The organism is Rhodanobacter sp. B04, from assembly GCF_002001125.1.
Taxonomy (GTDB): domain Bacteria; phylum Pseudomonadota; class Gammaproteobacteria; order Xanthomonadales; family Rhodanobacteraceae; genus Rhodanobacter.
The window spans coordinates 220,289-334,273 of the sequence record NZ_MUNV01000026.1; the positions used below are offsets into that span (position 1 = coordinate 220,289).

A 113,985-nucleotide genomic window follows, 5' to 3' on the forward strand; every position below is an offset into this window, starting at 1 on the left:
TGTGCGCTGGCACCAGACGCGGCCATTCAACTGCTGCGGACAGCGGCACGTGCCCATGGAGTCCTACGAGACAGCATGGCCGCTGCAGGACGAAGAATCGGTCGACGAGGTCTGGCGCTGGTTGGTCAGCGATCGTTTCGCCGTCTATCGGGCCATCTGCCCGGACTGCGGCGCGATGGGCGTGGACAACGAGCATGCTGGCTTCCAGGCCTCGAAGCTCTACAGCCCATGGTCAAAGGACAAGCCGGCCGATATCGCCAAGAAGTGGATGGCTGCAAAGGACGACGAGGAAAAACTGCAGACTTGGTGGAACACCCAGATGGGCATGCCGTATCGGCGCCATTCGGGTAAGGAGATCCAGATCGAGGCGCTGGCGGCGCGGTGCGAGGTTTGGCCGGCCGATGTGCCGGACGCGGTCGCGGTGCTCACGGTCGGCGTTGACGTGCAGGATTACCGCATCGAGCTCGAGATTGTCGGCTGGGGTAGGAACGAAGAATCCTGGTCGGTCGCCTATCACGTCGTCGATGGTGAGTTTTCCGACCCGAAGGTGCAGATCCAGCTCGACATGTACCTCAAGCGGTTGTGGAATCGCGCCGACGGACGTGGGTTCGAGATCATGGCTGGCTGCATCGACTCTGGCGGCCACCACACACAAGCTGTCTACGATTTCTGCAAGGCGCGCATAGGCAGGCGCATCTGGGCGATCAAGGGTGAGTCGGCTCGCAACGGCAAGCGATCGCCCGTATGGCCGACGGCGCGGCCGACGTCCAAGACCAAGAAGTCATATCGGCCGGTAATCCTCGGCGTGAATGCGGCGAAAGACACCATCGTCAGTCGGCTGCGGAAAGAGAAGCCCGACAAGGGCGACGTGGCTGTGGCTGGGTTTATGCACTTCCCGACGGATCGGGACATCAACTATTTCGCACAGCTCACCGCCGAACGGTCGGTGTTGAAGACCACGGCAGGGCAGCGGTACCGGGTTTGGGAACTGCGCCCAGGCCGAGCCAATGAAGCACTGGATTGCCGCGTATACGCCTATGCGGCGCTCTGCAGCCTGCTTCACATGGGGCTGAAGTTGAACCGGCGCGCAGACGAGGTCGCGGCGACCGTCGGACCGCCGGTCAACGTGATCGATGAAGAAGGCAACCCTGTGGCGGGCGCCGGCGAAGTGCCGAAGCGGCGGCCAGGTCCAAGCGTCACGAAAGAAGCCTCGAAAACCAAATCACTTGCCAGTCGCCTGGCATAGGAGATTCACCTTGAGCTGCGCACCTACCTTCAACCCAGCCACCAGTTTGTTGGCGGGGATGAACACCACAGCGCTCCAGGCATCTCTGGCCGTGGCGCAGCAGGCATACATCGACCTGTCTACAGGCGCGAAGGGCGAGTCCTACAGCTATACCCAGGGCGATGGTGCCAAGTCGGTCACGTACACCCGCGCGAACCTGCCGGCGCTGGCCAACATGATTCAGCTGCTGCAGTCGCAGCTCGGCATCGTCTCGCGGGCACGCCGCCCTGTTCGGTTCTGGTACCGATAGATGGGCAACCCCGTGCGCATCCTCGGACCGAATGGCCAGCCCATCCAGTCCGCGCCACTGCGGCCGTCGCGCGCGCAGATGCTGGCCAGTGGCGGCAATTCGCCCTATGACGCTGCCGACATCTACGGCGAGCACGTCGCCGAGTGGCGTCCGTATTTGGCGTCGCCCGACGGCGACCTCAACATGTACCGGGACCGCATCGTCTCGCGCGTCCGCGACCTGGTGCGCAACGATGGCTGGGCGTCGGGGTCGGTCACCCGGATCCTCGACAACGCCATCGGTGGTCATTTCTGGCCGAGCTTCAAACCGGACTATGCGGCGCTGGCTGCGTACACCGGCAACAAGGGATTCGACGCGAGCTGGGCTGCCGAGTTTGGGCGTCGCGCCGGCGCGCATTACCGATCCTGGGCAAATGACCCGGGCAAGTATTGTGATGCCGCACGGTGCCTGAATGTCACCCAGCAGATGCGCCTGGGGCTGCGCCACAAGCTGATCGACGGCGACGCGCTGGCGCAAGTGCTCTACCTGCCGAAACGTGTTGGCTACGGCAAGGCGCGTTACGGCACTGCCATCCAGTTGATCGATCCGGATCGCCTGTCGAATCCGCAACTGCGTTTCGACACGCAGACCCAGCGCGGTGGCGTGGAGGTCGACGAGCTAGGTGCGGCGGTGGGCTATTGGATTCGGCGCGCACACCAGGGCGACTGGTGGGCGGCAGCGGATAGTGTCCGCTGGGATCTGATTCCACGAGAAACGGAGTGGGGTCGGCCGAACATCGTGCACGACTTCGATCATGACCGCGCCGGCCAGCATCGCGGTGGCGCCGGCATCTTCGCGCCAGTGCTGCAGCGCATGCGCATGCTGGCGAAATACGATGCCACCGAGCTGGACTCGGCCATCATCAATGCCATCTTCGGCGCCTACATCGAAAGCCCGTTCGATCACCAGCTGGTCGAGCAGGCCATTGGCGATACGACGGATCTGAGCGCCTACCAAGGCGCACGATCGAGTTTCCACGATGAGCGCCGCACCATGCTGGGCGGTTCGCGTCTGCCGATCCTGTTCCCTGGCGAGAAGATCAACGCCGTGGCGGCCGAGCGCCCCAACGGCAACTTCAAGGAATTTGAGGCGACCTTCCTGCGCAACATCTCGGCCGCCACCGGCCAGTCGCCGCAGCAAGTCAGCAACAACTATTCCGACACCAACTACAGCAGCATGCGCGCCGCGTTGCTGGAAGCGTGGAAGACGCTGCATCGCCGGGTGCTCGATTTCTCGGCAGGCTTCGCTCAGCCCATCGTGTCGTCTTGGCTGGAAGAGTCGATGGATATCGACGATTACCCGCTGCCGTCCGGCGCTCCCGAGTTCATGGAATGCCGGGCGATGTATTCACGGTGCGATTGGATGGGGCCGGGCCGCGGCTGGGTCGATCCGGTCGACGAAAAGAAGGGAGCCGTGCTTGGCATGGACGCCGGTCTGTCCACTCTGCAGCGCGAATGCGCTGAGCAAGGCCTGGACTACGAGGAAGTGCTCGAGCAGCGCGCGCGCGAGATCAACCGGTTCAAGGAGCTTGGCATTCCGGTACCGACCTGGGCTGGCATGAACCCCGCCGGTGAAGTGCCGGCATCCAAAACCATCGCTGACCCGGAGGTTACCTGATGCAGTTCGCGCATCTTGCCCAGCGCCTGTTCAATCGGCCGCTGGCGATCCATCCGGACAAGGCCGAAGTCATCATGGCGGCGCTCGGCGAGCGTCTTGGTATCACGCACCTGATGCGCGCCTCGGGTGAGGCCATCATCGTGCAGCCGCTGGCCATGCACGATGATGAAGCCTACGACTACAGTCAGCGCGGTAGCGACACCGGCTACGACATGGCCGGTCCCGTCGCGGTCATCCCGGTGCATGGAACGCTGGTGCAGAAGCTCGGCAGCCTGCGCCCGTACAGTGGCATGACGGGCTACGACGGTATGCGCCAAGCGTTCCTCACTGCGCTGGATGATCCGAATGTCGAAGCGATCATGCTCGACGTGGATTCGCCAGGCGGCGAGGTTTCAGGCTGCTTCGATCTGGTCGACACGATCTATGAAGGTCGTGGCCGCAAGCCGATCTGGGCGATCCTCAGCGACTCGGCCTATTCAGCGGCGTATGCGATCGCGAGTGCAGCAGACCGGATCATCGTGCCCCGCACCGGCGGCGTAGGTTCGATCGGTGTGATTTGCATGCATATGGATTTCAGCAAGGCGCTCACCAGCGCTGGCTTTCAGGTCACCTTCATCACGTACGGCGACCGCAAGGCTGATGGTCACCCCGAGATACCACTGTCCAAGGAGGCGCTGGCGCGCTTCCAGGCGGACATCGACACCATGGGCGAGCTGTTCGTCGACACAGTCGCCCGTAACCGAAATATCGCGGCCAGTTCGGTGCGCGATACCCAAGCCGTGACCTATCTGGGCGAACAAGGTGTCGCCCAGGGGCTCGCGGATGCTGTTGCGGCTCCCGATGCCGCGTTTCGGGCGCTGCTCAAAGAGCTGGCCTAAACCCACTACCCGGAGAAACACCATGAGTATCCGCACGAAATTGGCCGCGGCTCCGTTCGCGCACCTGCTTGGCCTTGCTGCTCGCGCTGAGGACGACGACGAGCGCAAACAGAAGTCTGATGAGTCCGACGACGACTATGCCAAGCGCATGGAAAAGCTCGACGAGGATGAAGCCAAGAAGGCCGAAGACGACAAGAAAAAGGACGACGAGGCCAAGAAGGCCGAAGATGACAAGAAAAAGGACGACGAGGCCAAGAAGGCCCGCAAGGAAGCAGGGGAAGAGGATGACGAGGACGACGAAAAGGATGACAAGGAGGACGACGAAAAGGAATCGCGGCGCGGCCGAGCCAAGAGCGCGCGTCGGCGCGAGCGCTCGCGCTGCGCGGCAATCTTCGCCAGTCCGTCGGCAGCTGGCATCCCGCACGTTGCGGCCAACCTTGCGTTCAATACCAACATGTCGCGCAAAGAGGCCATCGCGGTGCTGCAGTCGGTTGCGGTCAGCCAGCCTCAGCCCATCATGGCGGTAACCCGCAGCAGCCTGGCCGAGCGCATGTCCGGCCAGTCGGTGCCGCAAGTCGGTCTCGATGGTGGCAAAGCCGCGCCCTCCGGCATGTCGCCTGTTGCGGCGGCGATAATCGCCGCCGGCGAAAAGGCGCGCCCCAGCAAGTAAAGCCGTCATTCACTGATTTCAGCGGCACCCGCTGATCCCACCCCGTCCTACCCGGAGAACACCATGTCGCTCACTCCCAGCGTCCTTGGGGACAACCCCCAGCAGCCCGGCATTCAGGCCCAGGTCTATGTTCCCGATCAATTGATTGCGGACGCACGAAATCTGGTCTCGCAGCCGATCATCCTCGCCGCAGGTACGCTCGCCCGCGGTACCGTGCTTGGCCAGCAGACGGCCCAGCCGATCACCGCCGTGGCCGCCGCCGGCAATACCGGTAACGGCACCATCGGCACGCTCAGCGTCGGATCCGCGCCCAAGACGGGCAACTATGCCCTGACGGCCACGGATGCCACGCACTTCGCCGTAGTGGATCCGGAGGGCACCTCACTCGGTACGGCCGTCGCCGGCACGCCGTTCACCGGTACCGAGATCAACTTCACGATCACGGCTGGTGGCACCGCCTTCGTCGCGGGCGATTCGTTCACCGTGACGGTTGCCGATGCGGTGGGAACGTACATCGAGAGCGTCAAGACAGCCTCAGATGGCAGCCAGAACCCGGTAGCCATCCTGGCCGATGCCGCCGATGCGTCAGCCGGTCCGGTCAACACCGGTGCCTATGTGGCGGGCGAGTTCAACGTCAACGCACTCACGTATGACGCCAGCTGGACGGCCGCCACCCTGACCACCGCCCTGCGGGCTTACGGCCTGTTCGCCAAGAGCTCCGTGTCGGCCGGCGTGCCGTCCAACAACTCCGCCCCGTAACCCGTACCCACCGGCTTCCTGACACCCCGCTTCGGCGGGGTTTTTTTTGGCCCGGATTTACCGATCCCACCTCTCGGAGAGACGTCAATGTCTGCTACCACCTCGTTCCCGTTTAGCACCACTGACCTGATCCAGGTGGTGCCCACCCTGAAGCGTTCGCAGAAATTCCTGCTGGACAACTTCTTTCCCAACATCAAGATGAGCGAGACCGAGTTCGTCGCCATCGACATCGATGTCGGCCTGCGCCGCATGTCGCCATTCGTCTCGCCGCTGGTTGAGGGCAAGCTGGTCGAGCAGCGTCGCTACCAGACCAACATCTACAAGCCGGCCTACATCAAGGACAAGCGCGCACCGGATCTGCGCAAGCCGGTCATGCGTCAGATCGGTGAGCGCATCGGCGGCGGCGACCTGACGGGTGCCGAGCGTGAGATGGCAAACATCAACTTCGAAATGGCTGACCAGATCGACATGCTCGATCGCCGCCTGGAGTGGATGGCGGCATCGGCGCTGAGCACTGGCACCGTTACCGTGAAGGGGGAAGGCTTCCCCACCGAATTGATCGACTTCGGTCGCGATGCCAGCCTCAGTGTGGCGCTTACCGGAACTGCAAAGTGGACTGCCGCCGCGGTTGTTGCCGGCACGGCCACTCCGTGCACCAACATCGAGGCCTGGCAGCATCAGATCATGAAGTTGTCAGGCGGCACGGCGACCAAGATCATTTTCACCACTTCGCCGTGGACTGCATTTCTGGCCGATCCGCTGCTCAAGGGCGCGATCTTCTACCCGAAGCTGGGTGAAGACGCCAACGGCATCAATCCTGGTGCGCAGATCGTTCCGGGCGCGCAATACAAGGGTCGCTGGGGTCAATACGATCTGTACGTCTACAACGACTGGTACATCGACGACAACAACGTCGAGCAGCCCATGCTGGTCGATGGCACCGTGTTGATGTCCGGACCGGACCTGATGGGCACCCGCGCCTTTGGTCAGATCCTCGACCCGGCATTCAACTATGCCTCGCTGCCGTATGCGCCGAAGACCTGGGTGGAGAACGACCCGGCCCAGCGCATTCTGCTGATGCAGAGCTCGCCACTGATCATCCCATCGCGCGTCAACGCCAGCTTCTCGGCCAACGTCTGCGCGCCCGTGGTGAGTTGATGAGTGCGGTGAATGCCGGCGCACCGCCGCCGGCTGAACAAAAAGCGGGCAAGACTGCTGAAGCCGTAGTGGCGCACGGCCGTTCCGTCATCAACGGGGAGGGCGTTCGCGTCGGCCCCGGGAAGACGGTCGCGTTGCCGGTTGGCGAAGTTCGCCAATTGCGCAAGCTGGGGTTCCTGATCGGCGCCGATGAGGAATTCATCGCCTCCCGTCCTGGACCCAACCTCAAGGTCTCGGATGGCCCCACGGTACGGCTCGCGTCGTAATGCCCATCGACTGGGATGCCATGGTGCTGGGTCCATGCGAAGGCGTCTTCGGCGAGCCTGCGACCTACATCCCTGCCGGCGGTTCGGGCTACGCCATCACCGGCGTCTTCGACAGCGCCTACAAGGATGTGACGCTGATTGATGTCGGGGTGGATGCCAATGCGGTGCAACCCGTTCTTGGCGTCCGCGCAGCACTTTTCACGGGCCAGCCGATGCAGGGCGATCAGGTACGCATCCCCAGCGTCGGCAAGCTCTACTTCATTCGTGATGTCCGACCTGATGGCCATGGTTGGATCAAGCTGATGCTGGCTGATACGGGCAACCCATGACCACGACGGCAGCCACGCTGCGTGCATTGGCCGTGACGGCCCTTACCGGCACTACCGATGCCGCCGCGAACGTCTTTTCCATTCTGGATTGGCCGACGTGGAGCGGTAGTTACCCCGTCTTGTACCTGCAGACGCCGAAAGAGGAAAAGGAATCCCTCGGCCCGAATGGCGCCCCGCAATTCACCGTCACCGCCACGATCCGTATCCAGGCCCGTGTGCAGACGCAGGCGCTGGCCAACGGAGCAGGGGCGGCCAATGCGTTGGTCGCGCTGGAGAACATACAGCGTCAGATCGAGGTGGCGCTGATCAATTACACGCCATTGATGGTGCTGCTCGAGCAGTTCCCCTTCGTGAGCGTGGAGAAGAAAGTCAGCGGCGAAGGTGATCAAAACCTCGGCGAGCTGGAAATGGACGTCGGCATGCAGTTCTACCAGGGACCGGAAGACTTTTACGTCGTCCCGTCCAACGCGCTGGAGCAAATCACGGTCGATGCGGACCTCGTCAACGTATTCGACCCCAACGGTACCTACGCGAATCCGCCATTCCCTTCATCTGTAGAACCGGCGCCGCGCACCAGCGGCCCAGATGGGCGCGCCGAAGCGGGCGCCGATATCACCCTGCCTCAATAGGACATCACCCATGCGCGTGTATCCCGCCCCCGGCCTGCTTTGCAGGGATCCGGTCAAGAAAGACCTGTTGCCCGAATCCGGGCGCGACGTGTCCGACAACGATCTTTTCTGGCAGCGCCGGCTTGCCGACGGCGACGTCGTCACGACACCTCCCAAATCCACCAGCGCGGTGACTTCCGCCACCTTTCGGAGTAATGACGAATGAGCACCGTCCCTTTCCAGACTATTCCCCAGAATCTGCGCTTACCGCTGTTCTTCGCCGAGGTCAACAACTCGGCAGCCAACAGCGGACAGCAAACGCAACGCGCCCTTGTCATCGGGCAGATTCTCAGCGCCGGTGCCGCCGCGCCGAATATCCCGATTATCAGTCAGGGTGCCAGCGATGCAATCGCCCAAGGTGGCGCAGGCTCCATGCTGGCGCTGATGACGGCGGCCTATCTCGCTGCCGATAACTTCGGCGAACTCTGGTATCTGCCGCTTTCCGACGATGGATCTTCTGTCGCTGCCGCCGGTACCGCAACCATCACCGGTGCTCCGACGGCCGCCGGCGTCGTATCGCTGTATATCGGCGGCTTCAAGATCAGTGTGGCCGTAGCCACGACGGATACGCCGACCACCATTGCCGCGGCCATCGTGGCAGCCGTCACGGCCAATCCCAATCTGCCGGTCAGTGCCGCCGCCGCCGCGGGCGTCGTGACTTTTACCGCGAAAAACAAGGGAGCGGCGGGCAACGATATCGACCTTCGTATCAATTATGGCGGCAGCGCAGCGGGTGAAGCCACGCCAGCCGGCGTCACGATTGTCTTCGTCGCCATGGCGTCCGGTGCCACCAATCCGACGCTGACCACGGCACTGTCCAACCTCGGCGATAAGCCGTTTGATTTCATTATCTGTCCCTATACGGATCCGACTTCCCTCAATGCGCTTCAAGCGCTGTTGAACGACACGACCGGGCGCTGGAGCTGGAACAGTCAGGTCTATGGCCATGTGTTCGCGGCACAGCGGGGAACCTATTCTGGTTTGGTCACGGCTGGAAATGCGCGCAACAACCAGCACGAGACGATTCTCGGCTTCAGCGGCTCGCCGACGCCTAACTGGCTGATTGCTGCCGATCTGGCAGGTACCGCTGCGGTATCGCTGCGCACGGATCCAGGCGTGCCCCTGCAGACGCTGGCACTCAGCACCATGCAGGCGCCGCCGCTGGCCTCGCAGTTCACGCTCAGCGAGCGCAACACGCTATTGTTCGACGGCATCAGCACCTTCACGGTTGCACAAGATGGCACCGTCGCGCTGGAAAACGTCATCACCACATACCAAAAGAACGCCTTCAACCAGGCGGACAACAGCTATCTCGAGATCGAGACCATGTTCCTGCTGATGTTCGTTCTGCGCGATCTGGCCAGCGTCATCACATCGAAGTTCTCGCGGGTGAAGCTGGCGGCCGATGGCACCCGCTTCGCCCCGGGTTCGGCGCTGGTGACGCCATCCACCATCCGCGCCTGCATCATCGCCGAGTATCAGACGCTTGAATTCAACGGCTACGTGCAGGACAGCACCGACTTCGCAGCCAACCTGATCGTGCAGCAGAACGCCACCAATCCGAACCGGGTTGATGTGCTCTGGCCCGGTGAGTTGATCAACCAGCTTCGCACGGTCGCACTGCTGGCGCAGTTCCGCCTCTGATTCGCTGAACCAAACCCTTCCATCCGCAAGCCGCCTCCGGGCGGCTTTTTTGTTGTCCGGAGAACACCATGGCAAACCCCACCAACCGGCTTGCCGGTACCGCATACCTCTCGGTCGACGGCGTCACCTACATGCTTGCCGGCGATTTTGAATACAAGCCATCGCTGGTCACCCGCGAATCGCTCACGGGCATGGACACCGTGCACGGCTTCAGCGAAAAGCCGGTGGCACCGCATATCAGTTGCACCCTTCGCGACTCCGGGGGCCTCAGCGTGGCCTCCCTCAATGCCATGGTCAACGTGACGATCGTGGTGGAGCTGGCCAACGGCAAAACCATCATCGGCCGCAACATGTGGTCGGTCGAGGATCAGACGGCCAAATCCACCGACGCCACCATCGACGTGAAATGGGAAGGTCAGCAGGGTGCTGTGACCGAAGCCTGATTCATCCCGTCTCAAACCCCTCATTTCTGGAGCTGCATTCTCATGTTCGAAGAAGAAAAAACCATCACCTTGAACAAACCGCTGGTGCTCGGTACCGGCGATGCGGCTCAAACATGGGCGGAGATCACCCTGCGCGAACCCAATGCCGGCGAAATCGCCAAGGCGCAGGTCGGTGCGGCCACCGATACGGATATCACCATCAACCTGGCCAGTGCGGTGACCAAGGTTCCTCGGCGTGCCATCGAGCAGTTATGCCAGCGCGACCTGCGCACGGTGGGCGCTTTTTTCGGACAGATCTCCGACGCTGGCGCGCTGGAGGCTGGCCAGAGCTGATCGCGGAACTCACCCGCTTTTACCACTGGGGTCCCTACGCGGCATGGGCCCTGACCTTGACGGACCTGACCTGGTGGAACGACCAGGCCAAACGGATGACCTCGCATGACGAATAAATTCAACATCGTCATCACGGCGACGGATGCCGCGACAGCGACGGTCAAGAAGGTCAACGATGCGATGGGGCGCATCACGCGTCCGTTCGAGGAAGCGCACAAGTCGTTCAAGCGCCTCGACACGGCTCTGGCTGACAATCCCATTGCCAAGAGCCTTGGTCATATCAGCAAGGCCAGCCTCGGCGTGGCGAAATCAATCGGCCGCATTGCGGCGCCGATCGCCGCGATCACCGGCATCGGGTCGATCGCCGGCATCACCATGCTGGCCGATCGCTGGGCAAAGTTCGGCCGCTCGGTCACTTATGCCGCCCAAGGCATCGGCATCAGCACGAGCATGCTGCAGCAGTATCAGGGTGTTGCCACGCTGGCTGGCGTCAGCACCGAAAGCATGGTCTCCGGCCTGGGGGCGCTGGGCACCACCATGGAGGACGCGCGTTGGGGCCGCAATCAGGGCGCCCTGATGATGCTCAACCGGCTCGGCATCGGTCTCAAGAAGACCAAGTCCGGCGCATGGGACGTGAATGCCGAGTTCATGGCGGTCGCCAAGGTCATGAACAGCAGCAAGCTGAAGAACAACCCCTGGGCCCAGCAACTGATCGCCAGCCAGCTCGGGATGACCTCGCTGCTCCCGCTGCTGCGACAAGGTGAGGATGGCATCAAGAAATACGAAGTCCTGCAGCAGAAGCTTGGTTACATCTCATCGCCGCAGGACATCCAGAACGCCAATGATTTCGCGCTCAGCCTGGCGGGCATGAAGATTTCTGCCGAGGGCTTGGGGCAGTCCATCATGGACAAGGCAATGCCGGCCATCCGACCTTTCATCGATGATCTATCGAGCTGGATCGGAAAGAATCGCGAACTGATCAGCAACGATGTGTCGGGATGGATCAAGGCGATCGCTGATGGTGTCAGCAAGGTCGACTGGAAAGCAGTCGGCACCCAGGTCACCGGATTTTTCAGTGATGCCAAAGGTTCAGCCAGTGAGCTGAAAGAAGTGCTGGACGGTGTCGTGGCTAGTTTTCGAGCTGTCGGAAACCTCTATAACGGCACGAAATATATATTCCGTCCAGGTGGATCGGCCAGTCAGATGACCGGGTTCGGAGCAGGCCAGTTTACGAATGCCGATTATGCGGCTTATTCTTCGGAGCATGGCGATGACGCCGCTTTCAAAGCGCGGCAACAGCAGCTGCTGAAAAGTGGTTCGGCTGGCTCGCTGGAGTTCTTCAAGAACAGCGCCGGCATCTTCGAAAAGATGCGCCCATCGGCCAAGATCCAGGCCGATTATCAGGACTACCTCGACAATCTCACGGCAAAAAGTTTTCTTGATCCCACCAGCAGTACAAAAATCGTTCGCGGTGGTATCAAGAATCAACAGGCTGCCCTTTCCTTCTTCCGTAGCCAAGGGTGGTCACTCAACCAAGCTGCCGGCATTGCTGCCAATCTGGGTGAAGAGAGTGGATTCAATCCGGGAGCTGTCGGTGATCGCGGCGCGGCTTATGGTTTGGGCCAATGGCATGCAGATCGCCAGCGCAATTTTGCGCGTTGGGCAGGGCACAGCATTCAGGGTTCGACAGCCGATGAACAAATGCGGTTCGTGCAATACGAGCTGACGCAGGGAACTGAAAAGGCGGCCGGTGACAGGCTCCGCGGAACGAATAGCGCGTATGACGCCGGCAGCATCGTTTCGCGGTTCTATGAGCGCCCTGGTGCGGCTGCCGAAGCGGCCGCGAATCGTGGCGGCCAGGCCATAGCTATGGCGCAGGGCCCCTATACCAGCGGCGCAGCCTCGACCAAAGCGGGCGCTGTACAGGTCGAGGTCACCTTGAAGAATGCACCGCCTGGGACGACCGCCAAGGCCACATCCACCGGTGCAGCCACCACCGCGCCACCGCGCATCGGATATTCCGCTGTTGGAGCATCCGCATGAGCTGGTTTGACGAGTTGCAGCAAGCCTCCTTCCGTGGCGTGCCCTTCGGTGTGATGGGTGGCAATGCCCGTTTCGGCCGCCGCGTGGCCATGCATGAATACCCCATGCGTGACAAGCCATACATCGAGGATCTCGGGCGTTCCACGCGCCGCATCAACCTCACCGGCTTCCTGGTCGAGAACAGCATGGTCTATGGCGGTGGCAGCGCGCTGGCGCAGCGCGATGCCATGGTCGCAGCGGCCGAAACGTCGGGCCCCGGCATTCTGATCCACCCCACGCTGGGGCAGCTCACCGTCAGCATTCCTGATGGTGGCTTGTCTGTCGCGGAACGGTGGGATCTCGGTCGGGCATTTGAAATCGGTTTCAGCTTCATCGAATCCGGCGATCGTCTTTTCCCCAGCGTCAGCACCACCACGCAAGCATCGGTGTTTGATGCATCCTCTGTGCTCGACGCGGCCGCCGCCGGTGATTTCCTGGGCACGATGAACGGTGTCATCCAGTACGGGCAGGCCATCATCGGCATGGTGGTCTCGGTGACGGCCGGCTATGTGGTGCTGGCCGCACAGGTGGCCCGCGATGCGACCAACCTCATGCATATGGTCAGCCTGCTCGATGGCAATTACGGGCGCTACACGGGCGGCGCGGTTACCACGGCCTACGCGCAATCGCAGAAAACCACGCTGCCGAGCACGACCATCGCCGATCTCATCGCCCAAGGGGCGAATGACCGCGTAGCGATTGCTTCAGCGTCGGCGTCGCTTATCGCCGCCGCGATTGGGTTTGAGGCGTCCTCGATCGACACTTATTCGACGGCGTCGCAGTCTCTCGCGTCGACACTTTTCGAAAGCATCGCCGATCCGGCGGATGCGATCCGGTTGCTGAGCAATCTATCGGTCTTCAGTCCCGATCAATACACCAGCGGCTCAACGATTGGCACCGGGCAGGCCACCACGCAAAACGCCACCGGCGCCATGCTTCGGCGCGCTTCCATCGCGCAGCTTGCCAAGGCCGCCGTGCAGTATTCGCCCAGTTCCTATGACGATGCCCTGGCATTGCGGTCCAAAGTGACCAGCCTGATCGACGGCGAAATCCTGATTGCCGGCGACAATGGCGATGATGCGAGCTACGGCGCGCTGCGGGCACTGCGACAAGTCGTTGTCGCCGCGGTCACGGCCAATGGCGCCAATTTGGCATCCCTCACGACATTTGCCTTCAAGTCGACGCAGCCGGCGCTGACACTGGCCAACCGTATCTATCAGGATGCGAGCCGTTCGGATCAGTTGGTCGAACAGGCGGTGCCTATCCATCCCGCCTTCATGCCGATGAGCTTCCAAGGGCTGACGAGCTGACGTATGGCCGCCGACGATCTCATCCTGACCATTGCGGGTCAGGCAATATCCGGCTGGACGGACATTCGCATTACCCGGGGTATTGAGCGCTGCCCCTCCGATTTTGATATCGGGCTGACCGAACTCTATCCTGGCGAGCTCGACAAGGTCATTGTGGCGCCAGGCACGCCATGCACGGTGCAACTCGGTACCGATCTTGTATTGACTGGGTACGTGGATCGTTTCATACCGAGCTTTGAAGCGGGGCAACACAGCATCCATGTCATGGGGCGTTCAAAATGCAGCGACCTGCTGGATTGCTCGGCGCAATGGCCAGGTGGTCAGATCAGCGGCGCGTCTGCCCTGGGCATCGCGCAGCAACTGGCGAACGCCTATGGCATTACCGTGCAATCCTCAGTGAGCGGTCTGCCGATCATTCCACAGTTCAACCTGATGCTGGGCGAATCGGCCTTTGAGGTGATCGAACGCATCTCGCGTTACTCCGCCGTGCTGGCCTATGACATGCCCGATGGCAGTTTGCAGCTGGCGCAAGTGGGGTCAGTGAATGCGGCCAGCGGCTTCACGGAAGGGCAGAACGTGCAGCGCGCCTCGATCGAATATGCCGTCGATCAGCGCTACAGCATCTACCAGGCGTTTCTGCAGGCGGTCGATGTCTTTCAGGACCTCGGCAACACGGGGAATTTGGCAGCGACCAGCAAAGACCCCAACGTTCCCCGGTACCGCAATCTATACATCATCACTGAAGGATCATCGGGTGATCCCTATGGGTTCGCGGTCAAGCGCGCCAGCTGGGAATGCGCAAGGCGGGCCGGTCATTCGCTCATGGTGCGCGTCACGGTGGATAGCTGGCGCGATTCTGCTGGCGCGTTGTGGGCACCCAATACCTTGGCGCCCGTTCAATTACCCTCGCTGAAGCTGGCCGCGGATAATTTTCTGATCGGTGAAGTGACCTATATGCGCAGCAACGATCAGGGCACCACGGCAGAGTTGGTGCTCATGCCGCCCGATGCGTTCAAACCGGAGCCGATCATCCTGCAGCCGATGTTTGGCGATGTGCCGGTGGTCGCGTCATGACGTCGCATGCCGGGGCGATTGACCGGCTTTACCGCCGCATCCTGTCTGTCATGGGGCGCGGGCGTGTCACGACAAGCAATGACACGGGGAGCGTGCAGACCCTTCAACTCAGCATGGGTCCGTTCGAGATTCACGATGCGACACCACGGCTGGCGGAATTCGGCTTTACCTCGCGTCCGCCACTTCAATCGGATGCTGTGGTGGCGTTCCTCAACGGAGACCGTTCCAACGGTGTGGTGATCGCCACGGCACATCAGCCCAGTCGACCCACCGGCCTGCAAGAAGGCGAGGTCATGGTCTATGACCTGTGGGGAAAATCGGTCTATTTCACGGAGAGTGGCGGCATTGTCATTGATGCCAAAAACACCGATGTCACCGTGAACAACGCTGCCACCGTCACGATCAATGCCAGCAGCGGGGTCACGATGAATACGCCGTTATTGAAGGTGACGGGCGATATCGAATCCGGTGGCAATGTGAGTGACAGCGTGCGCAGCATGGCGGCGGATCGCGTCTTGTACAACGAACACGGTCACCCGGCCAGCGGAGTGACGACACCACCGGAACCGACCCAATGAGTGATATCGCTACCGTTTGGGACGTCTCCAATTCGCAAGGTGATTGGATAGTTGAAAGCGCGACCCTGAAAAATGGCGACGATTTGGCCACCTCGGTCCTGATCAGTCTTTTCACGGACCGTTTGGCCAATGCATCGGATGTGCTGCCCGATGCCACGGGTGACCGGCGCGGCTGGTGGGGTGACCTTGACCAGAACGTTCCCATCGGTTCACGCCTTTGGTTGCTCACCCGCGCCAAATTGCTTCCCTCGGTGGCTGTCACCGCCAAGAGTTACGTGGCCGAAGCGCTGCAATGGATGCTCGATGACGGTGTGGCCCTGGCGATGAATATCGTCACCGCGATCGTTGCTCCGTCGATGCTGACGATCCAGATCACCATCAATCAATCCAATGGAAGCCAGCGTGCGCTCAGCTTCAACTGGGCGTGGAATCAACTGAACTGAGATTTCCATCTCACCTCCTTTTTTGAAGCCGCCTAGGGGCGGCTTTTTGTTGTCCGGAGCATTCCATGCCATTTTCCCGACCGACGCTGTCTACGCTGCGCGCGCAGGTCGCTGCGGATATCAATTCGAACATTCCGGGAGCCGACGGCCTCCTGCGCTTTTCGAATCTCGGGGTGCTCGGCACTTCTCTCGCCGGTCTGGCGAATCTTCACTACGGCTACCTCGACTACATAGGCCTTCAGTCGATCCCCTACACCGCGATTGAGGAAGCGCTGGAAGCCTGGGCTGCGCTCAAGAACATTTACCGCGAAGCCGCGCAGGCGTCGATATGTGCCACCGTCACTTTCCAGGGATCGTCGGGAACCATCAATGCCGGCACGCCGATCTTGCGTAGCGATGGCACCGCCTATACAGCGACAGGTTCAGCCACCGTGAGTGGTAGTTCCGTAAGCGTTCCCATCGTGGCCACCGTCGCCGGGTCGGCAGGTAATTCTCCCGCCGGCGTGTTGATGACGCTGGGTACGCCGATTGCCGGCATTCAGTCGACGGGTGTGGCTACCACGGCCATCACGGGTGGCACGGATCAGGAAACCGATGATTCGCTGCGTGCTCGCATGCTGCAGGCGTTTCAGACCCCACCTGAAGGCGGATCCGTCAGCGATTATTTGACCTGGGCCTTGGCTGTCCCTGGCGTCACCCGGGCCTGGTGCAATCCCAACGGATTCGGCTCGGGCACCGTCGTGGTCTACATCATGCTCGATGCCGCCAATGCGCTCGAGGGTGGCTTCCCGCAAGGCACCGACGGTGGCTCGCCGATGGATAGCCGATTCATCGCGCCGGCGATCGCCACGGGCGACCAACTGACCGTGGCCAACGCGATCTATCCGCAGCAGCCAGTGACCGCCATGGTCTATGTCTGCGCCCCCGTAGCCAACCCGATCAATTTCGAGATTTCCGGCTTGTCCAGTTCATCGACTGCGACACGCAATGCCATTGCCGCGGCCATCAGCGAAGTGTTCTTGAATGATGGCCAGCCCGCGAATGGCACGATCGTGCAGCTATCGGACATTGAATCGGCGATCGCTTCAATCTCCGGCACGTCCGGCTTCGTCATCATCTCGCCGGTCGGCAACATACCCAACCAGATCGGCCAGCTTCCGACGTTGGGCACGGTCACCTATTTATGAGCACGCTGGATTTTGCGGATGCCGATTATGCATCCGCGCTCAAATCGCTCCTGCCACGCGGCCGCGTCTGGAACGATGATCCCAACAGCATCCAGCTCCAGGTATTGGCGGCGCTGGCGCCGACATACCAACGCAGCGGCGCAGCCGGAACGGCGCTTCTGGTGGATGCCTTCCCGTCGACCGCCGTCAATTTGTTGACCGAATGGGAATTGTCGCTCGGGCTTCCCGACCCTTGCCAGGGACCAGCCCCCACTATCCCGGCGCGTGAAGCGCAGGTCGTGGCGCGTCTAACCAATAGCGGCGGTCAGACAGCGGCCTATTTCATCGCGCTGGCGGCTCAGCTCGGCTACACGGTCGCGGTAAGCAATTACGCGCCGTTTCGATCCGGCCAGAGTTCATGCACGTTCGGATTGGGTGGCCATGAGTGGCTTTACACCTGGTCCATCAACGTGCCCACCACCACTGCTGTCACCTATGCCGCCGTTGGCGTCATGCATGCCGGTGATCCGCTGGCCAGCTGGGGCATCCCAGTCCTTGAGTGCGAATTGCGAGCTATCGCTCCAGCGCATTCCACGCTTCTTTTTTGTTATGGGGCTTGACCATGTATCAGATTGACAACGCAACATCTTCAGCAACCTTGCCTGCGCCGGCGACGCCAGGTACTCCGGGATATTTTATTCTGGGCAATCAGACAACCGGTACGGCAGCAACCATCGTCACCGCTGATTTTCTGAATATGTTGATGATGGAACTGATCAATGTGCTCGCCGCAGCGGCGGTAACGCCATCGAAAACCAATTACAGCCAAGTTGCTGGCGTCATTCAGGGGGGTGCTCTCGCGTTTGGCACAGATTCTGGCGTCGCGAATGCTTATATCGTCACGATGCGGCAGCCCACCCCGGCATTGATCGATGGCCAGTTGGTGACTTTCCGTGCAGTGAATGCCAATACCGGCGCGACCACCATGGAGGTGTACGGTCTCACCCCGCAGCCGGTCATTGGCCTGTCTGATCTTCCCCTTCAGGGTGGTGAGATCATCACCAGCGGCATGGTTTCCATGCGTTGGAGCGCCAGTCAGACATCTTGGATTCTGGTGGCAACTGCCGGTGGGTCACTAGCCATTCCCGGTGGCACGCAAACGAACCACGCCGTCACTGTGGCGCAGCTCAATGCGCTGAGCGCCGCCATTACCGCCGCTTATATCGCAGCGGATATGGTTGTGGCCGCCAATGCCGCGAGTGCCTTATCAGCGGCAGACACCGCACTCACTGCGGCCTACGTCGCCGCAGACGTCGTCGTTGCAGGCAATGCGGCCACGGCGCTAGCGGCTGAAACGGCCTCTCGTGTACTGGAGTGCGCGCAGCTCGGCTGGTACGGCCAAGAGCAAGCGCTAACAGGCGCCGGGAATTTCACCGTTCCAGCGGGTGTCTACAAGATACGGCATCGCACGCGAGGTGCTGGTGGCACGGGCGGTGGCAGCTCAGCCGGAAATGGTGGCGGGTCCGGTGGTGGCGGTGACTATGAAGAGGGCGTTATCGCAACGACCCCTGGCACGGTGATCGCTTACTCCGTTGGCGTAGGTGTCGCCGGAACTACCGGTAACGGGTCTCCGGGCGGCAACACCACTTTCGGATCCATCACGGCCGGAGGGGGTCTCGGGGGTACGGCCGGATCAGGGGTTACATCGGGTTCGGCTGGCGCGGGCGGCACAGGAACCGGCGGAACGGTCTCATTACCAGGAGGTAGTGGCGGCGTAACCACTCAAACAGCAACAGGGTCGGGAACCTATCTGCAGGCTTGCGGCGGTATTTCATTCGGCGGTGCTTCGTTCATTCAGTTAAACGGAATATCTTCGGCGGGATCCAATGGACAAATGCCTGGTTGCGGTGGCAACGGTGGCGTTTTGGGCGGCGTTGGCGGCCAAGGCGGCAATGGATCACTTATTGTCGAGTGGTAATCCATAAACAGGCATAAGGCATAAACCGCTTCGGCGGTTTTTTTATTTTCCGGAGAAAGGTTCATGTATCAGATTGACAATACCACTGCCGCCGCTTCGCTTCCGACACCATCTGCGCCAGGTACTCCGGGCTATTTTACGGATGGAAAAGCATCTGCAGGACAGCAGCCCACGGATGTTCCCGCCGATTTTCTCAATACCGTCATGATGGAATTGCTCAGCATCGTTTCAGCATCCGGGGCGACTCCATCAAAAACGGCATATACACAAGTTTTGCAGAGCTTAAAGTCCATTTTCAATGGCGCACCCGCGGTCTATTCCACACTTGCCGCGCTGCACGCCGATTTAACGCCGCCTGACGGACGCATGGCCATCGTTACCACCGACTCCACATTAACAAATAATACGATTTATCAAAAATCAGGGGCTATCGGCACTGGCTCATGGGTGGTGTGCTATGACCGACTGCTCAATGAAATACTTGCTTTAGCCAGTCCAGCCCCCGGCATGGGAGCGTCCTTGGTGGCTTTTATGCCATCGGGAACGGGCGCGGTGGCCCGCACCACACAAGCCAAGCTACTCGACAGTGTGAACGCTGCGGACTTCATACCCGTAGCTCAACTGGCCGCCATTCTCGGCGGCACGTCAACCTACGATGCAACGTCGGCCATTCAAGCCGCGATCACCGCCGCCTATACCGTAGTCTTGCCCGAAGGCACGATCAATATTAACTCGGCCTCACTGGTCCTGCACAGCGGCAGCCGCATGATCGGCAAGGGTCGCGGCAAGACCATTGTGCAGGGAAATTTCGCGTATGGCACGGCTGGCATGTTCTACGCCAATTCCGGGAGCGCCTCAGTCGCCAACAACATCACCGGAATCTATCTCGCCGACATGACCTTGTACGGCATGGTGGACACGCTCGGCTATTCACCCTTCACTTGTTTGCTATCGCTCAACGGATGTACGAACCCCGTCATAGAGCGTGTAGATTTTACCGGTATGCGTGGCGATGGCTGCTATGTCGGTTCAGGCATTGGCGGTACTGATGAGCGTCACAACGTCAACGTCACCTTCCGGGATTGTGTGTTTGATGGCCTGATTTCCACCAATCGCAACGGTATTTCATGCATCGACGCCGATGGCATCACGATCGACAACTGCGTCTTCAAAAATATCGGTAACCCCACGCTTTCCGCGTCAGTGGGCGCTATCGATTTTGAGCCGAATAATGGCTTCAGCATCTATCGCAATGTGAAAATCGTTAATTGCAAATTTCTGAATATTGCAACGGTCAATACGGCAGCGATCACCTTTTTCAACGGTCTTCAGTCCGGGCGAAACATTCGCGGATGGGTTGTCGATAACTGCAGCTTCAACCTGTGCTATCGCGCCATCAGTACATCGACATCCAGCAAAACTCCGCAGAGTGAAACGGATTGTCTACGAGTCACCAATTGCGCCTTCCTGAACTCCACGGTGGAGGATGTCAACGGGGGTGGTTTAAGCGATGTGGTGTTCGACAACAATACGCATGAGGTATACCCGATCGGGTCAACCTCGTATCGCGGCGGCATCATCATTGGTCAGACGATCAGCTCTTCGTGCTCGAATGGCATATGCTGGGTCATCAGCAACAGCAAGTTCACCGGTCTGCGTCCGCAGTTCGGCTGCATCGCTGTGCGCGGCGTGCGCGGACTGATGATTGTCAGCAATGAATTCAGCGACACGACCGGCGCGTGCATCAACATCATCACCTCTGCGTCATCGGGCCTGAATCGCTATCTGGAAGGCATCGAGGTAAAACACAATCAGGCCAGTTGCCAATCCGACACCTATGCCAGTGGCAACTCGCCGACCACAGGTCTTTTTGTCGATACATCGGGCATAGGCAACGAGTTCATCAATGCGACGTGCATCGAATCCGACAACGTCGTTTTTGATCAGATCACTCTTCATCGCGCCACTGACCTCGCCCAGTTTCGCGATTGCGTCCAAGCCGCCGCTCCGACCCAAGGCAGCTGGGCCAAAGGCAATGGCATCACGCTGGCTACCCCTGCGGCGGGCAGTTTCCGATCCGTATGCAGCGTAGCAGGGACTTTCGGAACGCTTAGCGGTGTCGTTGCGGACTGCACCAACGGTAGCAATACATTGCTCAACTTGGTGGACTCAGTGCCGTCCTTACGTGAGGGACAATATATTACCGTTAACGCGTTCGCCACGGTCTATCGTATCTGCAGGATCAACGGGACGACCGTCTTCTTGAATGCTGCATTCGGTGGCAGCACGGGAGCGGCGACGGCGATCGCCTGGCCTGCGCCAACTTTCGTGACGGTCTGATAGCGTACAACTCAGGGCGGGAGTGGTAGCCCAAAGCAGTAGAGCCCCTCCCTATTGCATTGCAACTCATTGATTCGATTAGATCGAAATGGCGACTTTTCGAGTCAGTGTAAACACCCTGTTTTGCATGGTAATCATCGGCATAGCCATGACTGCCCCCATGCCTGGGGGGCAGAGGGTCGTCGGTTCAAATCCGGCCGCCCCGACCAATTCGCAAGAACCACGTGACGGCGCCCAAGGGCGCCGTTGTCTTTGGTGCGCACGCGACGCCGCGGGCAACCGCGCGCTAGGCTGTATCCGGATCCACTGCCCCGGAGCTTGCGCATGCCGACGAACTGCTGTCATCCGAATGCCCCCCACATCAAGCTGAAGGCGCCTGACTGGTACGTGTCGGCGCTGATGCTGGACCGTGCGCTGGACGCGATCCTGCGTCGCGTGAAGAAGCTGGATCGCGAGCACGACATTCCCTACCTCGCCGGCTACAGCCAGGATGGCAAGACGATCTACATCGACCGGCATCTGCCGAAGAGTTTCACATTCCGCGGTCGCACCATCGAGGTGGATCGTTTCCTGATCCTGCATGAGGAAGTGGAGAAGACCCTGATCGATCAGCTCGGCCTGCACTATCTGCATGCGCACCAGATTGCCACCCGGGCCGAAGAGGCTGCAGTGAACGCCGAGCGCATCACCTGGAAGGCGTACGACCGCTTCATGCAGAAGTACGTGAAGTCGATCGGCGACGAGCGATTGAGCAAGGTGCCGGCGGATCTCGATCTCAAGCCCTACCGCGACTATCACGACTACGAGTTGATGCAGCAGATGCTGCGGCACATCGATCGCGTGCCGGGCATCAGCGCGAAACTGCAAGACGAGCTGAAAGCCTATGCCGCAGCCTTTCGCGAGGAGCATCGGGTGGAACAGCGTCGCGCATCGGGTAAACCGGCAGCCAGGGGCAAGGCGGTTGCCGCCAAGGGGAATGGCGGGAGCTCTGCAGTGGCGAAGGTGCCGGCAAACAAGCCGATGGCCCGCAAAAAGGTTGCCGCAGGACGTGCCAAGCCCGCCGGCAAACTGCCTTGAGCATGAGGCCGGGTGGTGGCGGCCTGCGCATTCGCGCGGGCTGCCGTGATGCCGATCAGTACAGCACGCGACTTCGCAACGTGCCGGGAATGGCTGCCAGTTGCCCCTTCAGTGCGTTCGCCTGCTGCGCGTCGGCACTCACATCGATCACCACGTAACCGACTTCGCTGTCGGTCTGCAGGAACTGCGCATCGATGTTGATGTTGCTGGCCGAAAACAGCTCGTTGATGCGTGACAGCGTACCGGGCACGTTGCGGTGGATGTGCAACAGGCGACGGCTGTGCGGGTGTTCGGGCAGGGCGACTTCGGGGAAGTTGACCGCGGACAGGGTCGAGCCGTTGTCGCTGTAGCGGATCAGCTTGCTGGCGACCTCGATGCCGATGTTGTCCTGTGCTTCCAGCGTGCTGCCGCCGATGTGCGGGGTGAGGATGACGTTGTCCATGCCGATCAGCGGCGAGACGAAGGCATCGTCGTTGCCCTTGGGTTCGAGCGGGAATACATCCACCGCGGCACCAGCCAGATGGCCTTCACGCAGCGCCGTGGCCAGCGCGTCGATATCGACCACGCTGCCGCGCGAGGCGTTGATCAGCATCGTGCCGGCACGCATCCTGGCCAGTTGTTCGCGACGGATCATCATCTGCGTGGCTGCAGTTTCGGGGACGTGCAGGGTGACCACGTCGGCACGTTCCAGCAATTCGTCCAGGCTCGAAACCGCGCGCGCATTGCCCAGCGACAGCTTGGTTTCGATGTCGTGGAAGATCACCCGCATGCCCAGGCTCTCGGCCAGCACGCCGACCTGGGTGCCGATGTGGCCGTAGCCGACGATGCCGAGCACCTTGTCGCGCGTCTCGAAGCTGCCGGCGGCGGATTTGGTCCAGCCGCCGCGATGGCACAGCGCGTTCTTCTGCGGGATGCCGCGTAGCAGCATGATCGCCTCGGCGATCACCAGCTCGGCCACGCTGCGCGTGTTGGAGTAGGGCGCGTTGAACACCGGTACGCCGAGCTTTCGCGCGGCGCCCAGGTCGACCTGGTTGGTGCCGATGCAGAAGCAGCCCACCGCGATCAGGCGCTTGGCCTGTGCCAGCACGTCCTCGCCGAGCTGGGTGCGCGAGCGGATGCCGACGATGTGCGCGTCGGCGATGCGTGCCTTCAGCTCGGCTTCCGGCAGTGATTTCGCATGCAGCTCGACCTGGCTGTAGCCGGCACGGTGGAAACTCTCGACCGCGCTGGCGCTGACGCCCTCCAGCAGCAACACCTTGATGTCTTGGCGGGGGTAGGAAGTCTGCATGGATCGGCCTGGGCAGGAATGAATGCCTACTATGCCAGAGCCGAAGCGATTTGCGGCATTGCAACACTGGACGTGGCACGAGGCGGCTGGCAGGCTGTGCGCAGACTCTGGAGCCCTGCATGTCCGACGCCCGTCTTGCCGATCTTTCCCGCCGGTTGCCCGATCTGCGCCTGCTCGTGGCGGCGGCTGACCTGGAGCACTACGGCCGCGACTGGACCCGGCGCTGGACGCCCGCGCCACTGGCGATCGCGTTGCCGGCAAGCATCGATGAGGTACAGGCGATCCTGTGCTGGGCCAATGAGCACGACGTGGCGATCGTGCCGTCGGGTGGGCGCACCGGCTTGTCCGGCGGGGCAGTCGCCGCGAACGGCGAGGTGGTGCTTAGCCTGCAGCGGATGAACCGCGTGCTGGACTTCGATGCGGTGGATCGCACACTGACCGTACAGCCAGGCATCGCCCTGCACACCGTGCATGAAGCTGCCCGCAGCCATGGCCTGATCTACCCGGTCGACTTCGCCGCGCGCGGTTCATGCTCGATCGGCGGCAATATCGCCACCAATGCCGGCGGCATCCGGGTGATCCGTTACGGCAACACACGCGAATGGATCGTCGGGTTGCAGGTGGTCACCGGCAGCGGTGAATTGATCGAGCTCAATCGCGGCCTGATCAAGAACTCCAGCGGCTACGACTTCCGTCAGCTGCTGATCGGCTCGGAGGGCACGCTGGGCATCGTGGTGGAAGCGACGCTGAAACTCACCGATCCGCCGCCGCCGTCGCAGGTGATGCTGCTGGCGTTGCCGGACATGGATGCCTTGATGCAGGTGTTTGCGCTGTTCCGTGCACGACTGGCGCTGCAGGCATTCGAGTTCTTTACCGATCGCGCGCTGGAGCACGTGCTGGCGCATGGCGCGCAGCGGGCCATCGAGGGCGACTATCCGTACTACGTGGTGACCGAGTTCGATGCCGCCGACGAACCGGCGCAGGACGCCGCGCTGGCAGCGTTCGAACATGCTCTGGAGCGGGGCTGGGTCAGCGATGGGGTGATTGCGCAAAGCGAGGCGCAGGCTACCGCGTTGTGGCGCTTGCGCGAAGGCATTACCGAAAGCCTGGCGCCGCGCCGGCCATACAAGAACGACGTGTCGGTACGGATCAGTGCGGTACCGGCGTTTCTGCACGAGATGCAGGCATTGCTGGCACACGAGTATCCGCAAGTCGAGGTGGTGTGGTTCGGTCATATCGGCGACGGTAACCTGCACATCAACGTGCTGCGACCGGAAGAACTGGCCGAAGAAGCGTTCATTGCACAATGCGAGCACGTCACCAAACTGCTGGCCGCGACCTTGCAGCGTCATGGCGGCAGCATCTCGGCCGAACACGGTATCGGACTGGTCAAGCGGGCCTATCTGGAGAGCACTCGCAGCGCGGCGGAAATCGCCCTGATGCGGGGCGTGCGCAAGGTATTCGATCCGAACGGCATCCTCAATCCGGGCAAACTGTTTGCGGACGGCTGAAGGGCCCCAAGCGGGGCTCATGCTAGTCTAGGCGGCTTGTCCGTTCGTGTTGAGGAGCCGTCATGTCGTCGCCGCTTCGTTCGCTGTATCCCGAGATCGAGCCCTTTGACAGCGGCATGCTCAAGGTCTCCGAGCTGCATACCTTGTATTACGAGCAGAGCGGCAACCCGAACGGCAAGCCGGTGGTGTTCCTGCATGGCGGCCCGGGTGGCGGGACCAATGCGAAGTGCCGGCGCTTCTTCGATCCGGCGATTTACCGCATCGTGCTGTTCGACCAGCGCGGCTGCGGCAAGTCCATGCCGCATGCGGAGCTGACCGACAACACCACCTGGGACCTGGTCGCCGACATCGAGCGGCTGCGCGGGCATCTGGCGATCGATCGCTGGCAGGTGTTCGGCGGTTCGTGGGGTTCCACGCTGGCGCTGGCGTATGCGCAGGCGCATCCGGACAAGGTGACCGAGCTGGTGCTGCGCGGCATCTTCATGCTGCGCCGCTGGGAGCTGGAGTGGTTCTACCAGAAGGGTTGCGACGCGCTGTATCCGGATGCCTGGGAGACCTATCTCAACGCGATTCCGGAGGCCGAGCGCGGCGATTTGATGAGCGCATACCACCGGCGCTTGACCAGCACCGACCCGAAAACACGTACCGATGCCGCCCGTGCCTGGTCGGTATGGGAGGGGGCCACCAGCTTCCTGTGGCAGGATCCGGCGCATATCGAATCCAGCGCCGAGGACGAGTTCGCGCTGGCGTTTGCACGCATCGAGTGCCATTACTTCGTCAACGGCGGTTTCTTCGCGCACGACGACCAGTTGCTGCGCAACGTGGACCGTATTCGCAACATCCCGGCCGTGATCGTGCAGGGCCGCTACGACGTGGTCTGTCCGCTGCGCAGCGCATGGGACCTGCATCGCGCATGGCCCGAGGCTGATCTGCACATCGTGCAGGATGCCGGGCATTCGGCATTCGAGCCGGGCATCCTGCACGAGCTGGTGGAGGCGACCGACTGTTTCGGCTGCTGAAGTGCGGAGTGAGCGGAGAGTACGAGAAACGATGAAGTGAAGTCTGTAAATTGAACGGGGTAACAGCCTTTTGATAATCTCTTATATCTTTGCAGAGAGGGCAGCGGGAGTTTTGCAAAGATTGGTTCCGCAAATTTTATTGGCATTAAGGACTTGGATTAGCTCTTTTTCATTTAGTCCACGTAATTTCGTGTTTCCAATAAGAATAATCGGAACATTCTTCTCCCCTAAAGAGAGATATTGTTCTTCAGCAGTCTTTGTTACGTCTGTAACATAATCTTTATATTCTATTCCATTCGACTCTAGAATATATCTAGTTTTTTTGCAAAAGGGGCATGTTGATGTTGTGAAGATCACAACATTCACTCTATTTATCTTGTACCATTTGCTGAAATTTCCAGAGGTTTCGGGAGCTTGTTTCGAGCTATCCTCATAGATAGATCGAAGTTTTGGGCCTGATTCAATGCCGATAAAAAAGCATGCGGCAACAAGTATTATGCCTATGATTAGATTTTTCATACAATAGCTCGCAAAAAACCCTGTCTAGCCGACAGGGTTTTTAGGGAAGTTACGCCAATTTATTATTGATCGCCTTGAGAGACTGTATTCAGGCACGCGTTCAATGCCTTAGTACATGATGCTATAGTGGTTCCCGAGGCATTTGTGCAGCTGTACCATGCGAGCCAACAACTACTCACAGTTGAAGCCGATGCACTGAATGATGCGCCTAACGCTAAAGCAAATGTCCCCAATGCTACCATCAGTAACTTCTTCTTCATATTCATAGGAAATTCCTTATGCCAATGATAATGGAAGGCGTAGTGCAGTAGCGGCTACATATGTTAGGTAGGTCACTACGCGCGAAGCTAATCATGAATATTTGATAAATGTCAAGGTCGTCTCACGGCTTGCGCCTCTTAATTTCTCGTTTCTTCCCGCCATTTCTGCTCACGACGTCTTGGTACCGAAGATCTTGTCGCCGGCATCGCCCAGGCCCGGCAGGATGTAGCCATGCTCGTTGAGGCGCTCGTCGATCGCCGCGGTATATATCTCGATGTCCGGATGGGCGGCCTCGATGCGCTGGAGGCCTTCCGGCGCGGCGACCAGGAACAATCCCTTGATGCGCTTGCAGCCGGCGGCTTTCAGCATGTCGACGGCGGCGATCAGGGTGCCGGCGGTGGCCAGCATCGGGTCGACGATCAGCGCGATGCGCTCGTCCATGCGTCCGCTGAGCTTCTCGTAATAGGCGACGGGTTCCAGCGTCTGCTCGTTGCGCTGCACGCCGACCACGCTGACCTTGGCCGACGGGATCATGTCCAGCACGCCGGGCAGCATGCCGAGGCCGGCGCGCAGGATCGGCACGATGGTGATCTTCTTGCCCTTGATCCGGTGCACCTGCAGCGGGCCGGCCCAGCCGTCGATCCGTTCCTCGACGGTTTCCAGATCCTTGGTGGCTTCGTAGGTGAGCAGTGCGGCGACCTCGGAGGCCAGCTCGCGGAATTCCTTGGTGCTGATGCCGGCGCGGCGCATCAGGCCGAGCTTGTGCCGGATCAGCGGATGGCGGACTTCAACGATCTTCATGGGGACTGTCTTCAAGGGCAGCGCGTGGTGCGCGACAGTCGGGGAGCTTAGCGAAGCAGCCCTGCACACGCACGCGCGCTCATGACGTGCGTGTGCAGGAGCGGTACGGCGAGGGACTACGGCGTGGCGGCTGCCGCCGCACCGCCCTTCAGACAGTTGCTCATGAAGGTCTTGTGGGCAGCACCAGTCGGTGCCTGGGTCTTGGCCTGAGCATTGCAGCTCTTCATCTTTTCCTGCTGGGTCTGCTTGGCCGTGGGTGCGGCGGCAGCAGGTGCCGCTGCGGCGGTGCTTTCGCCCTTCAGGCAGGAGCTCATGAACGTCTTGCGGTCGGCCCCTGTCTTGCCGGTAGCCTGCTTGTTGCAGTCGGACATGCGCTGCTGCGATGAACTGAGCGTCTTGGCGGCAGGGGCTGCTGCGCCGGCCTGCGGGGCTGCTGCGAAAGCGGCGCCCGCAAAGGCGAAAGCGGCACTGATGACCAGCATGCGTACTGACATCGACATCGTGGAGTCCTCCCTAGGTGACCGGCAGCTGCCGGCGTGGCAAGTCTATGCCGGCCGGCGTCTGCCGTGGAAGGTCGTCGGCCATCGGATGCGCGCGGTATTCATCTATGGCAACGCAGTCTGACTGCATTGCCATCGACAGGGTCCGGGTACAGCATCCGCTCGGTTTGCCGGAGCAGGGCGAACCGGTCAGGCCGCCTCGGCCTTGGCCTTGCGCGGCCCTTCCAGCAGGGCCTTGCGCACGTGCGCCACGACCAGGTCGATCTCGGCGCTGGTGACGTTGAAGTGCGGGGTGAAGCGCAGCGAGTTGACCCCGCCATGGATCACGCCGACGCCGTGCTCGCGCATGTATTCCTCGGTGGAATCGGCGCCGTAGCACTTGTACTCCGGTGCCAGCTCGCAGGAGAACAGCAGGCCGGTGCCCTGCACCTTGGTGATCAGGCCGCCCAGCTCGTTCTTCAGCGCGTTGAGCTTGTCGACGAATTCCTTGCCGCGCTCGCGGATGTTGTTGCGCACGTCGTCGCTGAGCTGCCCTAGCGTGGCCAGCGCCACGTCCAGTGCACGCGGGTTCGCGGTCATGGTGTTGCCGTAGATGCCCTTGCGGTACAGCCCGGCGGCGCGTGTGCTGACCGCCAGCACGGACAGCGGATACTGGCCGGCGTTGAGCGCCTTGGAGAAGGTTTCCATGTCCGGTGCCGGCAGCTTCTCGAAGCCGGGGTAATCGGTGATCGACAGCACGCCATGTGCGCGCAGGCCGGCCTGGATCGAGTCGATCAGCAGCAGGGTGCCGTGGGCCTCGGTCAGCGCGCGCGCCGCCTTGTAGAACTCCGGCGTCACCGCGCGGCCCGGATCGCCTTCGCCCATCACCGGCTCCAGGAACATCGCCTCGATGAACCAGCCGTGCTTGTCGGCGTCGGCGAATGCGGCCTCCAGCTGTGCGATGTCATACGGCGCAATGGTCAGCACGCTGTCTTCGTGGCGGTAGCTGGCCAGGTGTTGCTGGTAGGTCTTGCGGCTGGAATCGGAATACAGCGCCGGCTTGTCGGTGCGGCCGTGGAACGCCCCCTTTACCGCCAGGCGCTTGATCGTGCGGCCGGCATAGCGGGCGCCGGCATCGGTCATCAGCTTGGCATTGACGTCGGCGATGCGGCAGGCCAGTGAGACCGACTCGGAGCCGGAGTTCAAGCACAGATAATTCGCATACGGGCTGCCGCCGCGGGTGCGGCCCAGTTCCTTGTTGAGTGCGGCGGTGAAGCGCAGCTGCGACACGCTGGGCGCCATCACGTTGGCCATCACCTGCGGACGGCTCAGCGCTTCGAGGATCGCCGGATCGTTGTGGCCGAAGCCGAGCATGCCGTAGCCGCCGTTGTCGTGCACCACGGCGCCCTTCAGGGTGACGATCCACGGGCCGCGCGCAACCGCCGCCAGATACGGGTTGATCGCATCGTCCGGGTAGAAGTTGACGAAGCCGGCCTGGACCTGGTTCAACTGCTCGGCTTCATCGATCTTGAGGAAATCGCCGAGATCGGCGCGCAACTCGCGATGGCGTGCCACGGCTTCGGCAATCGCCTGGCCGAGCAGGGGATCGTGGGCCGCCATGCGCTCGATGCTGGCATCGTCCAGACCGGTGGTCCGCGGCTTGCCGCCGAATTCGCGCAGTTCGCGCAGCTGGTTGATCACGCCCATGATGAATCCTCCGTAGCTCCGCCGGGCGGCATGCAGTGCCGGGCTGGCGGACATTGATGAATGCATGCCGGAACGCACGAGGGACAGTGCTTCCTGAATGCATTCAGGCATTTAGGGCCATCCAATCAGTGCCTTGCAGGCGGCCTTATCCCTCACAGGATACCTTGTGGCGCTTGCGGCCGTAACCCCGTGCCCGTGCTGCAGGTGACGCCTGTCACCCCCGATGACTGACGCCGGCGACTGCCTGCGGCGCCTGTTTCCGCACAGGATGAGTGGCACTGGAGGAGCCCACATGCCGCATTCCCCTGATCCAATTGCCCGCCTCGGCGGTGCCGTCAAACGCTATGGCGAACTCACCGCGCTGGATGGCGCCGACCTGCGCCTGCAGCGCGGCGAACTGCTCGCATTGCTCGGCCCCAACGGCGCCGGCAAGACCACCGCGATCGGCCTGTTGCTCGGGCTGATCCGCGCCGATGCCGGCACGGTCGAGCTGTTCGGACAGGACCCGCAGCGGATCGAGGCGCGTCGGCGCATCGGCGTGATGCTGCAGAACGCCGAGCTGCCGCCAACCCTGCGGGTAGGTGAGCTGCTGCGGCTGACGGCCAGCTATTACCCGGCGCCACGCGCCTTGGCGGAAACGGCGGAGCTGGCCGGCATTGCCGACCTGCTCAAGCGACCCTACGCGAAACTTTCCGGCGGCCAGCAGCGGCGCGTGCAATTTGCACTGGCGCTGTGCGGCCGGCCTGAACTGCTGTTCCTGGACGAACCGACCGTGGGCATGGATATCGAGGCGCGGCAAAAGCTGTGGGCCGCGATCCGCCAGTTGACCAGCGAAGGCTGCTCGGTACTGCTGACCACGCATTACCTGGAAGAAACCGAGGCGCTCGCTGACCGCGTCTGCGTGATGGCGCATGGACGGATGATCCACGAGGGCACGGTCGATGAGCTGCGTGCGCGGGTAGCGATGAAGCGCATTCGCTGCCTGAGCGCGTTGCCACTCGAGATCGTGAAGGGATGGCCCGAAGTCAGTGAAGTACGTCGGGACGAGGAACGTCTGTACATCGCCACCGCCGATGCCGAACTCGTCGTGCGCCGGTTGCTTGATGCCGACCATCACCTGCGCGAACTGGAAGTACACCGTGCTGGCCTGGCCGAAGCATTCACCGAACTCACCCGCGATGCCGACGAGGCATCGGATAACGACCAGCGCGAGGCCGCCTGAGATGGAAACCTTTATGCCTGTCACCAAACTGGCAACGACGAGTGCGATGCCGCGCAGTCGCGTCATCGGCGCCTATCTGGAAGAGGCGCGCAGCGAGTGTCTGCGCTACATGCGCGCGCCTGGCTTCATGCTGCCGATCATGTTGTTTCCAGCGATGTTCTATCTGCTGTTCGGTGTGCTGATGGCCAAGTCGAATGGTCCGGATGCGGCGCGTTATCTGCTGGCCAGCTACGGCGTATTCGGTGTGATGAGTCCGGGCCTGTTCGGCTTCGGCGTGTCGCTGGCGTTGGAGCGTGACGGCGGCTTGCTGACCTTCAAGCGCGCATTGCCGATGCCGCCAGGCGCCTACCTGCTGGGCAAGATGCTGATGGCGATGGTTGCTGCCACCGTGGTCATCCTGTCGTTGCTGGTCATGGCATTGTTGCTGGGGCATGTGACGCTGGCGCCTGTCCAGATAGTTGCCTTGTTGTTTACAGGTGCACTCGGTGTATTGCCGTTCTGTGCGCTGGGCATGTTCGTGGGCACGCTGATCAAGGGTCAGGGCGCACCAGGCATGCTGCAACTGATCTACCTGCCGATGTCGTTCATGTCGGGCCTGTGGTTCCCGTTGCCGATGCTGCCGAAATTCCTGCAGCAGATCGCGCCGGTATGGCCCAGCTACCACCTCGACCAGCTGGCGCTGGCGGCGGTGGGCATGAAACAGGGTCCGTTGTTGCCGCATGTGCTGACGCTGTGCGGGTTCGCCGTCGGGTTCCTGCTGCTGGCGGCGCGGCGCCTGCGCCGGAACGGTTGAAGTAGGATGCCACGCATGTCCATACCGCAGCGGCCGGCCACAGCATGATTCCCGCCTTCATTGCCCGCTGGTTTGCCCCGGCCCCGGATTCCGGTGTGGCCGACGACATTCGCCGCGGCAAGTCACCGTGGGCCGACAGCGTGCACTTGCTGTGGTCGTTCTGGATCTTCATCACGCCGTTGTTCAATCATGGCCTGCGCGGTTACAACATGACTTGGCTGCTGTGCACGCTGGGCTCGTATCCGGTATTTCTGCTGCTGTTCGCCAAGGTCCAGCTGGCGTCGCGACGCACGGCGCATTTCTATGCGTGGGGCATGGCGGCGTTGTGCTTTGGGTTGATGCGCTGGTATCCGAGCGGCCTCAGCTATTTCGTGTATGGCTGCATCATGTTGTGCCATTGCGACATGTGGCGGTTTCGCAATTATGCGATCCAGGTGTTGCTGCTCAACCTGGTCTATGTGGGGCTGGCCTGGTGGATCGGGTATACGCAGGCGCTGCTGGTGATCATGCCGGTCACGGTTCTCATCATTTGCACCATTGTCGTGGTCGAGCATCTCAACAAGGAGAAAGACGCGGCTCTGAGCCTTTCGCATGACGAAGTGCGCCGGCTTGCCGCGACGGCGGAGCGTGAGCGGATCGGGCGCGATCTGCACGACCTGCTGGGGCATACGCTGTCGTTGATCACGCTGAAGCTGGAGTTGTCGCGCAAATTGTTCGACCGCGATGTCGATGCGGCCCGACGCGAAGTGGAGGAGGCCGAGAAGGTCGCGCGCCATGCGTTGGCCGAAGTGCGCAGTGCGGTCACCGGCATCCGTGCCACCGACCTGGCCGCCGAACTGGCCTCGGCGCGTCTGCTGCTGGAATCCTCGCGCGTGCATCTGGAGTACGGCTCGCTGCCGGTGGATCTGCCCGTCGAGATCGAGCGAGGCCTGTCGCTGGTATTGCGCGAAGCGGTCACCAATATTGCCCGCCACGCCGACGCCAGCCGCGTACAGGTCGACCTGCTGCGCGAACACGCCAGCGCCTGCATGCAGATCAGCGACAACGGCCGCGGTGGCATCAGCAGCGACGGCAATGGCATCTGCGGCATGCGCGAACGCGTACTCGCTATGGGTGGCAGCCTGACCATCGAGTCGCCGCGTGGCAACGGCACGCGCCTGCGGGTGGTTGTGCCTGTGCCAGTGCTGCGCCTGGTGGAGACGTCGCGGAATCCATCGCCTGCCACGTCGCCGGTGCGTGCGGCGCCGGGATATCCTGCGGCCTGATCGCCGTCACGCCGGTCCCCGGGCTGGCCCCTTTCGATGAACAGGTGATTGCATGATTCGTGTGTTGCTGGCCGAAGATCAGGCGATGGTGCGCGGTGCCCTGTCGGCACTGCTCAAGCTGGAATCCGACATCGAGGTGCTCGGCTCGGCCGCCGATGGTGAGATCGCCTGGCGCGAGCTGCAGCGGTTGAAACCGGACGTGCTGGTGACCGATATCGAGATGCCCGGCCTCACCGGGCTGGAACTGGCGCAGCGCATCCAGCGCCAGGAATTGCCGATCAAGGTGATCATCGTCACCACGTTCGCGCGTCCCGGCTTTCTGCGTCGCGCGCTGGATGCCGGCGTGTCCGGTTATCTGCTCAAGGATGCGCCTGCCGAAAATCTTGCCGAGGCACTGCGCACCGTCCATCGCGGCGGCCGTGCAATCGATCCGCAGCTCGCCTTGGAAGCGTGGTCGGAGGCCGATCCGCTGAACGATCGCGAGCGCCAGGTGCTGCGCTTGGCCGGTGAAGGCCAGTCGGCCGGCGACATCGCCACGCAGTTGAACCTGTCGCATGGCACGGTGCGCAATTATCTTTCCGAGGCAATCGGCAAGCTCGGTGTCGCCAACCGCATTGAGGCGTATCGACTGGCGCGTCAGAAGGGCTGGCTATAGTCCTTCGCGCATCGTCCGGCGCGCTGCGGGATAATGTGCCGTTTCCGCGTGCCGGCCGAGTCCCCCTTGAAGAAGTCCGATTTCGATTTTGAGCTGCCCCCCGAGCTGATCGCGCAGGCGCCGTTGGCCGAGCGTTCGGCCAGCCGGATGCTGCTGCTCGATGTGCAGGGGCAGTCGCGGCAGGACCGCATGTTCCGCGAGCTGCCTGACTTCCTGCGGCCGGGCGACCTGCTGGTGTTCAACGACACCCGCGTGCTGCCGGCGCGCCTGTACGGCCGCAAGCTCAGCGGTGGCGCGGTGGAAATCCTGATCGAGCGTGTTACCGGCGCGCACGAGGCCACCGTGCAACTCGGCGTCAGCAAGAAGCCGAAGGAGGGTGGCAGGATCGAGCTGGCCGACGGCAGCCATGCCGTGGTGCTGGGTCGCGATGAAGGCTTTTTCCGGCTGCATTTCGAGTCGCCGGAGCCGCTGGAGAAGTTGCTGCTCAAGCTCGGCGAGATGCCGCTGCCGCCATATATCGAACGGCATGCCGATGCCAGCGACCTGGAACGCTACCAGACCGTGTTCGCGCGCGAGCCTGGCGCCGTGGCGGCGCCTACGGCCGGGTTGCACTTCGATGAAGCGATGCTGGCGACGTTGCGCGGACGTGGCGTCGAGTTCGGCTACATCACGCTGCATGTGGGCGCCGGCACGTTCCAGCCGGTGCGGGCGGATGACCTGAAGGATCACCACATGCACCGCGAGTGGCTCAATGTCGGCGCGCACCTGATCGGGCAGATCCGGCGCACGCGTGCCAACGGCGGCCGGGTGATCGCCGTGGGCACCACGGTGGTGCGTGCGCTGGAAAGCGCCAGCAAGGACGGCGAACTGCATCCGTTCGCCGGCGAGACGCAGATCTTCATCTTCCCGGGCTATCACTTCAGCAGCATCGACGGCCTGCTGACCAATTTCCATCTGCCGCAGTCGACCTTGCTGATGCTGGTGTCGGCACTGGCCGGGCGCGAGTTCATGCTCGACGCGTATCGGCATGCGGTCGAGCAGGGGTACCGGTTTTTCTCCTATGGCGACGCGATGCTGATCCTGCCGCAGGGCAGCTGAGCGGTGGCAGCGGTTAAACTGGGCGGATGACTGCCATGAATTTCGATCTCTTTGCCACGGACGGCGCCGCCCGCCGCGGTCGCCTAACGTTTGCCCGCGGTACGGTGGAAACGCCGGCGTTCATGCCGGTGGGCACCTATGGTTCGGTCAAGGCGATGACGCCGCGCGACGTCACCGAGATCGGCGCCGAGATCATCCTCGGCAACACGTTCCATCTGTTCCTGCGGCCGGGCCTGGAAATCGTCGAGAAGTTCGGCGGTCTGCACAAGTTCGTCGGCTGGGACAAACCCATACTCACCGACTCCGGCGGTTTCCAGGTGTTCTCGCTGGCGCACAAGCGCAAGATCACCGAGGAGGGCGTGACGTTCGCGTCGCCGGTCGATGGCTCGAAGGTGTTCCTGTCGCCGGAAGTGTCGATGCAGGTCCAGACGACGCTGGATTCGGACATCGCGATGATCTTCGACGAGTGCACGCCGTACCCGGCGACCGAGAAGGTGGCCAGCGATTCGATGGAGTTGTCGCTGCGCTGGGCCGAGCGTTCACGCCGGGCATTCGACGATCTGCAACGTGTCGGTTCAAGGCCGCCGAACGCGCTGTTCGGCATCGTGCAGGGCAGCGTGTACGAGAACCTGCGCCAGCGTTCCGCTGCGGGGCTGGTGAAGATCGGCTTCGACGGCTATGCAGTCGGTGGCCTGGCGGTCGGCGAACCGGAGGCCGAGCGAAACCACGCGCTGGACTTCACCGTGCCACTGCTGCCGATCGACAAGCCGCGCTACCTGATGGGCGTAGGTCGGCCGGAGGACATCGTCGAGGCCGTGCGCCGCGGCATCGACATGTTCGACTGCGTGATGCCCACCCGCAACGCGCGCAACGGCTTCCTGTTCACCGCCGAGGGCACGCTGCGCATCCGCAATGCGAAGTACGCGCTGGATACCCGCGTGATCGAGGAGGGCTGCGACTGCTACGCCTGCAGCAACGGCTTCAGCCGTGCTTACCTGCGCCATCTCGACCGCTGCAACGAGATCCTCGGCAGCCAGCTCGCCACCATCCACAACCTGCGTTACTACCAGCGCCTGATGGCGGGTCTGCGCGAGGCGATTGCCAGCCGCACATTGGGATCCTTCATCGCCGGCTTCTACGCGCAGCGGCAACTTGGTGGCGCTGCATCATAGGTTCCAGCCGATTGCTGCGGCGACAGGTCGCAATAGTGCCCTGGGCTCGATCGACTGGGCGGGGCTTGCAACGGACGCCGGCTGCCCTCAATAGGAAACTGGCCGCGCAGTTCCGCGCGTAGGCCGGAAGCTGTCGTGCACGCTACGGGGGTGCATGGCATAATCGGTGACCTTTTATCGGGCGTTCAGCCGAAATTCCTGCTGGCGCCATAACTTGCGAGACAAACAGATGAGTTTTCCGATTTCCCCCGTGATCGCCCAGGCGGCACCGGCTGCCGGCGCCCAGGGCGGCGGCCTGCAGATGATCCTCATGATGGTGGTGCTGTTCGGCCTGATGTATTTCATGATGATCCGCCCGCAGATGAAGCGACAGAAGGAACATCGTGCGCTGGTCGCCGGCCTGTCCAAGGGCGACGAAGTGGTCACCAACGGTGGCATTGCCGGACGCGTGGACGAGGTGGGCGAAACCTTCATCACGGTCGAGATCGCCGCCAACGTGAAGGTCAAGGTGCAGAAGGGCGCGGTCCAGCAGGTATTGCCCAAGGGCTCGCTGAAGTCCGTCTGATCGACGGTTTCGAGGCGCCGCGTGGCGGCTGCCTGTGACGCGACTATTCCTCGATTGTTTGCTACCGCCGCGGGCTGTTGCCGCGGCTTTGATGGATTCAGGGCATGAGTGATTTTCCCCGCTGGAAATACGCGCTGGTCGCACTGGTGATGCTGTTCGGCGTCATCTACGCGCTGCCGAATGCATTTATCCCGCTGCCGGCCGTGCAGGTCACCGCCAATCGCGATGCTCCGCCGATCGATCAATCCGTGCAGCAGAAAGTCACGGCAGCGCTGACGGCGCAGCATGTCGCTGCCGGCGAGGTGAGCGTGCAGGGCGACCACCTGCTGGCGACCTTCGCCAATACCGACGTGCAGAAGAGCGGCGCCGATGCGATCAAGGCAGCCCTGGGCGACGGTTACACGGTGGCGTTTAAGCTGCAGTCCACCGTGCCGGGCTGGCTGCGCGCGATCGGTGCGCGCTCGATGCCGCTGGGCCTCGACTTGCAGGGCGGTGTGCACTTCCTGATGCAGGTCGACGAGAACGACGTCATCGACAAGCAGGAAAACAGTTACGCGGACGATATCCGCGCCCTGTTGCGCGACAAGAACATCCGTTACGAATCGGTGGCCCGCAATGCCGTGCGTGGCCAGGGTATCGCGGTGATCCTGCGTTCGGCCGATGACCGTGCCAAGGCTTCCGATGCCATCGCCAACGAATACACCGACCTGCTGGTGGCGAACGGCCCAAGCACCGGCGACCGCTTCGTGCTCAATGCCACGGTGAAGCCGGAGAAGCTGCGCGACCTGTCGCGCAACACGATCACCCAGAACCTGGGCACGCTGCGCAACCGTATCAATGCACTGGGTGTGTCCGAGCCGTTGATCCAGCAGCAGGGCGACAGCCGCATCGTGGTCGAGCTGGCTGGCGTGCAGGACCCGGCCGAGGCCAAGCGGCTGATCGGCGCCACCGCCACGCTGCAGTACCGTGCCGGCATCGGCCAGCCTGGCGACACCGCGGCCCAGCAGGCGGCGCAAAGCGGCAATATCCCGCCGGACGCCAACCTGTTCTACATGCGTGGCAGCCAGGTGCCGGTGCTGGTGAGCAAGCGCATCATCGTGACCGGCAACGAGCTGGTGGATGCCGCTTCCGGCATCGATCAGCAGAGCGGCACGCCCAAGGTCGATGTCACCCTCAACGCGGCCGGTGCCAAGAAGATGGGCGACTTCACCAATGCCAATATCGGCAAGCCGATGGCCGTGGTGTACGTCGAGCGCGTCACCGAGACCAAGATGGTCGACGGCAAGGAAGTGCGCACGCCGAAGATCACCGAATCGGTGATCAACGACGCCACCATCCAGGGTGCTTTCAGCAAGCAGTTCCAGACCACCGGCCTGGCCAGCCCGAAGGAAGCATCCGATCTGGCCCTGCTGCTGAAGGGCGGTGCGCTGGCCGCACCGGTCGACATCGTCGAGGAGCGCGTGATCGGCGCCAGCCTCGGCCAGGACAATATCGACAAGGGCTTCAAGGCGGTGCTGCTCGGCCTGGCCCTGGTGCTGCTGGCCGCGGCGATCTACTACAAGCTGTTCGGCCTGGTCGCCGACATCGCGCTGTTCTTCAACCTGGTGATCCTGCTGGCGGTGATGTCGCTGATCGGCGTCACCCTGACCATGCCGGGCGTCGCCGGTATCGTGCTGACGCTGGGCATGGCGATCGACGCGAACGTGCTGATCTGCGAGCGCGTGCGTGAGGAACTGCGCAACGGCTCCACGCCGCACGCGGCGATCCGCGCCGGCTACGAGAAGGCGTGGTCGACCATCCTGGACGCCAACGTCACCCACCTGATCGCCGCGCTGGCGCTGACCACCATGGGCACCGGCGCGATCAAGGGCTTCGGCGTGACGCTGATGATCGGCATCCTGACCTCGCTGTTCACCTCGGTGACGTTGACCCACGCGTTCACCGCGCTGATCCACGGCCACCGCAAGCTCAAGACGCTGTCGGTCTAAGGAACCACCATGGAAATCTTCAATCACGACAGCAATATCCCGTTCCTCGGGATGCGCAAATACAGCATCGCGATCGCCCTGTTCCTGATGATCGCGTCGGTGGTGCTGATTGCCACCAAGGGCCTCAACTACGGCCTGGATTTCAACGGCGGCGTCTCGCTGGTGGTCGACTACGACCAGCCGGTGCAGATTGCCGATGTGCGCGCGGCGCTGACCAAGGGCGGCCTCGACCATGCCGTGGTGCAGAGCCTGGGCGGCACCCGCGAAGTGTCGATCCGCATGCAGCCGAAGGACGATGTGGCGGCGGAGAAGGTCTCCGGCGGCAAGGTCAACCTGGATCGCATTTCGGACGACGTGCTGAAGATGCTGCAGGTCACGCGCCAGGACGCGAAGCTGAAGAGTCACGAGTTCATCAGCGCGGAAGTCGGCGCGGAACTGCGCAGCGACGGCACCGTCGCGGCGGTGTTCGTGATCCTCGGCATCATGTTCTACCTGTGGATCCGTTTCGAACGCCGCTTCGCGATCGCGGCGGTGGCCACCGAAGTCCACGACGTGCTGGTGACGCTGGGCATCCTGGCGCTGGTGCAGCGCGAGTTCGACATGACCGTACTGGCTTCCGTGCTGGCGGTGATCGGTTACTCGATCAACGACAAGGTGGTGGTGTTCGACCGTATCCGCGAACTGTTCCGTCTTGCGCGCAAGGCCGAGCCGGAGGAGATCCTCAACCGCTCGATCAACAACACGCTGTCGCGAACCATCATCACCTCGCTGTTCACCGGCATCACCATGGCGGCCCTGTATTTCTTCGGTGGCCCGGCGGTGCACGGTTTCGCGGTGACGATGCTGATCGGCATCGTGGTCGGTACGCTGTCGTCGATCTTCGTGGCCAGCCCGATCCTGTTGTGGCTCGGTGTGTCGAAGCAGGACCTGATGCCGGTCACCAAGGAAAATCCGGAGCTGGCGCGGCGTCCCTGAGTGCCGCGCAGTGGGTCGTAACAAGGAAAGGCCCGGTTGTCCGGGCCTTTCTTCTGGTGGATTGATGCGCCCGGCGGCGGAGCGGATCAGCTGCGCAAATGGGCATCCAGCTCGGCAAGCTGCTGAGGATTGCCCAGGTTCCACCAGGCGCCATCGTACCGTTCGCCACGGAGCCGATCCTCGCGCATCGCCTGCTGATAGATCGGCAGCAGCTTGAAGCGGCCCGCCGGGCAGGCACGGACCAGCTCGGGACGGTAAACGCCGATGTTGCCGAAGGTCAGGCGCTCGCCATCGCCGTCCTCGTGCAGGTTGCCCTGGCGCAGCACGAAATCGCCGCGTTGATGCCACTCGGGATTGGGCACCATCACCAGATGGGCATGGCCCGCCGGCTCGGCAGGCAGTGCGGCATAGTCGTAGTCGCTCCAGATATCGGCACTCACCCCGATGAAGGGTTCCGGTCCCAGCATGGGCAGCGCGTTCAGCATGCCGCCACCGGTTTCCAGCGGGGTCGGGCCTTCGTAGGCGTAGCGGATGCGCAGGCCCCAGCGCGAGCCATCGCCGAGCGTGTCGGGAAACTGCTCGGCCAGATGCGAGGTGTTGATCACCACGTAGTGCACACCAGCCGCGGCGAGCTTTTCGAGATGCCACACGATCAGCGGTTTGCCGCCGACTTCCAGCAACGGCTTGGGTGTGTGGTCGGTCAGAGGGCGCATGCGCTCGCCCAGGCCGGCGGCGAAGATCAATGCATGTCTCATGCGGCTGCCACATCGGTCAGGTCGCGGCCCAGCGCGTAGCGCTCCAGCAGCGCCGCGAACTCGGCCAGCTCGGGATAGCTCCGCGCCACCGAGATCACGTAGTGGTAGACGCGCGGCACGTCGGCGAGATAACCGGGCTTGCCGTCGCGGTACCACAGCCGATAGAACTGGCCGAGCACGCGAATGTGGCGCTGCAGGCCGGTCAGGTCGAACCAGCGCAGGAAGCGTTCGCGGTCGACTCCATGGCCGATCAGGCCGGCGCTGATCAGCCGCTGCCGATAGGATTCCACCCAGGTCTCCACCCGTTCGCGCGGCCAGGCGATGTAGGCATCGCGCAGCAGCGAGGCCAGGTCGTAGGTGATCGGGCCGGCGAGGGCTCCCTGGAAATCGATAATCCCTGGACTCAAGAGTGCAGGGGCGATGATGCCCGGGCTGGTGTCGTCGACGATCAGCAGATTCCGGCTATGGAAGTCGCGGTGCACGAAGCGGCGCGGCTGCTCCAGTGCATTGCGAACGATCACGCCGAAGGCTGCCTCCAGCACGTCCCACTCGCCGCAGTCCGGGGTGTGGCCGAGGTGCCGGCCGAGAAACCATTCCGGCATGACTTCCAGTCCGCGAACCAGTACGTCATGGTCGAACGGCGGCAGGTCGCTGCAGTCCATGCGGACCTGCATGCGCAGCAACGCCTCCATCGCATCGCCGTAGAGGGCATCCGCGCTGTCTTCGTTCAATGCCGGCAGATAAAGCCGCGTACCCAGGTCTTCGATCAGCAGGAAACCCTGTTCCAGGTCGTGGGCATACACGGCCGGCACATGCAGACCGGCTGCGGACAGCTGCGCGCCGATCGCCAGCCACGGCCGCGGATCTTCCTGGGCCGGCGGCGAGTCCATCACCACCCAGCTGCGCCCCTGGTGCTGCGTGCGCCAGTAACTGCGGAAACTGGCATCGGCCGAGGCGGATGCGAGCGTCAGTGCGGGATCGCCGAGAACATGGCGGGTCCAGGCGAGGCGTGCGGCGGCGCGGTCGGCAATGCTGTCCATGAAATCGTTCGCTGGCAAAACGCGAACAGCTTAGCAGGGCTCCGGGAAGCGCCCTGCGGCTGCGGACATGGGGCGCGCCCCGCACTCACGTCAGGTTGTAGGCGCGCTCCTCGTGCTCGGCGATGTCCAGGCCCATCTGTTCCTGTTCGGCATCGACGCGCAGCCCGATCGTGCGGTCGAGCAGTTTCAGGATGCCCCAGCTGAGCACGGCGCTCCAGGCGATGGTGAAGCCCACGCCCTTGGCCTGGATCCACAGCTGCAGCAATGGCGATGTCACTGTGCCGAAGCCGCCCAGCTTCGGCGCCGCGAACGGACCGGTGAGCAGGGCGCCGATGATGCCGGCGATGGCATGCACGCCGAACACGTCCAGCGAGTCGTCATAGCCGAGCTTGTGCTTGAGCCGGGTGGCGGTGAAGAAGCACGCGGTGCCGGCGACGAGGCCGATGAGCAGGGCGCCGCCTGGACCTGCCGTTCCTGCCGCAGGAGTGATCGCCACAAGGCCGGCCACTGCACCCGAGGCAATGCCAAGTACGCTGGCGCGCTTGTGGATGGCCCATTCCACCGCCGTCCAGCCGATCGCAGCGGCTGCGGTGGCGATCTGGGTCACCAGCATCGCCATGCCGGCACTGCCGTTCGCCGCGACCGCCGAGCCGGCGTTGAAGCCGAACCAGCCCAGCCACAGCAGGCTGGCGCCGATCACGGTGTAACCGAGGTTGTGCGGCGGCATGTGCGTCTGTGGCCAGCCACGGCGCTTGCCGATCACCAGGCAGGCCACCAGGCCGGCGATGCCGGCATTGATATGCACCACGGTGCCGCCGGCGAAATCGAGCACGCCGAGGTCGCCGAGCAGCGAGCCAGGGCCGCTCCACACCATGTGCGCCACCGGCAGGTAGACGAAGGTCAGCCATAGTCCGCTGAACCACAACATCGCGCTGAATTTCATGCGCTCGGCATAGGCCCCGATGATCAGCACCGGAGTGATGATCGCGAAGGTCAGCTGGAACATCACGAACACGCTTTCCGGCACCGTCTGGTACAGCGTGTCGGGCTTCAGCCCGGCGAGCATGGCCCGATCCAGCCCACCGACGACCGAATGCCAGTCCGTCACGCCTGCATGCATGCCCTCGGTGCTGAAGGCCAGCGAATAGCCGTAGAGCATCCACAGCACGGTGACCAGGGCGGTGATCGCGAAACACTGCATCATCACCGACAGCAGGTTCTTCGCGCGCACCATGCCGCCGTAGAACAGTGCCGCGCCGGGGATCGTCATCATCAAGACCAGCATGCTGGCGACGATCATCCAGGCGGTGTCGCCGTGGTCGAGCGCGGCGGGAGCGGTTTGCGCGGCGGCAGACAGCGGCAGCGCGGCCAGGCCGGCGCCGGCGACGAGCAAGGACCTAGAGCGCATCGGCGTCGACCTCCTGCGTGCGGATGCGGATCACCTGGTCGAGTTCGCCGATGAAAATCTTGCCGTCGCCGATCTTGCCGGTGCGTGCCGCGCCACTGATCGCCTCGATCGCGTGGTCGAGGCGATCGTCGGCTACCGCCACCTCGATCTTCAGCTTGGGCAGGAAATCGACCACGTATTCGGCGCCGCGGTACAGCTCGGTATGGCCGTGCTGGCGGCCAAAACCCTTGACCTCGGTGACGGTCATGCCTTGCACGCCGGCCTCGGCCAGCGCCTCGCGCACGTCGTCCAGCGTGAACGGCTTGATGATGGCCGTGATCCACTTCATGGCGTGCTCCCCGGTGATGGCGTCTTATTGCGATGCAGCACGATGCGTGCCATCGCGCCCGGATCAGGCACGCCTCATGATTTCAGCGGCTTGCATCACGATGGCCACATGGAATGCACGATAATCGAGCAATCCACGCAGATTGTTTCCCGCCATTGGTGCGTTCAGGCGGATTGACCGCGCCGTATCGAATCAGTACCATTTTAGTCCCGATTCGAGCGATCCCCAGCCTGGGCACTTCATGCTCCGCGTCAGCCGACTGACCGACTACGCCACCGTGGTGATGACCTGCATCGCCGCGCACCCGGATGACGTGCTCAGCGCCGTGCAGATTGCCGACGAGACGCACCTGGAGCTGCCGACGGTGAGCAAGTTGCTGAAGGCGCTCGGTCATGCTGCCCTGGTCGACTCGTTCCGCGGCGTCAACGGCGGTTACCGGCTGGCGCGGCCAGCCAGCGAGATTTCGCTGGCTGAGATCGTCGAGGCGCTGGAAGGCCCGATCGGCATGACCGAATGCAGCGTGGCCGAAGGCCAGTGCGATCGTGAATCGCAGTGCAGCGTGCGTGGCAGCTGGCAACGGATCAACAGCGTGCTGGACCACACCTTGCGTGGGGTCAGCCTGGCCGAGATGCTCAAGCCGTTGCCGGCCGCCTCCTTGAATCAGCGCCAGAAGATTGCGGTCACCGTGAAAGGCGGCGAGGCCACCATCGAATGAGCAGCAGCATGATCAACGAGAACAGCGCCAGCACCACGCTCCGCGACAACGCCGACGTGGCCGAGGCGCTCGGGCGCAGCTATGCGGCCGGCTTCGTCACCGAGATCGAGATGACCGGCCTGCCGCCGGGCCTGGACGAGGACACCGTACGTCAGATTTCCGCGATCAAGCAGGAGCCGGAATGGATGACCGAGTGGCGGCTAGAAGCCTATCGGCACTGGCTGACCATGCCGAAGCCGGACTGGGCCAAGCTCGACATCGATCCGATCGATTACCAGGCGATCAGCTACTACGCCGCACCCAAGGCCGGCCTGAAATCGCTGGACGAAGTCGATCCGGCCTTGCTGGAAACCTACGAGAAGCTGGGCATCCCGTTGCATGAGCGCGCGGCGCTGGCCGGCGTGGCGGTGGATGCGGTGTTCGACTCGGTTTCGGTGGGCACCACCTTCCGCAAGCAGCTGGCCGAAGCCGGCGTGCTGTTCTGCTCGATGAGCGAGGCGATCCGCGAATACCCCGAGCTGGTGCGGAAGTACCTCGGCAGCGTGGTGCCGACCGGCGACAACTTCTTCGCCGCGTTGAATTCGGCGGTATTCTCCGACGGCAGCTTCGTGTTCATCCCGAAGGGCGTGCGCTGCCCGATGGAACTGTCGACCTACTTCCGCATCAACGCGCAGAACACCGGCCAGTTCGAGCGCACCCTGATCGTGGCCGAGGAAGGCTCGCACGTCTCCTATCTCGAAGGCTGCACCGCACCGAAGCGCGACGAAAACCAGTTGCATGCGGCGGTGGTCGAGCTGGTCGCGCTGGAAAAAGCGCAGATCAAGTACTCCACCGTGCAGAACTGGTATCCCGGCGACGAAAACGGCGTGGGCGGCATCTACAACTTCGTCACCAAGCGCGGCGACTGTCGTGGCGACGATTCGAAGATCAGCTGGACCCAGGTCGAAACCGGCTCGGCGATCACCTGGAAATACCCCAGCGTGGTCTTGCGTGGCGATCGTTCGGTCGGCGAGTTCTATTCGGTCGCCCTGACGCATCACTGCCAGCAGGCCGATACCGGCACCAAGATGATCCACCTCGGCAAGCACACCAAGTCGAAGATCGTCGCCAAGGGCATCAGCGCCGGCCGCAGCTCCAACAGCTACCGTGGCCTGGTCAAGATGGAGAAGGGCGCCGAGGGCGCGCGCAACTACACCCAGTGCGACTCCCTGTTGATCGGCAAGCAGTGCGGTGCGCACACCTTCCCGTACATGGAAGTGAAGAACCCGAGCGCGATCGTCGAGCACGAGGCCACCACCTCGAAGATCTCCGACGACCAGATGTTCTACTGCCGTTCGCGCGGCATCAGCGAGGAAGACGCCGTGTCGATGATCGTCGACGGCTTCTGCAAGCAGGTGTTCCGCGAGCTGCCGATGGAGTTCGCGGTGGAGGCGAAGAAGCTGCTGGAAGTGTCGTTGGAAGGAGCGGTGGGCTGATGAAGGTCCACGGCGCCACGGTGGCGCGGCAGGCACCTGCTGGCCCGGACGCTGTCATGAACTTGTCGATATTCAACTCCTCAGTGTCTCGGGAAATCCAAGGAACCACAGCATGAAATTGCTTTCCAGCGTGCTGATGATCGCTTCGGCAGCCGCACTTTCCGGCTGCATCCCGGTCAAGCACAACGATCTGACCGCGCCGCAGATCAGCGGCACCGTGACCCGCGCAGGTGTTCCGGTGCCGGGTGTCCACGTGCAACTGGCCGATGTGCTCAATGACGCCGGCGTTCCCGTGCCCGGCGCGCTCAAGGACGAGGCGGTGACGGATGAGCAGGGGCATTTCGCCGTGGGGCCGCTCTACCGCGTGACGAAGAAGACGGCGGCGATTCCGCTGGTCAGCGTGGATCTGCACACGGTGCCGTGGGGCCTGCGCCTGTCCACCGACGCCAAGACTTGGCACGCCGGGTGGCTTTCGGACCCGACCATGTTCGGTGACGTGCCGAAGGCGCCGATTTCCGCCTTGTGTGATCTCTCGGTGGACAGCAAGTCCAGCGTGATCGACGGCGACATCGCGATCATGGGCAGCGGCCCGTGCATCCTGCAACTGATCGAGAAAAAGAAGAAATGAGCATGCTGATCATCGAAAACCTGCACGCCCGCGTCGAGGGCAAGGAAATCCTCAAGGGGCTCAGCCTCAGCGTGAGCGCGGGCGAAGTGCACGCGATCATGGGGCCGAACGGCGCGGGCAAGTCGACCCTGGGCAACGTGCTGTCCGGCCGCGACGGTTATGAAGTGACCGCCGGCACGGTGACCTACAACGGTATCGACCTGCTGGCATTGGAGCCTGAGGTGCGTGCCGCTGCCGGTGTGTTCCTGGCGTTCCAGTACCCGGTGGAGATTCCGGGCGTCAACAACACCTACTTCCTGCGCGCGGCCTTCAATGCGCAGCGCAAGGCGCGCGGCGAAAAGGAATTCGATTCGATGCAGTTCCTCAAGCTGGTGCGCGAGAAGCTGAAGGTGATGCAGATCTCCGACGAGCTGCTGCACCGCGCGGTCAACGAAGGCTTCTCCGGTGGCGAGAAGAAGCGCAACGAGATCTTCCAGATGGCGGTACTCGAACCGCAACTGGCGATCCTCGACGAAACCGATTCGGGGCTGGACATCGACGCGCTCAAGCATGTCGCCGATGGCGTCAACGCGCTGCGCTCGCCCGATCGCGCGTTCCTGATGATCACCCATTACCAGCGCCTGCTCGATTACGTGGTGCCGGACTTCGTGCACGTGCTGGCCGATGGTCGCATTGTCGAAAGCGGCGACAAGTCGCTGGCATTGAAGCTGGAAGAACACGGCTATGCCGGCCTCGGCGAGGGAGTGGCGGCATGAGCCAGCCGGCATCGCTGCCGTTGGTCGCGTCCCTGCTCGACGCACCGCTGCCGCCCAGCGGCATCGTCTGGCTGGATGCGGCACGGCATGAGAACCGCGCGGCGTTTGCCGCCGGCGGCCTCCCCGATACGCGGGTGGAGGCGTGGAAATACACCGCGCTGCGCGCGCTTGGCCAGCGCAGCTTTGCCCATGGCGATGCCGCGGCGGCATCGCGTGCGGTAGCGGCGTCGAGATTTGCCTTGCCTGGCGTCGTCGGGCCGAGGCTGGTGTTCGTCAACGGCGTGTTCCGTGCCGATCTGTCGGCACTCGATGCGTTGCCGCCAGGGCTGACCCTGCAGCCGCTGGCGCAGGCGCTGCACGGCGACGCCGAGCCGCTGCGCTTCGTGCTGTCGCGGCCGATACCTGCCAGCGAGGCGGCCGACGCGTTTGTCCGGATCAATGCCGCCAGCGCCACCGATGGCGTGGTGCTGCGCGTTGCCGCCCACGCGAAGGTCGCTGCGCCGGTGCAGCTGGTGTTCGTCGGCGCCGCTGCCGAAGTCGCCGCTCCTGCGCATCCTGCGCCCGCGGCACTGGCACGTTCATCTGCGTCGGAACTTGCCTGGCACCTGCGCAACGTGATCGAACTGGGCGAAGGCGCCGAGCTGAACCTGATCGAACACCATGTCTCCGAGGGTGAGCCGGCGCAGCTGGCTACTTTCGTCAGTGACATCGACGTGCGCGAAGGTGCGCGGCTGCACCACACCGTATTGCAGAACGTCGCGGCCGGTACCAGCCTGGTTCGCCGCAGCAGCGTACGCGTGCACGGGCGTGCCCACGCAGTGCTGCATGTACTGGAACTGGGTGGCGCGCTGGTGCGCCACGACCTGCAGGCCGAGCTGATCGGCAACGGCGCGCGCTTCGATACCCGCGGCGTGTTCATGCCGCACGGTCGCCAGCATATCGACACGCAGTTGACGATCCGCCACCAGGCGCTGAACACCACCTCCGCCTCGACCTGGCGCGGTGTCGCCAATGACCGCGCACGTGGCGTGTTCCGTGGCGCGATCGTGGTGGCACCCGGCGCCGACGGCAGCGATGCCAGCCTCGGTAACAAGAACCTGCTGCTGTCGCCGGGTGCCGAGATCGATACCAAGCCGGAGCTGGAGATCTATGCCGACGAGGTGAAGGCTGCGCACGGTGCCACCGTCGGTCAGCTCGACGAGCGCTCGCTGTTCTACCTGCGCTCGCGCGGCATTCCGCTGGCGCAAGCACGTGCGCTGCTGACGGCCGCGTTCTGTCGCGCGGTGCTGGACGATCTGCCGAACGAGGCGCTGCGCGAGCATTTGTCCGCGTTGCTGGTCGCACAGTTGCCGAACGTCTGATCCACTCTTCCAGCGCTGCTGGGAGATGCCGTAAAACCCTCTCCCATCGAGGAAAGGGTTTGGGGGTGAGGGGCCACTCTCGCGCCGAACCACATCGAAGCGAACACGCCATGACGAATGCCCCAGCCACGCCCACGGTCTTCGACGTCCAGCGCATCCGCGCGGATTTCCCGCTGCTTGCACGCAGCGTGCACGGCAAGCCGCTGGTGTATCTCGACAACGCCAACACCAGCCAGAAGCCGCTGTCGGTGATCGAGGCGGTGAATACGCATTATCGCGAGCACAACGCGAACGTGGCGCGTGCGGCGCATCAGCTCGGCGAAGAAGCCACCGCCGCCTACGAGGGCGCGCGCGACAAGCTGGCGCGTTTCATCAACGCGCCGTCGCGCAATGAACTGGTCCTCACCTCCGGCACCACCCAGTCAATCAACCTGGTCGCCTACAGCTATGCGCTGCCACGCCTGAAAGAGGGTGATGCGATCCTCACCACGGTGATGGAGCACCACGCCAACATCGTGCCGTGGCAACTGGTCGCCGCCCGCAGTGGCGCCACGGTCAAGGCGGCGCCGATCGACGAACGCGGCGAGCTGATCGTCGAGAAGTACATCGAGATGCTGACGCCGGACGTGAAGCTGGCCTGCGTCACCCATGTCTCCAACGTGCTGGGCACGGTCAACCCGGTGCGCGAGATCGCGCGCGAGTGCAGGAAGCGCGGCATCGCGCTGCTGGTCGACGGGTCGCAGGCGATACCGCACCGGCCGGTCGACGTACAGGCGCTGGGCTGCGATTTCTACGCGATCACCGGGCACAAGATGCTGGCGCCGACCGGCACCGGCGCGTTGTGGGCGAAGCGCGAACACCTGGAGGCGATGCCGCCGTTCTTCGGTGGCGGCGAGATGATCCGTGAGGTCCGCTTCAGCGGAACCACCTTTGCCGCACCACCGCACAAGTTCGAGGCGGGCACGCCGAACATCGCCGGCTTCGTTGGTCTGAGCGCGGCGATCGACTACTACGGCTCGGTCGGTTTCGAGGCGATCCACGCGTGGGAACAGCAATTGCTCGGTTATGCCACCGAGCGCCTGCGCGAGATTCCCGGCCTGCGCATCTTCGGCGAGGCGAAGGACAAGGAGCCGGTGATCTCGTTCCTGCTGGAGGGCGCACAGGCCACCGACATGGCGACCCTGCTCGATTTGCAAGGCATCGCCGTGCGCTCCGGCCATCACTGCGCGCACCCGCTGATGCAGTTCTACGGCGTGCCCGCCACGCTGCGTGCGTCGCTGGCGTTCTACAACACGCGCGAGGAGATCGACGCGTTCATCGTCGCCTTGCTCAAGGTGCGCAAGCTGCTGATGTGATGCGGTCGCCGGATATGGGTCCGGCGATGTCTTCCGCTCAGGCGTCCGCGAGTCCGCGCAACGCCACGTCGTCCGTGGTCACCCGCAGCACCGAGCCATGCTCGTACCAGTCGCCGAGAACGATGCGCTCGGCCGGCCGGCTGTCGAGCTGCAAGGCATGCACGGCCGGGCGATGCGTATGCCCGTGGATCAGCCGCGTCACGCGGGCCTGGCGCATGGCGTCGGCCACGGCTGCCGCATTCACATCCATGATGCTTTCCATCGCGCCGCCGGTGTGTTTGCGACTGTCCTCGCGCGCCTGGGCGGCGAAGGCACGGCGTGCTTCCAGCGGCATCGCCAGGATCTGCGCCTGCCACTGCGGCGTGCGTACCTGCTTGCGCACAGCCTGGTAGGTGACGTCGTCGGTGCACAGCATGTCGCCGTGCATCAGCAAGGTGCGTCGACCCTGGATGTCGTGCACGGCGCCATCATCGAGCAGGGTCATGCCGGCACGCCGGGCGAACGCGTCGCCGAGCAGGAAGTCGCGGTTGCCTGCCATGAAGTACACCGGCACGCCGGCATCGCGCACCGCGCGGGTGGCTTCGGCGATGCGCCGCGGCAGTTCGGCATCGTCGTCGTCGCCGATCCAGGCTTCGACCAGGTCACCGAGGATGTACAGGGCATCGGCGTGGCGGACTTCGTCGCCGGCCAGGTAATTTTCGAACAGCGTGGTGATCTGTGGCCGGGCCGGATCCAGATGCAGGTCGGAGATGAACAGCGTTGCCATCGTGACGATCAACCGTTGCTGGCAGGCTGGGCGGGCTTGCGGCCGACCTTGGCAGCCGGCTTTGTCGTTGCCGGTGCGGCAGGGGCAGGGGATTCCTCGCCGACCACGTGCGCGCTCTCGATCAGCACCAGCGGATTCGGCACGTCGCCGGCGAAGGGGCCAAGTGCATGGGTGGGCATCGCGGCGATCTTGTCGACCACGTCCATGCCCTTGATCACCTTGCCGAATACGGTGTAGCCCCAGGTCAGGCCGCTCTGGTTGCCGACAAAATCGAGACGGCGGTTGTCGACCAGGTTGAAGAAGAACTGTGCGGTGCCGGAATTCGGATCGGCACCTCGGGCGACCGCTACCGTGCCGCGCAGGTTGGACAGGCCGTTGTCGGCCTCGCTGACAATGGCCGGACGCGTGCGCTTCGGCTGCAGGTCGCGCGTGTACAGGCCACCCTGCACCAGGTAGCCGGGAATCGCCCGGTGCATCAGGGTGCCGTCGTAAAAACCGTCACGCACGTACTGCAGGAAATTGGCCACGCTCTTGGGCGCCTTGTCCGGATACAGCTCCAGCGTGATGTCGCCCTGCGAGGTGCGCAACAGCACTTGTGGCGTCGATGACGCTGCCGTGGCCGCTGCCGGCTTGGCGGTTTGTGCTGCCAAGGTCAATGGCAGGATCAGGAGCAGGGTGGCGAGCAGGGACTTGAGCATGGGCATCAGACAGTCTGGATGTCCGGACATGATACGCGGCTGTGGCGTGGCTCTGAAGCACGAAGCTTCGACCGGCTGGCGGAGAGTCAGCTGGCGGAGAGTTCGAGCCTCAGCCCCAGTTCCGCCATCGGCGCCTGTTCCTGCTGCAGGTCGGCCTCGCTGAGCGGATGCTGCTCGAGCCAGGCGATCGGCAGGCTCAGGCGCAGGGATTTGCTGTTGGCGGCAAGCCGCATCGGCGGCAGCGACTCGGCCCGGCGGGCGCGGCGGAACAGCACGGCCAGCCGCAGCAGGGCGGTGGTGTAGCGAGCCAGCTGGCGATAGCGCTGCGGCAGCGCGGTGATCGCCGTCTTGTCCGGCTTGCGTCGGTGCATCTCGACCACCGCGGCCAGCAATTGCTGCTCCTGTCGCGAAAACCCGGCGAGATCGGCATGGCGCAGGATGTAGGCACCGTGGTGGTGGTGCTGGCTGTGCGCGATGGCCAGGCCGATTTCGTGCACGCGCGACGCCCACGACAGCCATTCGCGCGCATCGGCGTCCAGTTTCCACGAACGCGCCACCTGGTCGAAGAACATCAGCGCCGTCGATTCCACGCGGCGCGCCTGCGCACGGTCCACGCCGTAGCGGGCGGCCAGGGCGTCGATGCTGGCAGTGCGCGGGTCGCTGCCGCCGGCACGGCCGAGCAGGTCCCACAGCAACCCTTCGCGCATCGAGCTTTCGCACACGCGCATGCGCTCGATGCCGAGCGCGGCGAACGCTGCCTCGAAGATCACCACGCCGCCGGCGATCACCGGTGCACGCTCCTCGACCAAACCGGGCAGCTTGAGCGTGTCGACCTGGCCGTGTTCGATCAGCACATCGCGCAGTGAGGCGAGCGACGCCGGCGTGATGCCGTCGTCGGAAAACTTCATTGCCTGCACCACCGCACCGATCGACTTGGCGGTACCGGATGAGCCATACGCGTCCTGCCAGCCCGATTCGCGATAGTCCTCGGCAAACTGCTGCAGCAGCACGCCGATCTCGCTGCGCGCGCGCTGCCAGCGCTTGCGGTTGAGCTTGCCGCCGGGGAAGAAGCGCAGGGTCGAGGCGATGCAGCCGGCCTGAACGCTTTCGGTGTGCAGCGGCGCCAATCCGCGGCCGATGATGAATTCGGTGCTGCCGCCGCCGACGTCGATGACCAGGCGCGGTTCGCGCGAGGCGGGCAGGTCATGTGCCGCGCCAAGGAAGATCAGGCGTCCTTCCTCGCGACCGGAAACGATTTCGATCGGATGGCCGAGCGCAGCCTCGGCAGCAGTCAGGAACGCCTGCGGCGAGGCCAGCCGGCGCACCGTGTTGGTCGCCACCGCGCGTACCCGTATCGTCGGCAGACCGGCGATGCGCTGGCCGAAACGGGCCAGGCAATTCAGCGCGCGGGCGCGTCGTTCGGCATCCAGCGTACCGTCGGCACGCAGGCCGGCGGCCATCCGCACGGTGTCACGCAGGCGATCGATCACCCGCGGTTCGCCATGCTCCATGCGTGCCACCACCATGTGGAAGCTGTTCGAGCCCATGTCCACCGCGGCGATCAGTTCGCCGTCGCGGATCGGTGTCTGTTCGGCTGGACTCACGCCAACGCTCCCGGGATTGCGCGGCGCGGATTCTCGCACGCACGCCTGAAATGGATGAAAGGCTGCATCGGCGCCAGCCGGATCACCGGCAGAACCGTTCGAGCAGGCCCAGCTGCGCGCTGTACGGCGGGTTGTCGCCGGGCTGCGCACGGGTATAGCGGCCGTTGCTGTCGAGCAGCCAGGCCTGGGTATTGTCGGCCAGCCCGTTGGCGAGGGTTTCCTCGAACACCCGCGCGGCCAGCTCGGGATCGAGGATCGGGAAGGCCACCTCGATCCGCCGCATCAGGTTGCGTTCCATCCAGTCGGCACTGGCGCAATACAGCTCGGGCGCACCGTCGTTGGCGAACCAGTACACCCGGCTGTGTTCGAGGAAGCGCCCGACGATCGAGCGCACGCGGATGCGTTCGGAGATGCCCGGCAGGCCGGGTCGCAGGGTGCAGGCGCCGCGCACGATCAGGTCGATTTCCACGCCGGCCTGCGAGGCGCGATACAGCGCCTCAATCACGTGTGCCTCGTTCAGCGCGTTGAGCTTGGCGACGATGCGTGCGGGGCGTCCGGCCTGCGCATGCGCGGTTTCGCGCTCGATCTTCGCCATCACGCTGGTGTACAGCGTGAACGGCGAATGCAGCAGGCGTTTCAGCTTGATCATCGGCCCCAGCCCGGACAGCTGCTGGAACACCTTGTGCAGGTCCTCGCCGATCTCCGCGTTCGCGGTCATCAGGCCGATGTCGGTATAGGTGCGGCTGTTGATCTGGTGGTAGTTGCCGGTGGACAGGTGCACATAGCGGCGCAGCACTTCGCCTTCGCGCCGCACGATCAGCATCATCTTGGCGTGGGTCTTGAAGCCGACCACGCCATACACCACCTGCACGCCGGCTTCCTGCAGCCGGGTCGCGAGGCGGATGTTGGCTTCCTCGTCGAAGCGCGCGCGCAGTTCGATCACCACGGTGACGTCCTTGCCGTTGCGCGCGGCCTCCACCAGCAGGTCGACCAGCGGCGTGTCCTCGCCGGCGCGATAAAGCGTCTGCTTGATCGCCAGCACCTGCGGGTCGGCGGTGGCCTGGCGCAGCAGGTCGATCACCGCGGCGAAGCTCTGGTAAGGATGGTGCAGCAGCACGTCGCGCTGGCCGATCAGCTCGAATTTGTTGCGGCCGCTCTCGAGCGCTGCCGGCAGTTGCGGGTTGAAACGCGGGAACTTCAACTCGGGCCGATCCAGCCAGTCGTAGATCAATCCGGCGCGGATGATGTTGACCGGGCCGTCGCAGCGGTAGACGTCGGTTTCCTCGAGCTGGAAGTTCTGGATCAGCATCGCGGTGATCGCCTGCGGGCAATCGTTGGCGATCTCCAGCCGTACCGGCCGCGCATAGCCGCGGCCGACCAGCTCCTCGCTGAGCGCGAGCGCCAGGTTCTGCACTTCGGCTTCCTCGACGATCAACTCGCTGTTGCGGGTCACCCGGAACTGGTACGAGCCGACCACCTTGAAGCCGGGGAACATCAGGTCGACGAAGGCCTGCAGCAGTTCGGCAAGGAACACGAAATGCTCGCCCGGTCCGCTGACCTCGGCCGGCACGCGGATGATCCGCGGCAGCGAGCGCGGCGCGCGCACCAGCGCCATGTGGCCCTCGTGACCGAACGCGTCGCTGCCCTTCAGCACCACCGCGATGTTCAGCGTCTTGTTGAGGATGCGCGGGAACGGATGCGCCGGATCCAGCCCCAGCGGCGACAGCACCGGCAGCACCTCATGCTCGAAATAGCCTTGCAGCCAGCGCCGCTGGCGCGGGCTCCACTGTTTGCGGGTGAGTATGTGGATGTGCTCGGCGGCAAGCTGCGGGCCAAGCTGCTCCTGCCAGGTCGCGTATTGCTCGCTGACCAGATCCAGCGCGCGATTGCGGATGCGCGCCAGCAATTCGAGGGACGGCAGGCCATCCGGCCCGGGGGCGGCCGAACCGTAGGCGTGATGATGCTTGAGCATCGCCACCCGGACCTCGAAGAATTCATCGAGGTTGTTTGCCACGATGCTCAGGTAGCGCAGCCGCTCCAGCAGCGGCACGGCCGGATCGCGCGCCATCGCCAGCACGCGGAAATTGAATTCCAGCGCGGCCAGTTCCCGGCTGAGGTAGAGGCCGGGAGCAGTCAGGTCGGATTCGCTGGACGAGGCAGGTGATGGTTGATGCATGCTGCATTCTGGCCCAAGGCGCAGGCCAAGGAAACGCCGCTGCCTTCAGCCTTCATCGCCGCCACCCGGTGGCAGCAGGCGGGCCTGGTTGAAATGGCAGGTGAAGGTGGAGCCGGCGCCGGGCGTGCTCTCGATCCGCAGCTGCGCCTGGTGCAGGTTCATCACGTGCTTGACGATCGACAGCCCGAGGCCGGTGCCACCGCTGTCGCGCGAGCGGCTGGAGGAGACCCGATAGAAGCGTTCGGTGAGCCGGGCCAGATGCGTCGCGGAAATGCCGAAGCCGGTGTCGCTCACCGAGTAGGCGGCGCCATCGGGCGTGCGCTGCCAGCGAATGGCGATGTTGCCGCCGGTCGGCGTGTAGCGCACCGCGTTGCTGACCAGGTTCGACAGCGCGCTGTGCAGATCCTTCGGCGAACCGAGCAGGTCGGCCTCGGCGCTGGACTCGAGCGTGATCTGGTGGCGTCCCTGGCTGAGCGCCTCGGCTTCCTTGCGCACGGTGGCGAGCAGCGGCGCCATCTGCACCCGTTCGTCCATGATCTGGTGCTGGGTTTCCAGCCGGGAAAGCGCCAGCAGGTCCTCGACGATCTGGCCCATCCGCTTCGACTGCACGCGCATCTCGTTCAGGACGGACGCCAGCTCGGGGACATCTTCCGGATCGATCAATTCGAGGTAGCCGTGGATCACCGTCAGCGGCGTGCGCAGTTCATGCGAGACGTTGGCGACGAAATCACGCCGCACCTGTTCAAGCCGGGTCAGATGGCTGATGTCGCGGGCCAGCAACAGCTGCTGGCGGCGGCCGAACGGAAGCATGCTGACATTGAGATGGCTTTCCGGGTGACCCGGTGCAGACACGTCATTGAGCGGTTCCAGGGTGCCGTCGCGCAACCAGTCGGACAGATCCGACGTGGCCAGGCGTTGCTGCAGGAGCACGCCACGGTCCTTGGGCCGGCTCAGGCCCAGCAGATTCTCCGCGGCGTGATTGAACCAGCGGACATGCTGGTTCTGATCGAGCAGCACCACGGCGTCCGGCAACTGGCTGGCGGCATTGCGCAGGTCGCGCAGACTGGAGGCAATACGGCGGGAACGCGTCATGAAACGGTCATGCTGGAGGGGGCTGGCGGAAGCCGGTGCCGTCATCATGGGCTGCACTTGATGACGGATTCGGGTCAGCAGCAAGACGACTTCCACCATGGCGACCACGGCCACTCCGCTGGCGAGGTGCCCGTGTACGAGCCAGCCCAGCAGCCCGCCCACGAGCAGGGCCGCCGCGAGGGCGGCAGGCAATTTCCAGGAGAGCGTTGCAGGTTGGGCCATGCGGACGAAGTGCCGGTGGGCTCAGGATGACGGGAGCCCAGCATCGGCAAAAGCCGGGCATGTCGCAAGCCTGTTGCGCGGGTCAGGCGCTCAGCGAGAAGCGGTAGCCGGTGCCGCGCACGGTCTGCACCATGTCTTCCAGCTTCCACGGCTCCAGCGTCTTGCGCAGGCGGCGGATATGCACGTCAACCGTGCGCTCCTCCACGTACACGCTGCCGCCCCAGACGTGGTCGAGCAGCTGGGTGCGCGAATACACCCGCTCGGGGTGCGTCATGAAGAAGTACAGCAGGCGGTATTCGGTGGGCCCGATCGGCACCGCCTCGTCGCCGGCAAACACCCGGTGCGCCGGCCCGTCGATGCGCAGCTTGCCCAGTTCGACCATGCCGGAGCCGTCGTCGCCCTGGCTGCGTCGCAGCACGGCCTTGATCCGCGCGATCAGCTCGCGGGTGGAGAAGGGTTTCACCACGTAATCGTCGACGCCGGCCTCCAGGCCGTTGACGCGGTCCATCTCCTCGCCGCGCGCGGTGAGCATGATGATCGGGATTTCGCGGCTTAATTCTTCCTTGCGCAGGCGCCGGGCCAGCTCCAGTCCGCTGGTGCCGGGCAGCATCCAGTCGAGCAGGATCAGGTCGGGTACCTGCTCGGCGATCGCCAGCTGGGCGGCGCGGGCATCGGCCGCTTGCATCGCGTCCATGCCGGCCTTGCGCAGGGCGAAGGCGATCATTTCGCGTATCGAGACTTCGTCTTCTACGATCAGGATGCGTTTGTGCACGCCGTGGTCTGCCGGTGGCTTATGACGAAGATATTGCAGCTGATCAATGTTACGTGTCGATGACATCCATGGCTAGCAGGGCATCCCGGCGGTGGCAGGCCGGGCTCCGACGCCCCGGCATCGAGGCCGCGGCAGAATCCGGCCGAATGATCCGCTGATCGCTATTGCTGCCGTCCGTCCGGGTTGTCGTCGGTCTTGATCCTGCGCTTGTGCAGCTCCAGTACCAGCGGGGTCAGCTCGGCGATGCGCGCCTGGATGCGTACCCGCGCGTAGTAATCGAGGTCGTTGCGCTTGAGCAGGCGCTTGAGCTGTTCCATCGCGTCGAACGGGCGGCCGGAGTAGTAGCTGGCATCGGCAAAGGCCTCGCCGGCGCGGATGCTGTCGCCGGCCTTGTCGCTGGCGCGGGCGTAGGCGCTGTAGATCTCCGGTTCGCTGGCATTGTCCAGCAGGGGCCGCAACAGGTTCGCCGCCTGGCCGGCCTGGGCGGTATCGCCGCCCTGGGTCAGTGCTTCGGCATAGGCCAAGGCGACCGCACGGTTGCGCGGCGACTGCGCATTGAGATCGCTGTATATCGCCAGTGCGGCGGCACGCTGGCCGGCCTGCAGGCGCGCATCGGCCAGTGCCAAGCGCAAGATCGGGTTGTCCGGGTATGACTTCAACAAAGGCTGCAGCTGATCGATCGCCGCGGCACCGCGACCGCTGCGGGTGAGCGCCAGCGCGTAACCGTAACGGTTCGCGGTGGTGTCGAAGTCGTGCTGTTTCTGCAGGCCGGACGCGTAGTAGATGGCCAGCTTGGGCGCGTCACCGGCGAGCACCCGCACGCGTTCGCGCATCAATGCCCAGGTGTCCTTGCGATCGGCTGATGCCTGCGGCTGATTCAGGATGCTTGGATCCTTGACGAACGGAATCGGCGCGGTGTTCCTGGCCCACTGGCCTGGATTCAGGGTGTTGCCGGACGGACGCAGCTTCTGCGCGGCGATCAGTGCGCCTGCTCGGGACTTGGCGTCGCTGATGCGTGCGCTGGTGACCGGGTGATCCTGCAGCAACGCGGGGACATCCACACCGCCCGCGCCGGTGCTCATGACGTCCTCCATGCGCTGGAAAAAGCCGGCCATCGCGTTCGGGTCGAAACCGGCATTGGCCAGCGTCTGGATACCGACGCGGTCGGCCTCGATCTCGTCCTTGCGGGTGAAATTGATCGATTTCTGCGCAATCAGGCCCTGGCCGCCGGCCAGCACCGCCATCGGCGCATCGCCCCCACGGCTGCCGGCGCCCGCGGCGATCGCGCCCAGCAGGACAAGCGCCATCAGTGGCGCATCCTTCTTCGAATCCTCGAAGGCGCGTTGCAGGTGGTTTTGCGTGATATGGCCGATCTCGTGGGCGATCACGCCGGCCAGCTCGCTCTCGTCCTGGGTGATCAGGATCAGTCCGGAATTCACCCCGATGTAACCCCCGGGGGCGGCGAATGCATTGATCTCGGGGTCCTTGGCGATGAAGAACGCAAAGTGGTCCTTCGGCTTGTCGCAGTTGGCGACCAGCCGGTAGCCGAGGTCGTTGATGTAGTCGTCCAGCAGCGGATCGTCCACCACCATGTCCAGCGCGCGCATCTGGCGCAGCATGGAATCGCCGTAATCCTGCGCTTCCTGTGGCGAGATCAGTGCGTTCGCCGAGCTGCCCAGGTCCGGCAGGCGCACGTCCTGCTGCGCGCCGGCGGCACAGGCCAGTCCGGCGGTGATCAGGGCCGTCAGCAGGCGTGGTGCGAGTCGTCGTGGTGTCATGGTCATGGGTAGGCGACAATAGCACTGTGACCGCCGCAGGCGGTGTGGGTTCAGTGCCTGAACGGACCGTTGTCGCGGCTTGCGTTGCCGGACAGGGCACCCCATTTTCAAGCCGTTCTTTCTGTTGTTCCGGAGTGTCGTGATGTCGAAGATCGAGGTCTATTCCACCGCCGTATGTCCGTACTGCGTGGCCGCCAAGAACCTGCTCAAGTCCAAGGGGTTGGCATGGAGCGAGGTGCGCGTCGATACCGATCCGGCCCAGCGCGACGCCATGCTGGCGCGCAGTGGCGGCCATCGCACGGTGCCGCAGATCTTCGTCAACGACCAGTTCGTGGGTGGCTACGACGAACTGGTGGCGGCCGACCGCAGCGGCAAGTTGACGCAGTTGCTGGAGCAGGGCGCATGAGCGACAAGCTTGCCGAATTCACCGCGTTCCGCCAGCGCATGAACGAGCGCATCCTGGCCGAGGACAATCAGGTCGTGCGGCGCTTCTTCGCGCTGGACACGCAGACCTACAAGGCCGGCGCGCTGGATGTGAAAACCAAGGAGATGCTGGGCCTGGTCGCCTCGCTGGTGCTGCGCTGCGACGACTGCATCAGCTACCACGTGGCGCAGTGCAAGGAGGCCGGTGTCGAGCGCGATGCGTTCTTCGAGGTGTTCAGCGTAGGGCTGGTGGTGGGTGGTTCGATCGTGATTCCGCACCTGCGCCGTGCGGTGGATCTGCTCGATCAGCTGGAATCCGGTGCCGCCCCCGAGGCGGCGTGCTGCGACGATCACGCCTGACGAAAGCCGGTCCGATCAACGCGGGTCCGAAGTTCAAGTCCGCGGCAATCGTCCGGATGCCGCGCACGCCATGCGCTTTTTTGCCACGCAGCGTGCGAGTATTTTCAACGCCTTGCGAGGTGCGCGTACTGTTCGCATGGCAGCGCATCGGCGATAATTGAACGGCTTCGGCCCGTGCCCGCATCCCCACCGCACCGGCCGCTCGACGTTTTCCGTTCAAGGAGTTTCCCCATGAGCAAGAAAATTGCCGTGATCCCCGGTGATGGCATCGGCCCGGAGATCATGACTGCCACGCTGCGCGTGCTCGACGCGTTGGATTGCGGCCTCGGCTACGAGTTCGTCGACGCCGGCATGGTCGCACTGGACAAGCACGGCGACTTGCTGCCGCAGGCTACGCTGGACAAGATCGCCGAGTGCAAGGTCGCCCTGAAAGGGCCGCTGACCACGCCGATCGGCGGCGGCTTCACATCGGTCAACGTGACCCTGCGCCGGCACTTCGACCTGTACGCGAACGTGCGTCCCGCGGTGAGTTTCCCGGGCACCAGGTCGCGCTACGAGAACATCGACATCATCACCGTGCGCGAGAACACCGAAGGCGCGTACCTGTCCGAGGGACAAACGCTGTCCGAGGATGGCGAGACCGCCATTTCGTTGATCCGCAATACCCGCACCGGCAGCAGCCGCATCGTGCGCTATGCGTTCGAACTGGCGGTGAAGAAGGGCCGCAGGAAGATCACCGCTGTGCACAAGGCGAACATCCTCAAGACCAGCTCCGGGCTGTTCCTCAACGTGGCGCGCGAGATCGCCAAGGAGTACCCGCAGATCGAGTTCAACGAGATGATCGTGGACAACACCTGCATGCAGCTGGTGATGAAGCCCGAGCAGTTCGACGTGATCGTCACCACCAACCTGTTCGGCGACATCCTGTCCGACCTGTGCGCCGGCCTGGTCGGCGGCCTGGGTCTGGCGCCGGGTGACAACATCGGCACCAACGCGGCGATCTTCGAGGCGGTGCACGGCTCGGCGCCTGATATCGCCGGCAAGGGCATTGCGAATCCATGCGCGCTGTTGCTGGCCGCCGCCGACATGCTCGACTATCTGGACATGGTGGCCAAGGGCGACCAGCTGCGCCAGGCGATTCGCGCCACGGTGGAGCTGGACCATGCGCAGGTCACGCCGGACCTCGGCGGCAAGGGCAGCACCGACAGCTTCGCCGATGCGATCGTGAAGCGCCTCGCGGCCTGAGCCGGGTCGCTGTTCGTCATGAAAGCCGCGGTCGCTCGCGGCTTTTTTGTTGGATCAACCCTGGCCGAGCGGCTAGGCTCCCAGGCAGGATTGTGCGACCGCCGGAACTCGTCGATGCCATCACCTGTCGTCCCCAGCAGTGCCTACGCGTTATGGGTGTTCGTCTACATCGCCGCCGCCGTGCAGGCGGCACTGCTGGCGTTGGCATTATGGCGGCGACCGGTCAATCCCGCCGCGAACCGGCTGCTGGCGGTCTGGGTCGCGCTGACCGGCGTGGACCTGCTGGTCAAGGCGGTGTACTGGAATTCGCTGTCGCCGGAGTGGTTCAGGGTGTACCGCTTCGTCGCGCTGTTTCCGTTTCTGTACGGCAGCCTGTTCTATCTGTATGTGCGGGCGCTGATCGAGGCGCGCGGCTTTCGTTGGCGCGATGGCGTGCACCTGCTCGGTTTCGGCGTGATGCTGGCACTCAATGCGCATGTGCTTATGCTGAGCCAGCCGCAGATGCAGGCGCTGTCCGCGCGCTGGGTGGCGGGCGAAAAGACCATCGGTTCGTGGTTCGATCTTTCTTTGTTCGTCTACAGCCTGTCGTACGTGGCAGCTGCCTTGGTGCGCGTGCACCGCTACCGGCGCCGGCTGCGCCAGCGGCACTCGGATGCCGACCGGATGTCGATGCGCTGGATCGACGTGATGGCCGCCTGCCAGGTCGTCATCTGGATCATTGCCACCACGCAGTGGCTGGCGACCGTGCCGGGGATCGACTACCGATTGCTGTTTGGCGCGGTCGCCGCATGGGTCTGCATGATGGGCTGGCTCAGCTTGAACCAGTCGCCGGTGGCGAGCGAGCCGGAAGCGGTTGTCGGGGAAGTTGCAGATCCTCGCGCGGAAGACGCCGACGATGCGCGCTTTCCCGCGGTCGAGACGCGCCTGTCGCAACTGATGCGCGGCGACGATGCGCTTTATCGTGAGCCGGCGCTCACCATCGGGCAGCTGGCGAAACGCAGCGGCTACCCCGAGTACCTGGTATCGGCGGTGATCAATCGGCGCTTCGGCGGCACGTTCTGGGATTACATCAACCGGCTGCGCGTCGAGGCGGTGCGCGCGCGGCTCGCCGACCGCCAGGACGCGCGCACCATTCTCGATATCGCCTACGACTGCGGCTTCACCTCCAAATCAACTTTCAACGCCGCGTTCAAGCGGCAGATCGGCGAGACGCCGAGCGGTTACCGCAAGATGGCGGCGACTGGCGGTAGCGTCGGCACCGCCTGACGGTGCAGGGCGGCGATGACTGCAGCGACCAGCTCGCCGGTATCGTCGCCGTAGTAGAGCGAGATGCCCATGCGCACCACCACCAGTCGTTCGGACGGCACGATCACCACGTACTGCCCGAACGCGCCACGCGCGTAATACATGTCCTTCGGCAACTGCGGCATGCCCCATGGCGCATTCCATACCGGCACGCGGCCGTCGTTCACCAGGTTGGTCCAGAAGCCGGCGCCGTAGCCGGTGTGCAGTGTCTGTGAGTGGCTGTACTCGACCCATCCTTCGGGCAGAAGGCGCCGACCGTCGACAATGCCGTCATCGAGGTAGAGCTGGCCGAAACGGGCGAGGTCGCGGGCTGAGGCGTAGACATTGCTCGCCCCGATCGGCGTGCCGGTGGCGTCAGTTTCGATCACAGTGTTGCGCATGCCCAGCGGAGCGAACAGCTCATGCCGCGCGAAGCGTTCGGCATCGGCCGCACTGCCGCCGGCCGCATCGTGCACCAGCCGCGAGAGCAGCACGTAGCCGAGGTTGCTGTAGCCCCACGCTGTGCCGGGAGGGTGGGTCAGAGGCGTCCGCGCGGCGTATCCGGCCATGTCGCGCTCGAGGTAAAGCATGCGGGTCATCGGGCTGATTGCGCCATCGGTTTCGTCGAACGGCAGGCCGCTGTCCATGCGTAGCAGCTGGTCGACGGTGACGGCGTGGTGCGGGTCCAACGGCGAGCGCCAGGCGGCGATCGGCGCCGGTTGGTCCAACTGCAACTCGCCCTTGCGCACCAGGATGCCGATCAGTGCGTTGGTGATCGACTTCGATATCGAATGGGCCCAGATCGGTGTGCCCGGCCCGTAGCCGGGAGCGTAACGTTCGGCGATCAGCTGGCCGTCGCGCAGCACCACCACGGCCTTGGTCAACCGCGGGTGGGCCGGGTCGGGCTCGGCGAAGGCGCGGTCGAGTGCGCGGCGGATCGCCGGGTCGGCCGGTTCGATCGCGTTCCCCGGCCAGGTGCTGGCGATCGGGTCAGCTTCGAAGCCGGCCGCTTCGGGTACGGCACTGTCGCCCTGCACGAGCAGGCAGCCGAGTCCTTCGCGGTACACCGCCCGCGCGGAGAAATTGCCAAGCACCGAGCTGCGCACTTCGCGCCTGGCACGGTCGACCTCGTAGTGGATCGTCCAGCCGAGGCCGCGCATCAGCGGCAATTGTTCCTCGGTGAAGGTGCGCTGTGGGTCGAGCCGTGACAGGAACGCGGTGGCACATAGCGAGCGGCTGACCGAGCCGGTGGCGGTGCGGAAGAGCTCCTTGCCGGTGGTACCGGTCCAGATGACGGCAGCAAGCAGCAGGACGAGCAGGGAGGCGAGGGTGATTTTCAGCAAGCGCAAGGCCATGGGATCCGCCAGGTCGGGTTGTCGGGGTGGCGAGCATGGGGATGTGGGGATCGGCGATCGTCCAATCCGGCGGAATCGTACGACGCAGGAATGGCGTGCGGGTGCGATCCGCCCGGTTCGGACGCTGGTTCAGTCCAGGCTGCCTCCGTTGCTGGCGCAGCCGCTGAACTCGCGTTCGACGCGACGGCGCAGGGCGGGAATCCGCAACCGCAAGAACGGCCAGTAGGCCGGGATCTGCCGGCACAGCAGGGAGAACCCGGCCGCGCCGCGCAAGGTTTCACCGTTGCGCAGATCCTGCACCACGGCTTCGCCCATGCGCAGCGGATCCACGGCCGAGACGCTCGTGGAATCCTCGAAACGGCCCAGCCAGTCGAGCCGGCGGTGCAGTCGCGCGTAACGTGTGCACTTTGCGCAGCCGGCGTGGCGATACAGCCTGATTGCGGTTCAGTGTTTTGCCGGTTTGTAGCTGCCCGGCTCCGCGCGCGACGGGACGGCAATGCGGTTCCAGCTGTTGATCAGGATCACCGCCATGTTGAGGTCGACCAGCTCTTCCTCGCTGAACTGGGCCCGTGCCTCCTCGTGGATCTCGTCGGGTACGCCGTGGATCGGATCGAGCCGGGTGACGGCTTCGCACCAGGCCAATGCGGCACGTTCGCGAGCACTGTAGAACGGCGCCTCGCGCCAGGCCTGCAGCAGGTACAGCCGCTGTTCGGTCTCGCCGGCGGCGCGGGCGTCCTTGCTGTGCATGTCCAGGCAGTAGGCGCAGCCGTTGAGCTGCGAGGCGCGCATCAGCACCAGTTCGACCAGGCTTTGCTCGATGCCGCAGTTCTTGACGTATTCGGCCAGGGCGAACAGCGGCTTGGTGGCGTCCGGGCGTTTGTAGGCATTGAATCGGGACATGGGGTTCTCCTTGCGATATACGGCCGGCAGTGACCGTTCAATGCAAGGACGCGGATGCCGCCGGTTTTGTGACAGCCGCCAGGCGGGCGAGTTTGCCGGGGTGGCGCAGGGAATGAATCGCGGTGATGCGCTCGCCGTCGTCGTCGATCCAGCTGGCCGTGACCAGCGTGTCGCCATGCCAGCCGAACAGGGCTGGCATGCCATTGAGCTGGCGGATCTCGTGGCGTACGCCATGGCGCTGTTGCTGCAGCCCAATCTGCATGTAAAGCCGGGCCAGCCGCTCGGCGCCGTGCAGCGGGTGCAGGGTGGCCCGTGCCAGGCCGCCGCCGTCGGCAACGCTCATGGCGTCTTCGGCAAACAGGGCACGCAGTGTGGGCATATCCGGTTGCTGCAATGCCTGCATGAAGCGTTCGAGCAGACGTTGCTGGGTGTGGATGTCCGGCATCGCCTGGCGTGGGCGATCCTCGCGCAGCCGCTGTTTCGCCCGATGCACGCGCTGGCGGCAGGCGTCCTCGCCGATGCCGAGCATGGCTGCCGTCTCGGTATGGCTGTAATCGAATACCTCGCGCAACAGAAAGGCGGCGCGTTCCTCGGGATTCAGCCGCTCCAGCAACAGCAGGAAGCTCAGGGTCAGGCTCTCGGCGCGCTCCAGCTGCGCTTCGGGTTGCTCGGATTCGGCGATCAGCGGTTCCGGCAGCCATGGGCCAGGGTAATGCGCGCGTTCGGTCTTGGCGCGGCGCAGGCGATCCAGCGACAGCCGGGTAGTCACCGTGACCAGCCACGCCTCGGCATCGTCCAGCGCGTCGACATCCTGCGCAGCCCAGCGCAGCCAGGCGTCATGCAGCACGTCCTCGGCATCGGCGGGTGTGCCCAGCATGCGGTAGGCCAGCCCGAACAGGCGTGGGCGGTATTGCTGGAACAGGGCGGTGGATGAATCCATGGCGTTCTCCTTGGTACGCATCAAGGACGCACGGGAATCATCCGATGTGACAGTTCAGCGGAAGAACGGCCATGGTGCCAGAAAGATCAGCCAGATCAGCAGCAGGATGCCAAGATATTTGCAGGCCTTGTACAGCTTCTTGCACCGGCTCTTGAACGCTGCCTTGAACGCATGGCCCGCGCCGCGCCTGCGCTGGCTGAGCGCGAACAGGCGGTTCACGAAACCGGTCTTCTCCGCCTCGCCCTCGGTGTTCGGTGAGGCGGTGATCTTGCCCATGAACGCGCCGACCCGATGGTTGATCGCATTCATCCAGCGCGTGCGCAGTGGCCGTTCGACATCGGCGAACAGGATCACCCGGGTCTGCCCGGTCTTGTTCTCGGCCCAGTGCACGTAGGTTTCGTCGAACACCACGTCCTTGCCGTCGGCCCATGCATGTTCCTCGCCATCGACGAAGATGCGGCAGTCCCGCGAATTGGGCGTGATCAAACCCAGGTGATAGCGCAGCGAGCCGGCGAACGGGTCCCTGTGCGGGTTGAGCTTGCTGCCCGGTGGCAGCAGCGCGAACATCGCCGCCTTCACGCTGGGGATCGATTTCAGCAGGGCCACCGTCTGCGGACACAGCGCTTCGGCCGAGGCCAGCGGTTCGCCATACCATTTCAGGTAGAAGCGCTTCCAGCCCTGCTTGAAGAAGCTGTTGAAGCTGGCATCGTTGTTCTTCGCGGCGGCGCGGATATAGCCCTCGTCGAACAGGTGCGTCGCCTCGTCGCGAATGACTTTCCAGTTCGCCTGCAGCAGGTCCAGCTGCGGAAAGCCGCGGCGATCGAGAATCGGTCGCGCCGGCACGGCCGAGAACGCATACATCAGCAGGTTGTATGGCGCGAAGACGGCCGAGTGGTCGACCAGCTGGCGATCGAAGCGCAGCCGCACGCGTCCGCGCAGGTGCACCAGCAGCACACATAGCGCAAAGAAGGCGAACAGGGCCAGCAGGACGAGGCGGGGAGCAAGGATCATGTCGACAAGTGAAACCGTGGCGGCGCAGTCAAGCGGCTCATTCTACTCGCTCGCGGAAAGCGTTCACTCAGAATCGCCGGCGCCCAGCGGAAGCCGTTCAGTGTCGCAGCACATGCACGGCACCGCCGCCGGGACGATAGCCGCGCTGCAACGCGCGCTGCACATAGGCCACCGCACGACGCACGGCCGAACGCGGTGAACGCCCGCCCGCGAGTCCGGCGGCAATCGCCGACGCCAGCGTGCAGCCGGTGCCATGACCTTCCAGCGGCAGCCGCGGGTGGCGCAGCTCCAGCACGCCGCGTGCGTCGTAATAGCGGTCGACCACTTCATTGCCTTTGGCGTGGCCGCCCTTGAGCAGCACCGCGCCGGCACCAAGCGTCAGCAGCGCCGCGCCGGCGGCGTCGAACTGCGCGGTGGTCTTGATCGGGTGGCCCAGCAATGCCTCGGCCTCGGGCAGGTTCGGGGTGAGGACATCGGCCAGTGGAATAAGCTCTTCGGTCAACGCTTCGATAGCGTCTTCATCCAGCAGGCGCGCACCGCTGGTGGCGATCATCACCGGATCGACCACCAGCCACGCCGGCTGGCGCCTGGACATTTCATGCGCCACCAGGCGGGTGATCGCCGCGTTGCCGAGCATGCCCGTCTTCACGGCAGCAATCGGGAAGTCGTCGAACAACGCCGCGAGCTGGCTGCGGACATGCGCCAGCGGTACGGCGTGCGCGGCGGAGACGCCACGCGTGTTCTGCGAAGTGAGTGCGGTGATGGCGGATAGCCCATGCACGCCGAACGCGTGGAAGGTCTTCAGGTCGGCCTGGATGCCTGCACCACCGCCGGAGTCGGAACCGGCGATGGTGAGGGCAATCGGTGGTTGCGTGAATCGCATGTGTTGAAGCCTAGAGTGCCTCCGCCGCAAAGTCCGCCAGCCGCGAGCGTTCGCCGCGCCGCAGGGTGATATGCGCCGAATGCTCCCATTCCTTGAAGCGGTCCACCGCATAGGTGAGGCCGGAGGTGGTTTCGGTGAGGTAGGGCGTGTCGATCTGCTCGACGTTGCCGAGGCAGACGATCTTGGTGCCGGGGCCGGCACGGGTGATCAGGGTCTTCATCTGCTTGGGGGTGAGGTTCTGCGCTTCGTCGATGATCAGGTAACGGCTCAGGAAGGTGCGCCCGCGCATGAAATTGAGCGAGCGGATCTTGATGCGCGAGGCGAGCAGGTCGTTGGTGGCCTGGCGGCCCCAGCTGCCGCCGTCCTCGGGATTGGCGAGTACTTCGAGGTTGTCGGTCAGCGCGCCCATCCACGGCGTCATCTTCTCTTCCTCGGTGCCAGGCAGGAAGCCGATGTCCTCGCCCACCGAAACGGTGGCGCGGGTCATGATGATCTCGCGATAGCGCTGCTGATCCATCACCTGCGCCAGGCCGGCGGCCAGCGCCAGCAGGGTCTTGCCGGTGCCGGCATTGCCGAGCAGGGTGACGAAGTCGACGTCCGGATCCATCAGCGCGTTGAGCGCGAAGTTCTGCTCGCGGTTGCGTGCGCCGATGCCCCACACGTGATGGTTGGCGTGCGAGTGGTCGTCCAGCAGCACCAGCGTGGCGCTGGTGTCGTCGATGTGCAGCACGCGCAGCTCGACGCTGTTGTCGCCGGGCAGGAACAGGCATTCGTTGGGGTGCCAGCTTTCTTCCTCGTGGCGTTTCACCTTGTAGAACGTGCGCCCGCGCTCGGTCCATGACTGCACTTCCGGGTGCCGGTCCCAGAAGTCCTCGGACAGCTCGGTCGAGCCGGTATAGAGCAGGGAGAAATCATCGAGTGCGCGATCGTTCTCGTAATCCTCGGCGACGATGCCGTTGATGCTCGCCTTGATCCGCAGGTTGATGTCCTTGGTGACCAGGATGACCGCGCGATCGGGATTCTGGTCGCGCAGCTCGATCACTGCCGACAGGATCTGGTTGTCCGCCTTGGTGTGGCCGTTGCTGCTGGTGCGGTGCTGGAAATACAGCCGGCCCACGGAGCCGCCACGCTTGAGCTTGATGCCCTGTGGATTGCTCAGCTCCAGCCCTTCGCTGAGGTCGTGCTGCTTGCCCAGCTCGATCAGTTCGTTGAGGAAGCGGCTGACCTGGCGGCCATTGCGCGAGACTTCCGAGGAACCCTTCTTTTTTTCGTCCAGTTCCTCCAGCACGGTCATCGGGATGAAGACGTCGTGTTCCTCGAAGCGGAACAGCGAGGTCGGGTCGTGCAGCAGGACGTTGGTGTCGAGAGCGTAGATGCGCTTGCTTCCGGTCATGCGGAAGTGTCCTCGCTGGTGGGGAGATGAAAGAACCGCGGTGCGCCGCGCACCGTGGTTGCTTGATGACGGCACGGTGCGCTGGCTGGCTGCCGGCAAGCCATACGGGTGAAGACCAAGAATGACGGTACGGTCACTGCGCGGGGATGGTGTCGAGTACGGCCTGGGCATGGCCTGGCACTTTCACGCCGCGCCATTCGCGGGCCAGTTTACCCAGGGGGTCGATCAGGAAGGTGCTGCGCACGATCCCGAGATGGCGTTTCCCGTACAGCACCTTTTCGTGGATCACATCGAATGCCCGGCACCAGGTTTCATCGGGGTCGGAAACCAGCGGGAACGGCAGCTCCTGCTTCGCGACAAAATTAGCGTGCGATTTTACGGAGTCGCGTGACACCCCGATGACCTGCGCGTGGCGCTGACGGAATTTCGGATAGAGATCGCGAAAATCCTTCGCCTCGTTGGTGCACCCCGGCGTGCTGTCCTTGGGATAGAAATACACCACCACCCACTGGCCTTTCAGGCTGGCCAGCTTCAATTCACTGCCGTCGTTGGTTGTACCGTCGAGCGAAGGGGCTTTCTTGCCGATTTCAGGCATGACTATTCCTGCATGGCGGCAAGCCGCCGTGCACACGGGTGAAGAGGAGAATTCGGGAGCCGGCTGACGGCGAACGCTGCGGGTGGCGCGCAGAAGGCGATCGGATTGGATCGGCACACTGACGGCAATGCAGGGTTCCTCGGTAGTCCTTGAGAGCAAGACTAGCGCGTGCGCACCCGCCGATGACAGTCCTTGCCAGATGCCGCAGATCGCGCGATGCTCAGAACTTCACCGGATCCATGATCGCATCCAGGTTCAGGCCGTCGCACAGCTCCAGAAAGTCGTCGCGCAACGCGGCGATGTGGATTTCCGCCGGGATGCCGATGGTGAACTGGGCCTGGAACATCTCCGCGCCGGTCTGCATTGCCTGATAGCGGGTGGAATTGAGTTGCTCCACGCTGATGCCGTGCTGGGTGAAGAACTCCACGATGCGCGCCACGATGCCTGGCCGGTCGGCCGCGACCACCTCTACCAGGTACGGCAACAGATGCGAGCTGTTCTCACGCGGGCCGGTGCGGTAGTGCACCAGCCGCAGGCTTTCGTCGCGGGCCAGCTTGGCCAGGGCGGTTTCCAGCTTGGCCAGTGCATCCCATGCGCCGCTGGCCAGCAGCATCAGCGAGATTTCCGTGCCGATCGTCGACACGCGCGATTCGGACAGGTTGCAGCCGGCATCGGCGATGCGCTTGGCCAGTGCCAGCAACGGCGACTTGCTCGCCGGTGTGAGGGCCTGGATCAGCAGCTGGTTGTCGTTGCCCGTGCGCGCAGCCGGAGCAGAAGAGACGGAAGTAGGTTTCAAAGGTTCTACCTGTGGCGTCGTCCCGCATCGTGCGGAAAAGCCGAGATTACTCCGATCCGGCTTACTTGCCCGCTTCGCGAGGCGACAAGTAACATGTGCGGCTTGATCTGCAGCGGAATCGAGTCTTGAACATTCGCGGAAGCATCTGCGCACTGGTGACCCCGTTCGCAGCCGGTGGCACCCTCGACCTGCCGGCGTTTGAGCGGTTGCTCGACCATCAGCTTGCCGGTGGCACGCAGGCGCTGGTGGTGGCCGGCTCCACCGGCGAAGCGCACATGCTGGAGCACGACGAGTTCGACCGCCTGCTGGCGTTCGCGGTCGAGCACGTGGCCGGGCGGGTTCCGGTGATTGCCGGCACCGGTGAAGCGGGCACCGCCAAGACCGTAGCCTTGACGCGCCGCGCCAAGGCGTTGGGAGCCGATGCGGCGCTGGTGGTGACGCCTTATTACGTGCGTCCGACCCAGGAAGGCCTGCGCCGGCATTTCCTCGAAGTGGCCGAGCACGGCGGCCTCCCGGTTCTGCTCTACAACGTGCCCAGCCGCACCGGTTGCGATCTGTGGCCGGAAACCGTCGCCAAGCTGCGTGAGCATCCGGCGATCATCGGCATCAAGGAGGCCTGCAGCGATCGCGAACGGATTTCGGCGCTAGCGGAACTTGTGCGCGCGGATTTCGTCTATCTGTCCGGTGACGACGGCAGTGCCGGCGAAGCCATGCTGGCGGGTGCGGCCGGTACGATCTCGGTGGTGGCCAACCTGGTGCCACGGGCTTTTCGGGCATTGTGCGATGCGGCGATGAGCGGTGATCATGCCGCCACGGCGCGGCGTCATGCGATACTTGATCCGCTGGTACAGGCGCTCAACTGCGCGCCGAACCCGATCGCGGTCAAGGCCGGCCTGCCATTGCTGGGGCTGGGTCTGGCGTTGCCGAGATTGCCCCTGGTTGAACTGAACGACGGTCCGGATCGCGCCCGATTGCACCAAGCGCTGTCCAGTCTGGCATCCTTGGCGACTGCAGCCGGTTGATCGGTTGCCTGATTTACTCACGGAATCCCATTACATGAAGAAAACCTCGCTTCTCGTGGCCTTGTCGGCCGTAGCCCTCAGTGGGCTGCTGCTTTCCGGCTGCGGCATGTTCCGCTCGCACAAGGCATGGGACACTGCCCAGCAGGAATCGCCGCTGGAGATTCCGCCCACGCTGGACCGGCCTTCGACCAGCGATGCCTTGGTCATTCCGGCGCCAGGTGCGAACCTGCCGACCTCAAGCGGTGCCGTTGCCCGCGTCAACGATGGCAACGGTCAGATCACCGACGGCTTCGTGGTGGCCGACAGCGTCGACAATACGTACCGCAAGGTGGGCGACGTGCTGCAAGGCGGCAGCCTGGGCCAGGTGGTCAGTCATGACGATGCCGCCCATGGCTACAACCTCAACGTTCCGAGTTCGATTGCACAGCAGTCGAAGAAGAAAGGCTTTTTCGGCCGCCTGTTCAGTCATGACAAGAGCGATGCCAGCGGCACGTCCGGCTCCGCGTACCCGGTGCAGGTCAGCATTGGCGGCAGCGGCACGAATGCCAGCGAGATCCGTGCGCAGGGCAATGCGGCAGCCGTGGCCAAGGTGATCGATACGCTGAAATCGCGTCTGGGCAGCTGAGACGACACGCGCCACAAACAAGAACGCCGCCTCTAAGGCGGCGTTCTTGTTTGTGGAAGCGGGGTTTGTTCCGTAAAGGACGGGTATCAGCGCTGAAGCAGCTCGAGCTTGCCCGGTTTGCCTTCCCAGTCCTTGGCGTCGGCCGGGCTGTCCTTGCGTTCGGTGATCACCGGCCAGTCCTTTGCCAGTTCGGCGTTGAGCGCCACGAAAGCCTCCTGGCCAGCCGGTACATCGTCTTCCGGATAGATCGCGTTGATCGGGCACTCGGGTTCGCACAAGGTGCAGTCGATGCACTCGTCCGGATCGATCACGAGGAAATTGGGGCCTTCATGGAAGGCGTCGACCGGGCAGACCTCGACGCAATCGGTGTATTTGCACTTGATGCAGTTGTCGATGACGACGAAAGTCATGGAGGCAATTCAGCTGTATGGATGGCGGTCGAGGAGGCTCTTGTGAAGAGTGCGGCCATGGATGGCCGCTTCTGATCTGGCCAATAGCCAAGGTGCGCAAGCTGTCAGGATCCTTGCAGACAACGGCAATCATGGAAGATTGCATAGACGAATGGTGCTCCCTACGAGACTCGAACTCGTGTTCCCGCCTTGAGAGGGCAGTGTCCTAGGCCACTAGACGAAGGGAGCGTTATCCTGCGAGGCGCGCTAGTATAACGGAATTGTTTCGTCCGGCAATGCTTGACGCGTATCGGTCGGCACCTCGTGCATGCGCTTTGTTCGCACGCGGTATCCGCAGGTGCGATTCTGTTGAACATCAGGGCGGATTCACCGCACAAGGATTCTGACTGCTTGAACCTCGAATCAGGGATCGACACCAAGCCAGCGCTGCGGATCATTCCGCGCGACCAGCACGGCATTTCCCGCAAGAACATCAGCAAGGCGGCGTTGCGGGTGCTTTACCGCCTGAACGAGGCCGGCTATGCGGCCTATCTGGTTGGCGGCGCCGTGCGCGACCTGCTGCTGGGCCTGCAGCCGAAGGATTTCGACGTCGCCACCGATGCGACCCCGGATGACGTGAAGCGGCTGTTCCGCAACTGCCGCCTGATCGGTCGCCGTTTCCGGCTGGCCCACGTGGTGTTCGGCCCGGAGATCATCGAGGTGGCGACGTTCCGGGGACTCGGCGAAGAGGGTGGCGAAGGCGATCGTCACATCGTCGATGGCCGCATCGTGCGCGACAACATCTGGGGCACCATCGAGGAGGATGCCGTACGACGCGATTTCCGAGTCAATGCGCTGTACTACGACATCAGCGACTTCTCGGTGCGCGACTATGTCGGAGGCATGCAGGATCTGGAGGATCGCGTGTTGCGGCTGATCGGCGATCCGGTCACCCGTTACCGCGAGGATCCCGTGCGCATGCTGCGCGCTGCGCGGCTGGCGGCGAAGCTCGACATGCGCATCGACGCGGCGGCGATGGCGCCGTTCGAGAGCATCGGGCCATTGCTGGCCGAGGCCGCGCCGGCACGCCTGTTCGACGAATCGCTGAAGATGTTCCTCAGCGGCAACGGGTTGAAGAGCTTCCGCATGCTGGAACAGTGCGGCCTGCTGAAATTCCTGTTCCCGGTGACCGCGCGGGCGCTCAAGCGTGGCGACGAGGCCTTGCGTTCGCTGGTCGAGCAGGGACTGGCCAATACCGATACCCGGGTGGCCGAAGGCAAATCGGTTACGCCGGCATTTCTGTTTGCGGTGTTGCTGTGGGGTGAAGTGCGCGACGTGGCGCACCACGCGATCGCGCGTGGGCAGGACAGCAATGAAGCCTGGGCGCGTGCGGCCGCCCAGGTGGTCGGCGAACAGTGCCAGCGGGTCGCGATCCCGCGCCGGTTCACCTTCACGATGGAAGAGATCTGGTCGCTGCAGCCGCGTTTCGAGCAGGTGCAACGCAAGCGGGTGTTCCGCCTGATGACCCACCCGCGCTTTCGCGCGGCGTTCGATTTCCTGCTGCTGCGTGCGGCCGAGTCGCCTGCGATGCACGAGCTGGGTCAATGGTGGGCGCATGCGCAGCAGTTGCCGCAGGACGTGCTGTCTGCGGCGCTGCCGGCGGGTGGCGGCAGCGCCAACGACCACGTCGTGGCGCCCGTGGCAAGCAAGCCGCGGCCACGCCGGCGCCGCCGCAAGCCGGGTGACAAGTCGGGTTCCGTGTGACGCTGGCTTATATCGCGCTGGGCAGCAATCTGGGTTATCCGCAGCAGCAGTTGCTCGATGCCATGCATGCGCTGGCGAGCTTGCCGGACACTCGCGTGTTGAAACATTCGCCGCTGTACCGCACGCCGCCGTGGGGCATGCTGGAACAACCGCCGTTCATCAATGCCGCGGTGCAAGTGGAGACCGCATTGTCGCCGCATGGATTGCTTGATGCCTTGCTGGAGATCGAACAGCGTGCCGGCCGCGTGCGTGCAGAGCGCAACGGGCCGCGCACGCTGGATCTGGATCTGCTGCATGTCGATGGCGTGCAGCTTGACGACGCCCGATTGACCCTGCCGCATCCGCGCATGGCCGAGCGTGCTTTCGTGCTGCTGCCGCTGCATGACATCGCGCCGACCCTGCAGTTGCCCGGACAGGGCACGGTGGCCGAACTGCTGGCGCGGCTCGATCTGGCCGGTTGTGAAAAATTGCCTTGAGCCCCTCTCGCGGCGCGCCGGATAATCGACGCCTGCAACTACCTTAGGAATTGCCGTGTACGTGCAAAACGCCAGTACCCCCGAACGCAAGCCGGTGACGGTGCCAGGCCTGCGTGCGATGAAGGCGCAGGGGCGGCGCATTGTCATGCTCACCGCCTATGACGCCAGCTTTGCCTGGCAGCTGGAGTCCGCTGGCGTCGACGTTGCGCTGGTCGGCGATTCGCTGGGCATGGTGGTGCAGGGCCATGCCAGCACCTTGCCGGTGACGCTTGATCACATGGTCTATCACACCGCCGCGGTGGCCCGTGGACTGTCGTCGACCCTGCTGGTCGCGGACATGCCGTTCATGGCCGATCGCGATGTCACGCATGCGCTGGAGGCGGGTGCGCGCTTGGTCGGCGAGGCTGGTGCGGCGATGGTGAAGATCGAAGGGGCGGCGCCGCATGTCCTGGAGGCGATTGCCGCCCTGACCGCACGCGCGATTCCGGTCTGCGCGCATCTGGGCCTGACGCCACAATCGGTGCACAAGTTCGGTGGTTTCCGTATCCAGGGGCGCGAACAGGCTGCTGCCGACCACGTGCTGGCCGAGGCGCTGGCCGTGCAGGCGGCCGGCGCGGATCTGCTGGTGCTCGAAGGCGTGCCGACCAGCCTGGGCGAACGGGTGACCGCCGCGGTGGACATTCCGGTCATCGGCATCGGCGCCGGTCCGCACTGCGACGGACAGGTGCTGGTGATCCATGACATGCTCGGCATCACGCCGGGCAAGCGGCCGAAGTTCAGCAAGGATTTCCTGGCCGGGCGCGATTCGGTGGCGGCGGCGATCACGGCCTATGCCGAGGATGTGCGCAGCGGTGCGTTTCCGGCACCCGAGCATTGTTTCAACTGAGCAGCGAGTCAACGCACCATGCAGACCGTACAAGACGCACCCGCCCTGCGCGCCGCGATCCGTGGCTGGCGCTCCAAGGGCCAGACGGTGGGTTTCGTGCCGACCATGGGCAACCTGCATGCAGGCCACCAGTCGCTGATCAAGCTGGCGCGGGCGCGCACCGACCGGGTGGTGGCCAGCGTGTTCGTCAATCCCACCCAGTTCGGTCCGAACGAGGATTTCGAGCGCTATCCGCGGACCCTGGCACAGGATCAGACGGCATTGACCGAGCAGGATTGCGACCTGCTGTTTGCGCCGGACGTGGCGACGATCTATCCATTCGGTGCAGAACACAGCGTCAGCCTGCGCGTGCCGCAGATCACCGATACGCTGGAAGGCGCGCATCGGCCCGGACACTTCGATGGCGTCGCCACCGTGGTATGCAAGCTGTTCAACCTGGTGCAGCCGGACCTGGCGGTGTTCGGGCAGAAGGACTTCCAGCAGCTGAAGGTGATCGAGCGGATGGTGCGCGACCTCGCATTGCCGGTGAAGGTGATGGCAGCGCCCACCCTGCGTGCCGAGGATGGGCTGGCACTGAGTTCGCGCAACCAGTACCTGACGGCCGAGGAGCGCATACGCGCGCCGCTGATCCACGACACCTTGCTGAAAATGCGGGAATTGCTCGGCAAGGGCCATGCCTGGCCCGCGCTGGAACAGGTCGCCGCCGCGCGCCTGATGCGTGCCGGGTTCGTGCCCGATTACGCGGTGATCCGCCGCGCCGAGGATCTGGCCGAGCCGACCGAGGGCCAGCGCGATGGCCTGATCGCCCTGATCGCGGCACGTCTCGGTTCGACCCGCCTGATCGACAACTTGCTGTTTGACTGACCCGGACCCATATTGGCCCCGATACCGATGATGTTGCAGCGCAACGTCATCGGTTCGATAATCGCCGACTTTGCAGGCTGTCCCTGCGGGAAAGAACGTCATGCAACTGAACATGTTCAAGTCGAAGATCCATCGTGCCACGGTCACCCATGCCGAGCTGCACTACGAGGGCTCGATCGCGATCGACGGCAACCTGCTGGATGCTGCGGGCATCCGCGAGTACGAGCAGATCCACGCCTGGGACATCGACAATGGCGAGCGCTTCGTGACCTACGCGCTGCGCGCCGAGGAAGGCTCGGGCATCATCTCGGTGAACGGCAGCGCCGCACGCAGCGTGCAGGTGGGTGATCTGATCATCATCGCCGCGTTCGCCCAGCTGAGCGAGGCCGAGCTGGAGAAGTTCCAGCCCACCTGCGTCTACGTCGACGGGAACAATCGCATCAGCCACACCAACCGCTCGATCCCCACGCAGATGGCGGCTGCCTGATTCAGCCCGCGATGGCGTCAGCCTGACGCCCCAGCGCCCATGTCACATGTTCGCGCACGATCGCCGAAGGATGCCCGGCGCGGGCGTTGAGCGCATCGCGTACGCTGGATGAGGGTGGCGCATTGCCCAGCGCCACCGCGATATTGCGCAACCATCCTTCGTAACCGGTGCGGCGAATCGCCATGCCTTCGGTGCGTCGCAGGAATTCCTCCTCGCTCCACGCGAACAATTCGACCAGTTTCGTGCCGTCGAGACTGTGGCGTGGGGCGAAATCGGGCTCGCTGGTTTCCTGCGCGAACTTGTTCCACGGGCAGACCAGTTGGCAGTCGTCGCAGCCGAAGATGCGGTTGCCCATGGGCGCACGCAAATCCTCGGGAATGCTGCCCTTGAGTTCGATCGTGAGGTAGGAGATGCAGCGCTTCGCATCCAGCCGGTACGGACCGAGGATGGCCTGGGTCGGACAGATCTCGATGCAGCGGGCGCAGCTGCCGCAGTGCGCGCTGGCCGGGGTGTCGACCGGCAGCGGCAAATCGGTATACAGCTCACCGAGGAAGAAGTAGGAGCCTGCGTGCCGGTTGATCAGCACGGTGTGCTTGCCGATCCAGCCCAGTCCCGCATTGCGTGCCAAGGCCTTCTCCAGCACCGGCGCGGAATCCACGTAGGCGCGATAGCCGAAGTCGCCGACCACGGCGTGGATGCGCTCGGCCAGCTTCTGCAGCCGGTTGCGCATCAGCTTGTGGTAGTCGCGGCCCAGCGCATAGCGCGACACGTAGCCCGCTTCACTATCCTCCAGCACGCTCCAGGCGTTCGCCGTGCCCGGCGGGATGTAATCCATGCGCACCGAGATGATGCGCTGCGTGCCTGGCTCCAGTTCGGCTGGCCGGCTGCGCCGGCTGCCATGGCGTGCCATGTATTCCATCTCGCCGTGATGCCCATGCTCAAGCCAGCGCTGCAGGTGTTCCTCGTCCTCACCCAGGTCGGTGCCACTGATGCCGGCTTCGGCAAAGCCAAGCTCGACGGCCCAGCGCTTGATGTCGCCGGCCAGGGCGACGTAATCGGAGGTGGTGCGTGGATCGGCCTTGGACATCTGTCTATTGTAGAGGTGTGTCATGCCTATAATTCGCGCATGCCGACCCATCCACACAGCCGCGCGCTCTACACGACCGAACAGCTGCGCGAGCTCGAGGGCGCGGCGCTCACGACGATGGGCATTACTGGCTATGACCTGATGCATCGGGCTGCCACTGCAGCGCTGCACAGCCTGCGTCGGCACTGGCCGCAGCTTCGTCAGCTCGGCATCTGCTGCGGTCCGGGCAACAACGGTGGCGACGGTTTCCTGCTTGGCGTGCTGGCGCGCGCGGCTGGGTTGCAGGTCGAGATCGTGGCGTTGAGCACGACCTCGCACGGTGACGCGGCAGTGGCACGCCGTGAATGGGAGGCCGCGGGTGGCCGGGTGCAGCTGTGGGATGCGCAGTCCAAGTTGCCGGTGGTTGACGTACTGGTGGACGCTTTATATGGCATTGGCTTCAACCGCGCCCTGGAGCCTTCGGCGGCACGTCTGATCGACAGCATGCATGCCAGTGGCAAACCGGTGCTGGCGCTGGATGTGCCTACCGGACTGAATGCGGACACCGGTCATTGCCTCGGTGTCGCGGTCCGAGCGGATCTCACGCTGACCTTCATCGCCGACAAGCGCGGCTTGCACAGTGGGCGCGCTGCCGATCATGTCGGCGTGCTGGAACTGGCCAGTCTGGGTGCCCCCGATAGCGTCTACGCAGGCATCCAGCCCGACGCACGCTTGCTGGCGGCCGAAGCGATGCCGTCGCGCGAGCGCTATGCCAACAAGGGGTACAACGGCCATGTATTGGTGATAGGTGGCGATCACGGCATGGCAGGTGCGGTGCGGCTCGCTGGCGAGTCCGCGCTGCGTGCCGGGGCCGGACTGGTCAGTGTGGCAACCCGCGCCGATCACCTGCTGGCGCTGAATGCCACGCGCCCGGAGCTGATGGTGCATGCCGTCGATGACCTCCAGGCGCTGGTGCCGCTGCTGGAACACGCCAGTGTGCTGGCGCTCGGGCCGGGACTGGGGCAGGGCGCCTGGGCACACGCGCTGTGGCAGGCCACGCTGGGGGTCAACAAGCCGCTGGTGCTCGACGCCGATGGCCTGAATCTGCTGGCGCAAAGGCCATGCACGTTCAACGTACCGACGGTACTGACGCCGCATCCGGGTGAGGCAGGGCGCCTGCTGGGGGTGTCGACGGCCGATGTCGAACGCGATCGGTTTTCCGCCGTGCGCGAATTGGCGCGCTGTTATTCGGCAACGGTCGTATTGAAGGGTTCGGGCAGCCTGGTGGCTGATCCGGATGGACGTCTGGACGTCTGTCCGTGGGGCAATCCAGGCATGGCCTCGGGCGGCATGGGCGATCTGCTCACCGGCGTCATCGCGGCCTTGCTGGCACAGGGTTGCACGGCATCGCGGGCCGCCCGCCTGGGCGTCGGCCTGCATGCGCGCGCCGGCGATCTGGCCGCACAGCACGGCGAGCGCGGATTGCTGGCCAGCGATCTGCTGGCGCCGCTGCGCTTACTCGGTAACGGTTTATCAGGGCAGGCGCATGACTGACGGTGTCGATGTCGAACGGCAGTGGGCATTGCCCGACGAAGCCGCTACCGAGGCATTGGCCGTGCATCTGGCGGCCGAGCTGGATGACGGCCTGGTGCTTTACCTGCATGGCCCGCTAGGTGCCGGCAAGACCAGTTTCGCGCGTGCGCTGTTGACCGCGTTGGGGGTGGGGGAGCGCATCAAGAGCCCTACCTACAGCCTGATCGAAGGCTACGCGACGTCGCAGCGGCCAGCCTGGCATCTGGATCTGTATCGGATTGCGGACCCTGGCGAGCTGGAATGGCTGGGGTTGGATGCCCTGGCAGATCCGGCTGCACTGGTGCTGGTGGAATGGCCCGAGCGCGGTGCCGGCGCGTTGCCGGCCGCCGACCTGGAGCTGCGGCTCGATTACGCCGGGAGTGGTCGCCGCGCATGGCTGCAGGCCTTGACGGCTCGTGGTTCGCAGCTGCTGCAGCGCATGCCGCGAGTGACCGCCAAGTAGTTGTTCAGCTTGAGGAATCTTCCCCACGAGAGCCCGGCAAGGATATGTTCATAAAGCGTGACTTGCAGTCAGTAACTTGACACGACCTGACGAATACTTCGCAGGTTATGGATATTCAAGGAAAAACAGTCTTGCATTCGTCGAATGTCTGCGCTTCAATGCGGCGCATGAGGGGTTACCTGAACAAGCTGGGTATATGGGTCGTCACCGCAATCCTGGCGGGCGGCCTGCTGTCCGCGGCGCAGGCGGCCGAGTTGAAGAATGCCCGTGTCTGGGCCGGCCCTGACTACACCCGGGTGGTGTTCGATGTCACCGGCTCGCTGCAATACACCATCAGCCAGGCTGATGGCCAGATCGTGGTGGATCTTCCCGGCAGCCAGGTAATCCAGGGCTTTGTCGATCCCGCTGCGCAGGGAGTGTTGCGTGGCCTGAGTCACGCCCGCATCGGTGACCGGCTTCAGCTGACCGCGAAGGTCGCGCCGGGCAGCAACCTGAAGAGCTTCGTACTGAAGCCAGCCAACGGCATGGATTACCGGCTGGTGCTCGATCTCTACCCGGGCAATGGCAACACGGCGAAGCCGGTCGCCGTTTCGAAGCCGGAGACACCTGTAACAGCCGTGGCCTCAGGCACCGACAATGGACGGACCGATCCGGCGCCGGAGCCCCAGCGCCGCAGCAGTTCCTCCCACAGCAGTCGTGTGGTGACCGAGGAGGCGGCGGCCATGCTCAATGGCCAGCGTCAGGTGATCGTGGCGATCGACGCCGGCCATGGCGGCAAGGATCAGGGTGCGCATGGCCCGGGCGGCACGCTGGAAAAGAACGTCACGCTGGCCGTGGCGCGCGATCTGGCCGCACAGATCAACAGTCAGCCGGGCATGAAGGCCGTGCTGACGCGCGACGGCGATTATTTCATCGACCTCAAGCGGCGATATGAAATCGCCCGCGAGAACAATGCCGATCTGTTCGTGGCGATCCACGCGGACTCTTTCACCAGCGATGACGCCCGGGGCTCGTCGGTGTGGGTGCTGTCGCCGCGCGGCAAGACCAATGAAGCCGCGCGCTGGCTGGCCGATCGTGAAAACCGTGCCGACCTGATCGGCGGTACCACGCTGGACGACAAGGACGACGGCCTGGCCAAGGTGCTGCTCGACCTGCAGCAGGGCTGGGCGATGCAGGCCAGCGAGGTGGTCGCCGGCAACGTGCTCAAGGCGCTGGGACAGCTTGGTCCGACCCATCGTGGCTATGTCGAGCGCGCAAACTTCGTGGTGCTGCGTTCGCCGGACGTACCGTCGATCCTGGTCGAGACGGCGTTCATCAGCAACCCGGACGAAGAGCGCAAGCTGCGCGACCCGGCGCACCAGAAGCAACTGGCCAGTGCGGTGATGGATGGCGTGAAGAACTATTTCGAGTCCACGCCGCCGCCAGGCACCTGGTTTGCGGCACAGGCGGCGCGCCGCAACGGAATCCAGCTGGCGTCGGGCAAGTCGGGCAGCAACGACAGCCGCGCCGCGCCGGTCAAGACGACCACCGGGGCCGCGCTGGCGAGCGATGCCTCGCCCGCCGCGGATGCCGGCATCCGCGATCTGCATCGGGTCGGCCGCGGCGAAAGCCTGCGCAGCATCGCGCGCCAGTACGGCGTCAGCGTCGGTGCACTGAAGAATGCCAACCAGCTGAGCACCGATACCGTGCATGCCGGCACCGTGCTGACCATTCCGGCGAGTTGATCGCGTCTGCAGCTCGGCGTCGCTGCTAAAGTTCGCGGATGACTGTCATCCGCGTACTCCCCCCCGAACTCATCAACCAGATCGCCGCCGGCGAAGTCATCGAGCGGCCATCCTCGGTGGTGAAAGAGCTGGTCGAGAACAGCCTCGACGCCGGCGCCAGCCGCATCGAGGTGGATATCGAAGCCGGAGGCGCGCGACTGATCCGCGTGCGCGACGATGGCGGCGGCATCCATGTCGACGAACTGCCGCTCGCGGTGGCCGCGCATGCGACCAGCAAGATCGGCAGCTTCGACGACCTGGAACACGTCGCCAGCATGGGGTTTCGCGGCGAGGCGCTGGCCTCGGTCTCGTCGGTGTCGCGCTTCGCGCTGACCTCGCGGCCGCATGGGCAGGATGCCGCGTTCCGCATCGAGGTCGACAGCGGCAGGCTGCAGGCGGCGCGCCCGGCGCAGCATCCGCCGGGCACCAGCGTGGAAGTGCGCGACCTGTTCTACAACGTGCCCGCCCGGCGGAAGTTCATGCGCGCCGAACGCACCGAGTTCGCGCATATCGACGACCTGCTGAAATCGCTGGCGCTGGCGCGCGGCTCGGTGGAATTCCGGCTCAGCCACAACGGCAAGCCGGTACGCGTATGGAAGGCCGCCCGCGACGAGCAGGCCGAGCTGCAGCGGGTGGCCGAGGTGCTCGGCGAGGAATTCCCCGCGCAGAGCCTGCGCATCGATCACGCCATGGCCGGCCTGCATCTGTCCGGCTGGGTCGGCCTGCCGACCGCGTCGCGGGCGCAGGCCGATGCACAGTATTTCTACGTCAACGGCCGGCTGGTGCGCGACCGCATCGTCGCCCACGCAGTGCGCCAGGCGTATGCGGACGTGCTGTTCCATGGGCGCCACGCCGCGTTCGTGCTGTATCTGGAACTCGATCCGGCCGGCGTCGACGTCAACGTGCATCCGGCCAAGCACGAGGTGCGTTTCCGCGAGCAGCGGCTGGTGCACGACTTCCTGTTCCGCACCCTGCACGAAGCGCTGGCACAGACGCGCGCCGGCTCGAACACCCTGCCGACGACCGAGCCGGTACCCGCTTTGCACGAGTCGTACGCCGCCATGGCGCCTGCGACATCCGGTGCGCCGGCATGGCCAAGCCAGTTCAGCCAGAGCCGGTTGAGCCTGGGTGTGCGTGAAGCGCCACTGGCCGGTTATGCCGCGCTGCTTGGTGAAGCGGCGGGATCATCGGTGGTGCATGCGCCGATGCCGGCGACGGAAGAGGGCGAAACGCCGCCGCTCGGCTTCGCGATCGCCCAGCTGAAGAGCATCTTCGTGCTGGCCGAGAATGCGCACGGCCTGGTGCTGGTGGACATGCATGCGGCGCACGAGCGGATCACCTACGAGAAACTGAAATCCGGCCGTGCCTGCAGCAACCTGCGTTCGCAGATGCTGCTGGTACCGCTCGGCATCGCGGTCAGTGCCAAGGAGGCGGCGGCGGCCGAGGAGCATGCCGAGGCGTTGGCCGAGTGGGGTCTGGAGCTGTCGCGCAGCGGCCCGGCGACGATCGTGGTACGACGTATCCCGGCGCTGCTGGAAGGCGCCGACGTGGGCCAGCTCAGCCGCGACGTGCTGTCCGAGCTGGCCCAGCACGGCAGTTCGCGCCGCCTGCAGGAGCTGGAGAACGAGCTGCTGTCGACCATGGCCTGCCACGGTTCGGTGCGTGCCGGACGGCGCCTGACGATCCCCGAAATGAATGCCCTGCTGCGCGAGATGGAGGCGACCGAGCGCTCCGGACAATGCAACCACGGCCGTCCGACCTGGGTGCAGCTGAGCGTGGCCGAACTCGACAAGCTGTTCATGCGCGGCCGCTGACGACACTGCTTGCCCTGTGCGCAAACGGACGGCCATACTCGGGGTTCCTGCTTCGCGCGGATCGCTGCCCATGTTGCGTCATGCCATTGTTGCCGTTGCCCTGTTTTCCGGAGTTGTAGCCGTGCACGCCGAAACACCTGTTGCCGCCCCCGTGGCGACCTACGAACAGCAGATCCAGCAATGGCGCAGTGGCCGGCTGGAGCGGCTGACTGCCCCGAACGGATGGTTGAGCCTGATCGGTCTGGAATGGCTGAAAGAAGGCAGCAATCGCGTAGGCAGTGCTGCCGACAACGACATCGTGCTCAAGGCAGGGCCCGCCCATCTCGGCACGGTGACCCTGGCTAAGAACGGCAGCCTGCACATCGTGCTGGCCAAGGACAGTGCGGCCACGATCGACGGCAAGGCTGCGACCGAAGCGGTCTTGATCGACGATGCGCATGTCACCGGCGATGCGTCGCCGACCCTGGTGAGTTTCGGTGCGGCGAATTTCTACGTGATCGATCGCGACGGCCGCAAGGCGCTGCGCGTGAAGGACAGCGACGCGGTCACGCGCAAGAATTTCCTCGGCATCGATTATTTCCCGATCGATCCGTCCTGGCGCATTGTCGCCAGCTGGGTGCCGTTCGATCCGCCGCACAAGCTGGAAATCGGCTCGGTGATCGGCACGATCGACAAGGTCGACGTGCCGGGCAAGGCGGTATTCCAGCACGACGGCCACACCTATGAGCTGCTGCCTTACCAGGAAGAGCCGGGCGGCGAGCTGTTCTTCGTGATCGCCGATCGCACCTCCGGCAAGGAGACCTATGGCGCCGCGCGCTTCCTGTATGCCGCGCTGCCGAAGGACGGCAAGGTGATCCTCGATTTCAACGAGGCCTACAACCCGCCGTGCGCGTTCACGCCGTTCGCCACCTGCCCGCTGGCGCCACCGGAGAATCGTCTCGATCTGCGCATCACAGCGGGTGAGAAGAAGTATCGCGGGGAGCACTGATCGCGGCCGGACGCAGCGATCAGGTCAGATACGCAGATCCGGCTCCGGCAGGTTCAGCGTCCCTTGAACTCCGCCTTGCGCTTTTCCAGGAACGCCGAGGTGCCTTCGCGCATGTCCGCGGTGGAGAACGCCAGCGCAAAGCCCTGGGTCTCGAACTCCAGCCCCTGATCGATGCCGGTCTCACCGCCCTGCAGTACGGCATCGAGGATGCCGGCAGCCGCTAGCGGTGCGGCGGCGGCGAGCTGGTCGGCGAGGGTGTTCACTGCCTCGTCCAGCGCCTCGGGTGCGACCACGCGGGTGACGACACCCAATTCATAGGCACGTTGCGCATGGATCACCGCACCGGTCAGGCAAAGCTCCAGCGCCGCCCCACGGCCGGCCAGGCGCAGCAGGCGCTGGGTGCCGCCGAAGCCGGGGATCAGGCCGAGATTGATCTCGGGCTGGCCGAACTTCGCCTTCTCGCTGGCCACACGAAGATGACAGGCCATCGCCAGCTCCATGCCGCCGCCGAGCGCGAAACCCTGGATGCGTGCGATCACCGGCTTGCCGAGGCGCTCGATCGAGCTCATCAGGCGCTGGCCGGTACGTGAGAAGCCTTGCGCCTGCACGGGCGTGTAGCCGTTCATCTCGGCAATGTCGGCGCCTGCGACGAACGCCTTTTCGCCGGCACCGGCCAGTACCACCACGCGCACGGCATCGTCCTGCGCCGCCTGGGCAAAGGCGAGGGTCAGCTCGTTGAGGGTGTCGCGATTCAGCGCATTGAGCTTGTCCGGGCGGTTGACGGTGATCGTGCGTACCGCCCCGCGGTTGCTGGTTTCCAGGTTGCGATAGGCCATGAACGGCTCCTGATGGGTGCAAGGGCGCGATGGTAGCAGCGGGAACCTTTGTCGCCAGCGGGTTTCTCATGCCACAGGCAGCGACCGCTGCACGAATCCCGCGAACCGCTTAGGATGAACCGTCTGAATTGCCAGTCGCGATAGAGAACGGCCCGATGGAGAAAGGCATGACTTACCTGCGTTGCGCATTGCTCGGCATCTTGCTGCTGGGTGGCGTGGCGCATGCGCAGAACCGCCCAGGACCGGCCAGCGAGTCCGTGAAGCTGGACAAGTCCAAGCTCTCGTATGCGATCGGTTACCAGATCGGCAGCCAGTTTGCCGATGGCCGGCCGGATGTGGACGTCACGATACTGATGCGGGCGATCCAGGATGCTTATGCCAAGCGGCAGCCCACCGTGCCGATGCCGGAGATGCATGAGCAGCTGCGCAGTTTGGAGCGGCAGATGCACGCCAATGCGCTGGCCGAATTCAAGCGGATTGCCGAGGCGAATGCGCGCAAGAGTGCCGATTTCATGGCGCGCAACCGGCAGCAGCCGGGCGTGGTGCAGCTGCCTTCGGGCATCCAGTACGCGGTGCTGAGCAAGGGTTCCGGCTCGGCCAGCCCGACCGTGACCAGTACGGTCACGGTGAATTATCGCGGCATGCTGGTCGATGGCACCGAGTTCGACAGCACCTGGGCGCACGGGGCGCCGGTGAGTTTTCAGGTAAACGGTGTCATTCGTGGCTGGCAGGACGTGATTCCGCGCATGCATGTGGGCGATCGCTGGAAGGTGGTGATTCCGCCGCAACTGGCTTATGGCGAGGAAGGTGCGTTGCCGCGGATCGGGCCGAACGAGGCGCTGGTGTTCGAGATCCAACTGCTCGACATCAAGTCGGATCCCAGGCCCTGATGGCAGCCAGTGGTAACATCACTGGGCATGCCGAACGATCCAGACCTTGTCGAAACTCCTCCGCTTACCCCTTGCATCGGCATCTGCCGGCTGGATGAGCGTGGCTACTGCGTCGGCTGCCGGCGTACCGGCGAGGAAATCGGCCGCTGGCGCTCGATGAGCGACGCCGAGCGGCGGCATGTGATGCAGGTGGTCCTGCCGGTGCGTGGGTCGCCATGATGGATGCGTTGATCATGGCGCTGCGGCCGTTGTCGTCGCCACCGACGGCACCGGGTTGGAACCATGCGGACATGAGCGAATTGCTCGGCAACACGCAGCGTCAGCCGGCCGCCGTGCTGGTTGGCTTGCGCGAGGGTGCGCAGCCGCGGCTGATCCTTACCGTGCGCACGGATCATCTGCAGTCGCATGCCGGCCAGGTGGCGTTCCCGGGCGGGCGCTGCGATCCCGCCGATGGCGGCGATGCGCTGACCACGGCCTTGCGCGAGAGCGAGGAGGAAATCGGCCTCGACCGCGCGCTGGTGACGCCGCTGGGTTATCTGGACAGCTTCGAGACGATCAGCGGCTATTGCATTACCCCGGTGGTGGCGCGGATTGCCGCCGAAGCCCAGCTGCATCCGGCTCCGGGCGAGGTGGCCGAAGTGTTCGAGGTACCGCTGGCGTTTTTCCTGGAGCCAGCGAACCTGCGGCGCTATACGATGGATTTTCGCGGCCACCGCCGCGCGATGGTGGAGTTCGTCCATGGCGGTCATCGCATCTGGGGTGCCACGGCCGCGATGCTGTTCAACCTGCTGCAGAGGATGGGGCAAGCATGACCCGGTATGCCACGCTCATAGATGCCGCTGATCTCGCGGCACTGCCATCGCCGCAGGTGCTGATCGTCGACTGCCGTTTCGACCTGGCTGATCCGGACAAGGGTGCGCGCGACTATCGTGACGGCCATGTTCCGGGCGCGGTGTACGCCAGCCTGGACCGCGACCTGTCCGATCTGTCGCGCCAAGCCGAAGGCCTGGGCCGGCACCCGCTGCCGCTGGAGCCGGCGCTCAGCGCGTTGCTGTCGCGCTGGGGCTGGCGGCCGGACCTGCAGGTGGTCTGCTACGACACGGCCGGTGGTGCGCTGGCCGCGGCACGACTGTGGTGGCTGTTGCGGCTGGTGGGCGTGCGCCAGGTCGCCGTGCTGGATGGCGGTTATGCCGCGTGGCTGGCGGCGGGCCAGCCGGTCGAGTCCGGCGAGCCGCATGCGCGGGTTCCAGGTCGGGTGTCATTGCGCTACGAGGCAGGGCAGGTCTTGCTGGATCCTGCAGCCGTGCGCGATGTCGCCACCGGCAAGTTGCTGGATGCGCGCGCCGCGCCGCGCTATCGCGGCGACGTCGAACCGCTGGATCGGGTTGGTGGCCATGTGCCCGGTGCCTTGAACCGGCCGTTTGCCGACAACCTGGGTAGCGACGGTCGCTTCAAGCCGGCCGCCCAGCTGCATGACGAGTTCGTTGCGTTGCTGGGCGCCACGGCGCCATCGCACGTGGTGCACATGTGCGGCTCCGGTGTCACCGCCTGCCACAACCTGCTGGCCATGGAGCATGCCGGACTGCATGGCTCGCGGCTGTATGCGCCGTCATGGAGTGGCTGGATCAGCGATCCGGCACGGCCGGTGGCGAAGGGCGAGGAGTGAGTGTGGAGAAGTGAGAACGGAGCGGCGAAGCGGCCTCTGATCTCTCTTCTCTCCACTCACTTCTTTTGCTTGAGCCGCGCCACCAGCTGCTGCAGCACCGCTTGCGTCTGCGGATGGAAGAACGCATCGACGAAATCGTCCAGTGGCAGTGCATCAGGATCGGCATATGCCGCTGCCAGGTCGGCCCGTGCAAGCGTGCGGGTAGCGAGCATGGCATGCGAAGGCAGCGCCAGCAGCTCACCCAGCCAGTGCCGGGCCCGTACGGCCACTTGGTCGACACCGGTGAGTTCGTCGACGAAACCGCACGCCAGGGCTTCGGCCGATTCGATCATGGCACCGGCGACCAGCAACCGCTCGGCGCGATAGGTGCCAACCACACGGCGCAGCGCCAGCTGGATCGCCTCGGGTACGATCAGCCCAACCTGTACTTCGTTCAGTCCGATCCGGTACGGACCTTCCGCCATCACCCGGTAGTCGCAGAACAGCGCCAATACCGCGCCACCGGCGGGACTGTGGCCGCTGATCGCCGCCACCAGCGGGATCGGCGAGCGCGCCAGGGTGGCGCACAGTGCGAAGAATTCGCGCCAGTATTCACGCACACCGACGCGGTCGCGCCCGAGCAGGGCCGGCACGTCGACGCCGGCAGAGAACAGTCCCTGCGCGCCGGACAGCACGATGCCGCGCACACCGTCACGCACGCTGTCGTCGATCGCAGCGCGCAGGGCAAGCAGCAACTCCAGGTTCAGCGCGTTGACCGGTGGACGGGCCAGCTGGATTTCGCGGATGTTTTCATGGTTGGTCAGGTTGAGCATGATGCGGCTCCGGCTCGATGATTCACGGCTGGGGGTTTTCCTCGGCAGTCCAGCGGTAGCGCACCGCATAGTCCAGCACGGCCTTGCCGTTGGCTGGCACCTCGATGCGGAACTCCAGCGTGTCCGCCGTCTGCTGGCTGGGTTTGTTGCTGGATGAGACCAGCGTCCACTGGCGCCAGCGATTGGGGTGCTCGCGTACGGTCACGGTGCGGGCGGCGTCACCGGCATTGCTCAGGTTGATGCGGAATGCCTCGTCCAGCGTACGCCCGTCCTTGTCCACCTTGAAGCTGGTGCGCGTGCGCTCGGCACGCAGGTCGAACGCGGTGCCCAGCGTGATGCTGGCGTCGCTGCCTTTCGGAGTGTCGTTGATGCGGCCTTCGCCGATGAATTGCGCGGTGCCGTTCCTGTCGGCGGTAAGCACGCGCAGGTAGCCTGCAGGCAGGCTGTCGAACGCCTGCAGTTTCAGCGTGCCGACAATGGCGTTGCCGCCGCCGAGGTTGAAATCACGCCCAAGCATCGGCTGCGGTGGCACCCATCCACCGCCGTTCTCGTACAGCGCGGTGCGCTCGCAATCCAGCGTGCGGGTGGCGTATAGCGGCACCTGGCTGACGCTGCCGTCGGGCAGGTCGACGGCAGCCGGCAGCGTGTAGCTGCGGTAGTCGGCGAGGCTGGCCTGCTGCGGCAGCTCGGCGCTCTCGGCTTTGGCATTGAAGCCGCGCGCCATCGCCATCATCGGCTGCGGTGCCGAGGCCTTGGCCATGTTCGGTTCGCCGGCGATCAGGGTGAGTTGCAGGTCATGCCAGTCGCGCCCGCTGCGGTTGGCGATGCTCGCGCGCGATTCGAACTGCATGCGACAGCCGCCGCCGGGTTGCAGCGTCGCCACATAGGCCGCGCGCCAACCCAGGCCGGAGGTGGGATAGCTGAGCACGGCATTGACCTGGCCCGCACGCGCAGCGTCCACGCGCAGATTCAGGCTGGAGCCGGTTGGGAAATCGCCTGCGGAGGTGCGTACGGCCGCATAGTGGTTGACCAGCGTGTTGTCGCCATGGTCATTGCGCACCAGCAGGCCGTCACTGACACGCAGCAAGTGGCCGCTGGCCAGCGGCTGGCCGTCGTTGCCGAGCACATCCACGTTGCGACCGATCAGTCCGGTCAAGGCCGCGTTTGCGCCCTGCGCCAGCAGCAGGCGCTGCGAAATCACCCTGGCGCCGCCACCGGGGAAGCTGAGGGCGAGTGCCTCGGAGTCGAGAGAGTCGGGCAGGTCGCCGATCACCACGTCGTGGATACCGGCGGTCAGGTTGAGTGCGCGCTGCTCGCGCACCACCGCGTAACCGTCATCGATGCTGCCGTCGCCCTTGCTGGCATACAGCGCCGCGCTGTCGCTGCGATACAGGGTGAGCGCGGTGATGTCTGCCGCGCGTGCTTGCGTCATGCCCGCCAGGGCCACGATGCAGGCGATGGCGAGCGCGCGCGGGTGGTGTGATGCCGTCATCGGTCGAACTCCGTCGAGGGGGCTGCGGCCATCATAGCCATGCCACAGGTCTGCCGGGTGTCGATGCCGTCATGCGCTTGCGTCGAGGCCACCGTCGCGCGTTCACCGCTCGCCGGTGGCCGAGGTGCGGATGCAAGCCGGCAGCGGCACCGGTTTGCCGGTGGCCGGATTCATCCACACCATGACCACGTGGCCGTCACAGTACAGCCGGTTGGCATCGGTGGCATCGACTATGCGATGGGCGATCGTGAGCGAGCTGTTGCCGAGGCGCGCGCAGAACAGTTGCACCTCGAGTTGCGCCGGCCATTCGATCGGGCGGCGGTAATTGACTTCGCTGGCGGCCATTACCGGCATTGCCTGCTCGTCGAACCATGGCCCCGGCACATGGCTCAGCCATTGCAGGCGCGACTCTTCCAGATAGGTGAGGTAGTTGGAGTTGTTGACGTGGTTGAACGCGTCAAGGTCGCGCCAGCGCACGCCGATCGAGGCGACGTACAACAGCGCGCCGAGACCTGCCTGCGATTGAGCGGCGGCGGAAGCGGCCATATCCGCGGCAGGCGCTGCCGGCACCTCGACAACCTTGGGTGAGGACTTGCGTGGACTCATGAACGCTTTTTCCGTGGGACGGGCTTGTGCTTGTCGGCGGAGGCGATGTGCTTGGTCGCCGCCTTGACCCGTTTTTCGGCCTCCGGTGCGCGGGCGGTCTTGCCCGCCCTGGTGGCTTTCAGGTGTGGAGCGAGGAAGTGACCGGTGTGCGAGCCCGCCGTGGCGGCCACGGTTTCCGGTGTGCCCGCGACCAGGACGCGCCCGCCGCCGGCACCGCCTTCGGGGCCGAGGTCGACGATCCAGTCGGCGGTCTTGATCACGTCGAGGTTGTGCTCGATCACCACCACCGTGTTGCCCTGGTCGACCAGCTGGTGCAGCACGTCGAGCAACTGCTCGATGTCGTGGAAGTGCAGGCCGGTGGTCGGCTCGTCGAGGATATACAGGGTACGGCCGGTGTCGCGCTTGGACAGCTCCTTGGACAGCTTCACGCGCTGCGCTTCGCCACCGGAGAGCGTGGTCGCGCTCTGGCCGAGCTTGATGTAGTCCAGGCCCACGGCGCGCAGCGTATCGAGCTTGCGCGCGATGGTCGGCACGTTCTCGAACAGCTTCAGCGCATCCTCCACCGTCATGTCGAGCACGTCGGCAATCGTGTGGCCCTTGTAATGGACTTCCAGCGTCTCGCGGTTGTAGCGCTTGCCGTGGCAGAGGTCGCAGGGTACGTAGACGTCGGGCAGGAAATGCATCTCCACCTTGATCATGCCGTCGCCTTCGCAGGCCTCGCAGCGGCCGCCGCGCACGTTGAAGCTGAAGCGGCCCGGCGTGTAGCCGCGCGAACGCGCTTCCGGCACCTGCGCATACATTTCGCGCAGCGGCGTGAACAGGCCGGTGTAGGTGGCCGGATTGGAGCGCGGCGTGCGGCCGATCGGCGACTGGTCGATGTCGACCACCTTGTCGAACAGGTCCATGCCCTTGACCGATTTGTACGCGGCGGGCTGCGCGCTGGCGCCGTTCAACTCGGTGGCGGCGAGGCGGAACAAGGTGTCGTTGACCAGGGTCGACTTGCCCGAGCCGGACACGCCGGTGACGCAGGTGAACAACCCGGCCGGAATCGCCAGGTCGACGTTCTTCAGGTTGTTGCCGCTGGCACCTTTCAGGTGCAGCCACGCATCGGCGCCGACCGGCTGGCGTCGCTCGGTCGGCACCTCGATCGCGCGCTTGCCGGACAGGAACTGCCCGGTGATCGAGCGCGGCGCGGCAAGGATGTCCTTCATCGTGCCCTGCGCGACGATTTCGCCGCCGTGCACGCCGGCACCGGGGCCGATGTCGAGCACGTGGTCGGCCATGCGGATCGCGTCCTCGTCATGCTCGACCACGATCACCGTGTTGCCGAGGTCGCGCAGCCGGGTCAGCGTGCCGAGCAGGCGTTCGTTGTCGCGCTGGTGCAGGCCGATCGAGGGTTCGTCCAACACGTACATCACGCCGACCAGGCCGGCGCCGATCTGCGAGGCGAGGCGGATGCGCTGCGCTTCGCCGCCGGACAGCGAATCCGCCTGCCGGTCCAGGGTCAGGTAGTTCAGGCCCACATCGTTGAGGAAGCTCAGCCGCTCGCGGATTTCCTTGACGATCTTCACCGCGATCTCGCCGCGCCAGCCGGTGAGCTTGAGCGTATCGAAGAACGCCAGCGCATCGTCGATCGAGCGATGCGTCAGTGACGGCAGGGCGTGGTCGGCGACGAAGACGTTGCGCGCCGAGCGGTTGAGGCGCTGGCCTTCGCAGGTCGGGCAGGGCTGGTCGCTGATGTATTTCGCCAGCTCCTCGCGCACCGCCGGCGACTCGGTTTCCTTGTAGCGCCGTTCCAGGTTCGGCAGGATGCCTTCGAACGCATGCTCACGGGTGACCTTGCCGCCGCGCTCGGTGATGTAGCGGAACGCGATCTTGTCCTTGCCGCTGCCATGCAGCACGGCCTTCTGCACGTCGGCTGGGAGTTTCTGCCACGGCGTGTCGACGTCGAAGCCGTAGTGCGCCGCCAGCGACAGGATCAGCTGGAAGTAATGCGCATTGCGGCGGTCCCAGCCACGCACGGCACCGCCGGACAGCGGCAGTTCCGGATGGCCGACCACGCGCGAGGCATCGAATACCTGGGTCACGCCAAGGCCATCGCACGAAGGACAGGCGCCTACCGGCGAGTTGAACGAGAACAGGCGCGGTTCCAATTCGGGCAGCGAGTAATCGCATACGGGGCAGGAATAGCGCGAAGACAACAGCTGCTCCGGCGCCTTCGCATCATCCATGTCCACCACGATCACCAGCCCGTCGCCCAGGCGCAATGCAGTCTCGAACGATTCGGCCAGGCGCTGCTTGATGTCGTCGCGTGGGCGGAAGCGATCGATCACCACCTCGATGGTGTGCTTCTGGCGCAGCGTCAGCGGCGGCACGGCATCGAGATCGAACACGGTGCCATCGACGCGCGCACGCACGAAACCCTGCGCACGCAGCTGGTCGAACACCTGCACGTGCTCGCCCTTGCGCTCGCGGATCACCGGCGCCAGCAGCATGAAACGCTTTTCCGGGTCCAGCGCCAACGTGGCGTCGACCATCTGGGTCACCGTCTGCGCCTCCAGCGGGATGCCGTGGTCGGGGCAGCGCGGCGTGCCCACGCGGGCATACAGCAGGCGCAGGTAGTCGTACACCTCGGTGATCGTGCCCACCGTGGAGCGCGGGTTGTGCGAGGTGGATTTCTGCTCGATCGAGATCGCCGGCGACAGGCCTTCGATATGGTCGACATCGGGCTTTTCCATCATCGACAGGAACTGCCGCGCGTATGCCGACAGCGACTCGACATAGCGGCGCTGGCCTTCGGCATAGATCGTGTCGAAGGCCAGCGAGGACTTGCCCGAGCCGGACAGGCCGGTGATCACGATCAGCCGGTCGCGCGGCAGGTCGAGGTCGATGTTCTTGAGATTGTGCGTGCGTGCGCCGCGGATGCGTATGGTGTCCATGACGCCGGGATATGGGGGGGAGCCTTTACTATACCAAGGAGTTTGGATAGTTCATGGTGCGAACCCGAATCGGCGTGTGCCAGCGCAAGTTTCCATTGCCGCAGCAGCTATGGCTAAATGGCGGTTTGGGCCTTTGGGGCGAGGGAGATTGTCATGCGCAAATGGATCGAGGTTGCGGCGGGGGTGATGCTGGCATGCGGTTCGATGGGCTCGGCCATGGCTGCACCGCCGAGCGAGCAGCAGGTGCGCCAGTTGTTCGATGCGATGCATCTGAGCCAGATGTTCGGCCAAATGAATGCGCAGATGGCTGGCGCGATGGGTCGAGTCGTGCCTTGCGTGCCGGCGTCGTACTGGCAGAATTTCATCGATGCAGGCGGTGCCCAGCAACTGTTGAGCCGCATGGTGCCTATCTACCAGAGCCATTTCAGCGCCGAAGACGTTGTCGGGTTGCTGAAGTTTTACCAGTCGCCGCTGGGTCAAAAGATGGTCATACAGATGCCGCTGGTGGTGGCCGAAGGCATGCGGGTTAACCAGCAATGGGGGCGCGAGCGCGGTCTGGCCATGGTCCAGCGGTTGCAGCAGCAAGGTACGCTGGATGCCAATGGGCGTTGCCCCGCCACTCCGGCAGCCACTTCACCGGCGCCGGTGGCGAAGCCGGCGCACTAGCGCTGGCGCTTTCGTGCGGAAAGGCGTACTGGTCAGTATTTGACCAGTACGCAGGATGGTCGCTATAATCCGCGGTTCGCCGACCCCGTTCAAGGTTTGGCGATACCCAAGAGAATAACGACAGAAGGGCATTCCCATGAGTTATGCAGTCATCAAGACCGGTGGCAAGCAGTACCGTGTGCAGCAGGGCGACGTGCTGCGCGTGGAGCTGTTGACCGCCGAAGAAGGCGCCACCGTGAGCTTCGACCAGGTGTTGCTGGTTGGCTCCGGCGAATCGGTCACCGTCGGTGCCCCGGTCGTGGCAGGCGCCACCGTCAGCGCCACCGTGCGCAAGCACGGCCGTGCCGACAAGATCCGCATCATCAAATTCCGCCGCCGCAAGCATTACAAGCGTCAGCAGGGTCACCGTCAGCATTTCACCGAAATCGAGATCACGGGCATCAACGCCTGAGCAACTGGAGCATTGAGTCATGGCACATAAAAAAGGCGTAGGTTCCAGCCGCAACGGTCGCGATTCGAACCCGAAATACCTCGGCGTGAAGGTCTACGGTGGCCAGGCCATCGAGGCCGGCAACATCATCGTGCGTCAGCGCGGCACCCAGTTCCATCCGGGTACCGGCGTGGGCCTGGGTCGTGACCACACGTTGTTTGCGCTGGTCGACGGCAAGGTCGAGTTCAAGATTGCTGGCGAAAAGAACCGCCGTTTCGTCAGCGTCGTGCAGGCGTAAGCCTTCCGCGATGCGGCAGCGAAGGCCCCGCTTCGGCGGGGCTTTTCGTTTGCGTTCCCAAAAGCGGGCACGAAGGGGGAGCGGGCAACGGCCAAAGCCGGTGCCGTGTTTTGCCTCTATGATTTCCCCGTTCCCCGTTCCCCGTTCCCTAACTTCCGGCAGTCCCCCATGAAATTCGTCGACGAAGCGATCATCAAAGTCCAGGCCGGTGACGGCGGCAATGGCTGCATCAGCTTCCGTCGCGAGAAATTCATCCCGTTCGGCGGCCCCGACGGCGGTGACGGCGGGTACGGCGGTTCGGTCTGGCTGGTGGCCGACGAGGGCCTCAACACCCTGGTCGATTTCCGCCACCAGCGCAGCTTCAAGGCCCAGCGCGGCGAGAACGGCATGGGCAGCCAGATGTACGGCAAGGGTGGTGAGGACACCACCATCCGCGTCCCGGTAGGTACCATGATCACCAATGTCGATACCGACGAGGTGATCGGCGACCTCACCAGCCATGGCCAGCGCATGCTGGTGGCGCAGGGCGGCAAGGGCGGACTGGGCAATATCCATTTCAAGAGTTCGGTGAACCGGGCTCCGCGCAAGGCCACGCCGGGTACGCCAGGCGAGGTACGCGAGCTGAAGATGGAGCTGCGCCTGCTGGCGGACGTCGGCCTGCTGGGTTTCCCGAATGCCGGCAAATCGACCTTCATCCGTGCCGTGTCCGCCGCGACGCCGCGGGTGGCGGATTATCCGTTCACCACGTTGCATCCGAACCTCGGTGTGGTCAGCCTGGGCACCGACCAGAGCTTCGTGATCGCCGACATCCCCGGCCTGATCGAGGGTGCTTCGGAGGGCGCCGGTCTGGGCATCCAGTTCCTGCGCCATGTGGCGCGCACCAGCTTGCTGTTGCATCTGGTCGATATCGCGCCGATCGACGGCAGCGACGTGGCCGGTCAGGTGCGCGCGATCGAGCTGGAGCTGGAGAAATTCAACCCGGAGCTGCTGGAGCGTCCGCGCTGGCTGGTGTTGAACAAGGCCGACATGCTGGCCGAGGATGAGCGCACGGCGACTGCCGAGAAGGTCATCGCCGACCTCGGCTGGACGCAACCGTGGTTCCTGGTTTCGGCGATCGCCCGCGAGAACACCATGGCAGTCTGCCAGCAGGTGCAGCGCTTCTTCGAATCGCAGCGCGAAGCCAGTGTGGCGCGCGTCGACATGTTGCAGGGCGACGTGCGCCTGCGCGGCGAGCAGCCGCAAGGCTGAAGCGCGCAACGAGGAATTTCAAAATTCCATGAAACGGCGCCGCGCAGCAGGTCACCTTGTCGCGTGGCGCTCGGTTACATGCGGAATACACCGTAGCGTTGCGGCTCGATCGGTGCGTTGAGCGAGGCGGAGATCGCCAGGCCGAGTACGCGGCGAGTGTCGGCCGGGTCGATGATGCCGTCGTCCCACAGCCTCGCGCTGGCGTAGTAGGGGTGGCCTTGGCGCTCGTACTGTTCGCGGATTGGCGCCTTGAAGGCCTCTTCTTCCTCTGCGCTCCATGACTTGCCGGCGGCCTCGATGCCGTCGCGACGCACCGTGGCGAGCACCGAGGCGGCCTGCTCGCCGCCCATCACGCTGATCCGCGCGTTCGGCCACATCCACAGGAAGCGCGCGCCATAGGCGCGGCCGCACATCGCATAGTTGCCGGCGCCGAAGCTGCCGCCGATCACCACGGTGAACTTCGGCACGTGCGAGCAGGCCACGGCGGTGACCATCTTGGCGCCGTCCTTGGCGATGCCGGCCTGCTCGTATTTCTTGCCGACCATGAAGCCGGTGATGTTCTGCAGGAACACCAGCGGCACGTTGCGCTGGTTGCACAGCTCGATGAAATGCGCGCCCTTGAGCGCGCTCTCGGCGAACAGGATGCCGTTGTTGGCGATGATGCCCACCGGATAGCCATGGATGTGCGCGAAGCCGGTCACCAGGGTCTTGCCGTAGCGTGCCTTGAATTCGTGGAACTCGGAGCCGTCGACGATGCGCGCGATCACCTCGCGGATATCGAACGGGCGGCGGGTGTCCTGCGGGATCACGCCGTACAGCTCCTCGGCCGGGTATTTCGGCTCAAGCGGCGTGCGCAGCGCCAGCGGCATGTCCTTCTTGCGGTTTAGGCTGGCCACGATGTCGCGCGCGATGCTGAGCGCGTGGGCGTCGTTCTCGGCGTAATGGTCGGCCACGCCGGAGATCGAGGTATGCACATCGGCGCCGCCCAGCGTCTCGGCATCAACCACTTCACCGGTGGCGGCCTTCACCAGCGGGGGCCCGCCGAGGAAGATGGTGCCCTGTTCGCGCACGATGATTGTCTCGTCGCTCATCGCCGGCACATAGGCGCCGCCGGCGGTGCACGAGCCCATCACCACCGCGATCTGCGCAATGCCGAGTCCCGACATGCGCGCCTGGTTGTAGAAGATGCGGCCGAAGTGCTCCTTGTCCGGGAACACCTCGTCCTGCAGCGGCAGGAAGGCGCCGCCGGAATCGACCAGGTAGACGCAGGGCAGGCGGTTTTCCAGCGCCACTTCCTGCGCACGCAGATGCTTCTTCACCGTCATCGGGAAATACGTGCCGCCCTTTACGGTGGCGTCGTTCGCGACCACCACCACCTCGATGCCGTTGACCCGGCCGATGCCGGTGATCAGGCCGGCTGCCGGTGCGGCATCGTCGTACATGCCATGGGCGGCCAGCGCGGACAGCTCCAGGAACGGCGAGCCCGGGTCGAGCAGGGCGCGGATGCGCTCGCGCGGCAGCAGCTTGCCGCGCGCGGTGTGTTTTTCACGCGCCTTGGCGCCGCCACCTTCCGCGCTGCGGATCAATTCACGCTGCAGGTCGTCGACCATGCCGCGTAGCTGTGCGCTGCTGGCCTGGAAATCGGGCGAGCGCGGATCGATCTGCGAAGCGATGACACTCATGGGCAGCTCTGTCGGCGTGAACGAACCACCGATGATAGCGGCGGACATCGAAGATTCGAAATATCGGAACGGCTTTATTTGGGGCGAAAAAAAACCGGCCGCATCGGCGGCCGGTTTGGTTTCACAAGGAAGCCTGACGGGCTCAGTGCCCTGCCGTGGCGTCCTTCGCCTTGTCAGCTGCATCCTTTGCAGCGCCAGCGGCGTCCTTCGCAGCGTCAGCAGCCTTGCTGGCGGCATCAGCAGCGTTGTTGGCAGCACTCTTCATGCTGTCAGCAGCGCTCGGAGCGGCAGTGCCGGCAGCAGCCGGAGCCGCTGCGGTCGAAGCCGGGGCAGCGGCCGTGGAGGCCGGAGCAGCAGCAGGGGCGGCAGCGGTTGCAGCCGCAGCAGCCTGCTGTGCCGTATCAGCAGCCTGCTGAGCGGTGTCAGCCGACTTCTGGGCGTCCTGCGCGGAATCCTGCGCGCCGTTGCTGCAAGCCGCCAGCAACGCGACGAGCGCGGAGGCGAGAAGGGTACGCGTAAACTTCATGGTGGATCTCCTATGCCGTGGAATGCCATTTGGCCGTGTATTAATAACGCTTTCGCGGAAAATGCGCCACTTCTTTGTAGTGGCGCAGCGGTACTTGCGACAAGCCGGTTTAACCGGCTGTCATGATAAACGCAGGCTGAGATTGTGCGTCATGCACACATCAGTCGATGCATTCCACGGCAATCGCGGTGGCTTCGCCGCCGCCGATGCACAGGCTGGCCACGCCGCGTTTGAGGCCGCGCGTCTTCAGGGCATTGAGCAGGGTCACCACCAGGCGGGCACCGCTGGCACCAATCGGGTGCCCCAGCGCACAGGCTCCGCCGTTGACGTTGAGCTTGTCATGGCTGATGCCGAGTTCCTTCATCGGCGTCATCGCGACCACGGCGAATGCCTCGTTGATCTCGAACAGGTCGACGTCGGCCACTTTCCAGCCGGCCTTGTCCAGCACCTTCTGGATCGCGCCGACCGGCGCGGTGGTGAACCACTCGGGCTCCTGCGAATGGGTGGCATGCGCGACGATGCGTGCCAGCGGCTTCAGGCTGCGCTTGTTCGCGTCATCGGCCGAAAGCAGCACCAGCGCAGCCGCGCCATCGGAGATGCTGGACGAGCTGGCTGCGGTGATGGTGCCGTTCTCCTTGCGGAAGGCGGCCTTCAGCGTCGGGATCTTGGCGATGTCGGAGCGGCCGGGTTGTTCGTCGGTATCCACCTGCACGTCACCCTTGCGGCCGCTCACGGTCACCGGGACGATTTCACCGGCGAACGCGCCGTTCTGCTGGGCAGCCTGCGCGCGCTTGACTGATTCGATCGCGTACGCATCCTGCTCCTCGCGGGTGAAGTGGTACTTGTCGGCGCACAGCTCGCCGAACACACCCATCGATTTGCCGTCGTAGGGATTGGTGAGGCCGTCCCAGGCCATGTGGTCGACCAGCTGGCCGTCGCCGTAGCGGATGCCGGTACGCGCGTTGACCATGTGCGGCGCGTTGGTCATCGACTCCATGCCGCCGGCGACCACCACGCTCGCCGAGCCGGCCTTGATCAGGTCGTGGGCCAGCATGATCGCCTTCATGCCCGAACCGCACACCTTGTTGATCGTGGTGCAGCCGGCCCCGGCCGGCAGGTCGGCCGCCAGCGCCGCCTGGCGTGCCGGTGCCTGGCCGAGATTGGCCGGCAGCACGCAGCCCATGATCACTTCGCTGACATCGGCCGGCGCGACACCGGACTGCTCGAGTGCCGCACGGATCGCGGTGGCGCCCAGCTTCGGTGTGGGTACGCCGGTGAACTGGCCGAGGAAGGAGCCGATGGCCGTGCGTTTGGCACCGACGATGACGACGCTGAGATCCGACATGGGTAACTCCACAATTTGAAGACAGAAGGGGCGCGAGCGCCTGAGATAACTGCCGAATTATCGCAGCCTGCCACAAAGCACGGCAAACCGAGCTGGTTCGGCGCCGGACATGCCTCACGGCGAGTTTCATTGGATTTTCGTTGTGTCAAGATTTGCGCCGGGAGGCATCGCGGTGTGCCTGGCAGGCAGGCGATGCAGGGAGAGCAGCATCGAGGGAGGGGAGTGCATGATGATCACGTTCGGTTCGGGATTGCGGCCATGTGAAAAGGTCTTGCTGGTGGCGATGGCGATCGCTCTGAGCGCCTGCGGTGGAGGCGGCAGCAACGTCAAGTCACCGCCGGTCACGCCGGCAGGTCCGCCCGCACCACCGCCTGCATCGACCGTGCCGCCGCCGATCGACGCCCAGCTGGCGCTCACCAATACCTACGCGGCCCATGCCCAGGGTTATACCGGCGCCGGTGTGACCATCGGCATTGTCGACAGCGGCATCATGCGTTCCAATCCGACCGTGGCCGGGCGCGTGCTGCAGGAACTGATCTACGTCGACCCGAGTGCCAACAACACGGCGGTCGACGACGTGGTCGGTCACGGTACCTGGGTGGCGGGGATCGCCGCCGGCCAGCCGTTCGCGAAGTTTCCCGGCGGCATCGCGCCCGGTGCCAGCCTGGTGTCGGCGCGCATCATCAGCGACACCCCGCCGAAGGACGACGGCTCGGGCCAGGGCAACCCGGTCACCGCCGCCGATGCGGCGTTCTTCGCGCAGACCCTCAACCCGGCCCTGATCAATGCCGGCGTGCAGGTGATGAACAACTCCTGGGGCGGCATCTACTGGAATACCGCCAATGCCTCGATCAACCAGGCGTTTGGCGCGGCCTACGATCCGTTCGTGCTGCAGCATGGCGGACTGGTCGTGTTCGCCGCCGGCAATGACTCTGCGGCCAATCCCAGTGACATCGCCGCGCTGCCCAGCGTGGCGCCGGAACTGGAGAAGGGCTGGCTGGTCGCCGTCGCGATCAACAGCAACAACCCGACCCAGCTGGAAGGCTATTCGAACCAGTGCGGCATCGCGATGAACTACTGCCTCGCCGCGCCGGGCGATGTGATCGTGCTGGACAAAAGCACCACCGCCAGCACCACCAACCCGAGCTACTACATCGTGGAAGGCACCTCGTTTGCCGCGCCGCAGGTATCGGGCGCGGCCGCACTCGTGTGGCAGGCCTATCCGTATTTCAACAACGACCTGGTGCGGCAGACGCTGCTGGGCACAGCCGACCCGCTCGGCGGCTCGCAGCCCAATTCCACCTTCGGCTACGGCGAACTGGATGTCGGCAAGGCGGTCAACGGCCCCATGCAATTCAACTGGGGCGATGTCACGGTCAGCTTCAGTGGCAGTTCCAGCTGGAACAATCCGATCTCCGGCGCCGGTGGCCTGGTCAAGCAGGGCAGCGGCACGCTCAACCTGACCCAGCCGTCGAGCTACACGGGCATGACCCAGGTGCAGGGCGGCACGCTTACGGCGAAGTCACTGGCGTCCAGCGCAAGCATCAGCGCCGGCGCCACGTTGAGCAATACGCCAAGCATCGGCGGCAGCGTGACCAACGCCGGTGTGCTCGGTGTCGGCGGCAGCAATGTCACCGTCGGTGGCAACTACCTCCAGCAAGGCAACGGCCGGCTGGCGGTGTCGCTGGGTTCGGCCTTGAATGTCGCCGGGACGGCCACGCTGGCCGGCGGCGATCTTTACGTGACCGGCGCGAACCCGGGCTATGTCGTCAGCTCGCATACCGATGTGCTGACGGCCGACGGTGGCCTCAGCGGCACGTTCTCGGCGTTGAATACGGCGCCCAATGTGCTGCTGACCTCCATACTCCACTACGACGCCAATAATGCCTGGCTCGATGTGCAGCAGGTGAATGTCACGGCGATACAGGGCGCCAGCTACACGGCTGCGTCGTATGCTGCCGCGCAACGCGTGCAGAATGCATTCGGCCAGCTCAACAGCCAGCTCACCCAGGGCACGCTGACACCGAGTTCCAGTGTCGTCGCCAGCGGCTTTTTCGCCGGTGCGGCGAGCCTGCAGCAATCGGCCACGCTGGCTGCCGCACAGGATTCGCTGAGCAGTCTGTCCGGCCAGCTGCATGCCGCCAGCGCGGCGATGACCTTCGAGGCGATGGATGCCGGCACCCGCGCGTTGTCCGGTCGTTTCGACCAGTTGCTCGATGCGTCGAAGGTGGGCGGCTGGACTCAGAACCTGGGTTCCCAGGGCAACATGTCGCGCAGCGGCTACAGCGACGTCGGCTACGACCTGCGCGGCATCATGGTGGGTGCAGACAGCCGCATCGGCCTGAATGGCGTGGTGGGCTATGCCGTGAGTCAGAGCCAGGGGTTGGGCCGGCTCGCCGAAAGCGGCGACCAGGGCAACAGCCACGCGCTGGAAGGCATGCTCTATGGCGGGCTGGTCGACGGCAACTGGTACGCGATGGGGCGCTTCGGCATGGGCAGCTACCGCGAAAACATGTTGCGCGAACTCCAGCTCGGCAATGATTTTTCCAGGGTATTCAGCGACAGCAATGGCCGCTATGGCCTGGCCTATGGCGAGAGCGGCTACCGTTTCACGCTCGGTGGCATGCAGCTGACCCCGTACGTGAACCTGCAATACGCACAGATCCAGGGCGACGGCTTCAATGAGGCTGGTGCGGATGGTTTCGGGCTGATGTCCGATGCACAGAACATCGAACGCTGGCAGGCCGGCGTGGGCGTTCGCGCCATGCATCGCTGGTCGCTGCATGGTGGCGGCACGTTGACGCTGCAGACCCGGCTGTTGTGGCAGCGTGCTTTGGCCATGCACGGCGAGATACCGGATGCCAGCTTCACCGGGCTGACGCAGTGGGCGCCGGTGGGCGGCATCGGCCTGTCGCGTTACGGTGGCGTGGCCGCGACTTCGCTCAACTGGAATTTCTCGCCGAAATCCAGTCTGCAACTCGATGTCGAAAGGGACTACGACCAGTACCAGAGCGGAAACATGGCCATGGTCAGTTACAAGCTGACATTCTGATCATAGCGGGCTGTCGACGATGCGCCGGGGGCTCCCGGTTTGCACCCCGCTGCGTGAAGTTACACCAGCCGTACCTGCACGCCTGCAGCACGCAGGGATTCGACCATCTCGGCGGGGGCGCTGCTGTCGCTGATCACCATGTGCAGGTTCTGCACCGGCGTGATCACCGACAGGCTGCGCTGGCCCAGCTTGCTGGCATCGAGCACGGCGATGGTCTGGCGCGAGACGCGGATCATCAGCGCGTTCAACGCCGCTTCGAGCGGATCCGGCGTGGTCACGCCCACTTCCGGATCGAGTCCGTCGACGCCGAGGAACAGCCGGTCGGCGGAAAGCTTCGCCAGCGCCTGCTCGGCATCCGGGCCGACCAGCGAATACGAGGTCTGCCGCAGCAGGCCGCCCAGCATCATCACGCGGATCTGCGGCAGCCCCGACAGCTCCATCGCGATGTTCAGCGCATTGGTGATCACGGTCAGCGATTCGAACTTCATCTGGCGGATCTGCCGGGCGATCTCCACCGTGGTCGAGCCGGAGTCGAGGATGATCGTTTCGCCATCCTGGATCATCTTCGCCGCGGCCTGGCCGATGCGCAGCTTCTGCGCATGCCAGCGGGTTTCCTTGATGTTGAGCGGCGTGTCGTTGGTGGCCGCCGAGACCGGCAGCGCACCGCCGTGCGAGCGGGCGATCGCCGAGTTGCGCGCGAGCGCATCCAGGTCGCCGCGGATCGTCACGGTGGAGGTGTTGAAGCGCGTCGCCAGTTCCTCCACCGTGGCGCGGCCCTGTTGTTCCACCAGTTCGACGATCAGGCGGCGGCGTTCCTCAACCAGCAGTCGGCGCGAAACGATGGGGGCTTGGGTCATGGTCGATATGCAGGAGTCGGGCGGCGTTGTCATGGTATATCTTGCGGAGAATCGTGTCCGACAATCCCAGCCCATAGATCGACCAGCGGCCCTGTGGCGGCGTCGGCGCCGGCGCGTAGTCGAAGTACTCGTCCTCGGTTTCCAGAAAACGGTAATAGATCTCGTACAGCTCGTCGCCGAACAGCTGCTGCGGCACGTCGTCGCCCCACGGCGACGGCACCGCGTCGGTGCCGAACAGGATGCGGTCCTGGTAGCGGTCGAAGAAGCGCTGCGCGATGCGCGGCTGGCGGCCCAGCTCGCCGACGCGGGCGCTGATGTCGATCACGGTATTCGGATAGCGGTCCAGGCAGGCGGCGACCGCAGCCAGGTTCTCCGCGTTGTTGCCCACGTGCAGCAGCGCGAAGGTGGTCTTCGGGTGGCGCGCGATCATGCGGTCGCGCGCGGCGAGCAGCTCCGCGTTGCCGGGAAACTCCGGGCCGTAGAACGACCAGTCCGGGTGGTTGGCCAGTTCCTCGTAGCGCTCGTTGGTCTCGTCGGTGGGCAGGAAGAACGCCTCTGGATCGGACACGTGCAGGAACACCGGCATGTTGTTGGCGGCGCAGGCTTCCCACATCGGATCGAAGCGGCGGTCGTCCACCGCCACCAGCGGACCTTCGTCGATCCGCTCGCGCAGGTACAGGCCCAGCGTCTTCAGCAGCTTCAGACCACGGGCGCCGACCCGCCTGGCGTGCTCGATCGCGTCGCCCTGCAGCTGCGCGTAGTTCGGTTCGGGAAAGTATTCGTAAGACGGTTCGGTCAGCGTGAGGAAGCGCCCCGGCGCGACCAGGTCGAAGCTGCGGATGCTTTTTTCCAGGCCGGCACCGACACCGCCGGTGAGGTTCACCAGGGTGCGCACGCCCTTGCGGTCCATCACCGGCAGCAGGTCCTCGGGCTGGGCAAACAGGGTGACCTCTTCGCCCACCGAGATGCCGTTGCGCACGTTGCTCGACCAGGTCAGGTGCGCATGCACGTCGATCACCGGGAAACGCGGACGCTCGATGTGCGTCTTCGGCACGTGCAGCATGCTGCGCGGCCGGAAGTCCTTCAGCCGCAGTCCGCTCTTGCCGGCGTCCGGCTGGGTCTGCAGCGGATTCTTGCTGCTCTCGACGCGAACCGTGCCGGCGCCGCTGGGGGGCGCACAGCATAGGCAGGATTTTTGGTGGGTCATGTGCGGCACCTGCTTCCGGGCCTCTGGCGCTCTGCCATGGGTTTCAGGGCCGTCATCCCGGCGCAAGCCGGAATGACGAGCAAAAGCGTGGCTCTTCGAAATGCGGCTTCAGCGCGGATATTTCGCCATGATGTCATGCACCTGCCGTGTCAGCGCCACCGCCTGGTCGAACGGACGCAGCCACATGTTGCGGCCGAACATCACGCCGTTGGCGCCGGACTGCATGTAGAACTCGACCTTGCGCAGCACCGCCGCGTCGTCGTCGTTCTTCTCGCCGCCGGAGAACAGCACCATCGTGCGGCCGGCCGAGCGCACCACGCGGGCGCAGCGGGCGCCGGCATCTTCCTGCAGCTTGTCGTACGGCGCCGGCACGTTGGCCACGCTGTCGTTCGGCTCGTGCAGCTTGACGATGTCGGCACCCAGCTCCAGCGCGACGCGGGCCGCGTAATCCTGCGCGTACAGGGTATTGGTGCCACCCTTGGCGTTGACCGCACTGCCGCGCGGGTATGCCCACATCACCAGCGGCATGCCGTAGCGCTCGCAATCCTGGCGCACCTTCTCGAACTGGCGGAACTCGTCGTGCTGGCGCGGCGAACCCACGTACATGGTGTAGCCGACCGCGTCGGCACCGAGGCGCACCGCATCCTCGACCGAGGCGAACAGCGGCGAGGTGGCCTCGGCGTCGCTGGCGATATTGGTCTTGCCATTGAGCTTGAGGATCAGCGGCACGCGGCCGCAGTACTCGGTCATGTACTTCTCGGCCAGGCCAATGCCCAGCGCGATGGCAGAAAAACCCCCGGCCGCGGCGAGCTCGAACTGGTAGCCCGGGTCGACGGCCGGTGGGTGGGGAAAGAAATCGGTGGGACCATGCTCCAGTCCCTGATCGAGCGGCAGCACCAGCAAGCTACCGTTGCGCGGTCCGTGGCCGTACAACAACCGCCACAGGCGGGTGCGCTTGCCATGGGACAGGGCGAGCCGGGAGAGTTGGCTGCCAGTGTTCGAAACCACTTGTAAGTTTTGTTTCATTTCGAATACTCTCGGTTCAGAAGCTACATACTTTCACATTCGGTTTAATTTGGCAAAATGTCAAACATAGGCAAGCAAACGAAAGATTCGACCGAGCTGCAAAAGCTGTTGGCGCTGCCGCTGGCGGAACAGCGGCAGCGCGGCTACGCCGACACCCTGCGCGAGATTCTGCAGCAACCGGCGACGTGGATGGCTACGGCCGACTTGCTGCGCAGCCCACAACGGCTGGAGCAGCTGCAGGTCGGGTTGACTCCGCCACCGAGCCATATCGTGCTGACCGGTTCGGGCAGCTCGATGTACATCGGCGAATGCCTTGCACCCACTTTGCAGCTCGGCCTGGGTATCCCGGCGCAGGCCATCGCGGCCGGCACCTTGCTCACGCACTGGCGCAGTGTGCTCCCGCGCGGCGCCGGCTTGCTGATTTCGCTGGCGCGCTCGGGCGACAGCCCGGAAAGCTGCGGCGTGGTGGACCGGCTGCTGGCGGATGCGCCCGACTATCGCCATCTGGTCATCACCTGCAACGCCAACGGCAAGCTCGCCACCAGTTATCGCCACGATCCGCGGGTCACCGTGCTGGTGCTCGACGAACGCACCAATGACCGCAGCCTGGTGATGACCAGCAGCTTCACCAATCTGCTGCTGGCCGGCGCGGGTCTGGTCCGGCACGAAGGCCGTGATGCCATCGCCGCGGCGAACCGGCTGGCACGCAGCGTCCAGCGCGTCTTCGACGAGCAGGCCGATGCGCTAGCGGCGGTTGCCCGTGCCGAATTCAGCAACGTCGTCTATCTCGGCAGTGGCGGCGCGCTCGGCGCGGCCCACGAGTGCGCGTTGAAGATGCTGGAAATGAGCGGCGGCGCGGTGGTCACGATGGCGGAGACCTATCTCGGCCTGCGCCATGGGCCGATGTCCAGCCTCGACGGGCAGACCCTGGTGGTCGGCTTCCTGTCGCCGGATCCGGCGGTGCGTGCATACGAACTCGATCTGCTGCGCGAACTGTCGCGCAAGCAGCTGGGCCTGACCCGGGTGCTGGTGGGCGAACACATTCCGGCCGATGTACTCGGTCCGCACGACGTGGCGGTGGAGCTGGCGGGGCTTGGCGCGACGGACGATGCACTGCCGCTGCTGGCGGATGTGGCCGTCGGACAGCTGCTTGCGTTCTTCCGCTGCCTGGAGCTGGGCGGCAAGCCCGACACGCCGTCGCAGGGCGTGCTCACGCGCGTGGTCGAGCACTTTCCGATGCATTCGGGGGAAGCATGAAGCGCATCCTGGTCGTCGGCGAAATCAACGTCGACCTGGTCTTCAAGCATTGCCATGCGCTGCCCGCGCCGGGCCGCGAGGTGCTGGCCGACGACTTCTGCATGACGCCGGGCAGCTCCTCGATGATCTGTGCGATGGGGCTGGCCCGGCTGGGCAATCCCGTGGCCTTCCGCGGCAAGCTCGGTGCCGACAGCTGGGGCGCCTATTGTCTCGATGCGCTGGGTGCCGCCGGCATCGACATCGCTGCCGTGCAGCCTGACGCGGCCTTGCGCACCGGCGTCACCGTCTCGCTGTCGACGCCGCAGGACCGCGCCCTGGTGACCTTTCCCGGCGCGATCGCCGCGCTGCGTGCGGACGAAGTGGGCGACGCGCTGCTGGCCGGCGCCGATCACCTGCACGTTTCCTCGTACTACCTGCAACGCGCGCTGCGGCCCGATTGCCGCCGGCTGTTCGCGCGCGCGCACGCCGCCGGCCTGAGCACCTCGCTCGATCCAGGCTTCGATCCGCAGCAGACGTGGGCGTCCGACCTGCTCGACACACTGGAGGAAGTCGACCTGTTCCTGCCCAACGAGGTGGAACTGACGGCCATCACGGGCCGTGAGCGGGTGCTCGATGGCTTGCATGCGCTGCGCAACGGGCGCACGCAGACCGTGGTGAAGCGCGGGCAACTCGGCTGCGCCAGCCTGGATCAGGGACAGTTGCTCGAAGTGCCGGCATTCGCCGTCGACCCGGTCGACAGCACCGGCGCCGGCGATTCGTTCGACGCCGGTTTCCTGCATGCGTGGCTGCGCGGCGAGAGGCTGCGCGACTGCATGCGCTGGGGCAGTGCCTGCGGCAGCCTTTCCACGCGACGCACCGGCGGTACGGCCGGCCAGGCCAGCGCGTCGGAAGTGGACGCCCTGCTGGCGAACGCGCCGTGATCACCGTCATCGGCTTCAACACCGCGATCGACCGGCTGATCCGGCTGGACACGCTGCGCCCCGGCGAAGTCAGCCGCGCACTCGACGAACAGGTGTATCCCGGCGGCAAGGGCCTGCACGTGGCGCAGACGATCGCCGCGCTGGGCGAGCGCGTGCAGCTGGTCGGCCTGGTCGACCCGGCGCACCGCAACATGATCGGCCGGCTGATGTGCGAACGCGGCGTGCTGTTCCACGGCATCGAGGTCGCCGACAACCTGCGCACCTGCATCGCGCTGCAGGATGCGAGCGGCCAGATCACCGAAATCCTCGGCCAGGGGCCGCTGCTGGACAGTACGCAACAGGAAGCCCTGCTGCGCGCGTTCCGTCGTGGCGTCGACGACAGCGACCTGGTCGTGCTGTCCGGCAGCCTGCCGCGCGGCTTCTCGCCGACCACCTATGCCGAACTGGCCACGCACGTGCGCGATGCCGGCAAGCGTTGCCTGGTCGATGCCGGCGGCGAGCTGCTGCGGCACGCCGTGCAGGCGCAACCTTTTCTGGTCAAACCCAATCGCGACGAGATCACCGAATGGCTCGGACGTCCGATCGGCGATCTTGCCGCAGCGGTGGACGCGGTGCGCGGACTGCATGCGCGCGGCATCGCGATGCCGGTGGTGACGATGGGCGCGCTGGGCGCGGTGGCGGCCGATGCGAGTGGCGTGAGGCACGCCGCGATCGAGTTGGCACAAGTACGCAACACGGTGGGCTCGGGCGACTGCCTGCTGGCCGGCATCACGGCAGGCATGGCGCGGGGCATGAATCTGGAAGAAACCTTGCGCCTGGGCGTCGCATGCGGCGCCGCCAACGCACAAGGTGAGGAAACCGGTTTCGTCGAACGGCGGGCGGTAGAGGCGTTGCTCTCCCAGGTACGGGTGCGCCGCCTGGCGTGACTGAAAAGCAGGGAGTCGAACCGGACCACCAACCGGTCCGGCGGGAGCGCTTGTGCTGAAATTTTGATGAAGGTGCAAACAAGTTCGTGGGCAGGAAGCGTTTCCACGGGCAACCACAACCGCCTGCAGCAGAGGGGAGAGGTGATTTCTGCGCGGGGCGACAACGAACTACGTGAGGGGCAATTCAATGCGTGCTGAAAAGAATGGTTGTTTTACCGTCGATGGCAAAAGCGCGACGTTGTCGGCTGTTGTCGTGCATGAAGAAGCGGGAGGCAAGGCAAGCACAGTGGTAAGCAAGGCAGGTGGTTTCAGGCGAACCGTGCTCGCCTTAGCCCTACTGAGCGCATTGGGTGCCAATGTCGCGATGGCGCAATCGATCACCGGCGGGCTGTACGGCAAAGAGTCCGGCGGCAAGAATGTCACGATCGAGGTAAGCAACGCGAACACCGGCTATCACCGGGAGCTGCATCCGGACAGCGATGGGCGTTACAGCCTGGCTGGCCTCAATCCTGGCAAGTACACGGTGAGCGTATCGCAAGGCGACCAGGTCATTGGCACGCACACGGTTACGGTAAATCCGAACGTACAGACAGCCGTGCCGACGGCATCCATCGCCGCTGCAGCCGGCACCACCGCGTCGACTGCGAATGCGGCCACACTTTCCGAGATTCATGTCAGCGGAGTGGCGCGCGATACCGACGTGATCCCGATTGACGTCAGCACGCCGGAGTTGTCCAGCAACTACAGCATGAACCTGGTCAACCAGCTGCCGACTGGGCGCGGCATGGAGAGCATCGCACTGCTGAAGTCCAATGTGCGCTATGACGACCAGACCACGGGTCTGGTCCAGATGGGCGGTGCCAGCCCGGCAGAGAATCGTTACTACTACAACGAATTCGACACCACCTACGATTACCTAGGCATGGGTGCAACCACCTTGCCGGCCGAAGCGCTGAGTTCGGTGCAGACATTGAGTGCCAACAGCACGACCGGTTGGACGAATGCCACCGGCGGCATCATGTCGGCCACCGTGAGGCAGGGCTCGAACAATTTTCAGGCAGGCTATTCGCTGTATTACACGCCGCCCACGTCGCGGCTGCTCGAACCGCGTCAGCACAACTCGTACGCATCCGACGGCAGTTACTATCTCTACGACTCCGCCAATACCCATGGCGCCAGCGCCACCCAGTATCTGTGGGCTTCGGGGGCACTGGTGAAAGACAAGCTGTTCTTCTTCGCAATGCTTGGCAATACCCCGCCGAACACATCGGCAAGCAATGGGCAGAATTTCCAATACGACACGTCGAGTCGCGACAAGAACGCACTACTCAACCTGACATGGAACATCACCGACAACCAATCGTTGAACGTGGTGGGAGAGAAAGACTGGAACAGCAGCTTCACCAACCAGTACACGCTTGTTACCGACTATGACCCGCATTCGGTAGGCAGTTACTACGGCTGGAATGCAGCCAACGTCAAGAACCAGTTCCTGATCGGCAACTACCATTGGCAGATCAACGACGACATGGCACTGCGCGTGATGGGTGGGTATCTCAGTCAGTCATCCTTGAGCCCCACCTCGAGTTCGGGCACCGGTCTGCCTTACGTGACCGAAGTGGATCCGGCCACCAATATCTCCAGCAACATCGGCATCTCCAATACATCTAGCCAGCTCTATCCATTCCAGTATTACAAACGTGGTTTCAAAGGTGATTTCAGCTGGAACATCGGCGACCACAAGCTCACGATCGGCGCAGAGCACTACAAGCACTACATCAACGACACCGCTGGAACCACGGAAGGTGGCGATTGGACTTATTACGACCGGCCGGGAACGTTGTTGGGGAACGGCTCGCCTGCGCCTGCAAATGGCCAGTACGTGCAGCAGTTCTACATAGCCAACGGTGGTGCGTTCAGCACGATCAACAAGGCGCTCTACGCTGACGACTACTGGCAGGTTGCCGATCGCTGGGTGGCCTACATGGGAGCGCGTTTCGACACGTTCATCAACAAGAACATCAATGGCCAGAATTTCCTGCGCATGCCGATCCTGTCGCCTCGACTGGGTCTGGCGTGGGACGTCAACGGGGACAGTTCGACCAAGCTGGGTGTCAATCTCGGCAAGTACGCCCTGGCCATTCCGTCCAGCGTCAACAACGGCGCCGCCGGTGCGGCGTATACGTGGTATCGGTACTACACCTACACCGGCATGGATCCGACGACCAAGGCACCCACCGGCCTCAGTCAGATCGGGCCGCAGGAGACCCTGGTCAACGGCCAGGCGCCCACGTATTACAACGTCGCCACCTCGAACATCAAGGCGCCATACCAGTATGAGTTCCAGGTGTACCTGCAGAAGAGCCTGGGTCCGAACTGGTCGTCCCTGGCCGAAGCAGGGTTCAGCCAGCTCAAGCGCATCATCGACGATGTCTGTTACGACCAGGGCATCACCGACTGGGCGCAGACGCACGGCTACCCGAATTACGTGGATGCCAGCGGCTGTCCGGAATTCAACCCCGGCATCGCACAGGTATTCACCCGCGACTACAACGGCGACGGCAAGCTGGAGCAATTGACCATTCCAGGCAGCGTGTTCGGACCTCCGCCGGCGCGCAGGTACGCGCACCTGACGCTGGAGCTCGCCCACCAACGCACGGCGGAAGAGCCTTACTTTGTCGACGTCAGTTATACCTGGGCGCATCTCTACGGCAACGACGACGGCCTGCTGAATCTTGGCGAGCGTACTGCCAGTGGCCCGGGTGAGCAGACTTATTGGGACTTTCCGGGGCTGATGGAATATGACCACGGCGACCTTGCCGGCGATATCCGCAATGCACTCAACATCAACGGTGTGTACTACTTCAGTTCCGGCCTGCGCGTTGGAAGCACGCTGGTCATGCACACAGGCGAACCGCTGAGCTGTATCGGCACTTATCCTGATGTCGACAATCCGGCCTCGCAGTACGGAGCAGGGAGCCACTACTGCAATGGCCTGCCAGCGCCGCAAGGCAATGCGGGAAGGCTGCCGTTCTTCTGGCAGTGGAATCTCGGCGTGGGTTACGACTGGGCCATCAACAAGGCGAACCACTTGAGCGTGGACCTGCAGGTGAAGAACGTCACCAACCGCATGGGGCGCATCGACTCCAACCAGATCTACGACCAAGGCAGCGTGCCAAGCAATGGCAGTCCGTGGCTGCTCAATCCTTCCTACGGGGCGGCGACATGGCAGGCCCCGCGCACCACGCAACTGGTAGTGCGTTACACGTTCCAGTAATGCATCGTGGCTTGCAAGTCACTTGGGCTCATTCGCGGTTGAAATGCCGCGAATGGGATTCCTAGGAACATCGCCTGTCGACAGGGATTCGAGACGCTTCGAGCTGCGCATGGCCCGAAGACTTTATGCGGGCCAGTGATGTCCTTGCTCGCCATGCCGTATCAGCGCTCATTTTGTTCCACTGTGGCATGTCGACATCGCATGCGCCGACAGTCGAGCCAATCAAATGAAGAGGTAACCATGTTTCACTTTCGTTCCAGTCCATCAGTTGTCAACGGCACAGCCGCAAACGCCATTTCGGAGCACCGGTCTGCGCGTATTCCACGCCTGGTTTTCTGCCTGCCCATGGCCCTGATGATCATGAGTGCCGCGCGTGCCGGCGGCAACGTAGCCACCGGAGAGCTCGTACTCCACCCCGGTGCGCCGGCCTTTGCCGAGCTGTCGGGCGCCGACCGTTTCGGCAATGCCGCGATCGAGGCGAGCTGGAAGGTCGATCAGCAGCATCTGACCGACATGGTCATCGTAGACCGCGTGCATCAGCAGTCGCTCAAGGTGCTGGCGCCGTTTGCGCTGGTCATGGCCGATGGCAAGCTCCTCCGTGCCGCCGACATGCGCCTTCTGGTCGCGCCGCACGCGCAGGCGCTGCCGGTGAGCGCGAACGCCTCGCGCCTGGCCGAACGTCTGCCCGGCACGTCGATCCAGGCCAGTTTCGGCGACGCCGATGGCCGTTTCCGGGTGGATTGGCAGCTGGTGCAGCGCGATGGCTCGCCTTACCTGCGCGAGCTGGTGTCGATCACCGCGCTGAAGCAGGGCGAGAAGATTGCCAAGGTGTCGCTGCTGGAAACGCAGGTCGCGGATGCCGAAGTCATCGGCGACGTGCAGGGCTCGCCGGTAACGGCCGGCGACGTCTACCTCGGCTTCGAGCATCCGTTGTCGGACAGCGAAGTGCGCCATGACGACGTCAAGCTGACCCTGGCGCGGCAGTTGTCGCTGGAGCAGGGCAAGACGATCGCTTACTCGGCGGTGATCGGCGTGGTGCGCGACGGCCAGATGCGGCGCGATTTCGCCGGCTACATCGAGCGCGAACGGGCCCATCCGTATCGCACCTTCCTGCACTACAACTCGTGGTACGACATCGGCTACTTCACGCCGTACACCGAGGCGCAGGCGCTCGATCGCATCAACACTTTCGGCGAAGAGCTGAGCGTCAAGCGTGGCGTAAAGCTCGATTCGTTCCTGTTCGATGACGGCTGGGACGATCGCAGCGGAAGCTGGAACTTCAGCAAGGATTTTCCGCGCGGTTTCGTACCGCTGCGCGAGGCGGCTGCCAAGTACGGCGCGGCACCGGGTGTGTGGCTGTCGCCGTGGGGCGGCTACAGCAAGCCGCAGCAGGAGCGCCTGCAGAACGGCAAGGCGGCAGGTTACGAGATCAACGAGGGCGGCTTCGAGCTGTCCGGTCCGAAGTACTACCAGCGCTTCCACGATGCGGTGATGGATCTGGTCAACAAGAACGGCATCAACCAGTTCAAGTTCGACGGCACCGGCAATGTCAGCAGTGTATTTCCCGGCAGCCGCTTCGACAGCGACTTCGCCGCGGCGATCCAGCTGATCGAGGACATCCGCAAGGACAAGCCGGGCACCTTCATCAACCTCACCACCGGCACCTATCCGTCGCCGTTCTGGCTGCGCTACGCCGATACCATCTGGCGCGACGGCTGGGACGACAGCGAAACCGGCGTCGGCAGCACGCGCGAACGCTGGATCACCTATCGCGATCAGCAGACCTACCAGAACATCGTGATCAAGGGACCGCTGTTCCCGATCAATTCGCTGATGCTCCACGGCATCATCTATGCGAAGGAAAACCACAAGCTCGATACCGACCCGGGTCACGATTTCGCCAACGAGGTGCACTCGTACTTCGGCACCGGCACCGAGCTGCAGGAGCTGTACATCACGCCGTCGCTGCTGAGCACGCAGGACTGGGACACGCTGGCCGAGGCGGCGAAATGGTCGCGCGCGAATGCCGA

General features: G+C 64.2%; 107 protein-coding genes, 1 tRNA gene and 1 pseudogene (2 of these 109 only partly in view). 70 read left to right on the forward strand and 39 right to left on the reverse strand.

The window, feature by feature from the left end:
• The 24 genes from B0E46_RS15750 to B0E46_RS15865 all read left to right on the forward strand — a co-directional run.
• Window positions 1–1,246 carry the 3' portion of a terminase gpA endonuclease subunit gene (locus tag B0E46_RS15750; RefSeq protein WP_077556681.1) on the forward strand. Its footprint begins 899 nt before the window's first position, so the window shows 1,246 of its 2,145 coding nt (coding positions 900–2,145); its start codon lies off the left edge, out of view; its stop codon occupies window positions 1,244–1,246.
• Window positions 1,247–1,304: 58 nt separating this feature from the next.
• Window positions 1,305–1,535 (forward strand): gpW family head-tail joining protein, encoded by a 231-nt coding sequence (gene gpW, locus B0E46_RS17855; RefSeq protein WP_077556682.1) that lies wholly within the window; start codon window positions 1,305–1,307, stop codon window positions 1,533–1,535.
• Window positions 1,536–3,191 carry a phage portal protein gene (locus tag B0E46_RS15760; protein ID WP_217316362.1) on the forward strand — a complete coding sequence of 552 codons (1,656 nt, stop codon included), beginning with the start codon at window positions 1,536–1,538 and terminating at the stop codon, window positions 3,189–3,191. It abuts the gene before it with no gap.
• Window positions 3,191–4,069, forward strand: coding sequence for a S49 family peptidase (locus B0E46_RS15765; protein ID WP_077556683.1), 879 nt, complete (start codon window positions 3,191–3,193; stop codon window positions 4,067–4,069). Before B0E46_RS15760 ends, B0E46_RS15765 begins: the two co-directional genes overlap by 1 nt.
• A 22-nt stretch (window positions 4,070–4,091) precedes the next feature.
• Window positions 4,092–4,739 carry a hypothetical protein gene (locus B0E46_RS17815; RefSeq protein ID WP_168171235.1) on the forward strand — a complete coding sequence of 216 codons (648 nt, stop codon included), beginning with the start codon at window positions 4,092–4,094 and terminating at the stop codon, window positions 4,737–4,739.
• Window positions 4,740–4,802: 63 nt separating this feature from the next.
• The gene (locus B0E46_RS15775) at window positions 4,803–5,498 is read left to right on the forward strand and encodes a head decoration protein (RefSeq protein WP_077556685.1); all 696 of its coding nucleotides are present in this window, start codon (window positions 4,803–4,805) and stop codon (window positions 5,496–5,498) included.
• Between the two features lie 87 nt (window positions 5,499–5,585).
• Complete coding sequence (locus B0E46_RS15780; protein ID WP_077556686.1) at window positions 5,586–6,656, forward strand: major capsid protein; 1,071 nt, start codon at window positions 5,586–5,588, stop codon at window positions 6,654–6,656.
• On the forward strand, window positions 6,656–6,922 hold the full coding sequence (locus B0E46_RS15785; protein ID WP_077556687.1) for a hypothetical protein: 267 nt from the start codon (window positions 6,656–6,658) through the stop codon (window positions 6,920–6,922). The genes B0E46_RS15780 and B0E46_RS15785 overlap by 1 nt, the downstream gene beginning before the upstream one ends.
• The gene (locus B0E46_RS15790) at window positions 6,922–7,251 is read left to right on the forward strand and encodes a hypothetical protein (protein WP_077556688.1); all 330 of its coding nucleotides are present in this window, start codon (window positions 6,922–6,924) and stop codon (window positions 7,249–7,251) included. Before B0E46_RS15785 ends, B0E46_RS15790 begins: the two co-directional genes overlap by 1 nt.
• A complete protein-coding gene (locus tag B0E46_RS15795; protein ID WP_077556689.1) occupies window positions 7,248–7,880 on the forward strand; it encodes a hypothetical protein in 633 nt (210 codons plus the stop codon). Before B0E46_RS15790 ends, B0E46_RS15795 begins: the two co-directional genes overlap by 4 nt.
• 10 nt (window positions 7,881–7,890) lie before the next feature.
• Entirely contained in the window at window positions 7,891–8,085 is a 195-nt protein-coding gene (locus B0E46_RS15800; RefSeq protein WP_077556690.1) for a DUF2635 domain-containing protein, read from the forward strand.
• Window positions 8,082–9,563, forward strand: a complete 1,482-nt coding sequence (locus B0E46_RS15805; RefSeq protein WP_077556691.1) for a phage tail sheath subtilisin-like domain-containing protein — start codon at window positions 8,082–8,084, stop codon at window positions 9,561–9,563. The genes B0E46_RS15800 and B0E46_RS15805 overlap by 4 nt, the downstream gene beginning before the upstream one ends.
• Window positions 9,564–9,631: 68 nt before the next feature.
• Window positions 9,632–10,006 carry a phage tail tube protein gene (locus B0E46_RS15810; protein ID WP_077556692.1) on the forward strand — a complete coding sequence of 125 codons (375 nt, stop codon included), beginning with the start codon at window positions 9,632–9,634 and terminating at the stop codon, window positions 10,004–10,006.
• A 42-nt stretch (window positions 10,007–10,048) separates the two neighbouring features.
• Window positions 10,049–10,339: a phage tail assembly protein gene (locus tag B0E46_RS15815; RefSeq protein WP_077556693.1), complete on the forward strand. Its 291-nt coding sequence runs from the start codon at window positions 10,049–10,051 to the stop codon at window positions 10,337–10,339.
• 105 nt (window positions 10,340–10,444) lie between these two features.
• Window positions 10,445–12,382 (forward strand): phage tail tip lysozyme, encoded by a 1,938-nt coding sequence (locus B0E46_RS15820; protein WP_077556694.1) that lies wholly within the window; start codon window positions 10,445–10,447, stop codon window positions 12,380–12,382.
• Window positions 12,379–13,731, forward strand: coding sequence for a DNA circularization N-terminal domain-containing protein (locus tag B0E46_RS15825; RefSeq protein ID WP_077556695.1), 1,353 nt, complete (start codon window positions 12,379–12,381; stop codon window positions 13,729–13,731). The genes B0E46_RS15820 and B0E46_RS15825 overlap by 4 nt, the downstream gene beginning before the upstream one ends.
• A 3-nt stretch (window positions 13,732–13,734) precedes the next feature.
• Window positions 13,735–14,805, forward strand: a complete 1,071-nt coding sequence (locus B0E46_RS15830) for a phage baseplate assembly protein (protein ID WP_077556696.1) — start codon at window positions 13,735–13,737, stop codon at window positions 14,803–14,805.
• Window positions 14,802–15,383 carry a phage baseplate assembly protein V gene (locus B0E46_RS15835; protein WP_077556697.1) on the forward strand — a complete coding sequence of 194 codons (582 nt, stop codon included), beginning with the start codon at window positions 14,802–14,804 and terminating at the stop codon, window positions 15,381–15,383. Before B0E46_RS15830 ends, B0E46_RS15835 begins: the two co-directional genes overlap by 4 nt.
• Window positions 15,380–15,826, forward strand: a complete 447-nt coding sequence (locus B0E46_RS15840; protein WP_077556698.1) for a phage GP46 family protein — start codon at window positions 15,380–15,382, stop codon at window positions 15,824–15,826. Before B0E46_RS15835 ends, B0E46_RS15840 begins: the two co-directional genes overlap by 4 nt.
• A 65-nt stretch (window positions 15,827–15,891) precedes the next feature.
• Window positions 15,892–17,013, forward strand: a complete 1,122-nt coding sequence (locus B0E46_RS15845; RefSeq protein WP_077556699.1) for a baseplate J/gp47 family protein — start codon at window positions 15,892–15,894, stop codon at window positions 17,011–17,013.
• A complete protein-coding gene (locus tag B0E46_RS15850; protein WP_077556700.1) occupies window positions 17,010–17,612 on the forward strand; it encodes a putative phage tail protein in 603 nt (200 codons plus the stop codon). Before B0E46_RS15845 ends, B0E46_RS15850 begins: the two co-directional genes overlap by 4 nt.
• Window positions 17,613–17,614: 2 nt before the next feature.
• Window positions 17,615–18,970, forward strand: a complete 1,356-nt coding sequence (locus B0E46_RS15855) for a hypothetical protein (RefSeq protein WP_139350586.1) — start codon at window positions 17,615–17,617, stop codon at window positions 18,968–18,970.
• A 63-nt stretch (window positions 18,971–19,033) separates the two neighbouring features.
• On the forward strand, window positions 19,034–21,310 hold the full coding sequence (locus B0E46_RS15860; protein ID WP_139350587.1) for a glycosyl hydrolase family 28-related protein: 2,277 nt from the start codon (window positions 19,034–19,036) through the stop codon (window positions 21,308–21,310).
• A 324-nt stretch (window positions 21,311–21,634) separates the two neighbouring features.
• The gene (locus B0E46_RS15865) at window positions 21,635–22,387 is read left to right on the forward strand and encodes a hypothetical protein (protein WP_077556703.1); all 753 of its coding nucleotides are present in this window, start codon (window positions 21,635–21,637) and stop codon (window positions 22,385–22,387) included.
• 55 nt (window positions 22,388–22,442) lie between these two features.
• Here B0E46_RS15865 and serA read toward each other — a convergent pair whose 3' ends face one another.
• Window positions 22,443–23,675 (reverse strand): phosphoglycerate dehydrogenase, encoded by a 1,233-nt coding sequence (serA, locus tag B0E46_RS15870; protein WP_077556704.1) that lies wholly within the window; start codon window positions 23,673–23,675, stop codon window positions 22,443–22,445.
• A 119-nt stretch (window positions 23,676–23,794) separates the two neighbouring features.
• Here serA and B0E46_RS15875 point away from each other — a divergent pair, with 119 nt between their 5' ends.
• Window positions 23,795–25,186: an FAD-binding oxidoreductase gene (locus tag B0E46_RS15875; protein WP_077556705.1), complete on the forward strand. Its 1,392-nt coding sequence runs from the start codon at window positions 23,795–23,797 to the stop codon at window positions 25,184–25,186.
• A 62-nt stretch (window positions 25,187–25,248) separates the two neighbouring features.
• On the forward strand, window positions 25,249–26,205 hold the full coding sequence (gene pip, locus B0E46_RS15880; protein WP_077556706.1) for a prolyl aminopeptidase: 957 nt from the start codon (window positions 25,249–25,251) through the stop codon (window positions 26,203–26,205).
• An 81-nt stretch (window positions 26,206–26,286) separates the two neighbouring features.
• On the opposite strand, the gene B0E46_RS15885 is transcribed toward pip, so the two are convergent.
• The 4 genes from B0E46_RS15885 to B0E46_RS15900 all read right to left on the reverse strand — a co-directional run bounded on the left by B0E46_RS15885 (window position 26,287) and on the right by B0E46_RS15900 (window position 29,972).
• Window positions 26,287–26,724 (reverse strand): glutaredoxin family protein, encoded by a 438-nt coding sequence (locus B0E46_RS15885; RefSeq protein WP_077556707.1) that lies wholly within the window; start codon window positions 26,722–26,724, stop codon window positions 26,287–26,289.
• Window positions 26,725–27,153: 429 nt separating this feature from the next.
• A complete protein-coding gene (gene upp, locus B0E46_RS15890; protein WP_077556708.1) occupies window positions 27,154–27,786 on the reverse strand; it encodes a uracil phosphoribosyltransferase in 633 nt (210 codons plus the stop codon).
• 116 nt (window positions 27,787–27,902) lie between these two features.
• The gene (locus B0E46_RS15895) at window positions 27,903–28,286 is read right to left on the reverse strand and encodes a PsiF family protein (protein ID WP_077556709.1); all 384 of its coding nucleotides are present in this window, start codon (window positions 28,284–28,286) and stop codon (window positions 27,903–27,905) included.
• 189 nt (window positions 28,287–28,475) lie between these two features.
• Window positions 28,476–29,972, reverse strand: coding sequence for an aminotransferase class III-fold pyridoxal phosphate-dependent enzyme (locus B0E46_RS15900; RefSeq protein ID WP_077556931.1), 1,497 nt, complete (start codon window positions 29,970–29,972; stop codon window positions 28,476–28,478).
• A 292-nt stretch (window positions 29,973–30,264) separates the two neighbouring features.
• Between B0E46_RS15900 and B0E46_RS15905 the strand changes: the two genes are divergently transcribed.
• The 9 genes from B0E46_RS15905 (at window position 30,265) to secF (ending at window position 39,705) form a co-directional block, all read left to right on the forward strand.
• Window positions 30,265–31,194 carry an ABC transporter ATP-binding protein gene (locus tag B0E46_RS15905; protein WP_077556710.1) on the forward strand — a complete coding sequence of 310 codons (930 nt, stop codon included), beginning with the start codon at window positions 30,265–30,267 and terminating at the stop codon, window positions 31,192–31,194.
• A 13-nt stretch (window positions 31,195–31,207) separates the two neighbouring features.
• Complete coding sequence (locus tag B0E46_RS15910) at window positions 31,208–31,987, forward strand: ABC transporter permease (RefSeq protein WP_254425183.1); 780 nt, start codon at window positions 31,208–31,210, stop codon at window positions 31,985–31,987.
• A 44-nt stretch (window positions 31,988–32,031) separates the two neighbouring features.
• Entirely contained in the window at window positions 32,032–33,252 is a 1,221-nt protein-coding gene (locus tag B0E46_RS15915; protein ID WP_077556712.1) for a sensor histidine kinase, read from the forward strand.
• Between the two features lie 52 nt (window positions 33,253–33,304).
• Complete coding sequence (locus B0E46_RS15920) at window positions 33,305–33,907, forward strand: response regulator transcription factor (RefSeq protein ID WP_077556713.1); 603 nt, start codon at window positions 33,305–33,307, stop codon at window positions 33,905–33,907.
• A gap of 33 nt (window positions 33,908–33,940) precedes the next feature.
• Window positions 33,941–35,005, forward strand: coding sequence for a tRNA preQ1(34) S-adenosylmethionine ribosyltransferase-isomerase QueA (gene queA / locus B0E46_RS15925; RefSeq protein WP_174567091.1), 1,065 nt, complete (start codon window positions 33,941–33,943; stop codon window positions 35,003–35,005).
• Window positions 35,006–35,031: 26 nt separating this feature from the next.
• Window positions 35,032–36,177 carry a tRNA guanosine(34) transglycosylase Tgt gene (tgt, locus tag B0E46_RS15930; protein ID WP_077556714.1) on the forward strand — a complete coding sequence of 382 codons (1,146 nt, stop codon included), beginning with the start codon at window positions 35,032–35,034 and terminating at the stop codon, window positions 36,175–36,177.
• Window positions 36,178–36,406: 229 nt separating this feature from the next.
• Window positions 36,407–36,742 carry a preprotein translocase subunit YajC gene (gene yajC / locus B0E46_RS15935; RefSeq protein WP_077556715.1) on the forward strand — a complete coding sequence of 112 codons (336 nt, stop codon included), beginning with the start codon at window positions 36,407–36,409 and terminating at the stop codon, window positions 36,740–36,742.
• A 104-nt stretch (window positions 36,743–36,846) separates the two neighbouring features.
• Window positions 36,847–38,730 carry a protein translocase subunit SecD gene (gene secD / locus B0E46_RS15940; RefSeq protein ID WP_077556716.1) on the forward strand — a complete coding sequence of 628 codons (1,884 nt, stop codon included), beginning with the start codon at window positions 36,847–36,849 and terminating at the stop codon, window positions 38,728–38,730.
• 9 nt (window positions 38,731–38,739) lie between these two features.
• Window positions 38,740–39,705 (forward strand): protein translocase subunit SecF, encoded by a 966-nt coding sequence (secF, locus tag B0E46_RS15945; RefSeq protein ID WP_077556717.1) that lies wholly within the window; start codon window positions 38,740–38,742, stop codon window positions 39,703–39,705.
• 86 nt (window positions 39,706–39,791) lie between these two features.
• Here the strand turns inward: secF and murU are convergent, their stop codons facing one another.
• The 4 genes from murU to B0E46_RS15965 form a co-directional block, all read right to left on the reverse strand.
• Window positions 39,792–40,460 carry an N-acetylmuramate alpha-1-phosphate uridylyltransferase MurU gene (murU, locus tag B0E46_RS15950; protein WP_077556718.1) on the reverse strand — a complete coding sequence of 223 codons (669 nt, stop codon included), beginning with the start codon at window positions 40,458–40,460 and terminating at the stop codon, window positions 39,792–39,794.
• A complete protein-coding gene (locus tag B0E46_RS15955) occupies window positions 40,457–41,500 on the reverse strand; it encodes a phosphotransferase (protein WP_077556933.1) in 1,044 nt (347 codons plus the stop codon). Before B0E46_RS15955 ends, murU begins: the two co-directional genes overlap by 4 nt.
• 85 nt (window positions 41,501–41,585) lie before the next feature.
• Window positions 41,586–42,908: an ammonium transporter gene (locus tag B0E46_RS15960; RefSeq protein ID WP_077556719.1), complete on the reverse strand. Its 1,323-nt coding sequence runs from the start codon at window positions 42,906–42,908 to the stop codon at window positions 41,586–41,588.
• Complete coding sequence (locus B0E46_RS15965; protein WP_077556720.1) at window positions 42,898–43,236, reverse strand: P-II family nitrogen regulator; 339 nt, start codon at window positions 43,234–43,236, stop codon at window positions 42,898–42,900. Before B0E46_RS15965 ends, B0E46_RS15960 begins: the two co-directional genes overlap by 11 nt.
• Window positions 43,237–43,477: 241 nt before the next feature.
• Between B0E46_RS15965 and B0E46_RS15970 the strand changes: the two genes are divergently transcribed.
• From B0E46_RS15970 to B0E46_RS15995, 6 genes are all read left to right on the forward strand, one after another.
• Window positions 43,478–43,951 carry an SUF system Fe-S cluster assembly regulator gene (locus B0E46_RS15970; protein ID WP_077556721.1) on the forward strand — a complete coding sequence of 158 codons (474 nt, stop codon included), beginning with the start codon at window positions 43,478–43,480 and terminating at the stop codon, window positions 43,949–43,951.
• A gap of 8 nt (window positions 43,952–43,959) precedes the next feature.
• Entirely contained in the window at window positions 43,960–45,426 is a 1,467-nt protein-coding gene (gene sufB / locus B0E46_RS15975) for a Fe-S cluster assembly protein SufB (RefSeq protein WP_174567092.1), read from the forward strand.
• 112 nt (window positions 45,427–45,538) lie between these two features.
• Window positions 45,539–46,054: a carboxypeptidase-like regulatory domain-containing protein gene (locus B0E46_RS15980; protein WP_077556723.1), complete on the forward strand. Its 516-nt coding sequence runs from the start codon at window positions 45,539–45,541 to the stop codon at window positions 46,052–46,054.
• A gap of 2 nt (window positions 46,055–46,056) precedes the next feature.
• Complete coding sequence (sufC, locus tag B0E46_RS15985; RefSeq protein WP_077556934.1) at window positions 46,057–46,809, forward strand: Fe-S cluster assembly ATPase SufC; 753 nt, start codon at window positions 46,057–46,059, stop codon at window positions 46,807–46,809.
• Window positions 46,806–48,170: a Fe-S cluster assembly protein SufD gene (gene sufD / locus B0E46_RS15990; RefSeq protein WP_077556724.1), complete on the forward strand. Its 1,365-nt coding sequence runs from the start codon at window positions 46,806–46,808 to the stop codon at window positions 48,168–48,170. Before sufC ends, sufD begins: the two co-directional genes overlap by 4 nt.
• 110 nt (window positions 48,171–48,280) lie before the next feature.
• Window positions 48,281–49,525, forward strand: coding sequence for a cysteine desulfurase (locus tag B0E46_RS15995; protein ID WP_077556725.1), 1,245 nt, complete (start codon window positions 48,281–48,283; stop codon window positions 49,523–49,525).
• 37 nt (window positions 49,526–49,562) lie between these two features.
• Here the strand turns inward: B0E46_RS15995 and B0E46_RS16000 are convergent, their stop codons facing one another.
• The 7 genes from B0E46_RS16000 to B0E46_RS16030 all read right to left on the reverse strand — a co-directional run bounded on the left by B0E46_RS16000 (window position 49,563) and on the right by B0E46_RS16030 (window position 58,639).
• Window positions 49,563–50,291, reverse strand: a complete 729-nt coding sequence (locus B0E46_RS16000; protein WP_077556935.1) for a UDP-2,3-diacylglucosamine diphosphatase — start codon at window positions 50,289–50,291, stop codon at window positions 49,563–49,565.
• Between the two features lie 8 nt (window positions 50,292–50,299).
• Complete coding sequence (locus tag B0E46_RS16005; protein ID WP_077556726.1) at window positions 50,300–50,989, reverse strand: peptidylprolyl isomerase; 690 nt, start codon at window positions 50,987–50,989, stop codon at window positions 50,300–50,302.
• A gap of 86 nt (window positions 50,990–51,075) precedes the next feature.
• The gene (locus B0E46_RS16010; RefSeq protein WP_077556727.1) at window positions 51,076–52,593 is read right to left on the reverse strand and encodes a Ppx/GppA phosphatase family protein; all 1,518 of its coding nucleotides are present in this window, start codon (window positions 52,591–52,593) and stop codon (window positions 51,076–51,078) included.
• An 82-nt stretch (window positions 52,594–52,675) separates the two neighbouring features.
• A complete protein-coding gene (gene ppk1 / locus B0E46_RS16015) occupies window positions 52,676–54,769 on the reverse strand; it encodes a polyphosphate kinase 1 (RefSeq protein ID WP_077556728.1) in 2,094 nt (697 codons plus the stop codon).
• Window positions 54,770–54,814: 45 nt separating this feature from the next.
• Complete coding sequence (gene phoR / locus B0E46_RS16020) at window positions 54,815–55,909, reverse strand: phosphate regulon sensor histidine kinase PhoR (RefSeq protein WP_254425199.1); 1,095 nt, start codon at window positions 55,907–55,909, stop codon at window positions 54,815–54,817.
• Between the two features lie 256 nt (window positions 55,910–56,165).
• Window positions 56,166–56,855, reverse strand: a complete 690-nt coding sequence (phoB, locus tag B0E46_RS16025; protein WP_077556730.1) for a phosphate regulon transcriptional regulator PhoB — start codon at window positions 56,853–56,855, stop codon at window positions 56,166–56,168.
• Between the two features lie 161 nt (window positions 56,856–57,016).
• Complete coding sequence (locus B0E46_RS16030; RefSeq protein WP_077556731.1) at window positions 57,017–58,639, reverse strand: M48 family metalloprotease; 1,623 nt, start codon at window positions 58,637–58,639, stop codon at window positions 57,017–57,019.
• Window positions 58,640–58,775: 136 nt separating this feature from the next.
• On the opposite strand from B0E46_RS16030, the gene grxC reads away from it, so the two are divergent.
• From grxC to B0E46_RS16050, 4 genes are all read left to right on the forward strand, one after another.
• On the forward strand, window positions 58,776–59,039 hold the full coding sequence (gene grxC, locus B0E46_RS16035) for a glutaredoxin 3 (protein ID WP_077556732.1): 264 nt from the start codon (window positions 58,776–58,778) through the stop codon (window positions 59,037–59,039).
• On the forward strand, window positions 59,036–59,416 hold the full coding sequence (locus tag B0E46_RS16040) for a carboxymuconolactone decarboxylase family protein (RefSeq protein WP_077556733.1): 381 nt from the start codon (window positions 59,036–59,038) through the stop codon (window positions 59,414–59,416). Before grxC ends, B0E46_RS16040 begins: the two co-directional genes overlap by 4 nt.
• Window positions 59,417–59,647: 231 nt before the next feature.
• Window positions 59,648–60,661, forward strand: coding sequence for an isocitrate dehydrogenase (locus tag B0E46_RS16045; RefSeq protein WP_077556734.1), 1,014 nt, complete (start codon window positions 59,648–59,650; stop codon window positions 60,659–60,661).
• A gap of 114 nt (window positions 60,662–60,775) precedes the next feature.
• The gene (locus B0E46_RS16050) at window positions 60,776–61,927 is read left to right on the forward strand and encodes an AraC family transcriptional regulator (protein WP_077556936.1); all 1,152 of its coding nucleotides are present in this window, start codon (window positions 60,776–60,778) and stop codon (window positions 61,925–61,927) included.
• Here B0E46_RS16050 and B0E46_RS16055 read toward each other — a convergent pair.
• The 9 genes from B0E46_RS16055 to B0E46_RS16095 form a co-directional block, all read right to left on the reverse strand.
• Window positions 61,882–63,300 carry a serine hydrolase gene (locus B0E46_RS16055; protein WP_077556735.1) on the reverse strand — a complete coding sequence of 473 codons (1,419 nt, stop codon included), beginning with the start codon at window positions 63,298–63,300 and terminating at the stop codon, window positions 61,882–61,884. The two genes, B0E46_RS16050 and B0E46_RS16055, sit on opposite strands and share 46 nt — an antisense overlap.
• A 129-nt stretch (window positions 63,301–63,429) precedes the next feature.
• Window positions 63,430–63,630 (reverse strand): hypothetical protein, encoded by a 201-nt coding sequence (locus tag B0E46_RS16060; RefSeq protein WP_077556736.1) that lies wholly within the window; start codon window positions 63,628–63,630, stop codon window positions 63,430–63,432.
• A 114-nt stretch (window positions 63,631–63,744) separates the two neighbouring features.
• Window positions 63,745–64,200 carry a carboxymuconolactone decarboxylase family protein gene (locus B0E46_RS16065; RefSeq protein WP_077556737.1) on the reverse strand — a complete coding sequence of 152 codons (456 nt, stop codon included), beginning with the start codon at window positions 64,198–64,200 and terminating at the stop codon, window positions 63,745–63,747.
• A gap of 37 nt (window positions 64,201–64,237) precedes the next feature.
• Window positions 64,238–65,140 carry an RNA polymerase sigma factor SigJ gene (gene sigJ, locus B0E46_RS16070; protein ID WP_077556937.1) on the reverse strand — a complete coding sequence of 301 codons (903 nt, stop codon included), beginning with the start codon at window positions 65,138–65,140 and terminating at the stop codon, window positions 64,238–64,240.
• Between the two features lie 54 nt (window positions 65,141–65,194).
• Window positions 65,195–66,151 (reverse strand): aspartyl/asparaginyl beta-hydroxylase domain-containing protein, encoded by a 957-nt coding sequence (locus B0E46_RS16075; RefSeq protein ID WP_077556738.1) that lies wholly within the window; start codon window positions 66,149–66,151, stop codon window positions 65,195–65,197.
• A gap of 97 nt (window positions 66,152–66,248) precedes the next feature.
• Complete coding sequence (thiD, locus tag B0E46_RS16080; protein ID WP_077556739.1) at window positions 66,249–67,034, reverse strand: bifunctional hydroxymethylpyrimidine kinase/phosphomethylpyrimidine kinase; 786 nt, start codon at window positions 67,032–67,034, stop codon at window positions 66,249–66,251.
• A gap of 10 nt (window positions 67,035–67,044) precedes the next feature.
• Entirely contained in the window at window positions 67,045–68,427 is a 1,383-nt protein-coding gene (locus B0E46_RS16085; protein ID WP_077556740.1) for a PhoH family protein, read from the reverse strand.
• 133 nt (window positions 68,428–68,560) lie between these two features.
• A complete protein-coding gene (locus tag B0E46_RS16090) occupies window positions 68,561–69,022 on the reverse strand; it encodes a peroxiredoxin (RefSeq protein ID WP_077556741.1) in 462 nt (153 codons plus the stop codon).
• Window positions 69,023–69,242: 220 nt separating this feature from the next.
• On the reverse strand, window positions 69,243–69,818 hold the full coding sequence (locus B0E46_RS16095) for a glycine cleavage system protein R (RefSeq protein ID WP_174567093.1): 576 nt from the start codon (window positions 69,816–69,818) through the stop codon (window positions 69,243–69,245).
• Between the two features lie 125 nt (window positions 69,819–69,943).
• On the opposite strand from B0E46_RS16095, the gene dapA reads away from it, so the two are divergent.
• Complete coding sequence (gene dapA / locus B0E46_RS16100) at window positions 69,944–70,840, forward strand: 4-hydroxy-tetrahydrodipicolinate synthase (RefSeq protein ID WP_077556742.1); 897 nt, start codon at window positions 69,944–69,946, stop codon at window positions 70,838–70,840.
• 34 nt (window positions 70,841–70,874) lie between these two features.
• On the forward strand, window positions 70,875–71,465 hold the full coding sequence (locus B0E46_RS16105) for a hypothetical protein (RefSeq protein WP_077556743.1): 591 nt from the start codon (window positions 70,875–70,877) through the stop codon (window positions 71,463–71,465).
• Between the two features lie 86 nt (window positions 71,466–71,551).
• On the opposite strand, the gene fdxA is transcribed toward B0E46_RS16105, so the two are convergent.
• Window positions 71,552–71,875, reverse strand: coding sequence for a ferredoxin FdxA (gene fdxA, locus B0E46_RS16110; protein ID WP_077556744.1), 324 nt, complete (start codon window positions 71,873–71,875; stop codon window positions 71,552–71,554).
• Between the two features lie 152 nt (window positions 71,876–72,027).
• Window positions 72,028–72,103: transfer RNA gene (locus B0E46_RS16115), tRNA-Glu, on the reverse strand.
• Between the two features lie 162 nt (window positions 72,104–72,265).
• Here B0E46_RS16115 and pcnB point away from each other — a divergent pair.
• The 5 genes from pcnB (at window position 72,266) to panD (ending at window position 76,331) form a co-directional block, all read left to right on the forward strand.
• The gene (pcnB, locus tag B0E46_RS16120; RefSeq protein ID WP_077556745.1) at window positions 72,266–73,618 is read left to right on the forward strand and encodes a polynucleotide adenylyltransferase PcnB; all 1,353 of its coding nucleotides are present in this window, start codon (window positions 72,266–72,268) and stop codon (window positions 73,616–73,618) included.
• Entirely contained in the window at window positions 73,615–74,094 is a 480-nt protein-coding gene (folK, locus tag B0E46_RS16125) for a 2-amino-4-hydroxy-6-hydroxymethyldihydropteridine diphosphokinase (protein WP_077556746.1), read from the forward strand. The genes pcnB and folK overlap by 4 nt, the downstream gene beginning before the upstream one ends.
• A 55-nt stretch (window positions 74,095–74,149) precedes the next feature.
• Complete coding sequence (gene panB / locus B0E46_RS16130; protein ID WP_077556747.1) at window positions 74,150–74,980, forward strand: 3-methyl-2-oxobutanoate hydroxymethyltransferase; 831 nt, start codon at window positions 74,150–74,152, stop codon at window positions 74,978–74,980.
• Window positions 74,981–74,998: 18 nt separating this feature from the next.
• Complete coding sequence (panC, locus tag B0E46_RS16135) at window positions 74,999–75,844, forward strand: pantoate--beta-alanine ligase (protein WP_077556748.1); 846 nt, start codon at window positions 74,999–75,001, stop codon at window positions 75,842–75,844.
• A 100-nt stretch (window positions 75,845–75,944) separates the two neighbouring features.
• Window positions 75,945–76,331, forward strand: a complete 387-nt coding sequence (gene panD, locus B0E46_RS16140; RefSeq protein ID WP_077442439.1) for an aspartate 1-decarboxylase — start codon at window positions 75,945–75,947, stop codon at window positions 76,329–76,331.
• A 1-nt stretch (window position 76,332) separates the two neighbouring features.
• Here the strand turns inward: panD and queG are convergent, their stop codons facing one another.
• Entirely contained in the window at window positions 76,333–77,442 is a 1,110-nt protein-coding gene (queG, locus tag B0E46_RS16145; RefSeq protein ID WP_077556749.1) for a tRNA epoxyqueuosine(34) reductase QueG, read from the reverse strand.
• Window positions 77,443–77,457: 15 nt separating this feature from the next.
• On the opposite strand from queG, the gene B0E46_RS16150 reads away from it, so the two are divergent.
• The 5 genes from B0E46_RS16150 to B0E46_RS16170 all read left to right on the forward strand — a co-directional run bounded on the left by B0E46_RS16150 (window position 77,458) and on the right by B0E46_RS16170 (window position 83,997).
• On the forward strand, window positions 77,458–78,951 hold the full coding sequence (locus B0E46_RS16150) for an NAD(P)H-hydrate dehydratase (RefSeq protein ID WP_077556750.1): 1,494 nt from the start codon (window positions 77,458–77,460) through the stop codon (window positions 78,949–78,951).
• Window positions 78,944–79,432: a tRNA (adenosine(37)-N6)-threonylcarbamoyltransferase complex ATPase subunit type 1 TsaE gene (gene tsaE, locus B0E46_RS16155; protein ID WP_077556751.1), complete on the forward strand. Its 489-nt coding sequence runs from the start codon at window positions 78,944–78,946 to the stop codon at window positions 79,430–79,432. The genes B0E46_RS16150 and tsaE overlap by 8 nt, the downstream gene beginning before the upstream one ends.
• Window positions 79,433–79,599: 167 nt before the next feature.
• Complete coding sequence (locus tag B0E46_RS16160; RefSeq protein ID WP_077556752.1) at window positions 79,600–81,156, forward strand: N-acetylmuramoyl-L-alanine amidase; 1,557 nt, start codon at window positions 79,600–79,602, stop codon at window positions 81,154–81,156.
• A 38-nt stretch (window positions 81,157–81,194) separates the two neighbouring features.
• A complete protein-coding gene (gene mutL, locus B0E46_RS16165) occupies window positions 81,195–83,009 on the forward strand; it encodes a DNA mismatch repair endonuclease MutL (protein WP_077556753.1) in 1,815 nt (604 codons plus the stop codon).
• 70 nt (window positions 83,010–83,079) lie between these two features.
• On the forward strand, window positions 83,080–83,997 hold the full coding sequence (locus B0E46_RS16170; RefSeq protein ID WP_077556754.1) for a DUF1684 domain-containing protein: 918 nt from the start codon (window positions 83,080–83,082) through the stop codon (window positions 83,995–83,997).
• 53 nt (window positions 83,998–84,050) lie between these two features.
• Here B0E46_RS16170 and B0E46_RS16175 read toward each other — a convergent pair whose 3' ends face one another.
• Window positions 84,051–84,833, reverse strand: coding sequence for an enoyl-CoA hydratase-related protein (locus B0E46_RS16175; protein WP_077556755.1), 783 nt, complete (start codon window positions 84,831–84,833; stop codon window positions 84,051–84,053).
• A 167-nt stretch (window positions 84,834–85,000) separates the two neighbouring features.
• On the opposite strand from B0E46_RS16175, the gene B0E46_RS16180 reads away from it, so the two are divergent.
• The 3 genes and pseudogenes from B0E46_RS16180 to B0E46_RS16190 all read left to right on the forward strand — a co-directional run bounded on the left by B0E46_RS16180 (window position 85,001) and on the right by B0E46_RS16190 (window position 87,389).
• Window positions 85,001–85,723: an FKBP-type peptidyl-prolyl cis-trans isomerase gene (locus B0E46_RS16180; protein WP_254425184.1), complete on the forward strand. Its 723-nt coding sequence runs from the start codon at window positions 85,001–85,003 to the stop codon at window positions 85,721–85,723.
• Between the two features lie 27 nt (window positions 85,724–85,750).
• A pseudogene (locus B0E46_RS16185) lies at window positions 85,751–86,535 on the forward strand (DUF1289 domain-containing protein).
• The gene (locus B0E46_RS16190) at window positions 86,532–87,389 is read left to right on the forward strand and encodes a sulfurtransferase (RefSeq protein ID WP_077556757.1); all 858 of its coding nucleotides are present in this window, start codon (window positions 86,532–86,534) and stop codon (window positions 87,387–87,389) included. The pseudogene B0E46_RS16185 and the gene B0E46_RS16190 overlap by 4 nt, the downstream one beginning before the upstream one ends.
• 56 nt (window positions 87,390–87,445) lie before the next feature.
• Here B0E46_RS16190 and B0E46_RS16195 read toward each other — a convergent pair whose 3' ends face one another.
• The 4 genes from B0E46_RS16195 to uvrA form a co-directional block, all read right to left on the reverse strand.
• The gene (locus B0E46_RS16195) at window positions 87,446–88,201 is read right to left on the reverse strand and encodes an enoyl-CoA hydratase/isomerase family protein (RefSeq protein WP_077556758.1); all 756 of its coding nucleotides are present in this window, start codon (window positions 88,199–88,201) and stop codon (window positions 87,446–87,448) included.
• Window positions 88,202–88,223: 22 nt separating this feature from the next.
• Window positions 88,224–89,693: a DUF4139 domain-containing protein gene (locus B0E46_RS16200; RefSeq protein WP_077556759.1), complete on the reverse strand. Its 1,470-nt coding sequence runs from the start codon at window positions 89,691–89,693 to the stop codon at window positions 88,224–88,226.
• 102 nt (window positions 89,694–89,795) lie between these two features.
• Window positions 89,796–90,239 (reverse strand): thioesterase family protein, encoded by a 444-nt coding sequence (locus B0E46_RS16205; protein WP_077556939.1) that lies wholly within the window; start codon window positions 90,237–90,239, stop codon window positions 89,796–89,798.
• A gap of 56 nt (window positions 90,240–90,295) precedes the next feature.
• On the reverse strand, window positions 90,296–93,238 hold the full coding sequence (uvrA, locus tag B0E46_RS16210) for an excinuclease ABC subunit UvrA (protein ID WP_077556760.1): 2,943 nt from the start codon (window positions 93,236–93,238) through the stop codon (window positions 90,296–90,298).
• A 153-nt stretch (window positions 93,239–93,391) separates the two neighbouring features.
• On the opposite strand from uvrA, the gene B0E46_RS16215 reads away from it, so the two are divergent.
• From B0E46_RS16215 to cgtA, 4 genes are all read left to right on the forward strand, one after another.
• On the forward strand, window positions 93,392–93,904 hold the full coding sequence (locus B0E46_RS16215; RefSeq protein ID WP_077556761.1) for a DUF2059 domain-containing protein: 513 nt from the start codon (window positions 93,392–93,394) through the stop codon (window positions 93,902–93,904).
• A 136-nt stretch (window positions 93,905–94,040) separates the two neighbouring features.
• Window positions 94,041–94,355: a 50S ribosomal protein L21 gene (rplU, locus tag B0E46_RS16220; protein ID WP_077556762.1), complete on the forward strand. Its 315-nt coding sequence runs from the start codon at window positions 94,041–94,043 to the stop codon at window positions 94,353–94,355.
• 19 nt (window positions 94,356–94,374) lie between these two features.
• Window positions 94,375–94,632: a 50S ribosomal protein L27 gene (gene rpmA / locus B0E46_RS16225; RefSeq protein WP_077556763.1), complete on the forward strand. Its 258-nt coding sequence runs from the start codon at window positions 94,375–94,377 to the stop codon at window positions 94,630–94,632.
• 168 nt (window positions 94,633–94,800) lie between these two features.
• Window positions 94,801–95,880 carry an Obg family GTPase CgtA gene (gene cgtA / locus B0E46_RS16230; protein WP_077556764.1) on the forward strand — a complete coding sequence of 360 codons (1,080 nt, stop codon included), beginning with the start codon at window positions 94,801–94,803 and terminating at the stop codon, window positions 95,878–95,880.
• A 74-nt stretch (window positions 95,881–95,954) separates the two neighbouring features.
• Here the strand turns inward: cgtA and B0E46_RS16235 are convergent, their stop codons facing one another.
• From B0E46_RS16235 to B0E46_RS16245, 3 genes are all read right to left on the reverse strand, one after another.
• Window positions 95,955–97,562, reverse strand: coding sequence for a carboxyl transferase domain-containing protein (locus B0E46_RS16235; RefSeq protein ID WP_077556765.1), 1,608 nt, complete (start codon window positions 97,560–97,562; stop codon window positions 95,955–95,957).
• Window positions 97,563–97,704: 142 nt separating this feature from the next.
• On the reverse strand, window positions 97,705–98,088 hold the full coding sequence (locus B0E46_RS16240) for a hypothetical protein (protein ID WP_077556766.1): 384 nt from the start codon (window positions 98,086–98,088) through the stop codon (window positions 97,705–97,707).
• Between the two features lie 160 nt (window positions 98,089–98,248).
• Complete coding sequence (locus tag B0E46_RS16245; RefSeq protein ID WP_077556767.1) at window positions 98,249–99,433, reverse strand: acetyl-CoA C-acyltransferase; 1,185 nt, start codon at window positions 99,431–99,433, stop codon at window positions 98,249–98,251.
• Window positions 99,434–99,662: 229 nt separating this feature from the next.
• On the opposite strand from B0E46_RS16245, the gene B0E46_RS16250 reads away from it, so the two are divergent.
• Window positions 99,663–102,485, forward strand: coding sequence for an autotransporter serine protease (locus B0E46_RS16250; protein ID WP_077556940.1), 2,823 nt, complete (start codon window positions 99,663–99,665; stop codon window positions 102,483–102,485).
• A gap of 59 nt (window positions 102,486–102,544) precedes the next feature.
• On the opposite strand, the gene agaR is transcribed toward B0E46_RS16250, so the two are convergent.
• From agaR to B0E46_RS16265, 3 genes are all read right to left on the reverse strand, one after another.
• Complete coding sequence (gene agaR / locus B0E46_RS16255; protein WP_077556768.1) at window positions 102,545–103,342, reverse strand: transcriptional repressor AgaR; 798 nt, start codon at window positions 103,340–103,342, stop codon at window positions 102,545–102,547.
• Entirely contained in the window at window positions 103,302–104,549 is a 1,248-nt protein-coding gene (locus B0E46_RS16260; RefSeq protein ID WP_077556769.1) for an amidohydrolase family protein, read from the reverse strand. The genes agaR and B0E46_RS16260 overlap by 41 nt, the downstream gene beginning before the upstream one ends.
• Before the next feature lie 108 nt (window positions 104,550–104,657).
• A complete protein-coding gene (locus B0E46_RS16265) occupies window positions 104,658–105,575 on the reverse strand; it encodes a fructose-bisphosphate aldolase (RefSeq protein WP_077556770.1) in 918 nt (305 codons plus the stop codon).
• A 57-nt stretch (window positions 105,576–105,632) separates the two neighbouring features.
• On the opposite strand from B0E46_RS16265, the gene B0E46_RS16270 reads away from it, so the two are divergent.
• From B0E46_RS16270 to B0E46_RS16290, 5 genes are all read left to right on the forward strand, one after another.
• A complete protein-coding gene (locus tag B0E46_RS16270; protein ID WP_254425185.1) occupies window positions 105,633–106,832 on the forward strand; it encodes a tagatose-6-phosphate ketose isomerase in 1,200 nt (399 codons plus the stop codon).
• A complete protein-coding gene (locus B0E46_RS16275; protein ID WP_077556771.1) occupies window positions 106,829–107,752 on the forward strand; it encodes a carbohydrate kinase family protein in 924 nt (307 codons plus the stop codon). Before B0E46_RS16270 ends, B0E46_RS16275 begins: the two co-directional genes overlap by 4 nt.
• Window positions 107,749–108,678 (forward strand): 1-phosphofructokinase family hexose kinase, encoded by a 930-nt coding sequence (locus B0E46_RS16280; RefSeq protein WP_077556772.1) that lies wholly within the window; start codon window positions 107,749–107,751, stop codon window positions 108,676–108,678. Before B0E46_RS16275 ends, B0E46_RS16280 begins: the two co-directional genes overlap by 4 nt.
• Before the next feature lie 319 nt (window positions 108,679–108,997).
• On the forward strand, window positions 108,998–111,955 hold the full coding sequence (locus B0E46_RS16285) for a TonB-dependent receptor (protein ID WP_254425186.1): 2,958 nt from the start codon (window positions 108,998–109,000) through the stop codon (window positions 111,953–111,955).
• Window positions 111,956–112,300: 345 nt separating this feature from the next.
• A protein-coding gene (locus B0E46_RS16290; RefSeq protein WP_254425187.1) for an enterotoxin crosses the window boundary here: on the forward strand, window positions 112,301–113,985 show its 5' portion. The gene runs 316 nt beyond the window's last position; only the first 1,685 of its 2,001 coding nucleotides appear in the window; the start codon lies at window positions 112,301–112,303; its stop codon lies beyond the right edge, outside the window.

Bases quoted from the DNA above. Each gene is read 5' to 3' on its own strand.
- gpW (WP_077556682.1), top strand. From the start codon at position 1,305: ATGAACACCACAGCGCTCCAGGCATCTCTGGCCGTGGCGCAGCAGGCA.
- B0E46_RS15760 (WP_217316362.1), top strand. From the start codon at position 1,536: ATGGGCAACCCCGTGCGCATCCTCGGACCGAATGGCCAGCCCATCCAG.
- B0E46_RS15765 (WP_077556683.1), top strand. From the start codon at position 3,191: ATGCAGTTCGCGCATCTTGCCCAGCGCCTGTTCAATCGGCCGCTGGCG.
- B0E46_RS17815 (WP_168171235.1), top strand. From the start codon at position 4,092: ATGAGTATCCGCACGAAATTGGCCGCGGCTCCGTTCGCGCACCTGCTT.
- B0E46_RS15775 (WP_077556685.1), top strand. From the start codon at position 4,803: ATGTCGCTCACTCCCAGCGTCCTTGGGGACAACCCCCAGCAGCCCGGC.
- B0E46_RS15780 (WP_077556686.1), top strand. From the start codon at position 5,586: ATGTCTGCTACCACCTCGTTCCCGTTTAGCACCACTGACCTGATCCAG.
- B0E46_RS15785 (WP_077556687.1), top strand. From the start codon at position 6,656: ATGAGTGCGGTGAATGCCGGCGCACCGCCGCCGGCTGAACAAAAAGCG.
- B0E46_RS15790 (WP_077556688.1), top strand. From the start codon at position 6,922: ATGCCCATCGACTGGGATGCCATGGTGCTGGGTCCATGCGAAGGCGTC.
- B0E46_RS15795 (WP_077556689.1), top strand. From the start codon at position 7,248: ATGACCACGACGGCAGCCACGCTGCGTGCATTGGCCGTGACGGCCCTT.
- B0E46_RS15800 (WP_077556690.1), top strand. From the start codon at position 7,891: ATGCGCGTGTATCCCGCCCCCGGCCTGCTTTGCAGGGATCCGGTCAAG.
- B0E46_RS15805 (WP_077556691.1), top strand. From the start codon at position 8,082: ATGAGCACCGTCCCTTTCCAGACTATTCCCCAGAATCTGCGCTTACCG.
- B0E46_RS15810 (WP_077556692.1), top strand. From the start codon at position 9,632: ATGGCAAACCCCACCAACCGGCTTGCCGGTACCGCATACCTCTCGGTC.
- B0E46_RS15815 (WP_077556693.1), top strand. From the start codon at position 10,049: ATGTTCGAAGAAGAAAAAACCATCACCTTGAACAAACCGCTGGTGCTC.
- B0E46_RS15820 (WP_077556694.1), top strand. From the start codon at position 10,445: ATGACGAATAAATTCAACATCGTCATCACGGCGACGGATGCCGCGACA.
- B0E46_RS15825 (WP_077556695.1), top strand. From the start codon at position 12,379: ATGAGCTGGTTTGACGAGTTGCAGCAAGCCTCCTTCCGTGGCGTGCCC.
- B0E46_RS15830 (WP_077556696.1), top strand. From the start codon at position 13,735: ATGGCCGCCGACGATCTCATCCTGACCATTGCGGGTCAGGCAATATCC.
- B0E46_RS15835 (WP_077556697.1), top strand. From the start codon at position 14,802: ATGACGTCGCATGCCGGGGCGATTGACCGGCTTTACCGCCGCATCCTG.
- B0E46_RS15840 (WP_077556698.1), top strand. From the start codon at position 15,380: ATGAGTGATATCGCTACCGTTTGGGACGTCTCCAATTCGCAAGGTGAT.
- B0E46_RS15845 (WP_077556699.1), top strand. From the start codon at position 15,892: ATGCCATTTTCCCGACCGACGCTGTCTACGCTGCGCGCGCAGGTCGCT.
- B0E46_RS15850 (WP_077556700.1), top strand. From the start codon at position 17,010: ATGAGCACGCTGGATTTTGCGGATGCCGATTATGCATCCGCGCTCAAA.
- B0E46_RS15855 (WP_139350586.1), top strand. From the start codon at position 17,615: ATGTATCAGATTGACAACGCAACATCTTCAGCAACCTTGCCTGCGCCG.
- B0E46_RS15860 (WP_139350587.1), top strand. From the start codon at position 19,034: ATGTATCAGATTGACAATACCACTGCCGCCGCTTCGCTTCCGACACCA.
- B0E46_RS15865 (WP_077556703.1), top strand. From the start codon at position 21,635: ATGCCGACGAACTGCTGTCATCCGAATGCCCCCCACATCAAGCTGAAG.
- serA (WP_077556704.1), bottom strand. From the start codon at position 23,675: ATGCAGACTTCCTACCCCCGCCAAGACATCAAGGTGTTGCTGCTGGAG.
- B0E46_RS15875 (WP_077556705.1), top strand. From the start codon at position 23,795: ATGTCCGACGCCCGTCTTGCCGATCTTTCCCGCCGGTTGCCCGATCTG.
- pip (WP_077556706.1), top strand. From the start codon at position 25,249: ATGTCGTCGCCGCTTCGTTCGCTGTATCCCGAGATCGAGCCCTTTGAC.
- B0E46_RS15885 (WP_077556707.1), bottom strand. From the start codon at position 26,724: ATGAAAAATCTAATCATAGGCATAATACTTGTTGCCGCATGCTTTTTT.
- upp (WP_077556708.1), bottom strand. From the start codon at position 27,786: ATGAAGATCGTTGAAGTCCGCCATCCGCTGATCCGGCACAAGCTCGGC.
- B0E46_RS15895 (WP_077556709.1), bottom strand. From the start codon at position 28,286: ATGTCGATGTCAGTACGCATGCTGGTCATCAGTGCCGCTTTCGCCTTT.
- B0E46_RS15900 (WP_077556931.1), bottom strand. From the start codon at position 29,972: ATGGGCGTGATCAACCAGCTGCGCGAACTGCGCGAATTCGGCGGCAAG.
- B0E46_RS15905 (WP_077556710.1), top strand. From the start codon at position 30,265: ATGCCGCATTCCCCTGATCCAATTGCCCGCCTCGGCGGTGCCGTCAAA.
- B0E46_RS15910 (WP_254425183.1), top strand. From the start codon at position 31,208: ATGCCTGTCACCAAACTGGCAACGACGAGTGCGATGCCGCGCAGTCGC.
- B0E46_RS15915 (WP_077556712.1), top strand. From the start codon at position 32,032: ATGATTCCCGCCTTCATTGCCCGCTGGTTTGCCCCGGCCCCGGATTCC.
- B0E46_RS15920 (WP_077556713.1), top strand. From the start codon at position 33,305: ATGATTCGTGTGTTGCTGGCCGAAGATCAGGCGATGGTGCGCGGTGCC.
- queA (WP_174567091.1), top strand. From the start codon at position 33,941: ATGTGCCGTTTCCGCGTGCCGGCCGAGTCCCCCTTGAAGAAGTCCGAT.
- tgt (WP_077556714.1), top strand. From the start codon at position 35,032: ATGACTGCCATGAATTTCGATCTCTTTGCCACGGACGGCGCCGCCCGC.
- yajC (WP_077556715.1), top strand. From the start codon at position 36,407: ATGAGTTTTCCGATTTCCCCCGTGATCGCCCAGGCGGCACCGGCTGCC.
- secD (WP_077556716.1), top strand. From the start codon at position 36,847: ATGAGTGATTTTCCCCGCTGGAAATACGCGCTGGTCGCACTGGTGATG.
- secF (WP_077556717.1), top strand. From the start codon at position 38,740: ATGGAAATCTTCAATCACGACAGCAATATCCCGTTCCTCGGGATGCGC.
- murU (WP_077556718.1), bottom strand. From the start codon at position 40,460: ATGAGACATGCATTGATCTTCGCCGCCGGCCTGGGCGAGCGCATGCGC.
- B0E46_RS15955 (WP_077556933.1), bottom strand. From the start codon at position 41,500: ATGGACAGCATTGCCGACCGCGCCGCCGCACGCCTCGCCTGGACCCGC.
- B0E46_RS15960 (WP_077556719.1), bottom strand. From the start codon at position 42,908: ATGCGCTCTAGGTCCTTGCTCGTCGCCGGCGCCGGCCTGGCCGCGCTG.
- B0E46_RS15965 (WP_077556720.1), bottom strand. From the start codon at position 43,236: ATGAAGTGGATCACGGCCATCATCAAGCCGTTCACGCTGGACGACGTG.
- B0E46_RS15970 (WP_077556721.1), top strand. From the start codon at position 43,478: ATGCTCCGCGTCAGCCGACTGACCGACTACGCCACCGTGGTGATGACC.
- sufB (WP_174567092.1), top strand. From the start codon at position 43,960: ATGATCAACGAGAACAGCGCCAGCACCACGCTCCGCGACAACGCCGAC.
- B0E46_RS15980 (WP_077556723.1), top strand. From the start codon at position 45,539: ATGAAATTGCTTTCCAGCGTGCTGATGATCGCTTCGGCAGCCGCACTT.
- sufC (WP_077556934.1), top strand. From the start codon at position 46,057: ATGCTGATCATCGAAAACCTGCACGCCCGCGTCGAGGGCAAGGAAATC.
- sufD (WP_077556724.1), top strand. From the start codon at position 46,806: ATGAGCCAGCCGGCATCGCTGCCGTTGGTCGCGTCCCTGCTCGACGCA.
- B0E46_RS15995 (WP_077556725.1), top strand. From the start codon at position 48,281: ATGACGAATGCCCCAGCCACGCCCACGGTCTTCGACGTCCAGCGCATC.
- B0E46_RS16000 (WP_077556935.1), bottom strand. From the start codon at position 50,291: ATGGCAACGCTGTTCATCTCCGACCTGCATCTGGATCCGGCCCGGCCA.
- B0E46_RS16005 (WP_077556726.1), bottom strand. From the start codon at position 50,989: ATGCTCAAGTCCCTGCTCGCCACCCTGCTCCTGATCCTGCCATTGACC.
- ppk1 (WP_077556728.1), bottom strand. From the start codon at position 54,769: ATGCATCAACCATCACCTGCCTCGTCCAGCGAATCCGACCTGACTGCT.
- phoR (WP_254425199.1), bottom strand. From the start codon at position 55,909: ATGATGACGGCACCGGCTTCCGCCAGCCCCCTCCAGCATGACCGTTTC.
- B0E46_RS16030 (WP_077556731.1), bottom strand. From the start codon at position 58,639: ATGACCATGACACCACGACGACTCGCACCACGCCTGCTGACGGCCCTG.
- grxC (WP_077556732.1), top strand. From the start codon at position 58,776: ATGTCGAAGATCGAGGTCTATTCCACCGCCGTATGTCCGTACTGCGTG.
- B0E46_RS16040 (WP_077556733.1), top strand. From the start codon at position 59,036: ATGAGCGACAAGCTTGCCGAATTCACCGCGTTCCGCCAGCGCATGAAC.
- B0E46_RS16045 (WP_077556734.1), top strand. From the start codon at position 59,648: ATGAGCAAGAAAATTGCCGTGATCCCCGGTGATGGCATCGGCCCGGAG.
- B0E46_RS16050 (WP_077556936.1), top strand. From the start codon at position 60,776: ATGCCATCACCTGTCGTCCCCAGCAGTGCCTACGCGTTATGGGTGTTC.
- B0E46_RS16055 (WP_077556735.1), bottom strand. From the start codon at position 63,300: ATGGCCTTGCGCTTGCTGAAAATCACCCTCGCCTCCCTGCTCGTCCTG.
- B0E46_RS16065 (WP_077556737.1), bottom strand. From the start codon at position 64,200: ATGTCCCGATTCAATGCCTACAAACGCCCGGACGCCACCAAGCCGCTG.
- sigJ (WP_077556937.1), bottom strand. From the start codon at position 65,140: ATGGATTCATCCACCGCCCTGTTCCAGCAATACCGCCCACGCCTGTTC.
- B0E46_RS16075 (WP_077556738.1), bottom strand. From the start codon at position 66,151: ATGATCCTTGCTCCCCGCCTCGTCCTGCTGGCCCTGTTCGCCTTCTTT.
- thiD (WP_077556739.1), bottom strand. From the start codon at position 67,034: ATGCGATTCACGCAACCACCGATTGCCCTCACCATCGCCGGTTCCGAC.
- B0E46_RS16085 (WP_077556740.1), bottom strand. From the start codon at position 68,427: ATGACCGGAAGCAAGCGCATCTACGCTCTCGACACCAACGTCCTGCTG.
- B0E46_RS16090 (WP_077556741.1), bottom strand. From the start codon at position 69,022: ATGCCTGAAATCGGCAAGAAAGCCCCTTCGCTCGACGGTACAACCAAC.
- B0E46_RS16105 (WP_077556743.1), top strand. From the start codon at position 70,875: ATGAAGAAAACCTCGCTTCTCGTGGCCTTGTCGGCCGTAGCCCTCAGT.
- fdxA (WP_077556744.1), bottom strand. From the start codon at position 71,875: ATGACTTTCGTCGTCATCGACAACTGCATCAAGTGCAAATACACCGAT.
- panC (WP_077556748.1), top strand. From the start codon at position 74,999: ATGCAGACCGTACAAGACGCACCCGCCCTGCGCGCCGCGATCCGTGGC.
- panD (WP_077442439.1), top strand. From the start codon at position 75,945: ATGCAACTGAACATGTTCAAGTCGAAGATCCATCGTGCCACGGTCACC.
- queG (WP_077556749.1), bottom strand. From the start codon at position 77,442: ATGACACACCTCTACAATAGACAGATGTCCAAGGCCGATCCACGCACC.
- B0E46_RS16150 (WP_077556750.1), top strand. From the start codon at position 77,458: ATGCCGACCCATCCACACAGCCGCGCGCTCTACACGACCGAACAGCTG.
- tsaE (WP_077556751.1), top strand. From the start codon at position 78,944: ATGACTGACGGTGTCGATGTCGAACGGCAGTGGGCATTGCCCGACGAA.
- B0E46_RS16160 (WP_077556752.1), top strand. From the start codon at position 79,600: ATGAGGGGTTACCTGAACAAGCTGGGTATATGGGTCGTCACCGCAATC.
- mutL (WP_077556753.1), top strand. From the start codon at position 81,195: ATGACTGTCATCCGCGTACTCCCCCCCGAACTCATCAACCAGATCGCC.
- B0E46_RS16170 (WP_077556754.1), top strand. From the start codon at position 83,080: ATGTTGCGTCATGCCATTGTTGCCGTTGCCCTGTTTTCCGGAGTTGTA.
- B0E46_RS16175 (WP_077556755.1), bottom strand. From the start codon at position 84,833: ATGGCCTATCGCAACCTGGAAACCAGCAACCGCGGGGCGGTACGCACG.
- B0E46_RS16180 (WP_254425184.1), top strand. From the start codon at position 85,001: ATGACTTACCTGCGTTGCGCATTGCTCGGCATCTTGCTGCTGGGTGGC.
- B0E46_RS16190 (WP_077556757.1), top strand. From the start codon at position 86,532: ATGACCCGGTATGCCACGCTCATAGATGCCGCTGATCTCGCGGCACTG.
- B0E46_RS16195 (WP_077556758.1), bottom strand. From the start codon at position 88,201: ATGCTCAACCTGACCAACCATGAAAACATCCGCGAAATCCAGCTGGCC.
- B0E46_RS16200 (WP_077556759.1), bottom strand. From the start codon at position 89,693: ATGACGGCATCACACCACCCGCGCGCGCTCGCCATCGCCTGCATCGTG.
- B0E46_RS16205 (WP_077556939.1), bottom strand. From the start codon at position 90,239: ATGGCCGCTTCCGCCGCCGCTCAATCGCAGGCAGGTCTCGGCGCGCTG.
- uvrA (WP_077556760.1), bottom strand. From the start codon at position 93,238: ATGGACACCATACGCATCCGCGGCGCACGCACGCACAATCTCAAGAAC.
- B0E46_RS16215 (WP_077556761.1), top strand. From the start codon at position 93,392: ATGCGCAAATGGATCGAGGTTGCGGCGGGGGTGATGCTGGCATGCGGT.
- rplU (WP_077556762.1), top strand. From the start codon at position 94,041: ATGAGTTATGCAGTCATCAAGACCGGTGGCAAGCAGTACCGTGTGCAG.
- rpmA (WP_077556763.1), top strand. From the start codon at position 94,375: ATGGCACATAAAAAAGGCGTAGGTTCCAGCCGCAACGGTCGCGATTCG.
- cgtA (WP_077556764.1), top strand. From the start codon at position 94,801: ATGAAATTCGTCGACGAAGCGATCATCAAAGTCCAGGCCGGTGACGGC.
- B0E46_RS16235 (WP_077556765.1), bottom strand. From the start codon at position 97,562: ATGAGTGTCATCGCTTCGCAGATCGATCCGCGCTCGCCCGATTTCCAG.
- B0E46_RS16240 (WP_077556766.1), bottom strand. From the start codon at position 98,088: ATGAAGTTTACGCGTACCCTTCTCGCCTCCGCGCTCGTCGCGTTGCTG.
- B0E46_RS16245 (WP_077556767.1), bottom strand. From the start codon at position 99,433: ATGTCGGATCTCAGCGTCGTCATCGTCGGTGCCAAACGCACGGCCATC.
- B0E46_RS16250 (WP_077556940.1), top strand. From the start codon at position 99,663: ATGATCACGTTCGGTTCGGGATTGCGGCCATGTGAAAAGGTCTTGCTG.
- agaR (WP_077556768.1), bottom strand. From the start codon at position 103,342: ATGACCCAAGCCCCCATCGTTTCGCGCCGACTGCTGGTTGAGGAACGC.
- B0E46_RS16260 (WP_077556769.1), bottom strand. From the start codon at position 104,549: ATGACCCACCAAAAATCCTGCCTATGCTGTGCGCCCCCCAGCGGCGCC.
- B0E46_RS16265 (WP_077556770.1), bottom strand. From the start codon at position 105,575: ATGAAACAAAACTTACAAGTGGTTTCGAACACTGGCAGCCAACTCTCC.
- B0E46_RS16270 (WP_254425185.1), top strand. From the start codon at position 105,633: ATGTCAAACATAGGCAAGCAAACGAAAGATTCGACCGAGCTGCAAAAG.
- B0E46_RS16275 (WP_077556771.1), top strand. From the start codon at position 106,829: ATGAAGCGCATCCTGGTCGTCGGCGAAATCAACGTCGACCTGGTCTTC.